The sequence below is a fragment of the Pantoea sp. JGM49 genome, assembly GCF_018257655.1.
Lineage (GTDB): Bacteria > Pseudomonadota > Gammaproteobacteria > Enterobacterales > Enterobacteriaceae > Pantoea > Pantoea communis.
The window spans coordinates 115,343-230,685 of the sequence record NZ_JAERJM010000007.1 but is presented as its reverse complement, the minus strand read 5'-3'; the positions used below and the strand labels follow the sequence as shown (position 1 = coordinate 230,685).

Here is a 115,343-nt window from a genome sequence, read left to right as displayed (position 1 = left end):
CACCAGAATGCACTTCTCAATCGGCACCTGCATTTGCTCCGCCGCGTGATACATCAATTCCGGATCGGGCTTCCAGTGATTGATGTCGTATCCGCTGTACAGCCGACCTTCGAGGTACGGCAGCATGCCGGTTAAGCCTAGCGAGTGCTGCATCTTCTTCACTGTCCCGTTCGAGACCACGCACATCGGCACTTTCACGCTTTCCACCAGCGCTTTGGCACCGGCAATCGGCTTTAGGTCGAGGTCAAACAGGCGGGCGACATCTGCACGATACGCCGTTTCGAACTCGTCTAACGGCACCTCTTTCTGATGCTGCGCCAGTACATCCCGCACGATGTCATAGAGCTTTACCCCTTTGTACTGCTCAAACATCTGCTGCAAAGAGAGCTCAATACCGTATTGGGCAAAGGTGTTGACGTAGGATTGCGTACAGATCACTTCACTGTCGACCAGCGTACCGTCGCAATCGAAAAACACACATTCAACTGACATCGCACATCATCCTTTTATTAAACAGCCAGCTGACACTCTAGCGCACTGAGCGTAGAAAGCGACCCCGGCAACCGTTTGCGAATAATCAGTGTTTTGCTGCGCTAAAATCTATAGGATACGCGGCGATAAATTTTTTTCCGGGACAGTTGAATGAACAATCAGGGCTTGTTGCAGCGCATCTTTAAGCTGCAGGAACACGGCACAACCGCGCGCACCGAAGTGATCGCCGGTTTCACGACTTTCCTGACGATGGTGTATATCGTCTTTGTAAACCCGCAAATTCTGGGCGCCGCAGGCATGGATACTCAGGCGGTGTTTGTCACCACCTGTTTGATAGCGGCCTTTGGTAGCATCCTGATGGGGCTGGTGGCGAACTTGCCGGTCGCGCTGGCACCGGCGATGGGGCTGAACGCCTTCTTCGCGTTTGTGGTGGTCGGCGCGATGGGTTATTCATGGCAGGTTGGTATGGGCGCGATCTTCTGGGGCGCACTGGGTCTGCTGATCCTCACGCTGCTGCGTGTGCGCTACTGGATGATTGCTAATATCCCGATGAGTCTGCGCGTCGGCATCACCGCCGGTATCGGCCTGTTTATCGCCATGATGGGCCTGAAAAACGCCGGTATCATCGTGCCGAATGCCGACACCATTGTGACGGTCGGGAACCTGACCTCGCATAGCGTACTGCTGGGGGCGCTGGGCTTCTTCATTATCGCGATTCTGGCCTCACGCAATATCCACGCGGCGGTGCTGGTATCGATTGTGGTCACCACGGCGATTGGCTTAGCCATTGGCGATGTGAAATTCAGCGGTGTGTTTGCCGCGCCGCCGGCAGTGACATCGGTGGTGGGTCAGGTCGATATTAAAGGGGCGTTCAACATCGGCATGGCGGGAGTGATCTTCTCCTTTATGCTGGTCAACCTGTTCGACTCTTCCGGCACGCTGATCGGTGTCACCGATAAGGCCGGATTGACCGATGAAAAGGGCACTTTCCCGCGTATGAAGCAGGCGCTGTATGTTGATAGCATCAGCTCGGTGACCGGTTCGCTCATCGGCACCTCTTCAGTGACGGCGTATATCGAAAGCTCTTCCGGCGTGGCGATTGGTGGCCGTACCGGCTTGATGGCGGTCATCACCGGGATTCTGTTCCTGCTGGTGATGTTCCTGTCACCGCTGGCCGCGATGGTGCCTTCTTATGCGGCAGCAGGTGCGCTGATCTATGTGGGAGTCTTGATGACGGCGTCACTGTCACGCGTGCGCTGGGACGATCTCACCGAAGCGGTCCCGGCGTTTGTCACGGCGGCGATGATGCCATTCAGCTTCTCGATCACCGAAGGTATCGCGCTGGGCTTCATCTCGTACTGTGTGATGAAGCTTGGCACAGGACGCTGGCGTGAAATCAGCCCGTGCGTGGTGATTGTTGCCCTGCTGTTTGTGCTAAAAATCGCGTTTATCGACGCGCACTAAAAACAACAGGCCGCGATTGCGGCCTGTTTTGTTAGAGATGTCCGATTTCCTGGGGGGTGGGAGTGAGGCTGGTCAGACGCAGCGAGCGCGGGCCAATATTCGGTTTGCTCATTTCAACGTCGCGCAATGGCTGCCATTGCTGTTGTGCATCAATCTCCCACAGGCATAAGCGCTCAGTGCCCGGAGAGAGCGCGCACGACCACACTAGCATCGGCTCGGCATCACAGACCGCCTGAATATCCGGAAACACGCTGGAGCGCAGACGGCCGGCAGCAGGGTGCAACTGCAGCGAACCGGCACCGTTCTCACTTTCACCGGTTAATTTGAGGATGCTCTGGCGCAGCGTCCAGATTTGCGTCACCGCTTCCATAAAATCCTGCTGCGCGTTGATCCACGCTTTCTCACCCGATGAGAGATCCTGCGTGAGCGTGTCCTGCGTCTGACGGCTGTGGGCGCGGACAATCTCCATATCCAACCCCGCACGTCCGCCTTCTTCCGCCAGCAGCACACCGACCATATTACCGGCGTACGCAATGCTGAAGTCAGGGAGGTTGGGATCGGCAAAGCAAGGGCGTCCGCTGCTGGTGGTGATGAGCGGCGGCAGTTCACGAATGCCATAGACGCGCAGCATCAGCTGAGCCAGCAATTCGCGTGCGGCGAGAAAACGGCTACGGCGCTTGTCAGGGAAGCGCTCGGCGCTGTTAATCACATCCTGTGGAACCCGAAACAGCTCTGAAGAGAGCGGCGAGTTACCCATCCAACGTACAAAATGACTAGCCATCTGTCGCTCCGTGAAAATGGTCAGATAATCATCAGCGCTATTGTAGGAATTTTCTCAGAGGTTTGCATCCGGCATAACATGAAATGACCAAAAATCAGATAAGACCGAAGCGGCGGCTAATCCCATCAGTTGAATTTGCATATAACGCTTTTGCTGATTTTGCGCGGATAGGGTGCCGTAAAGTCTGAGGTAGTGTAGGATTTGGGCAACCAAAAGCACATCTAAGTGCGTGAACAATCCACCTCAAGATAATCGTGCCCATCGCAGCAGCATGCACGTCGGAGTTTTTTTATGTCAGTAACTTCACTTACTCGCCAGGAATCAATCTCACTTGATGAATTTCGTCATGGTATGCGCCGCCTGACCGCAGGCGTTTCTTTAGTGACCACTGAGTTTCAGGGCGAAAAGCTGGGTCTGATTGCGACCTCCGTTAGCTCACTGGCTGCCGAGCCGCCAAGCTTGCTGGTGTGTGTTAACCGTAGTGCATCCAGCCACGACGCATTTGTGAATGCTGGCCATTTCGCTGTGAACGTCTTGCGTGAACAGCATGACGATTTATGCGCGCAGTTCAGTCAGTCTGCACGTCGCGCAGAACGCTTCCAGAGCGGTGAGTGGCAAACGCTGAACACCGGTGCACCGGTGCTGGCTGATGCATTGGTGAGTTTTGACTGCCAGCTGGAGAAAGTGGTTGAGTGGAATACGCACAGCGTGCTGCTGGCGCGCATCGTTGGCATTTCACTGCCAGGTGAAGCGGCGGAGCCGATGGTCTATTTCAACAGCGGTTTTCACTCGCTGGGTTAATGTGAGTGACAGGCGTCGCGCAATGCCCGACGCCTGGAATCAATCAGGCAAATTTGCAGGCTTCATCAAAGCCGAGACGCGGTAAACGCGCATGCAGTTTGCTGGCTTCGCCATAGCCCAGATTAATAAGTAAATTCACCTGCCATTTGCTTTCGCTAAAGAAGGCTTCATTGACTTTTGACGGGTCAAAACCGGACATCGGGCCGGCATCCAGCCCCAGCGAACGCGCCGCCAGAATTAAATATCCTGCCTGCAGGCTACTATTGCGGAAAGCCGTCTCTTTAGCCAAATCCGGGCTGCTGGTGAACCAGCTACGCGCATCACCGTGCGGGAAGAGTTTGGGCAGCGCTTCATAGAACTCAGGATCCCACGCCACGATCACCGTTGCCGGTGCTGCCATGGTTTTGTCCACGTTGCCGGAGGAGAGCGCAGGTTTCAGCTTCTCTTTGCCTTCCTGCGAAGTGACAAACACGAACCGTCCTGGTGAACAGTTGGCTGAAGTCGGGCCGAGCGCGGTCAGGCTATAGAGTTGCTGCAGCACATCGTGAGAAATCGGTTTGTCCTGCCAGTAGCTGTGGGTGCGAGCGTCATTGAACAGCGCGTTCAGCGCCACGCTGTCGAGCGGTGTACTCATGTTTCTCTCCTGTTCAGGCAGCAACTTGCGCCTAATGTTTAGCATGAATCGTGGGTGAGGCCGATACGCTTTAGCACGGGCCAGCGATCGTTATACTGCAAAGGAGAGGGGGTGCCAAATAACAAAGACGCATGTTTCCCCCAACCAAACAGTGATGGGGGAAACAGGGTAAAGACTACTTACCAATACAGAAGCTGGAGAAAATCCTGCCGAGCAGGTCGTCGGAAGTGAACTCACCGGTGATCTCGCTCAGTGCTTGCTGCGCCAGACGCAGCTCTTCCGCCAGCAGTTCACCGGCCCATGCACCCAGCAGCTGGTCTCTACCCTGCTGTAAGTGAGTGGCCGCTAACTCTAATGCCTGCAGATGGCGTCGGCGTGCCAGGAAGCCACCTTCCATATTGCCAGAGAAGCCCATGCTCTGTTTCAGATGATCGCGCAGTGCATCCACACCTTCGCCGGTGCGCGCAGAAAGGCGAATCAGTGAGTGATCGTTCACTTCTGTCAGGCCCAGCACCTCACCGGTCATATCGGCTTTGTTACGCACCACGGTAATTGGCAGTTGCGCCGGTAAACGTGCCACGAAATCGGGCCAGATAGCAGCGGCTTCGGTGGCGTCGGTGGTGGTGCCATCCACCATAAACAGCACGCGATCGGCTTGCTCGATTTCCTGCCAGGCGCGTTCAATTCCAATTCGCTCAACTTCATCACTGGCTTCACGCAGCCCCGCAGTATCGATGATGTGCAGCGGCATGCCGTCGATATGAATATGCTCACGCAGCACGTCACGCGTGGTGCCAGCGATATCGGTGACAATCGCGGCTTCACGACCGGCGAGGGCATTCAGCAAGCTGGATTTACCGGCATTAGGACGACCAGCAATCACCACTTTCATTCCTTCGCGCAGCAGGCTGCCCTGACGCGCTTCGGCGCGCACGTTATCAAGATCGCCGATCACCGCATTAAGCTGACCTTCGATTTTGCCGTCAGACAGAAAATCGATCTCCTCATCCGGGAAGTCGATAGCGGCCTCCACGTAGATGCGCAGGTGAGTGAGTGCTTCCACGAGTGTATTGATGCGCAGGGAAAATGCGCCTTGCAGTGAATTCACGGCGGAACGCGCGGCCTGCTCTGAACTGGCGTCGATCAGGTCGGCGATCGCTTCCGCCTGCGCCAGATCGAGTTTGTCGTTGAGGAACGCACGTTCGGAGAATTCACCCGGCTGAGCGATGCGTACACCCGACAGCGCCACGATGCGTTTCAGCAGCAGATCCAGAATCACCGGGCCGCCGTGACCCTGAAGCTCCAGCACATCTTCGCCGGTGAAAGAGTGGGGGCCTGGAAACCACAGCGCAATCCCTTGATCCAGCACGCTGCCATCCGCATCGCTGAATGGCAAGTAGTCGGCATAACGCGGTTTCGGCAATTTGCCGAGCACGGCTTGCGCGACGTCAGCGGCTTTGGCGCCGGAAATACGCAGAATGCCGACGCCGCCACGGCCGGGAGGTGTCGCCTGGGCAACGATAGTATCGCTGTGGCTCATGATTCTCTCTCTTACCCGTCATACTTCAAGCTGCAGCGGCGTTGGCTGCGCTCGAATTATTCAAGGTACAAATTTTGAAAAAAAACAGGGCGACATAAATGCCGCCCCTTGAGTATACGCTGCTGCTGTTGCAGTCAGACGTTACGCTTTCTTCTTGTCGCGGCTGTGCAGACCACGTTTTTCCAGCCCGCGATAAATCAGCTGCTGCTGGAGGATGGTCACCAGGTTACTGACGATGTAGTACAGCACCAGACCCGCAGGGAACCACAGGAAGAACACGGTAAAGATAACCGGCATGTAGGTCATGATCTTCTGCTGCATCGGATCGGTCACGGTGGTCGGTGACATCTTCTGGATGAAGAACATGGTGATACCCATGATAACCGGCAGAATGTAGTACGGATCCTGCGCGGAAAGGTCATGAATCCACAGAATGAACGGTGCATGACGCAGTTCAATCGAACCTGACAGCATGTAGTACAAGGCCAGGAAGATAGGCATCTGGATAACCAGCGGCAAGCAACCACCCAGCGGGTTCACTTTCTCTGCTTTGTACAGCGCCATCATTTCCTGGCTCTGCTTCTGCTTGTCATCGCCCAGACGCTCACGCATTGCCTGAATCTTCGGCTGCAGCATACGCATCTTCGCCATGGAGGTGTACTGCGCTTTAGTCAGCGGGTACATGATGCCACGAACGATGAAGGTGATAACGATAATCGAGAAGCCCCAGTTACCGATAAAGCTGTGCAGGAACTTCAGCAGCTTAAACAGTGGCTGAGAGATGAACCACAACCAACCGTAATCCACGGTCAGATCCAGGTGAGGCGCGATAGCGGCCATCTTGTCCTGGATTTCTGGCCCCAACCACAGGGTCGCGCCCAGGTCTTGCTGTGCGCCTGCTGCCACGGTCACCGGTGAAGATTTATAACCGATTGCCGCAACGCCGTTACCGAGGTTGCTGGTGTACAGGGTGTTGTTACCCTGAGTACGCGGCACCCAGGCGGTAGCGAAGTACTGCTGCAGCATCGCCACCCAACCATTGCTGGTGGTCGCGTTCAGGTTCTCGTTATCCGCGATGGTATCGAATTTGTATTTTTCGTATTTCGCTTCGCTGGTCGAGTACGCTGCGCCACGGAAGGTGTGCAGGGCAAAGTTGTTGCTGCCGGTATCACGATGCTTCGGCAGATCAATGGTCTGCTTCAGCTGACCAAACATCGACACTTCCAGCGGCTGCTGGGAGGCGTTATTGATGTTGTAGTCAACGTTAACCGCGAAGTCGCCACGCTTGAACACGAAGGTTTTGGTGTAAACCACACCTTTTTCATCGGTCCAGGTCAGTGGTACGCGCAGCTCGGTCTGGCCATCGGCCATCTCGAAGTGATCCTGAGTGGTGGTGAACAGCGGACGAGCGCCATTGTTCGGGTTATCCGGGCCATTACGACCGGTTAAGCCACTTTGCGCCTGATAAACGAAGGCGGGGGTGGTTTCCAGCAACTGGAACGGTGCGTCTGAACCCAGTTTGTCCGGGTAAGTCAGCAGCTGTGCCTGCTCAATATCGCCACCGCGAGTATTGATGCTGAGTGACAGGACATCAGTCTTAACGGTGATCGTTTGGCCCTGACCGCTAGCCGGCACGCCGGAAGAGGCGGCATCACCCGCTGCGCTGCTTGTGTTCTGCGTGGTCTGAGTCTGCTGTGGCTGCGGAGCGTGGTCCGTCTGCCAGGCTTGCCAGATCATAAAAGACACGAACAGAAAAGCGATGAGAAAGAGATTGCGTTGCGAATCCATCGTTAATGTTCTCTGGTATCAAAGGTTTTTGGCGGCACAGGATCGTCACCACCCGGGTTCAAAGGGTGGCATTTTAATACGCGTTTTATCGTCAACCAACTACCTTTTACGACGCCGAAACGGCGTAATGCCTCAATCCCATACTGCGAGCAGGTGGGATGGAACCGACAATGAGGTCCAAGTAGTGGGCTGATGGCGCGTTGATAAACGCGTATCAGGGCGATCAGGAGCCGCGAGCCAGGCGACAGTGACGACGCCATAATTTCTCCAACGCTTCCGTTAACGCACGGTTATCGAGGTCAGCAATCCCCTTTTTCGCCACGATGACAAAATCCATCGCAGGTAGCTCATGTTGGCGCAGACGAAAGCTTTCGCGGGTCAATCGCTTGATCCGGTTGCGTTCATGGGCGCGTTTCACATGCTTTTTGGCGACGGTAAGACCGATGCGGGGATGCCCCAGCGAGTTAAGGCGGCCGAGGATGGTGATTTGCGGCGTACCGGCTCTTTGTGGCTGCTGGAAGACGAAAGTGAAATGAGTGGGAGTTAACAAACGTAACTCCCTGGGAAATGCGAGCTTAACCACGAGGGTTAGCTTTATTACTTAGAAACGGTCAAACGAGCACGGCCTTTAGCACGACGACGTGCCAGAACCTGACGACCATTTTTTGTTGCCATACGAGCACGGAAACCGTGTGAACGGTTGCGCTTCAGTACGGACGGTTGAAAAGTGCGTTTCATGGCGATTTCTACCTAAACTTGAAAATTTTCACTGGGTGACGCGTTTTCGGGCCAGTAAATCGACCTACGCCTCAATGTGTCTTTAATAAAGAGGCGGGATTGTAATAATTGTACAGTCCAGAGTCAATTTACTTCGCAGTTCGCGGCACCTGGAAACCAGATACAGCCCGCTGATTCCGGGCATCAAGGCTTCACGCAATAATGCCGGGTGGGGAATTATACGGGCTATAGGGTAAAGCGCAAGGATCGCGCAGGATCTTCTTGCGATCAATTTGCAGATTTATTGCGCGGAAACGAGAGGCGACCAGAAAAATTGCCTCTTTCAGCAAGATCACCGCTCGCTTTTTCCACAGAAAGCGTAAACTCATTAGCGCTTCACTAGCCTGTGGATAAATTGGATCAAAACTGTGTAGAAAGGGAAGATCTCTGTGCCGCTTTGCGCTATGATCCGCCCTTCCGCTGACGATCCTCACTGCGATCGCCAGGGATGACTACCGCGGATAGCGGTCGCAGGCGCTTTCTGATCGCCTGTGTCAAAAAAGACAGTTTCTATTATTAGCGCCTGAAATTCTTATCGATTTTGTACGAGTGGAGTCCGCCGTGTCACTTACGCTTTGGCAACAGTGTCTTGCCCGTTTGCAGGATGAGCTTCCTGCCACCGAATTCAGCATGTGGATTCGTCCGCTGCAAGCTGAATTAAACGACAATACGCTGACCTTGTATGCACCAAATCGGTTTGTACTCGACTGGGTTCGGGATAAATATCTCAATAGTATTAATGGGCTGCTGAATGAATTCTGCGGTCCGAATGTGCCTTTGCTGCGTTTTGAAGTGGGCACGCGCCCGGCTGCGCAGGTTGCAACCAGCCAGCCAGCCATGGCGGCTTACAGCACCCCTGCTCCTGTTGAAAACCGTCCTGCTCCGGCGCAAATCTTGCGTCCAAGCTGGGACTCAGTGCCCGCCCCGGCGGATGTCACCTACCGCTCAAATGTGAATAACCGCCATAACTTCGATAACTTCGTTGAAGGTAAATCTAACCAACTGGCGCGCGCGGCGGCACGTCAGGTGGCGGATAACCCTGGTGGCGCTTACAACCCGCTCTTCCTTTATGGCGGAACCGGTTTAGGTAAAACTCACCTGTTACATGCAGTGGGAAATGGCATTATTGCGCGCAAGCCGAATGCCAAAGTGGTTTACATGCACTCAGAACGTTTTGTGCAGGACATGGTAAAAGCGCTGCAGAACAACGCCATTGAAGAATTTAAGCGTTATTACCGCTCCGTCGATGCACTGTTGATCGATGACATTCAGTTCTTTGCCAATAAAGAGCGCTCGCAGGAAGAGTTTTTCCATACCTTTAACGCCCTGCTGGAAGGCAATCAGCAGATCATTTTGACCTCGGATCGCTATCCAAAAGAGATCAATGGTGTTGAAGATCGCCTGAAGTCGCGCTTTGGCTGGGGATTAACCGTCGCGATCGAGCCGCCTGAGCTGGAAACGCGTGTGGCGATCCTGATGAAGAAAGCGGATGAAAACGATATCCGCCTGCCGGGAGAAGTCGCCTTCTTTATTGCCAAGCGTCTGCGCTCCAATGTGCGTGAGTTGGAAGGTGCGCTGAACCGCGTCATCGCCAATGCCAACTTTACCGGCCGCGCGATCACCATCGATTTCGTGCGCGAAGCGCTGCGGGATTTGCTGGCGCTGCAGGAAAAGCTGGTCACCATCGATAACATCCAGAAAACGGTGGCCGAATACTACAAGATCAAAGTCGCGGATTTACTGTCGAAGCGCCGTTCGCGCTCGGTGGCACGTCCGCGTCAGATGGCAATGGCAATGGCGAAAGAGTTGACCAACCATAGCCTGCCGGAAATTGGCGATGCGTTTGGTGGCCGCGATCATACCACCGTGCTCCATGCCTGCCGTAAAATTGAGCAGTTGCGTGAAGAGAGCCACGACATCAAAGAAGATTTCTCTAACCTCATTCGAACATTATCTTCCTGACGCATATGAAATTTATTGTAGAACGTGAGCAGTTGCTGAAACCACTGCAACAGGTTAGCGGCCCGCTTGGTGGACGCCCGACCTTACCGATCCTCGGAAATTTACTGTTGCAGGTGAGTGAAGGCGTACTGCGTCTGACCGGCACCGATTTGGAAATGGAGATGGTGGCCCGCGTTGCATTAACGCAGCCCCACGAGCCCGGTGCGACCACCGTGCCCGCGCGTAAATTCCTCGATATCTGTCGCGGTTTGCCAGAGGGGGCGGAAATTAGCCTGACGCTGGAAGGTGACAGAATGCTGGTGCGTTCTGGCCGTAGCCGTTTTTCCTTATCGACGCTGCCCGCCACTGACTTCCCTAATCTGGATGACTGGCAGAGCGAGGTGGAATTCACCTTGCCGCAGGCCACGCTGAAACGTCTGATCGAAGCGACCCAGTTCTCAATGGCGCATCAGGATGTGCGTTACTACCTCAACGGCATGCTGTTTGAGACTGAAGGTGAAGAGTTACGCACCGTCGCTACTGATGGTCACCGTCTGGCAGTCTGCTCCATGCCGATTGGCCAGGCGTTGCCTAACCATTCGGTGATCGTGCCACGTAAAGGCGTGATTGAATTAGTCCGTCTGCTGGATGGCGGCGAGACTCCGCTGCAGGTGCAGATCGGCAGCAGCAACATTCGCGCGCACGTTGGTGACTTCATCTTCACCTCTAAGCTTGTTGATGGACGTTTCCCTGATTATCGCCGCGTATTGCCGAAGAACCCGGATAAAGCGCTGGAGGCCGGTTGCGATCTGCTGAAGCAGGCGTTTGCCCGTGCAGCGATTCTCTCGAATGAGAAGTTCCGCGGTGTTCGTATCTATATCACCGAAAATCAGCTCAAGATCACCGCTAATAACCCAGAACAGGAAGAAGCGGAAGAGATGCTGGATGTGTCGTATAGCGGCACTGAACTGGAGATCGGCTTTAACGTGAGTTACGTGTTAGATGTGCTGAATGCGCTGAAATGCGAAAACGTGCGTTTGCTGCTGACCGATTCGGTTTCGAGTGTGCAAATTGAAGACGTTGCCAGCCCAGCGGCGGCATACGTCGTCATGCCAATGCGCTTGTGATCTTATAGCGGGCTAACTTACTCGCTATTTTGCCCCCGGGCAGTGCTCGTCCCTGGTCACATACTTCAGTATGCTCCCAGGGACTGCGCGCTGGCCGTGAGCAAACGAGCTTCGCCGTTAACGCCCTCGATGGCAGGGTTAGGTGAAAACCACTTCTTAATGCGCAGCTGGATTCGTTCATGGCTTTAACCCGCCTCCTGATTAAAGATTTCCGCAACATCGAGCAGGCCGATCTCACGCTGGCACCAGGCTTTAATTTCCTCGTGGGTGCTAACGGCAGCGGTAAAACCAGCGTGCTGGAGGCTATTTACACCCTCGGACATGGCCGCGCATTTCGCAGTTTGCAGGCTGGCCGCGTCATTCGTCACGATCAGGATGCGTTTGTCCTGCACGGACGAATTGAAGGCAGTGAGCGCGAATTGGCCGTGGGGCTGACCAAAAATCGCGCCGGTGATAGCAAAGTGCGCATCGACGGCAGTGACGGTCATAAAGTGGCGGAGCTGGCGCAATTGCTGCCGATGCAGTTGATCACGCCGGAAGGGTTTACTTTGCTCAACGGCGGCCCCAAATACCGTAGAGCCTATATTGATTGGGGATGCTTTCACTCCGCACCCGGTTTCTTCAATGCCTGGAATAATCTACGGCGTCTGATGAAACAGCGTAACGCCGCGCTGAGACAAGTTTCGCGTTACAGCCAAATTCGCCCGTGGGATCAGGAACTGGTGCCGCTGGCCGAACAGATTAGCCAGTGGCGAGCCGAGTACAGTGCGGCGATCTCGAAAGAGATCATCGCTACCTGCAGTCAATTTTTACCAGAGTTTGAGTTGTCGTTTTCGTTTCAGCGCGGCTGGGATAAAGAGAGCGACTTTGCCGAACTGCTGGAACGTAATTTCGAGCGCGATCGCGCGCTCACCTATACCGCCAGCGGCCCGCACAAAGCGGATTTTCGCATCCGTGCGGAAGGCACGCCGGTGGAAGATTTACTCTCACGCGGTCAATTAAAGCTGCTGATGTGTGCTCTGCGTTTAGCGCAGGGCGAGTATCTGACGCGCAGCAGCGGACGTCGCTGTTTGTACCTGATTGATGACTTTGCCTCGGAGCTGGACGATTCGCGTCGTCGGTTGCTGGCCGAGCGCCTGAAAGCCACGCAGGCTCAGGTATTTGTCAGCGCCATTGGTGTCGAACATGTAATCGACATGAGTGACGAAAAGGGCAAGATGTTCCGCGTGGAACAGGGTAAAATAGCGGTTCAACCTGAAGATTAAATGAGCGAGAAACGTTGATGTCGAATTCTTATGACTCCTCAAGTATCAAAGTCCTTAAAGGGCTTGATGCGGTACGCAAACGCCCGGGTATGTATATCGGTGATACCGATGACGGCACCGGTCTGCATCACATGGTATTCGAGGTCGTGGATAACGCAATCGACGAAGCGCTCGCGGGTCACTGTAGTGACATCGTCGTCACCATCCATGCGGACAATTCTGTGTCTGTTCAGGATGATGGCCGTGGTATTCCGACCGGCATTCACCCGGAAGAGGGTGTGTCTGCGGCAGAAGTGATCATGACCGTGCTGCACGCCGGCGGTAAATTCGACGATAACTCGTATAAAGTGTCCGGTGGTCTGCACGGCGTGGGCGTGTCAGTGGTTAACGCCCTTTCGCAGAAGCTGGAACTGACCATTCGCCGCGAAGGTAAAGTGCATCAGCAGATTTATCAGCACGGTGTGCCGCAGGCACCGCTGGCGGTATCTGGTGATACTGAAACCACCGGTACACGCGTCCGTTTCTGGCCGAGCTACGAAACCTTCACCAATGTAGTGGAGTTCGAGTATGACATTTTGGCGAAACGCCTGCGTGAACTCTCCTTCCTGAACTCGGGTGTTTCAATCCGTCTGGAAGACAAGCGTGACGGCAAGAGTGACCACTTCCACTACGAAGGCGGCATCAAGGCGTTTGTTGAGTACCTCAACAAGAACAAAACCCCGATTCACCCAACCGTGTTCTATTTCTCTAACGAGAAAGACGGTATTGGTGTGGAAGTCGCGCTGCAGTGGAACGATGGTTTCCAGGAAAACATCTACTGCTTCACCAACAACATTCCACAGCGCGATGGCGGTACGCACCTTGCGGGCTTCCGTGCGGCAATGACGCGTACGCTGAACGCTTATATGGACAAAGAAGGCTACAGCAAAAAAGCCAAAGTCAGCGCCACCGGTGATGATGCGCGTGAAGGCCTGATTGCTGTGGTCTCGGTGAAAGTGCCGGATCCAAAGTTCTCCTCACAGACCAAAGACAAACTGGTCTCTTCTGAGGTGAAATCCGCGGTTGAGCAGCAGATGAACGAACTGCTGAGCGAATACCTGCTGGAAAACCCGTCAGACGCGAAAATCGTGGTTGGCAAAATTATCGATGCCGCGCGTGCACGTGAAGCGGCGCGCCGCGCCCGTGAAATGACCCGTCGTAAAGGCGCGCTGGACTTGGCTGGTCTGCCGGGCAAGCTGGCTGATTGCCAGGAACGTGACCCTGCGCTGTCTGAAATTTACCTTGTGGAAGGGGACTCAGCGGGCGGCTCTGCCAAGCAGGGACGTAACCGTAAGAACCAGGCGATCCTGCCGCTGAAAGGTAAAATCCTCAACGTGGAGAAAGCGCGTTTCGACAAGATGCTCTCCTCTCAGGAAGTGGCGACGCTGATCACCGCACTCGGCTGTGGTATTGGTCGCGACGAATACAACCCGGATAAACTGCGTTATCACAGCATCATCATCATGACCGATGCCGACGTCGATGGCTCGCACATCCGTACGCTGCTGTTGACCTTCTTCTATCGTCAGATGCCGGAAATCGTCGAGCGTGGTCATGTTTATATTGCTCAGCCGCCACTGTACAAAGTGAAGAAAGGCAAGCAGGAACAATACATTAAAGATGACGAAGCGATGGATCAGTACCAGATCGCTATCGCACTGGATGGCGCAACACTGCACACCAACGCCAGCGCACCGGCGCTCGGCGGCCAGCCGCTGGAAAATCTGGTGGGTGATTTCAACAGCACCCAGCGCATGATCAAGCGTATGGAACGTCGCTTCCCAACGGCAATGCTGCGTGGCCTGATCTACCATCCAACCCTCAGCGATCTCAGCAATGAAGCCGCAGTTAAAGGCTGGATTGAAGGTTTAGTCGCATACCTGAGCGAGCGCGAAGCGCACGGCAGCAGCTATATGGCGCACGTACGCACCAACAGCGAACTGAACGTGTTCGAACCGGTATTGCGTGTTCGTACGCACGGCGTTGATACCGACTATCCGATGGACAGCGAGTTCATTGATGGACCGGAATACCGTAAAATTTGTGGTCTGGGCGAGCAGCTGCGCGGCCTGATTGAAGAAGATGCGTTTATCGAACGTGGCGATCGCCGTCAGCCAGTGACCAGCTTCGAGCAGGCAATTGAGTGGCTGGTGAAAGAGTCGCGCCGTGGTCTGTCAGTCCAGCGCTATAAAGGTCTGGGCGAGATGAACCCAGAGCAGCTGTGGGAAACTACCATGGATCCAGACAGCCGCCGCATGCTGCGCGTCACCATCAAAGACGCCATCGCGGCTGACCAGCTGTTCACCACGCTGATGGGCGATGCGGTTGAACCGCGCCGAGCCTTCATCGAAGAGAACGCGCTGAAAGCCGCTAACATCGATATCTGATTTGTCACATCAACCCTTCCCTATCGGGAAGGGTTTTTTATTCCCCCTATTTTGTTATCCGCCTGACAATCTTCTTTTTCCTTGAAAAACATCTGCATTCGCTTTTGTTTGCTTCCGTTTTTTCCCGAGTGCTGAGATCCGCATCACTTTCATAAACAGTTGTCTCCCTTACGCTTGCGAGCGAAACGGAGGGAAACGCATGTTTTTGGAAGAACGACGTAGCCAGATTTTGCAATGGCTGGATGAGCACGAGCGGGTCACGGTTAATGGATTGGCAAGCCAGTTAGGCGTGACACGAGAAACCATTCGTACCGATCTCAGTGCACTGGCACAGCAGGGCTTAGTGCAGCGCTGCTATGGTGGAGCGATTGCGTTACGCCGCAATTTGCAGGAAAAGCTCATCAGCGAAAGCGGCAACTTTGAGGTGTTGCTACAACGCCTGCAGTCACGTAAAGGCCAGATAAAGTCATCTGGTAAGCAGGGGAAAGTCTGCATTCTTGGTGCTTTTAACGTCGATATCGTGGCGAAAGTGGCGCAGTTTCCGCAAAGTGGCGAATCACTGATGGCGTTAGGCAGCACGCTGGGGCCTGGCGGTAAAGGCGCCAATCAGGCGATGGCCGCTAGCTGTGCGGGTACGCGCGTCCATTTTGTGGCCAAAGTCGGTACCGATCAATTCAGCCAGTTTGCGTTCGATCATCTCTCCGCTTCCGACATTCACTCCTTTCGTCTCTATCAGACCGATACCGAACCCACGGGCAGCGCCATCATTTATGTCTCGCAAGAAAATGGCGAGAACATGATTGCCATCTATTCGGGTGCCAACAAAACCATTACCGACGAAGAGATTGCTGAACTCACGCATGAATTAACCGATGCGGATGTGATGCTACTGCAGTTGGAAAACAACTTTGAAGCTACCCGCAGTGCCATCCGTCTCGCACACACCATGGGCGTGCGCGTCATTATGAACCCTGCGCCATTTTCCCCTGACGTGGTGAGCTGCCTGCCGATGATTGATGTACTCACGCCGAATGAAACCGAAGCTTCGCGTCTGTCTGGCATTGAAATCCATGATGTCCCCAGCGCACGCGCGGCTGCTCAGGCCATTGTCGCACTGGGCGCGCGGAGGGTGATCATCACCATGGGATCGCGCGGTGCACTGCTGTTTGATAACCAACAATTTCACCATATTCCGGCATTTCCTGCGCTCAGCGTGGATACCACGGGCGCGGGCGATGCCTTCAACGGCGCGTTGGCGGCGGCACTCGCTCAGGGCCAAAGCTTGCTGCAAGCGGCGACCTGGGCCTCTGCTTTTGCTTCGCTCGCTGTTGAACGAGAAGGGGCAAGCAACATGCCCGATCGTCAGCAGGTGCTGACCCGACTTCAACAACGATAAACCAGATAACTAATCACAGCGGCCTTTCGCTGGCAGGAGAGATGATGAAAAAGATTGAAGGCATTGTACCGGTCATGCTGACCCCGTTTACCCCAGATAACCAGATTGATTATCCCGGCCTGGAAAAGCTAATTAGCTGGTACTTAAAAGAGGGCGTGGATGCGCTATTCGCGGTGTGCCAGTCGAGTGAGATGCAGTATCTCAGCCTTGAGGAGCGAGTAGAACTGGCTCGCTTTGTGGTACAGAAAGTAGAAGGCCGTGTGCCCGTTATCGCCTCAGGCCATATCAGTGATGATCTGGCAGAGCAAACTAAAGAGCTGCAGGCTATGGCCAATACCGGGATTGATGCTTTGGTCCTGGTGACCAACCACCTCGATCCTCAAAATCAGGGCAGCGAAGCATTCTATACCCATCTCAATCATCTGTTGGAATCGTTACCCGCAGACATGCCATTGGGGCTTTATGAGTGCCCGGCGCCATATCGTCGACTGTTGAGTGATGAAGAGTTCAGTTTCTGCGCCAATAGTGGCCGTTTTGTGGTGCTGAAAGATGTGAGCTGCGATCTGCCAACTGTTGAGCGCCGCGTCAAACTGGCTCAGGGCACGCCACTGGCCATTATCAATGCGAATGCCGCGATTGCCTGGCCGGCGATGCAAGCGGGATCCAAAGGTTTCAGCGGTGTGTTCACCAACTTCCACCCGGGCTTATATCACTGGCTTTATCACCATGGCGCACAGCAGCCGGAAAAAGCCCATGAACTGTCGCTGTTCCTGTCGCTGAGCGCTGTGACTGAAACGCTCGGCTATCCAAAAAACGCCAAGATTTATCACCAGCGACTGGGCACGTTTGCCAGTGAGCACTGCCGGGTGAACAAAGACAACGTGCTGGAAAAATTCTGGGGATTGAGCGTGCTGCTCGATCAAATCCGTGATGGCAGTGCGTTGTGGCAGCCACGTGTAGCCAAATAACACCTCTCAGGGAGGATGCTTATCCTCCCGCTGTACCTGAACCCTCTAACGATAACGACACGGGAAGACATCATGATTGTATGCGATCGACTGGACTGGACGCGCGAGCGCCACGCTTTTCATCCCATAGTTGACCAGGCTATTCGCTGGATTGCGGATACCGATTTCAGCCAGCTGGAAGCAGGGAAATACGATTTACTGCCCAACAACCAGATGTTCTGTCTGGTGCAGGAAATGGAGACCGAGCCGGCGAGTGCGCGCCGTGCGGAGTCGCACTTTAACTATGTTGATATTCAATATTTACTGGAAGGACGTGAAAATATCGGCGTGGCGCGTGCGCATCCGCAGCATGTCATTACTGAAGATTTGCGCAATGAACGAGATGTGGTGTTTTATCAGGACACCATCAATGAATCGATGATTACCTTAACGCCTGGCCAATTCGCGCTGTTTTTCCCGCACGATGTGCATCGCCCATGCTGTGCCGCGCCCGAAGTACAGCGCATTCGCAAAGCAGTGATTAAAATCCATCTCGACCTGTTTACTGCACCGCAGGAGGCGTCATGAAACCTTCTGCGCATACCTTATCTGATGCGACCATTACCCAGCCGACAACCATAGGTAAACTGCGCTGGGGCATCGTCCTCCTTCTGTTGTTGGCAGCGGTGGTTAACTATCTTGATCGCGCCAACCTGAGCATTGCCAACACCACCATTGCCGCTGAATTTGGTTTCTCTCAAACGGAAATGGGCTTGTTACTTTCCGCGTTCCTCTGGCCTTATGCGCTGGCGAATTTACCCGCTGGCTGGCTGGTGGATAAGTTTGGCCCGAAGAAAATGTTTTCATGGGCGCTTGGCTTATGGTCCACGTTTACTGTGCTGGCGGCGTTTGTGAACAGCTACAGCTTCTTCTATGGCTTACGCATGATGTTAGGGATCGCCGAATCGCCGTTTTTCACTTCGGGCATTAAGATCACCCATCGCTGGTTTGGTGATAACGAGCGAGGCTTACCCACGGCGATCATCAATACCGGTTCGCAAATCGCAAATGCGATTGCCCCTCCGATTCTGACCGTACTGTTGCTGACATTCGGCTGGCGCGGCATGTTTGTCGCCATTGGCTTAATGGGGATCCCATTACTGCTGGCGTGGTGGAAGTTTTATCGTGATCCAGAAGCGCGTGAAGATGCTTTGCTGCATGCCGGGCAGCGCAGTGTCGCTGCACCAGAAGAGAAGGCACAAGCCAGTTGGGGCGCACTGTTCCGCCATAGCACCACCTGGTTTATGGTGATCGGCAACTTCTCCATCATGTTCACTATTTGGGTCTATCTCACCTGGCTGCCCGGCTATCTGGAAAAATCCCTGGGTTTCAGTCTCAAAGCCACTGGTTGGATCGCCTCGATTCCATTCTTCGCCGGCATTTTAGGCGTGCTGGTGGGCGGTATGCTGTCCGATCGATTAGTGCGTCGCGGTGTGCGGGCAATCACCGCGCGTAAAGTTCCGATTGTGACTGGCGCAGCATTGGCCGCCTGCTTCGTGGCACCGATCCCCTTCGTGGATAGTACGCCACTGGCAATTGGCCTGCTGGCCATGGGCTACTTCTGTTCGCAGATGCCACAAGGGGCACTTTGGACGCTTGCCAGTGATATTGCACCAAAATCTCAGGTGGCTTCCCTTGGTGCGATTCAGAACTTTGGTGGCTTCCTCGGCGCAGCAATGGCACCCATTGTCACGGGCATCATCCTGGATACTACCGGCAAATTTACCAACGTGTTCTTGCTGGGAGCGGGCTTGCTAATGCTGGGTGCGCTGAGCTATGGCTTGTTTGTCCGCAAGCCGCTGACCGCAAAATAGCCTGAAGTGCCGTCCGTTGCCGATTAACTGGTCAATGTGAGCTGAATCGCGCTAGCATTAAACAAACTCTGACTTAACCGAGGATGTTATGGCGATAAAATTGATTGCGATCGATATGGACGGCACGCTGCTCAACCCGCAGCACGAAGTGACGGCGGCAGTGAAATCGGCGATTGGTCGTGCGCGTGATAAAGGCGTTTCCATTGTGCTGGCGACTGGTCGTCCGTTGGTCGGCATTGAGCGCTACCTGATGGAACTCGATATGCAGCAGCCCGGCCAGTATTGCATCAGTAACAACGGTGCGCTGGTGCACAGCGCGGATAGCGGCGATGTGGTGGCAGAAAAAACGCTGAGCTTTGATGACTATCTTTATCTGGAACAGCTGGCGCGCGACCTCGGCGTGCATTTCCAGGCATTCGACAAATCTTTCCTCTACACGCCAAATAAAGACATCAGCGAATATACCATCCATGAAGCCAGCCTGACCGGCATTCCGGTTCGCTACCGCGCGGTAGAAGAGATGGACCCGGCCACTCGCTTCCCGAAACTGATGATGATCGACAAGCCACATTTGCTGGATAAAGCGATTGCTGGCCTGCCTGCGCGTGCCCGTGACAGCTACACCATCCTGAAAAGTGCGCCGTACTACCTCGAAATTCTCAATCCACTGGTCAACAAAGGCTACGGCGTGAAAATGCTGGCGGACAAACTCGGCCTGCAGCAGTCGGAAGTGATGGCGATTGGCGATCAGGAAAACGACCTGGCGATGATTGAGTACGCGGGAACCGGCGTGGCGATGGGTAATGCCATTGATTCAGTCAAAAACATTGCGCAGTTCGTGACCAAAACCAATATGGAAGATGGCGTCGCGCATGCCATTGAAGAGCTGGTGCTGTAATCCTTTCTTTTGCGGGCAGCGTGCTGCTGTCCGCCTCTCTGAATTCATTCTGCAAATGTCCATCGGTCGCCATCAATGCCGACACGACGAATGATCGTTACGGTTTCCGTGAAGCAGCTATTCATACTTCATAAATGATGAACCCGCGAACGATCAGTCTCGTTTCCACCCGGTGCGCATTGCTTCACCATGAATGATCACCCAACGAGCGAGCTTCTAAGTTTCTGCCTGGGGCACACTGATCCGTCATAAGTGATGCCCCAACTCACACTCAGCTTGATTTAATCGGGTGCACATTTATGCGTCAATGAATTGTCTATTATGTGATCCAGACTGTAGTACAACCTGTTTGGTTAGTACTACAATCTGCGTCGTGACGTGAGGTGTCTGTTAGTTTTCACGCGTCGAAAGCAGTAATCTGATGGGCTACCGTCTTTCACTGAATGGAACATCATGACGCAAGAACAATTAAGCAAAACTGAGCGCATCATCCTGACGCTGGGTGAAGAAATTGTAGCAGGGAAGTATGTGCCGGGCGCCGCGTTGCCCGCCGAAGCAGAGTTGTGTGAGCGCTTTGGCACCTCGCGAAACATCATCCGCGAAGTATTTCGCTCGCTGATGGCAAAGCGGTTGATGGAAATGAAGCGTTACCGTGGCGCCTTTGTCACCCCGCGCAATCAGTGGAATTACCTCGACAGCGATGTCCTGCAATGGGCATTGGCGCACGATCAAGATCCCAGGCTGATTGCCGCCATGAGTGAAGTGCGCGTGCTGGTGGAGCCGCAGATTGCGCGCTGGTCGGCGGAACGCGCGACCTCCACCGATTTGGCGGCGATTGAGCAGGCTTATAACGACATGGTTGCCCATCATCTCGATCGGGAAGCATTCAATGAGGCGGATATCCGCTACCACGAAGCGGTGCTGGCTTCGGTGCACAATCCGGTATTGCAGCAGCTTAATGTGGCGATCAGCCAGTTACAGAAAGCGGTGTTTGCGAAAACCTACATGGCGGATTCCGGCAACATGCCGCGCACCTTAGCCGAACACAAGGCGCTGTTTGATGCCATCCGACATCAGGATGGTGATGCGGCGGAGCAGGCGGCAAAAGCGATGATCGCCAGCTCCACCGCCCGACTCAAGGAGATTATGTGACCAGCTATATCGCGATTGATTGGGGTTCAACCAATCTGCGTGCCTGGCATTATCAGCAGGGTAACTGCGTTGATGAGCGCCGGTCAGAAGCGGGCGTCACGCGTCTTGGCGGACGCACGCCTGCAGAGGTCTTTGCCAGTGTGACAGACGGCTGGCCAGTGAATGATGTGCCGGTGGTGATGGCGGGCATGGTCGGTAGCAATGCAGGCTGGCTTACGGTGCCTTATCTGGCCTGTCCTGTGGCACTGGATCAACTCAGCAGCCGCCTGACCCGCGTTGAAGATAAAGCGTGGATCGTGCCGGGATTGAGCGTCGAACGTGCTGACAACTACAACGTGATGCGCGGTGAAGAGACACAGTTGCTAGGTGCCTCCGCGCTGCAACCCGCTATGCAGTATGTGATGCCTGGCACGCATGCCAAATGGGTGCAGGTGGAGCAGCAGCGTGTGCAGGATTTCCGCACGGTGATGACGGGCGAACTGCATCATCTGCTGCTGAAACAGTCGCTAATCGGTGCGGGTTTACCCGAACAGGAAGAGAATGCCGCCGCTTTCCGTGAGGGCTTAGCGGTCGGCAGCCACGACGCATCGATCCTTTCCCGGCTGTTCGAAGTGCGTGCTTCTCATGTATTGGGCGCACGCGATCGCCGCCATATCAGCGATTTCCTATCCGGCCTGCTGATTGGTCATGAAGTGGCGCTGATGACGCAACACGCGGATCGCCGCCAACCGATCATCATTATTGCCGGGAACGCGCTGGCGCAGCGTTATCAGCAGGCGCTGCAATTTATCGGCATGGATTCAGTCACCCTGGAAGGCGACCGCGCGTTCCAGCATGGAATAAGGAGTATTGCAGATGACCTGGCACACTAAATTGCCATTGATCGCCATCCTGCGTGGCATCACGCCAGACGAGGCCGAAGCGCACGTGGGTGCCCTAATCGAAGCGGGTTTCGATGCCATTGAAATCCCGCTGAATTCCCCGGAATGGGCCAAAAGCATCGGCGCGATGGTGCAGACTTTCGGCGATAAAGCGCTGATCGGTGCGGGCACCGTGTTGCATCCGGCGCAGGTCGATGAACTGGCCACGCTTAACAGCAAGCTGGTGGTGACGCCGAATACCGATGCGGCAGTCATCCGTCTGGCCGTGGCGAAAGGGATGATTGTTGCAGCGGGTTGCGCCACCGCCACCGAAGCCTTTACCGCACTGCAAGCGGGCGCCCAGGCGCTGAAAATCTTCCCATCGTCGGCGTTTGGTCCGGGCTACATCAAGGCCTTGAAAGCGGTGCTGCCGCCGGAAGTGCCGGTGTTTGCGGTGGGCGGCGTGACGCCAGAAAACCTGCATGAATTTTTGGCCGCGGGCTGCATTGGCGCAGGTTTGGGCAGCGATCTCTATCGCGCTGGCCAGCCGCTGTCGCGCACTGTGGAGAAAGCTCGCGCATTTATTGCTGCTTATAAGGATGCTGTACGATGAAAATTACCAAACTGACCACTTATCGCCTGCCGCCGCGCTGGATGTTCCTGAAAATCGAAACCGACGAAGGCATCGTTGGCTGGGGCGAACCGGTGATTGAAGGGCGCGCGCGCAGCGTCGAGGCGGCTGTGCATGAGCTGTCGGAATATCTGATTGGTCAGGACCCGGCACGCATCAACGATTTGTGGCAGGTGATGTATCGCGGTGGATTCTATCGCGGTGGTCCGATTTTGATGAGCGCCATCGCCGGTATCGATCAGGCATTGTGGGATATCAAAGGTAAAGCGCTGGGTGTGCCGGTGTATCAGCTGCTTGGTGGTCTGGTGCGTGACAGCATCAAGGCTTACAGCTGGGTGGGGGGCGATCGTCCGGAAGAAGTGGTCGACGGCATCAAGAAACTGCGCAAGATTGGCTTCGACACCTTCAAGCTGAATGGATGCGAAGAGATGGGCATTATCGACAACTCGCGCAAAGTGGATGCAGCGGTGAATACCGTGGCACAGATTCGCGAAGCCTTTGGCAAAGAGATTGAGTTCGGCCTCGATTTCCATGGCCGCGTCAGTGCGCCAATGGCGAAAGTGCTGATCAAAGAGCTGGAGCCTTATCGTCCGCTGTTCATTGAAGAGCCGGTGCTGGCGGAACAGGCGGAATATTATCCGCGTCTGGCGGCGCAAACCCATATTCCGATTGCCGCAGGCGAACGTATGTTCTCGCGCTTCGAGTTCAAACGCGTGCTGGAAGCGGGTGGCCTGGCGATTCTGCAACCGGATCTGTCGCATGCGGGCGGTATCACTGAGTGCTACAAAATTGCCGCGATGGCAGAGTCTTACGATGTAGCGCTGGCACCACACTGTCCGCTCGGCCCAATCGCGCTGGCTGCCTGCCTGCATGTCGATTTCGTTTCACGCAACGCGGTGTTCCAGGAGCAGAGCATGGGCATTCACTATAATCAGGGTGCTGAACTGCTGGATTACGTCATCAATAAAGATGATTTCAAAATGGATGATGGTCACTTCTATCCACTGAATAAACCGGGTCTCGGCGTGGAAATTAACGAAGAGCTGGTGATTGAAAGAAGTAAGAATGCACCAGACTGGCGTAATCCATTATGGCGTTTCCCAGACGGAACGGTCGCTGAGTGGTAATACTCGTCATAATTTAAGCGACAGATGCGTTGGCTGTGCTTACTCACCTTAAGTAAGCTCTTGGGAGTGTATTCCCATGCCACCATTCTGCACGTCGAATTATTTAGGGTATAAGAATTTATAAAATCTTTTAGATAAAGATATGCCGGTGAAATAAGGCATAGGGCCTCGCTCAGCCTTTTTCCCGGCAAATGACATTTACCGCCTGTGCGGTTTTACCTTCACTATCCTTACCCTGCATTTGTAGCGGCGGGCATCTTCGCGCCTCAACTACAAATATGATTACGGAGACACACCATGGATCTCTCTGCTGTTCAGGCCAAACCCACCCGGCGTCGTTATATTACGCTGCTGATGATCTTTATTACGGTGGTGATTTGCTATGTCGACCGCGCTAATTTAGCGGTGGCCTCTGCGCATATTCAGGAAGAGTTCGGCATCAGTAAAGCGGAGATGGGATATGTCTTCTCTGCCTTTGCCTGGTTATATACGCTATGCCAGATTCCCGGCGGCTGGTTCCTCGATCGCGTCGGTTCCCGCCTGACCTATTTTATTGCCATCTTCGGCTGGTCGGTCGCCACGTTATTCCAGGGTTTTGCCAGCGGATTATTATCGCTGATTGGCTTGCGTGCCATCACCGGCATCTTTGAAGCACCCGCGTTCCCGACCAACAATCGTCTGGTCACCAGCTGGTTCCCGGAGCAGGAGCGTGCCTCTGCCGTGGGCTTTTATACCTCGGGTCAGTTTGTCGGTCTCGCTTTTCTCACACCGTTGCTGATCTGGATTCAGGAACTGTTGAGCTGGCACTGGGTGTTCATCATCACAGGCGGCATCGGCATCATCTGGTCGCTGGTGTGGATCAAGTTCTATCAAGCCCCAAGCCAGAGCAAAGGTATCAACCAGGCGGAACTGGACTATATCCGTGAAGGGGGGGCGATGGTGGACGGCGATGCTCCCGCGGCGAAAAAAACGCGCATCAAACTCACCGCCGCCGACTGGAAACTGGTGTTCCATCGCAAGCTATGCGGCGTGTACCTTGGCCAGTTCGCTGTTACCTCTACGCTGTGGTTCTTCCTGACCTGGTTCCCGAACTATCTGACGCAGGAAAAACACATCTCCGCGCTGACAGCAGGCTTTATGACCACCGTGCCGTTCCTCGCCGCCTTCTTTGGTGTGATTCTTTCTGGCATCGTGGCCGATCGTCTGGTGCGCAGCGGGCGTTCCCTTGGTTTTGCGCGTAAGACGCCGATTATTTGTGGATTGCTGATCTCTACCTGCATCATGGGTGCCAACTACACCAACGATCCGGTGTGGATTATGACGCTGATGGCCATCGCGTTCTTCGGCAACGGCTTCGCCTCTATTACCTGGTCGCTGGTGTCGTCGCTGGCGCCGGTTCGCCTGATCGGTTTAACCGGTGGAATGTTTAACTTTATCGGTGGATTGGGCGGCATCACGGTACCGCTGGTGGTGGGCTATCTGGCACAGGATTACGGCTTTGCCCCGGCGCTGGTGTATATCTCCGCCGTGGCATTGGTTGGTGCGCTCTCCTATATCCTGCTGGTGGGGGATGTGAAGCGGGTTGGGTGATCGATAACGTGCGATAAATGGCACCGCTACAACGCCCTGCGATGCGTAGCGGCGCCATTCATTGCGTGTCTGTTCACGATTTATCACGCAATCCTTCAGCCATTCATTGCGCGATCTGTTCATGATTTATCGCGCAATCTATCACTCATTCCTGACGTGATCGATTCGTATTGAATTGCGCCAACTGTTCGCAAATTATTGCGCTGTGACTGCTGCACCTCACCCCATAATCGCGTACTTTGTTCGGCAACTGTTGGATGTAAGGTTGCCTCATGTCAGAAAAACAACTCACCTTTGCACAGCGTCATCATCAGCTCACCAATATCAACGTCTGGACCGCGGACAGCCAGTGGCTGGCGTTTGATGTTCGTCCGTCGGGCGCGTCCTTTACCAGTCTGACCATCGAACGCGTCAACGTCGCGAGCGGTGCGGTCGAGGTGCTGTATCAGGCACGCGACGGTGCGCATGTCGGCGTGGTGACCGTCAGCCCGGATCTGCCGCCGCGCTATGTATGTATCCATGGCCCGGAGCATCCCGATGCACACTGGCATTACGATTTCCATCATCGTCGCGGCGTCATTATGCAGCAGGGCAATGCGGAAAATCTCGATGCCTGTGACATTACCGCACCTTATACGCCCGGCGCATTGCGCGGCGGCTCGCATGTGCATGTATTCAGTCCAGACGGATCGCGCCTCAGCTATACCTATAACGACCATGTGATGCATGAAAAAGATGCGCGTGAGGATCTGCGTAATGTCGGTGTAGCCGTACCGCTGCATCCGGTGTGTCCACCGAAACAGCATCCCCGTGAATACGATGGCAGCCATTACTGCGTGCTGGTGAGCCAAACCACGCGCGATCCCCAGCCGGGCAGCGATCAGATTGACCGCGCTTATGAAGAGGGCTGGATTGGCGAGCGCGGATATCAAAAACCAGATGGCACCTGGCAGCGTTGGGCGCTGGCGTTTATCGGTGATACGCGTGCTGCCAACGGCGATAAAGTGCCGGAAGTGTTTGTGGTGGATTTGCCCGAAGCGCTGAGTGATTACGCCAAACCCGGTGCATCACCGTTACAGGGCACGGCGGATAAACTGCCTGCACCGCCTGCCGGTGTGCAGCAGCGCCGCATCACGCACAGTAAAGGGTTAGCATTGCAGCCACGTCACTGGCTGCGCGCGTCACCGGACGGCAGCACCATCGCCTTCCTGATGGCGGATGAGCAGGGCGTTGTACAGCTGTGGCGTGTGTCGCCTAACGGTGGTTCACCGCGTCAAATCACGCGGCTCAGCAGCACTATTCAGTCGGCATTCAGCTGGCAGCCGTCAGGCGAGGCGATCGCCTTTATTTGCGATAACAGCGTGATGCGCTGTGATGTGGCGACCGGGCACTGCACGCGCTTAACCAAACGCAGCGAGCAGCCGCCTTCCGGTGATGCGGTAGTGTGGTCACCGGACGGCAAACAGATCGCTTATATGCGGGAAATTGAGGGCTGGCGCCAGCTGTTTTGCGTCAGTGCGACGTCGATGGCATAGCGGCGGCAGTCGCCAGGCTGGCGTCAGTGCCAGCCAATTTTTCGCTTTGCAGCACACGGTCATGCGCCGAATCTTTGTCAGTGCGGAAGTAATCCCACGGCAACAGAATCGTATCCAGTACGGCGGAGAAGGGCAGATCGATCACCGCCAGCGGCTTTATCGCCCAGCTGGTATTGTCATCGGCAATCATATCTGCGCTGGCGCGAGTGCCGGGATAATAACCCTGGCTGGCGCCAGTGTGAGACATGACGCTGGAGCAACCCGAAGTAGTCAAAACGCCGCAGACCAGCAGGCCGGTGAGCGGAAAGCTTTTCATCATTTTCATTTCATCATCCCTACAGCCATCACTTCTGGCTGGAGTGTGTCTCCTGCTGCAGCAAAGCTCTGTGGCGATGTCATGCAATGCAGGCGAAGAATTTCTGAGTGTATGCTATTTCGTCAAAATTGCTGTAAAAAAATACGCATTGCCCTTGAAAGCGATCAAAGCGCACCCATTTTTACTTCACGGTCGCGTTGCTGTTGCCGACAGGGACAGCAGCGGGCCGCACAACCTGTCCATGGTGGAAGGTTGCCAAAACTTGCTGATTTTCAGGAGTCTTTTTATGCGTAACTTTGATCTCACTCCGCTTTATCGTTCTGCTATTGGTTTCGACCGTCTGTTTAGTCTGCTTGAGTCCAATCAGAACCAGGCCAATGGTGGCTATCCTCCGTACAACGTTGAGCTGGTGGATGAAAACCACTATCGCATCACCATTGCCGTTGCGGGCTTTGCCCAGAGCGAGTTAGATATTACCTCACACGACAATGTGCTGATTATTCGCGGTGCGCACCCCGAAGAGCAACCGGAGCGCAAATACCTGTATCAGGGTATCGCCGAACGTAACTTTGAGCGCAAATTCCAGCTGGCCGATCACATCGTGGTGCGCGATGCGCGTCTCGAACTGGGCCTGCTGAGCATCGATCTGGAACGCATCGTTCCTGAAGAAGCGAAACCGCGCCGCATTGAAATCCTGAATTAAGGATATTGTGTTGAGAAGAAAACGCCGCAGAAATGCGGCGTTTTTGTTTCTGCGGATCAGGTGCGCACCCATAATCGCTGACTCACCATCCCGCCGAACACGTTCACCAGCAGGCCGAGAATAATCACTGACGCACCGAGAATTTCCTGCGCTGACAGGGTTTCGTCGAGTACCAGCGCAGCGCTAAGAATGCCCACCACGGGCACCAGCAGTGACAGCGGCGCCACGCGCCAGGTCTCATAGCGTCCGAGCAAATTGCCCCAGATCGCGTAGCCGACAATAGTGGCTATAAACGCGAGGTAAATCAGCGCCAGCACCGTCTGCAACGAGATATTCAGCAGGCTGGTGACGATTGCTGCTTCGCCATCAAACCACCATGAGCAGGCGAAAAACGGCACTACCGGCACCAGTGCACTCCACACCACCAGCGACATCACCGGCACCTTACGATTACGCAAAATGATCTTGTTGGTGATATTGCCCAGTCCCCATGACAGCGCCGCCGCCAGCGTCAGCATCATGGTGGTGAGCGTAATCCCAGCGGTGGTTTGGCCCTGCATGCCCGCCGTTGCCAGCATAAACATGCCAAGTGTCGCCACCAAAATTCCGGCGATGTGGTTCCAGCGCAGTTTTTCCGCCAGCAATAAAGCCCCCAGCAGCAGCGTAAAGAATGCCTGCGCCTGTAACACCAGTGAGGCCAGTCCTGCTGGCATGCCGAGTTTGATCGCCAGAAACAGGAAAGCGAACTGACCAAAGCTGATAGTCATGCCGTACACGATCAGCCAGCGCAAAGGGATCTGCGGCCGCTTCACAAAGAAGATAGCCGGGAACGCCACCAGTGCAAAACGCAATCCCGCCAGCAGAAACGGCGGCATATCGTGCATACCCAGTTTGATCACCACAAAATTCACGCCCCACGCCACCACTACGCACAGGGCTAACATCATATCTTTTACTGACATACTCGTTCCTTACTACAGCCGTTTCAGGCAGTCGCCGTCATCGGAGTGGCAATGTCTGCACAACAGTCATCGCCGATAACACGAAAAAAATCATCCACATTCAGCGCCATGGAACGCTCCAGCGCGCCGGCGTTAAACCACAGCGTGCCGACATCACGCAGGCGCGCATCGACGCGCAGCGCCAGTCGGTCATCAAAACTAAAGGGCGGCACCGCGCCCATCACACACTGCGTCAGTTCCTGTGCTTTCTCTGGCGCGGCAAAACTCGACTTCTTGCCACCAATGGCGCGTGCGGCACTTTTGAAGTTGATCTTGCAGTCGCCCGGCACTATCGCCAGCAGGTAACGCGCATCGGCACCGTCAGGCATCGTCACTTCCAGCACCATCGCTTTGGCCGCCTGATTGAGATCGTTGCCGCGAATGCCGCTGATCACATCGGTCTGACCGATGGCCTCATGCTCCACCACGCGATAGTCTGCGTGGTGTTGATCCAGCAGGGCAGTGATTTTTTCATAGGTATTCATCTTCATCTTCATCTCCTCGTCGAAGGCCCGGTATTAACTCCAGGCAATGGCGTGCTTCATTTTTTTGTCGGTCAGGCCAAAGAAAAAGCCCATGGTGATGCGCGTGTCGCCTTCCACGCGATCAATCTCGTGATAAAACGCCGGATTAAACAGATAGATGTCACCGCTGCGTGGGGAGAACTCACACGCCTCGCTTTGCTCAATCACGCCAGTCTGATAGCCGAGTTCACCTGGCGTTTTGAAGCGCTCATCCACCGGATGCCACTTTTTGTTGAATATCCGCAGTTCCCCGCCCGCGTGACACTCCTGCAAACAGACCACACAGCTCAGTTGATGCAGGATGTGGGTGACGGCCAAACCACTGCCCGCGGCATCGCGTACGATGTTGTCGTTATGCAGTGGATTGGCGACGCCATTGGCATGAAAGCGCACAATCGAACCCGCGTAATCGCCCAACTCCGGCTCGCGGGCAGTGTGCAGACTCTCCAGACGCAATGAGTGCTTCACCCAGTTGTAAACCTGATCGCGCAGGCAGTGCAGTGACGCTGGCAGTGCTGGCTGGATGTCGCGCAGCTCGGTGAAGTAATTTTCGGGTGCGCGAGTGTGTTTAGCCAGATAGGGGCCGAGCGTGGTCAGTGCGCCATTTGGATAGCGCGAGACGCGCACCTGATCGCGGCACTGTTGCAGATCGTCCACCACCGCTTCGCGCACTTCAGGCGTCAGGAAATTGCGCAGCACCAACAGCGGTACGCGCGCGGTCACGATGTCATCCAGCCAGGTGCTTTCGACGAACATTTTTGGATGGATAACGCGTATCTGATTGAAAATGGCCATGCTGATCACTCCCCAAGTGGAAATTCATGAAGTTCATGGTTGTTCATGCGACGCCAGTCAGACGCCGTGCCCAGTGCAGCAATAGGTTCAGAAGAGATAAAAGTGGTGCTGTTATTTTGATAATGATGCAACGTGAAATAGTCAGGATAAGGGGTGTCATCGGGATGCCACTGCCACGCCCAGGCTTTATCCCGGGTGACAAAAATCGCATTAGCCGCACTGCCACCCGGTGCCACGCGCGCCATCTTGCTGCGCAGGTAGTCACGGGTAAAATCGGCAGGCGTCACCTGATCGACGATATATTCAAGGTATTCGGCGGAGTCAAAGCGCGATTCCGCCATGCCCAGTTGCGCATAGACCGTGGGTAAAAAGCCGTTGTGCATCATGTACCACTGTGTCGCGCCGCTGGTGCGCCACAGCGGATGGGAAAACTCGATGCCGTGATTTTTGCTCAGCGTGGCGTGGCGGACATGTACCGCCAGAAAACGACTGTGACGCAATGCATCAACATCAATACCGGGCAGCGCATCAGCAAAGGTGCCAGTGCCATGCAGGGTGCGAATCTTTCCCTGATCCAGCCACAAACAGCCCCAGCCATTAGGGTGCTGTTTGATCGGGCCGTCATGCGTGGCGGTTTCGCCACAGCTCATGGCGCGTGCGGCGTCCAGTACCGCTGCCGCATCAAACTGACCGCTTGCCAGAATCATTCTGCACATAGAAGATCTCTCCGGGGGGCTAAGGACGGAACGTCGAGAATCTGCTGGAACACCGCTAACACATCGTCACGGCTGTCTGCGGCAAGACGGAAGGTGGCGAGGATACCAGCATGACGGGTGAGGTCGGCGTAGAGCGAGGATCGCGGCGAGACGGCCAGCGCGGGCAGATTGAGCGGTGGCAATAGTTGACCGCGCTGATGTTGGGCGATCCAGCGTTCCGCTGCGTCATATTGCAGGCGCTGACGCAGGCGCAGGCGACCAATGGCCTGGGCTTGCTTAGGGAAGTGCAGCACCGGCAAACCCCGTCCGGCTTCAATCTGAAACGCTACCTCCGCCCAGTTAATGCCGGTGACTTCCTCGACCAGATTCACCACGCCCATGCCCGATAAGCGGAAGCCCATTTCGAGGAAGTGCGGTTCACCGTTCACCATAATAAAATCGATGTGGAAGGCGCCCTGGCGATAGCCAAAGGTCTCACAGCAAAAGCTCATCAAACTGGCAAAAGCCGCAGGCAGCTGTTGTGCAGCCATCGCCACATGGCCGGATTCGTAAAAGCTGATACAGCCTTCTGCATCGATGTGGTGCTCGATCACCTTTTGACAGCAGGTCAGCGCCACCGCGTGTCCGTTATCCACCACACCTTGTAGTGAATACTCGTCGCCCGGCAGCCAGCTTTCGACAATAAAGCCGCTAAAGCCGCGCCCGCCGTAGTTCATGGTCTCCACCAGCTTGCCGATCACCGTATCGAGCTGGCTGGCCTCTTCCACCAGCCAGATCCCTAATCCGCCGCCGCCATCCACCGGTTTGATCACGCAGGGATACAGCAGTGCATCACGCGCGTCACGAATGCTCAGCGGTGAGGCAAAGAAGCGAAACTCCGGCTGTGGAAAGCGTGGCCAGGCTTTACGCAAGGCCATGCGCTGTGCGTACTTATCCGGCGGAATAAAGCAAGGTCCGGCATCCGGCCCGGCCAGCAGTTCGCGTACGCGACCGGCGCTGGCGTTGTAGGCTTCAAAGCCTGCCAGCACTACCTGAGGATGTTCCAGTAAGCCCGCGCGCAGACAGGCCTGTAACACATCCCACGGATTTTCCGGGCGATCGAGACGCACAATCAGATCGAACGGCAGCTGAATGCTCAAGCTTTGATAGTCGACAAAGTCGCCCATCTCCGCCAGCACGGTAAAATAGCCTTCGCGTTTTGCCACTGCGCAGTACGGATTTTGCCCGTCACGCGTGGCGCCAATCTGCAGGAAAATCTTTCTCATCGCGTCGCCTTACCGGGTTAACGCCCGGAGATCACTTCAGTGACGATGTCTTGCAAGGCACCGTTGTTGACCTGAATCACTGCTTTGTGGGGATCGAAACGCAGCACGCGTGAGAGCGCATCGCCGCGCGTGCCATCCAGCAGCGTATTGACCTGTGCACTGCGCCAGCACTGGCGCATCTGTGCAATCGTCAGGCCGGAGAGCTGCTCCAGCTGCTGTGCCAGCAGCAAATCATCGCTATCGCCGCATAGCAGTGCCCGCACCGCCTGTTCATCAGGCGCCTGATCGAGCTGTTGTAGCCAGACATTGAGCTGTTGGCCTTGCGCGATAAACGGCGAATAGATCATGCACACCAGCTGGGTTTCGTTGAGGCCAAACGCCTGTTCGGCAAACTGCGCTGCACGCTGGCGAGCGCGTTCAATCGCCGCATCGTCCTGATAACGCGCCGCCATTTCCGCAATCAGTTGCGGCGGGAAATCTTTCTTCTCCATCAGGCCGAGCGCAAAGCGCACATATTCGCGAATGCCTTCGGCGTAGCTACGCTGCATCAGCGTCTCCGCTCGCAGACCGCGAATATGTGCCATTAACGTCGGGTTGCCGCAGTCCGATTCAGAGAAGCTGAACATCAGCTCATCAAAGCGGAAGTGCATGAACTCGGTGAGTAGCGACCAGTGCGCACCCGCTTCATAGGCGGTGTCCTGATAGATGTTGAAGAACAGCGGATCGCGTGCCAGCTGCCAGGTGATGCGATGGGCCGGGGTAACCTGCTCGGCGCCGTAAATGTCGGCGAAATAGCGTTCTGCCACGCCATCCAGGGTTTGCAGGAAGCCGCTAAAGCCGCGTGATTTGTCGGCAACGGGCGCATCAAACAGGCGTGAAAGATGACGAGCCCAGGCGAGGTAAGCGGTCTGCTCCTGCGGCGAATCACCGGTGATGATCACATCCACGCCGCCCTCGTAGTGCGCGGCAAGGCCAAACGAGTTCACCATGCTGAGGTTGCAGGCGTTACAGAAAGTGGAGCGCGCATCGGCACGAAAGCGATGGCCATTCATCAGCACATCGTTGCGATTCTGCTGGCGCACGCTGTCGGGCATCGGCAGATGACGTTCAAAGTGGCGGATTTGCAAGCCATCAGTCACCAGGCATTCGGTAAAGTCATCACCCGGAATGTGCAGTGCACGATATACGCGGTCGATATTTTCCATCACGCTGTCGTTCATCGCCGCATGACGATTGGTGCTGATGCGCAGCTGGAAGGTGCTGCCCTGCTGCTGCCAAATCAGCCCCTGAATGTAGCGCACATACGCCACCATGTAGCTGCTGTCTTTCCCGCCGCCATAGGCGAGTAGCACGCGATTGTTAGCGGGATTGTCGCTATCGGGTAGGGCGGCAAGTAAGCGTTGAGAACAGCGTTGAGCAGAATCGATAATCGCGGGCGTGAGATAACCTTCAATTTCTCTCATCATGGTGGACAGATTATTCATTTTTCACTTCATCCTTTGGCTAATAAAATCGCCGTTACCGTGCTGGCGGTAACGGGCAGGAAAAGGGGCCACGAAGTTGCAACGGAATGAATGTCTGAGGCTGAATTAACAGATGCAGCCTAAAGTACTTTGAATGTAATCTGATGGATACGCACAGATCAGCACGATATAGGGTGGAACAGATGGCGGATGGAACGGGTGAACAGGAGAGCCAGAGTAGTCGTTACCGTCAGATTGCAGAGCAGATAAAACAAGCCATTCACAGCGGATCGCTGCCGCCTGATAGCCGTTTACCGTCGGTGCGCACGCTGGCGACGCAGTACAGCGTCAGCATGACCACTGCGCTGAAAACATTACGCACGCTGGAGGATGAGCACTATGCCGTTGCGCGTCCTAAGTCCGGCTTTTTTGTGGCGCCCCGTCAGGTTCCCAGGGGGTTACCCGCTGCCATCCACAGCGAACAGCCGCGTGAAGTCGCCCCGCTGGATGAACAAACCGAGCTGCATCTGGCCATGCTGGGCTCCGATTGTCGTGTGCGGCTGGATCTGGCCAATGGCGATATCTCGCTCTATCCGGTCAAGAAAATTGGATTGCTGATGCGCCAGATGGGCTACAGCAAACCGGCACTGCTCGGCAACACGGTGAAGGGCACCGGCTATGCGCCGCTCAAAGCCGAGATTGCACGCCGCGCGGTGGATTATGGCTGCAATATCAGCGCTGATGACATCCTGATCACCAACGGTTGTATCGAAGCTATCTCACTGGCTTTGCGCGCCACCACCCGCCCCGGCGATATCGTTGCAGTGGAATCGCCGTGCTACTTCGTGCTGTTGCAGATGCTGCATAATCTCAATCTGCGCGTGATTGAAGTGGAAGCCGGGCCGGAAGGTTATGTTAACGTCAGTAAACTTACCGCGCTGTTTCAGCGTAAAGCGGTGCAGGCCTATCTCACCATCAACAACATCAATAATCCGCTGGGGAAAAGCATTCCCAACGAGCAGAAAGCCTATATTGCGCGTCAGGCCGATGAGAATGATGTGGTGATTATTGAGGATGATATTTTCGGTGATACGGCGTTTGGCAATCGCCGTCCGTTCCCGATGCGCGCCTTTAGCCCGAATGCCATTCTTTGCAGCGGCTTCTCGAAAACGGTGGCGCCCGGTATCCGCATTGGCTGGGTGCACAGCAGTAATTACATGCGCAAAATCGCCTCGCTGAAATACACCACCAGCATGGGCACCTCGGTGTTGTCACAGGCAGCGATTGCTGAACTGCTGCGCAGCGGCGGCTACGATGCGCATCTGCGCAAATTGCGTCGTGAGTTGAAGAATCAAATCCACCATATGCGCCAGGCGGTGTTGCGTTATTTCCCTGCGGGCACGCGTGTATCGGATCCTGAAGGCGGCTATGTGTTGTGGGTGGAAATGCCCATTCAGTCGTTAAACGTGCGCGCGCTGTTTCTTAAAGCGCGTAACGCGGGCATCGGTATCGCGCCGGGACATATCTTCGCCACCGATCACCGTTACGATCACTGTTTCCGACTGAACGCCGGTTTTGGCTGGAATGCGGAAGTGGAGGAGGCGATCAAGCAGCTGGCGCAATGGTGCCAGCTATCGCTGGTGGCGGATAAATAGAGATTATTTGGAAGTAGTTCACAAATTTAAATAAACATCGGCTGCTGTGTTTATTATTCACTACCAGTTAATGGAATCACTAATTTATTCTTGTCTGGCTTGGTTTATCATTAAATATATGAAATAGATGACAAGGATAAGTAATGAAAATTTTTGGAAAGGATATCCCTACACGTGGATTCATTATTTTCGCATTGTGGATTTGGACTTTCTTTACCCTATCGCATGAATCCTTACCCTATGTCCCGGTGAATAATCCTGGATGGGTTGGCGTAGTAGCATGGTTATTTATGCTGATCGGAGCCTATGCTTTTTATTCAAGCCTGTTCCGATTTTACGACTGGTACAATAATAAATAATGCATCAACGCCTCCCGATTAATTTCGAGAGGCGTTTTAAAAGATTGGTTTAGCCAATCTTCTCCAGCTCTTCCGCCAGAATCTGCACCGCGCGTTCAATCTTCTCCGCATCCGGTACATAGTTCATGCGCATACATTGATGTGTATGCGGCCATTCCTGTTCCAGACCAGGGAAGAAGAAGTGGCCCGGCACCATCAGCACGCCGCGCGCTTTCAGGCGCTGATACAAGGCTTCGGTGCTGATCGGCAGATCGCGGAACCACAGCCAGAGGAAAATTGCCCCTTCGGGTTTGTGGATCAGGCAGCGATCTTCCGGCAGATAGCGGCGCAGAATGGCAATCGTCTCGCTCACCTTGTCCTGATAGAACGGCTTGATCACCTCTTCCGACAGACGCAGCAAATCGCCACGCACGATCATCTCAGTGGCAATCGCCGGGCCGATACTGCCTGGCGCTAAGCTGATAATCCCATTCATGTTACCAATCGCGCTAATCGTGCTCTCATCGGCGACGATAATGCCGCAACGTGCACCCGGCAGGCCGAGTTTCGACAGGCTCATGCACAGAATGGTATTTGGGTTCCACAGCGGACGGGCTTCGCTGAAGATAATGCCGGGGAAGGGCACACCGTAGGCGTTATCGATCAGTAATGGCACGCCGTGCTGCTGTGCCAGCGCATCCAGCTGCATCAGCTCGTCATCGGTGATCACGTTACCGGTCGGGTTGGTTGGGCGCGACACGCAGATCAGGCCCACGTCCTCATTCAGCGGCAGGTGGTCGAAATCGACGTGATACTTGAACTGACCTTCTGGCAGCAGCTCAATGTTCGGCCTGGCGGAAACAAACAGATCTTCTTCCAGTCCGGCATCGGCGTAACCGAGATACTCCGGTGCCAGCGGGAACAGCACGCGTTTTTTACTGCCGTCGGCGCGACGACCCGCGAACAGGTTAAACAGATAGAAGAACGCGCTCTGGCTGCCGTTGGTCAGCGCAATATTTTGTGCGATAATCGGCCAGCCCAGCTCTTCACGCAGCATGTTCGCCAGCGCATCCAGCAGCAGCGTTTTACCACGCGGACCGTCGTAATTGCACAGCGCTTCGCTCAGTTTTCCGTCCTGATGCATCTGCAGCAGCAGCTGGTTGAAGTAGTCATTAATGGCCGGGATCTGCGCCGGGTTGCCGCCGCCAAGCATAATGGTGCCGGGCGTGCGCAGGCCTTCACCCATGTCTTCCATCAGACGTGAGATGCCGGAATGTTGAGTAAATTTGTCGCCGAACTGAGAAAAGGACATAGGAAGTTAAAACATTGTAATCGGGAATGGGCAACCACCATAGCGCCCGCCACGGGCAGGCGCAATGGCTAAAGCAGCAAGCTTAGGCCTGGATTTGCGGGTTAACGCAGTTTTTCTCGACTTTGCCGCTCAGCGCAGCAATCAGGTTATCCACCGCATCACGTGCCATACCGTAACGCGTTTCATGGGTGGCTGAGCCGATGTGCGGCAGCGCTACCACGTTCGGCAACTTAAGGATCTCCGCATCGGCAGGCACCGGCTCCACTTCAAACACATCCAGACCGGCTGCGTGAATCGTGCCGTCCTTCAATGCCGCCGTCAGCGCTTGCTCATCAACCACCGGGCCGCGACCTGCATTTATCAGGATGGCGCTGGGTTTCATCATCTTGAGCTGTGCAGCGCCAATCATATGATGTGTCTGCTCAGTCAATGGCAGGCTGATACAGACAAAATCACTCTCTTTCAGCAGCGTTTCAAGGTCACAAGCACGCGCACCGAAGCGGGTTTCCGCCTCTTCATGCTGACGGCGTGCGTTATAAAGAATATTCATGCCGAAGCCGAAGTGCGCACGCTGCGCCAGCGCCAGGCCGATACGGCCCATGCCAAGAATCCCCAAGGTTTTGTGATGCACGTCGATGCCGAAATGTTCTGGTCCGATGCTTTTCTTCCATTCACCGGCCTTAACCCATTGATCCAACTCGGTGACGCGACGGGCGGTGCTCAGCACCAGCGCCATCATGGTATCGGCCACGGTTTCGGTCAAAACGGTTGGCGTGTGCATCAGCAGTACATTGCGCTGATTTAAGGCTTCGACATCAAAGTTGTCGTAACCCACAGACACGGTAGAACAAGCGCGTAAGGCGGGCATCTTCGCCAGCAGATCACCATTTACTTTACCGCCTGAGCCGAGCAAACCCTCGGCTTGCGCAAACTGTGCGGCATGCTGTTGCACGGTTTCGGAGGAGACGTCATGCACTTCGGTGACGGTAAAATGGGCATCCAGTTTAGCGCGCAGATCGTCTGGCAGGCTCTTATAAAGAATCACAGCAGGTTTCATCATTTGCTCCCTGTAGAACGTGTGACGGGCGACCTGAGCCGCCCGGAAAAGTCATTTCTTACGCTTTCAGGCGTGCTTCGCCCCATGAATCGGTGCTGTCTTGTTCTCCGCGGGCTTGACGATTAACGTCAGCCACACCGAGACCAGCAGCGCGGCACCCATAAAGATATAAGAGGCAGCAGGACTGCCGGTTGCGCCATTAAGATAGCCTACAATCCACGATCCGATGAAGGAGCCGAGTGCGCCCATGCTGTTAATCAGCGCCATGGCACCGCCAGCAACGTTGCGTGGCAGCATCTCAGTAATCAGGGCAAAGAACGGGCCGTAAGGGGCATACATCGCGCCACCGGCAATCACCAGCAGCGCATACGACAGCCAGAAGTGGCTGGAACCGACCAGATAGGAGCCAAGGAATGCCAGCGCCCCAATCAGCAGCAACGGCCAGACAAACAGCTTACGGTTTTGCTTTTTGTCAGACGCCCATGACACCACGACCATCGCAATGGTCGCCACCAGATAAGGCACTGCTGAAAGCCAACCCGCCTCGACCATACCCATCTGTGTGCCGTTACGCAGAATCGAAGGCAGCCACAGTACGAAACCGTACACGCCAATGCTCCAGGCAAAATATTGCATGCACAGAATGATCACATTGCGATTTCGGAAGGCTTCGCCATAGTTACGCACCGCTTTGATGCCTTCCTGCTCTTTCTGCAACTGCGCCTGCAGTGCTGATTTCTCTTCGTCGCTCATCCATTTGGCTTGTGCTGGCTTGTCCTGCACCAGGAACCACCAGGCCACGGCCCAGATCACCGCCGGGATGCCTTCGAAGATAAACATTTCACGCCAGCCGAAAGCATTAATCAGATAGCCGGACACCACCGACATCCACAGCACCGTGACCGGATTGCCGAGGATCAGGAAAGTATTGGCGCGCGAACGTTCCGACTTAGTGAACCAGTTACTGATGTAAATCAGCATCGCCGGCATCACCGCCGCTTCCACCACGCCAAGCACGAAACGAATCGCTGCCAGCATCGGAATGTTGCTTACCACGCCGGTTAATGAGGCACAGCCGCCCCACAGAATCAGGCACCAGAAAATCAGCTTCTTCACGCTGCGGCGTTCGGCATACACCGCGCCGGGGATCTGGAAGAAGAAATAGCCAAGGAAGAACAGGGCACCCAACAGCGATGACATGCCTTTGGTGATGCCGAGATCGTCATTAATCCCTGCGGCAGAGGCGAAGCTAAAGTTCGCCCGGTCCAGATATGCCAGACTGTAGGTGATAAACACGATGGGCATGATAAACCACCAGCGTTTTGGCGCGATTGTCTGCGATTTCATGGGTGACTCCTCTGTTTTGAGGCGGGCACATTCAATGGATGCGCCTCGAAATAATCGGGTTGTGTAGAGACAGACGGATTAACCAGGTACACCTGAATGCGTACCCTCCTGCAGGGTCACCGATTAAGGCAACCGCTTAATTAAAAATCGCCCAGCGCCGCGCGCGTCGGCAGGCCTTCACTGTCGCCGGCGACCTGAATCGCCAGCGAACCAATCTTGTTACCGCGCAGAATCGCCTGTGGCAGCGATTTGCCTTCCAGCAATGCGCTGATCAGGCCCACGGCAAAACCATCGCCCGCGCCTACGGTATCCACCACGTTATCGACGAGAATCGGTGCGACATTGCCCTTTTCACCGTCGGCAGTTTTGTACCAGGCGCCGTCGCAGCCGGTTTTGATCACCACAGCCCGTACACCTTTATCCAGATAGAAATCGGCGATGGCTTCTGGCTGACGATAGCCGGTCAGAATGAACCCTTCTTTCTCACCCGGCAGCACCCAGTCTGCGTACTCTGCCAGCAGATTCAGCTGCTTACGCATTTCCTCCTCGCTGCGCCATAACACCGGGCGCAAATTCGGATCGAAGGAGATGGTTTTGCCGCGCGAACGCATCTCTTTGGCCGCATGTTTGGTCAACTCAAGCGAGCTGTCGGAGAGGGCGGCGGCCACGCCGCTCAGGTGCAGGTGGCGCGCGCCACCAAAATAATCCGCATTAAAATCGTCTGGTGACAGATGGCTGGCGGCGGAGCCTGCACGGAAATATTCCACTTCAGGATCGGAACCGTCATCGACGCGCGACTTGAGCTGAAAACCGGTGCGATAGCGGGTATCGGTGGTCACACTGTGATGATCGACCTTCTCTTTCGCCAGCTGTTGCAGCGTAAAACGGCCGAAACTGTCATCGCCGACGCGGCTGACCCAGCCGACCTGTAAACCAAGGCGCGCCAGGCCGATGGCTACATTCAGTTCGGCACCGGCAATACGTTTGACGAAGCCCTCTGCGGCGGCGAGATCCCCGCTTTGCTGAGCGATAAACATCGCCATCGCTTCGCCAATCGTGACCACATCCAGTTGCTTCATCATCGACTCCTTACAGCGCACGCAGCAATTCAACGTAATGGCGTGTCACGGCCAGCAGATCTTCGCCTTCGAGTGGGAACTCGATGCCGCGCGGCGCATCAGCAGGCAGTGCGTTAAGCAATGTGCGCCAGCTGCCGTCGGTTTCGTCCAGCGCCACCGCACGGAAGCTCTCGCCATGTGGCACCGCGGCTTTCACGTGAATGTAGCTGACGTAACGGCTGAGCTGCGCTGCGGCCTGCAAAGCGTCTTCGCCGGTCCACTGCCAGTTGCCCATGTCGAAGGTCATATCCAGCGGCAGGGCGGCATCGCAGGCACGATGGAAGAAGGTCTGCATCGGGGCCAGTTTGCTGTCTGGCGTTTGATCGTTTTCCACCACCACGGTTACTGGCGATGCGGCGAGTACCTCAACCAGCGCAGCGTCGGAGAGATCGACAAAATGGCCGAGGGCGATTTTCAAACGCTTAGCGCCAATCTGTTCGGCTTCCAGCAGGAACTGCCCCAGACGAGGGTTGAGCGAGCCATCTTCCAGCCACAACGCTTCCGGCACCGAGTAGCTGGCACTCAGCTGCTGTTGAGCAATTGCCTCGTTGAGCGAGTGCAGTCTCAGCAGATCATCTTCGCTGAATAGCTCACGACGGATTTCTACGCCATCCGCGCCAGCGGATTTGATCAGCGGCAGCAGGGCGGTTTGACCACCCAATTCAGCGACTTTGTGCGTGCCGTAGGCGGCGGTGACCACGATGATTTCCGGATGTGCCATGTTGTCTCTCCATTGAACTCGGAAGGATGCGGTCTGAGCCGCCCGTTGTTTTAAATCGATGTCTTAAAAAAAACCTAAATGGAACCGGTTCCAAATGAAAGAAAGAGAGTGTGGAATTATGATCCTGCTCACGAAGTGAGCCGGAGAAAGGGGGATTAACGCAGCGGCTGGCTGGAGCCGCGCACAATGAGCTCACCGGGGAAAACCTGCTCATTGATCGGCTGCTCATTACCGTCAATGCGTGAGATCACCTGTTCCAGCGCCGCATAGCCAATTTGCCAGGTGGGCTGTTTCAGGGTGGTGATGCCCACGCCCGCCAGTGCGGCCCACTCCAGCTCATCAAAACCAAGCAGGCCAATGGTTTCACCCCAGCGCTGTTCGAGCCGCTGCAAGGCGCGCGCCACCTGCAAGGTCAGGGCTCCGTTGGCGGCCATCACCGCGCAGCGTTTGTCACTGTGGCGTTGCTGGAATGTCCGCAGCACCTGCTCCAACTGTTCTGGCTGATGCAGGGGGACTTCGGCGTTTTCCGCCATCACGCCGGCGTGGGCTTTACAGGTGTCATAGAACGCGCCGAGTCGTTCACGGCGGGTGTTAACGCTACCCAAGGGTTCGCTGAGGAACAGCAGGGCATCGTAACCGTTGTCCAGCAGATGCTGGGTGGCAATTTGCGCGGCTTCGGGGTTATTCAGGCCAACCACATCACAGGCGAAGTCAGGAATTTTACGGTCAATCAGCACCATCGGCAGCATCGACTGCTGCAGGCGCTTCAGCACCTCTTCGTGCATCCCGACCGCGTTCACCACGATGCCCTCAACCTGATAGCTGCTCAGCAGTTGCAGATAATACTGCTCGCGATCGACTTCGTTGTTGGTGTTACACATCAGCAGCGTAAAGCCCTGCGCACGGCAGGCCGCTTCGATACCGCTCAGCACATCCACGGAATAGGGATTGGTAATATCCGCGATAATCAGGCCAATCAGCCGCGTGCGGCCACGCTTCAGGCCGCGTGCCATCTGGCTGGGACGATAATCGAGGTCGGCAATCGCCTGTTCAATACGGGCTTTGAGATCGGGCGAGAGCAGATTCACTTCGCCATTAAGATAGCGGGAAACGCTGGTTTTACCGGTTTTTGCCGTGCGGGCAACGTCACTGATTGTGGCTCGTGGCGGCCTGGTCTTCATCGCGTACACCTGAATAATAAAATCAGGCGAAGACTATCACAGCGCGGCGCGCACGCAATCATTGTGCATCAGAAGTGAGGCGCAACATCGGTTGCCACAGCGTCTGGAGCTCCTCAAGCGGTGCACCTTCCAGCAGTTGCAGCACCATTTCGGCCACGCGTTCGCCAATGCGCTGCTGCGATAGCTGCAAAATCGCGTTCACCGGATGATCGATAATGGAGTCATGCGGCAAGCCATCGTAGACATAGAGGGGGATCGCCCGCGCGCCGCTTAAACGGTCGGCCTGCTGCAACGCGATGGCCGCGCCTTCACCCAGCGGCGCACAATCCGTGATGATGGCTTGAGGCGCGATATCCTGCGCCAGCCAGCGCTGTGTTTGCTGGTAACCGGCACGACGTGTTACCGGCAGCGCGGCCAGCATCGTTGGCGCGATAGGTGGTTGATGCTGTGTGAGGGCATCGATAAAGCCGTGGCGACGATCGAGGATATACGTGCAGGGCTCGTTGCCGCCAAGATAGGCAAGCCTTGTCAGCCCTTGTTGCAGGCAGTGTTCAGCGGCCAGCAAGGTGCCTGCATGATTATCGTAATCAAACCAGGCATAAGGTTGCGGCAGCTGGCTGCGGCCCAGCGTGAGAAAGCGATAGCCTTTCTGCTGCAAACGCTGCAGACGGATATCATGCGGTTGGGTATGGGTGAGAATCAACGCATCCAGCGCGCCACTGCGCAGCAAGCGCATCAGCGTGCGGTGCTTATCCTGCGGTTTATCCGGCAGGATCATCAGATCAATGTCATGCTGAGCAAGGCGTTGATCCAGCGTCAACAGCATTTCACTGTAATAGCTGTCATTCAAAGAGGCAGTGCTGACCGGGAAAACCAGCCCGACGGCATTGGCGCGCCCGGTCTTCAGACGGCGCGCGGCATCATTCGGACGATAGCCGCGTGAAGTGGCTTCTTCTTCAATACGTTTACGCGTGGCGGCCGCAACATCGTCATAGCCATTTAGCGCACGACTCACGGTGGTAACAGAGAGGCCGAGGGTAGCGGCAATGGCTTTGAGCGACATGATGACGTTTTCCACCGATCAAATTTTGATCACGCTAGCATAAAGTATTTCACGGCTCTATTGGTTGACGATTATAGAGCGTTATCTGATACAAAAAGCGTCAATTGCGGTGTAAAAACGTGCGGAAAAGCCGATCTGCAGAAACAGATCGGCGAGCGGGATTAACCCAGTGGACTCAGCGTGATCTCGACGCGGCGGTTTTGTGCTTTACCCGCTTCGGTGCTGTTGCTGGCCACCGGATTATCCGGGCCCATGCCCTGCGTGCGCAGACGGTTCTGGGCTACGCCTTGCAGAATCAGGCCGCTGGCCACGCTATCCGCACGCTGTTGCGACAGGCGCATATTCAGCGCGCGCGTACCGGTGCTGTCGGTGAAGCCCACCACATTGACGGCGGTTTTAGGATACTCTTTCAGCACCATCGCGACACCTGTTAAGGTGTTAGCACCTGCGGGTTTCAGGTTGCTGCTGTTAGAGTCAAAGGTGACGTTATTCGGCATATTCAGCACGATGTTATCGCCCTGACGCGTCACGCTGACGCCAGTACCGCGCATTTTATCGCGCAGCTTCGCTTCCTGCACATCCATGTAATAGCCGACGCCACCGCCCAGCGCCGCACCGGATGCGGCACCAATCAGCGCGCCTTTGCCGCGATCTTTCTTCGACGATGACAACACGCCAACGCCTGCACCCAGCACGGCACCTAAGCCCGCGCCGATGCCGGATTTCCCGGCCTGCGATTCGCCGGTATAAGGATTGGTGGTACAACCGGACAGCATAACGCTGCCGCTGAGTAACAAGGCCAGCGTCAAACTACGCTTTTTCATTGAAAATCCCTCACAAAGTCACACGGGGAAAATGCCCCAAAACGGCACTATTATGCCGTTCAATAATGGGGAAATGCGTGAGGGTCAGTCTTAAAGTGTAAAGTTTTGCGTTAAAGATTATCAGGATGGCAGAAACAGCTGGTTTGATGATCGTTAATCAGCCCACACGCCTGTATAAATGAATGGCAGGTTGTGGGACCGACGAATTTAAAACCACGCTTCTTTAACGCCTTAGAGAGCGCAATGGCAGGCTCGGAGGTGGTGGGCGCCAGCTTGTAATCGGCGAAACGGTGCAAAATCGGCTGATTATCGACGAATGACCAGATAAAGCGTGAAAAGTCTTCGCCTTCCGCTTCCAGCGCCAGCATGGCTTTGGCGTTATTGATGATCGCCTCCAGCTTGCCGCGATGACGAATTAATCCGCTGTCTTGCAGCAAGCGCAGCATGTCTGCCTCATCCATCAACGCCACGGCCTGAGGATCAAATTCGTGGAACGCGCGACGATAGTTCTCACGTTTCTTGAGCACGGTGATCCACGACAAACCCGCCTGTTGTCCCTCAAGGCAGATCATTTCAAATAAGGCCCGCTTATCAGTTTGCGGCACACCCCACTCATTATCGTGGTACGCCAGATAGAGTGGATCCTGTGTTACCCAGCCACAACGTTGCATATTACTCTCCCTAAGCATGAGGAAAATACAGTTAATCCCTTGACGTATTACAGAATCGATTAATAGTTAATCAATGGGTGCCGATAATCAATAAACCTGAATCTTAACGCCCGTATCCTTTCTGGCTCGTCAGGAGTCTTTCATGTTGCAGAAAAGTGAGTGGACAGGCCAGCACAATCTCATGCTGGCTTTTGGCAGTGTGTGGCTGTTATTTGCGGCGCTGCCGGCTTACGCATGGGATGAATCGGGCGCGGATTATGTGCCGGATTACAATGCGATACTTGCTGAAAAGATTTCCAGTCATCACCTGATGTTGACAGAAGATCGTGACACCAGCCTGATGGATGCCGCGCTTAATTCACCGGATGAGAGCGCGATGGTGCTGCACAGTGAAAAAGCCAGCGTGGGGAATGCCCCCTTTGCTAACCGCTATTCGGCAGGCTGGCAGATGCCGATGAGTGCGACGCTGCGCACCGGTCCGGTGGCGCAATTCGCGGTGGATGATTCGCGAGTGAGTTGCCCGAAGTGTGAATTTGTCGATGGCAATCACGCCGGATATATTGCCTCACTGGGCTGGCGAGCTGATTCCACCCTTGACTGGATTTCACCCTGGGCACAGGTTAGCTACAGCCATCAATTGAGTGATGAAAATGCGTCATCGCTGCGCGATCGCCCCGAGGAGATCGGCCATGAAAGCAACTGGGTGGATGTCAGCGTGGGGGCCAATGTGCCGTTTGGGCAAAATATGGCGGCTTTCGCCTCCTTCTCGCAAACCGGGGCGGTGGTCAGCGGTGAGCAGTTTATTTACAGCCTTGGCGTCAGCGCCAGCTTCTAAATCCTGCGCGATCCATCGCGTTAAAACAGGTACACTGACCACTTAGCGCTAAACCTATCGGCGCTCCGGGTTGGTCAACGTCAGGTTTCTTCATGTCAGTTAAAATCTTATCTTCAACGCTGGTGGGGCTGGATGGCTTTTGCCAGGATCCGCTTGCCGTGTTGCAGCAGGCCGATAACGGCGTGCTGGCGGTGCTGCACAACAATGCGCCCGCTTTTTATGCGCTGACACCGCAGCGTCTGGCACAGTTGCTGGCGCTGGAAGCCGCAGTGCAGCAGCCAAATGATGTCACGCTGGATGACAGCCTGTTCCATACCGATGCGGCACCGATTGCCACACCGGTAGGCAAGTTTGCCATGTACGCGGGCTGGCAGCCGGATCACGATTTTCAGCGGCAGGCCGCCATCTGGGGTGTGGCGCTGAATGAACCGGTCACCGCAGCCGAACTGGCTACCTTTGTGGCTTACTGGCAGGCCGAAGGCCGACTGTTCCATCATGTGCAGTGGCAGCAGAAACTGGCGCGCAGCGTACAAATGAACCGCGCTGCTAATGGCGGTCAGCCCAAGCGCGATGTCACCCAGATCAGCAATACTCAATATGATATTCCCGATGGATTCCGAGGTGAGTGATGAAAACGCCGAACGATCTTTTCAGTCGCCTGAAAAAATTTATGCCTGCGGATGTGCAGCCGAAATTTAAAAACGGTGAAGAGCTGCTGGCGTGGAATCAGGAGCAGGGCCGTCTGCGCTCCGAAGCCATCGTGCGCGAAAACCGCGCCATGAAAATGCAGCGTATCATGGGGCGTTCCGGTATCCGTGAGCTGCACATGAACTGCTCGTTTGATAACTATCGTGTCGAGAATGATGGTCAGCGCAAAGCACTCGCGCTGGCGCGGGAGTATGCCGCCGGGTTCGACAACAGCATCGCCAGCTTCGTGTTTTCTGGCCGCCCTGGCACCGGAAAAAACCATCTGGCCGCCGCCATCGGTAACGACCTCATTCTGCGTGGCAAAAGCGTATTGATTGTCACCGTGGCCGATTTGATGTCGAGCATGAAAGGCACCTTCAGCGGTGGCAGCGACATCACCGAAGAGCGCTTGCTGCAGGATCTTAGCCATGTGGATCTGCTGGTGATCGATGAGATCGGCATGCAGAGCGAATCCCGCTACGAAAAAGTGATCATCAATCAGATTGTCGATCGTCGCTCATCGTCAAAACGCCCAACCGGCATGTTGTCGAATCTGGACCCGGCGGGAATGAACGGCTTATTAGGTGAGCGCGTGATGGATCGTATGCGTCTCGGCACCAGTTTGTGGGTGCGCTTCGATTGGGAAAGCTATCGCAGCCGTGTACGCGGTGATGAGTATTGAGTCAGGTGGGCGCGCGATGAAAGTAGCCGGTAAAGGCCCCGCATTACTTCGATTAAACAACCTTAAGCGCGTGATGACGCAACTGCGTAGCACACGTATTACTTCCCGCCAGGATATCGCGCTGGCGCTGCAGCTGAGTAAAAACACCGTATCCCTGATTGTGGATGATTTGCTGGCGCAGGGCCTGATTCACGAACTCGGCCCGGTGAGCGTGGCAGCGGCTGGACGCCCAAAAATCGAAATTTCGCTACGCGCGGAAAAGCTAAAAAGCGCCGGCATCATGGTGGAGCGCAACGCCATTCACTGGCGCGTCTGTGATTATTTCTCGCAGGTGATTGCGGAACAGACCTGGCAAACGGCGACCGCCGATCCTGAGCAGCTGCTGCGTGAGCTGGAGGAAGTGTGCCAGACCTTGCACGCCGCGCATCCTGAACTGCTGGGCATCGCCGTAGGCTTTCCCGGCATTATCGATCCACAGCGCGGCAGGGTGCATTTTTCCGCCCATCTTGGCTGGCAGGATGTCGATGTTTTGACGCCGCTGGTCAGCGCCTGCCGTTTGCCGCTGCGCATTATGCATAACGTCAAAGCCGCTGCGCTGCTCTCGGTGGAGCAACTCGATCTGGATAGAGCACAAAGCCATTTTTATCTGCGTATCGGTGAAGGGGTTGGCGGTGCGCTGGTGGAACAGGGCGAAGTGTTTGTCGGCAGCAGCTGGACCGCCGGGGAGATTGGTCATTTGCAGGTGCAACCGAAAGGGCTGCGTTGTAGCTGTGGACGTTCAGGCTGCCTGGAAACGCTGATCAGTCAGCCCGCAATTCAACAGCAGTTGGGGCAGCGTAAAACAGGACTGCGCTGGCAGAATGCCGCCAGTGAACCGCAGATCGTGAGTGAAGTGATGGCGTTCACCGGTCAACATTTGGGCCACGCCCTGAGCCATGTGATGCAGCTGGTGAACCCGGCGAGCATCATTATTGATGGGCCGTGGAATACGCATCCTGCCTTTATCCAGGCGGTTGAAGAAACGGCGCAGGCCAGCACGCTGGCCTTTACCTTCTCCCACACGCAGCTGCATTTCCTGCCGCAGCGTATTGATCCTGCCAACGGTTTGGCGCTGGCGGTGATTGAGCAATATGAGCGCGCCATCTCTTAGGCGCGCTTCATCACATTAATGCCGTGGAATATCAAATGACTCGCTGGATTTGGTCGTTGAGGTGCTCTGTGGCAAATCAGCCTCAACGTTAAACTTCTCCAGCACCAGCCCATGAATTTTCTCCAGCGACACGCCCGCGGTCTCTGGCAGGTAGCGGAAGGTAAAGAAGTACATTCCCAGAGAGAAAATCGCGAACAGCAGCAGAGGGAAACCACCGTGGAACAGATCCAGCAGCATCGGGCTGCTGTTCATGATCGGGAAAGTACTGCTGATCACAAAGTTCGCCAGCGACATGGCACAGATGGAAATCCCGACGCAGATCGAACGAATTTCGGTAGGGAAGATTTCGCCCAGCACGGTCCAGACAATCTGGCCCCAGGTCATGCCAAAGAAAATCATATAGGCAAACAGACCCACCACCGCCAGCATACCCGGCAGGTGATAATAGAACGCGATGAACGAGTAAGCGAGGCAGATGCAGGAGGTGATAGCCCCCAGCAGCAGCAGCTTACGGCGGCCAATTTTATCAATCACCATCATGCCCGCCAGCACGCCAATAAACTGACAAATCGACAGCCAGAAGGTCTGCAGCAACGCCGAATCGGTGCTGCCCGCCACGTTCTTCAGCAATGTCGGACCGAAGTACTGAATGACGTTAATGCCGCTGATCTGGTTACCGACCGCCAGACCGATACCGATGATCAACAGCGGAATGGTGGTTTTATCCAGGCGCAGGCGCGATTTATGTTGGTGTGCGGTTTTGTCTGAGAACGAGTGTTTGATTTCATTGAACACGCTCTCGGCATGCTCGCGGTTGGAAATTTTGGTCAGCGTATCCAGCGCTTCATCGTATTTGCCCTTGAGCACATTCCAGCGCGGAGATTCCGGGATAAAGGCGATGAAAAAGATGAACAGTGCACAAGGCACCAGTGCAGTAGCCAGAATATAACGCCAGCCCATGTTGATCATCACCTCGGGCAGCGTCGATTTGGTGATGAAGTAGTTGGTCAGTAACACCACCGATTGTCCACCGACACAGCATACCGCATAGAGTGCAGTGGTACGGCCGCGAAACTTCGAGGGCGACAGTTCCGCGAGGTAAATCGGCGAAATCACCGAGGCGAGGCCAATCGCCAGCCCACCAATGATGCGGAACAGCACAAACACCGTGAAGTTGTGGGCGATGGCGGTGCCGATCACCGAAACGGTGAACAGCAACGCGGTAATGGCGAGCGATTTTTTGCGTCCGAGTTTGTCGCTCAGTCGCGGGGCAATAAAGCAGCCTACTAAGCTACCCAGCAGAATGTTGGAAACGGCCCAGCCGATTTCTGCGGGGGTTAACTGGAAATATTCACTTAAAGGTTCGATTGCACCGGAGATAATTGAAGAGTCATAGCCCATTAGCAGTCCGCCAAATGCCGCGACGGTACAGCAGAGTATGACGTACTTCATGTTGTAGCGTTTTTGCCTGGTATCCATTGTTATAGCCCCTTGTCTCTACGGCCTGAACGTTACGTGTTCAGAAAGAGGAGTGGTGTAGGTTATCGATGTTCAGCGTTTTTCACTCAAGGTCATCGCGTTGGAATATATGTTCTAAATGATGGTTTTTAGATCATTTTTTCCAGAAAGTGTGAACGACGTTGCGAAAATTGCTGATGGCAATATTCACGGTAGGGCCATATTTGGCTGAAATGATAGGTTTTTTATCAGAGGCGAGAGGCGTGATATGACTATTCTTGTTTTTTCTTGCAACGGTGTGAAATTTTTATTCTGTAATGTGACGCTGATTTCTCTCTCTGAGGGAGGTTAAGCGTAGGTTTCATTTTTTGCCGGGCAACGGGCATAATACGTTGATTGACAGGCCATCTTTGCGGACGTCGCAATGAAAACGCAGCGCATCACTCTGGACGATATTGCTACCCTGGCGGGCGTCACCAAAATGACGGTAAGCCGTTATTTACGTACCCCGGAAAAGGTTAAAACGGAAACGGCGGAGAAAATCGCCAGCGTCATGGCTGAAATCGGCTACGTCCCCGATAGCGACAACACCACCGCAACCAAACAGAGTCAGCCGCGTATTGGCGTGCTGGTTCCTTCGTTTAACAACCAAATCTTTGCCGATCTGCTGGCGGGCATTGAGTCGGTCACCAGTGCGCACGGCTATCAGACGCTGGTGGTCAATTACGACTACAACGCCCAGCGTGAAGAGGAGCAGATCGCCACCGTGCTGGCGTTCAATATCAAAGGGCTGATCCTCACCGAATCCGTGCACACGGTGCGCGCCGAGAAATACCTCAATGCCGCCAATATTCCGGTGGCGGAAGTGATGGGGCTGACGGAAGCCAGCGGGCGGATCAACGTCGGTTTTGATAACTATCGCGCCGGTTACGATATGACATCGATGCTGCTGGCCAGCGGCAAACAGCGCGTCATCTATTTTGGTTCGATGTCCGATCGCCGCGATGAGCAGCGCTATGCGGGTTATCGTGATGCGGTAGAAGCGGCGGGCTTCCCGGCGGGAAGAATTGTGCCGAACAAGGTCTCTTCAGTATCGATTGGTACGGGCATGATGACGCTGGCACGCCAGCTCTATCCGGAAATGGACGCGATTCTCTGCACCAATGATGATTTAGCTGTCGGCGTATTGCAGGAGTGTCAGGCAGCCGGAATTGCCGTGCCACAGACGATGGCGATTGCCGGTTTTCACGGGCTGGAGATTGGCCAGGCCACCACGCCGCGTTTAGCCAGCGTGATCACGCCACGTTTTGAGATGGGTAAAGTCGCCACCGAGATTGTGCTGAAGAAGATTAACCAGCAGCCGACTATTGAACAGGTCAATCTGCATTATCGACTCTCGATGGGAGCGACTATCTAAATACGACAAACCCCCTTCAGGTTACCCGGATGGGGGTTTTTTAATGGCCTGACTATTCAGTCAAACGGGTCAATCACGCGCGGTGGTGGTTGGTGGCGTAATCGATGGCTGAGCGTGATGCGCTCGTTTCAGGAAACGACTCTCCAGCAAATTCCACGAGGTGTAAGCCAGCGCGAGCGTAATCACGATGGTCAATCCCAGCCCCAGGAAGGCATTGATATCGAACACGCCGAAATGTTGCAGGACCTGAATGATCGGCCAGTGGTAAAGATACATGCCATAGGAAAGATCGCCGTACTGACTGATTTTGATCTCTTTGCACAGATTGGTGCAGAACAGAATCACCACGGAAGAGAACGCTACTGGCTCGACAATAAAGGCATAATCGGTCGACTTAAACAGCAGGAACACCACCAGAGAAATAATCGTAATCTCTTTCAGGCGATCAAAGGTCGGTTGGTGCACCGCCAACAGGCTACCAAAGAAGAAGTAAGATGAGAGTGCGACAAACTGCTTCGCTAAAGTATCGGCTTTCGGACCGGTGTACACCGAAGTGAAGTAGAAGAACCAGGCGCATGAGATAACGAAGATCGCGCCCCACACTTTAAGAGGGTTTTTCTTCATCATCGGAACAATCAATGGCAGCAGGACATACAGCGTCAACTCAGCTTTGATGGTCCACAGCGATCCATCCATCGGCTGATTCGGGTTGTTGGTGAACACGCCGGGCAACGACGCCTGAATGAAGTTTAGGAAAGAGAAGTTAGCGACGAGATACTTGATAGTTTCTTTATTTTTCAGGAAATCCATCAGCGGTAGCGTCGTAAGGCACATCCCAATCACAAAGCACAGAATGATGACAAATATATAAGCCGGCAAGATACGTTGCGCACGCTTAATAAAATAGGACGTGAGTGATTTGCTTCTTAAGTAACTTTTTGCAATAAGAAAACCACTTATTGCGAAAAAACCTTTTACTGCAAAGTCACTATTTAGGAAGTGATCGAGAAAACGAATGTCGACGTTTCTGGTTACTTCTGCGCTATGCACCAGCATCACGATAAAAGCGAGAGAGAATCGGACGATGTCAAAATTGTTTTTTTCGTTCATATTTGCGTTCTTTCATTGAGTGACGTCGCGCCAGAAAAATCAGGGGAAAACAGGTATCGCTCTAATAAGAAAACTCCGAACTCTGCTGGCGCAGTTATGAGCCTATTAGAGGTTTAAAAAAATCAAAAAGCAAGCAATGACCAGGGCCATAAAAACATTCAGACTTTCCTTATGCGTCCATCAGTTTTATCTGAGATTAAAAGAAAAAACGCTAACCAGAGGTTAGCGTTTTGGCGGCTTAGCGGAATATCTTAAAGGTATGTGAAACTTCATAACCGGTAATCGACTGTTTGCTTGAAATGGTATTGTAGTATAGATAATAGAGCACCATTAACACCGTCACGCCAACAGCGAGCAGTTTTTTCAATTTTTTGGTTTCCCAGATACACAGGGAAATAAGCACCGGTTCAACTTGCAGCAGGAAGTTCGCTAAACGACCGCCTGATGCATAATCCTGCAGCGCCATCCTCAGTCCCGCACCAAGCGCGAAGGTAATGACCAGGATGTAATAAGTATTAAACTTTACCGGATCGAAGTTTTTGATTCGGTCACTCAGCAGCATAAAGCTGAAGATAAACACAAAGCCAATATTCTTCAGGTTTGATAGGGTAAAAATCCCCTGATCCTGCGTTGATTCCTGATTAGCATAGCCCATGGCCCTGTCACCTAATCCGCCCAGATGACTGGATAGCAGTGCGATCAGCGCTGAACTCCCCATAAAGGCGAGAGGTAAACTGGCGACGACAATGATAATAGGAATGTATTTGTTTTTCCTGACAATCATCGCCATCGGAATCAGGAGAGCAACAATCCCTGTGGCGTGACTGATGAAGGAAAGAATAAAGGTGGTTATTATCCCGGATTTACTACGACGGGACATGTGATAAACAAAGCCCATTAAGAAGGCGGAACATAAGCCAAATCGAATCTGGTTCATGTCTTTGTTGATAAATAAGTGCGCGGAGTAGACTGCTAAGGCGACAATTGGCAACGGTGTCAGTTTACGGAAATACCATGCGTTAACGCACACGGCAATCACAGTAAAGACATACATAAAGATATCGGGGTTAGCAGTAAATATACGCGTTAATCCCGCAATCGCATATATCGCCGGTTCGTAACGGAATTCATCCGCGGTGCGCCAGAATCCTTCAATAGTAATTTTATCGACGAAATGAACAAAGAAATCACGATACTGGAAATCATCGAGTCCCGTACCCAGACCACGAATGCCGCCGAAAGTAAAAAGCACTACAACGGCAACAAAATAAACGTATGATCTGATTTGTGCTGTGTTTTCATTTTTACTTAACATGACTTCGACGAGAGCGACAAAAGTCAGGCTAAGACTTATGATCCAGTAAATTCCCATGGTCACAGATTCTTATAGTTTAAAATTTACTTATAACATATGGCCTTGTTGCCGTAAACATGAGAAAAGTCTAATTTTTTCTGGCCCGGTATTATACTGAATGCAGGCAGGGGATATTATTTGTTACTTTACTCAGGCTATTCATTTAATTTGGTTCTCTCTGGGGTAAGTGTTGCGCTGCAAAGCTTGAGGTTTTCAATCGGCTTTGCCATTTGTCACTGTTTTTATTCAGGATTTGGAGCCATCGAGATGAAGTTACCTCAATCAACTGCTCTTCTTTTTCTTCTGTATCTTCCAGCTGCGTTTGCCAATAAGGAAATTCCTATCTGGCCAAATGAAGTGTCAGTAAATAATAAATTTATTAATTTCAGTAAAAACCCGGACATCAATAATCGTGCTGTCACAAATGTCGATTCTCCAGAAATGATTTATGTTCCTCCAGCGGGAAAGAATAATCACTCTGCTGTGCTAATCATTCCTGGTGGGGGTTTTTCTTATATAATGCAGGACGCTGAAGGGCTGGATGTCGCAAAAGTGTTGAGCCAGAAAGGTTATTCCTCATTTGTTTTAATTTATCGAATGCCGCACGGTGGTTCAGAGGTTAACCGTAATAATGCATTTTCTGATGCACAACGAGCCATGCGCATGATTCGCGGCAATGCGGCGAATTATCATATCGCTGGCGACCAGATTGGCGTGATGGGCTTTTCAGCTGGTGCCTTCCTTGCTGCCAACCTAAGCAACAATGCGGATGCCACCAATTATTCCGCAGTAGATAAGCTGGATCAGATTCCGGCACGACCAGATTTTAGCGCCCTGATCTATCCGGTGCTGTCGTTAAAAGATGGCGTGACGCATGTCGGTACCCGCACGGCGATGTACGGCAAGGATATCAGCGAGGCGGTGATCGATCAGAATTCACAGGAAAACCGCGTCAGCGACAAAACTCCCCCGACCTTCCTGGCACAGGCGCTGGATGATGGCACCGCCTCCCCCAGAAACTCCTTACTGATGTTCGACGCGCTACGTAAAAACAAGGTGAAGGTCGAGATGCATCTTTTCCAGCAGGGCGGCCATGGTTTTGGTACCGGCGAGAAAAAGAATATCCCCGCCAAAAACTGGCTGACCCTGTTTAGTGACTGGCAGGCGACTCTGGTGAAGCCATAGCGAAAAGGCGGGATAAATTGTTGCTGCCGGGCGGCTTTGGTAAAGTGTCGTGAACTTTAGAGGAATGATCCATGCCCCGCGACAACCGAATGTCCCGCTCACTGCACGCCTTAATTCATCTTGATCGGCACGTTAAACGCGCCACTTCGGAAGCGATGGCGAAGATGTTGGGCACCAATCCGGTGGTGGTACGCCGCATGATGTCTGGCCTGCGCGAAAAAGGCTATGTGGTCTCGGAGAAGGGGCACGGCGGCGGTTGGGAGCTGCGGGTGGAACTCAGCGCGATTACGCTACTGGATGTGTATCAGGCGATTGGGTCGCCAGCGCTGTTCAGTATCGGGCCTGCTGCCGATCCTTCGCCGTGTTTAGTTGAACATGCGGTCGATGAGCGTCTGGATCAGGCGCTCCATGAAGCGGAAGTGCTGCTGCTTCAACGCTTTAGCCACATCACCGTGGCTGATATTGCCGATGATTACCTCAAGAAAATGGCAAAACTGGGGCTGGAATCTGAGCCCCATCCGCTGTGCAGTGAATAACCTCAATCCTGCTTCTGCAAAGTGATCTGCGCATTGTGCTTCATCACATGCGTGGTGACCGCTGCCTGGAACACTTTGAACATCAACCCGTTGATAAAGGTGGTCAGGGTTAAGGTAATGAACGCTGTCATCACCCAATCAACGAGTGCCATATCGCTGTGCAATAGCGCAGGGCGATAAATCACCATGCCCGCGAGCACCGTCCAATGGCTCATGCAGTAAAAGCAGTGGAACAGATGGCCGAGCAGCGCGTGCTTTTTGGCGGTCCACGCGCGTAAGCCAGCAAACAACTCGGTTTGCGTGAGGGTCATCGCGATACTGGCCGCTGCCAGAGCTATCGCGACACAAGTTCCCACGTCTGAAGTCATCCAACTATTCATACATTCTCCTGTCAGGCATTTATCATGTAACTTACAATATTACATGATAGTGTAAGCTGCAAGCGTCGGGTTGGAACGACAGCCATTAAAGTTTGGCGAGATATCGTTATTTATTGGCTTTAACGCTAAACATAGCCAGCTGAGGCTTTTTTATAATACTGCTGACTTTTTAATCCGCCATCAGGAGGAAAGATGGATATTCAGGCAGCTTGTATGCATCAACTGATGCTCTGGATCGAAGACAATATTGAACAGCGACTGACGCTGGAGACGGTCGCGCGTCGTGCGGGCTATTCGCAGTGGCATCTGCAACGCATGTTCCGCCACCATACTGGTATCGCGCTAGGCAGCTATATTCGCGAACGTAAACTCACGGCATCGGCGATTGCGCTGATGAACGGTCACATGCCGCTGATGGAGATTGCGATTAAGTATGGCTTTGAGTCGCAGCAGACATGGTGCCGCACTTTCCGCCGCATGTACGATCTGCCGCCCGGCGCGTTTCGTCGTAAATATCATCACAGCCTGCCAGCGATCGATGGGCATATGAGTCTTCTGATACTGCAACCGCAGACGCGTCAGGCGGCGTAAAGTATTTGCCGGGCGTGGAACCAAAGGCGCTGCGGAAGGCGCTGATGTAACTGCTCACGCTATCAAAACCGACCTGCCACGCTACCTGCTGCACACTTTTGCCGTCGGCCAGTCCTTCCAGTGATTTCAACAGTCGCGACACCTGGCGATAGCGCGAGAGGCTCATGCCCACTGCGCTGGCCCAGTGACGGCTCAGGCTACGTGGACTCAACCCCGCCCACTGTGCCAGCTCGGGGCCAGTGCGGGTATCCGCCGGATTATCCATCAACAAGCGCGCAATCTGCCGCAGACGCGGCTCTTCGGGGAGTGGCAGCGTCAGCGCATGCTCGGTGGACTCATACAGCTCATCAAGAAACACATCGCATAACCGATTGTAACGATCGCTGCCCCAGCTATCCGGCGACAAATTTGCCAGCCGCTCAGCCAGCGGTTCCAGCACCGAAGGACAGGAGAGTAGCACCGGATGTTTTGGCAGCGGTGCCGTCAGCGCTTCATCCACCAACACCGTCCAGCCGAGCACGCGACCTGGCCCGATAATCGCGTGTTCGAAGTGTGGCGGAATCCACCCCACCAGGCGCGGCGGATTGGCGAAGATGCCCGAGGGCGTGTTGACCGTCATCATCCCTTGCTTCAGACAGTAAAGTTGTCCGGCGGCATGTCTGTGGGTGCGGCTTTCGCGATCAAGCTGTTTCGATAATGCCGCCGCAATCACTTTAGGTGCATTGGGTTGCAGCAGTTTTTTGCGCAGCTCATCCGCACGCGGATCGCCAGAGAAGGTGAGGCTGTCGGTGGGATGGATGAGCATGGGTGATTCCGCATTAGCCAGCGTGAAAGACAGTATAGAATCATGAACAAGCTGATTTTTAAACAGAGCTCAGTTGTTCGGTTTTACCGAATAACTGCATTGTGCAGGCGAGGTAAAGAGATTGGAACAAGTGGCGGAGAAGAGTGCAGAAGTAAATTGCCAACCTTGCTCTACATCCTCAGGCTGAAATTTTCCAACTTGTAATGATGACTTACAGGTTGCCTAAGCCAATCATTTAGAAATGAGTAACAGTAAGAGGAAGGTGGCGGAAGATCACAGGAGTCGAACCTGCCCGGGACCGCTGGCGGCCCCAACCGGATTTGAAATCCGGCCGCCTCACCGGAGACGACGATCTTCCTTTGAAGATGCCGCGCAATTATAGCTACATCCCAGCGCGAAATCTTGATCTTAGCCGTGCGCTACAGCACGTTCTCACGCTCTGATATGAAGCGTCGCCGCGCAGAGGTGATTAAATTCTCCACCGAAGGCTACAGTTATGATTTCTCACTGCATCAGGAGCTAAACATGGTTATCGGGATCGATTTAGGCACCTCTGGCGTCAAAGTGGTGTTGCTGGATGCGCAAGGGCTGGTCATCGCGGTGGAGACCGCACCGTTGCAGGTGTCTCGTCCGCAACCGTTGTGGAGTGAGCAGGATCCCGAAAGCTGGTGGAGTGCTACAGACAAGGCGATGCAGGCGCTGGCGCAGCAACACGATCTCAGCGGCGTGGAGGCCATTGGTCTGAGCGGTCAGATGCACGGCGCCACCTTGCTGGATGCCGATAATCAGGTTTTGCGCCCGGCAATTCTTTGGAACGATGGGCGCAGCAGCGAGCAGTGTCGGGAACTGGAGCAGCGCGTGCCGGCTTCGCGTCAGATCACCGGCAACCTGATGATGCCGGGCTTCACCGCGCCCAAGCTGTTATGGGTGCAGCAGCACGAACCCGGTGTGTTTAAACGAGTGGCGAAAGTTCTGCTGCCCAAAGATTACCTGCGCTGGCGGATGAGCGGTGACTTCGCCAGCGACATGTCCGATGCAGCCGGCACGATGTGGCTGGATGTGGCACAGCGTGACTGGAGTGATGCCCTGCTCAGCGCCTGCGATCTCAACCGCAGCCAGATGCCTGCGCTTTATGAAGGCGATCAGATCACTGGAACCTTATCGCCTGACGTTGCCGCACGCTGGAAGATGAACGCGGTGCCGATCGTGGCGGGCGGCGGAGATAACGCGGCGGGCGCGGTGGGTGTCGGCATGGTGGCGCCGGGTCAGGGAATGTTGTCGCTTGGCACATCCGGCGTTTACTTCCTGGTCAGCGACGGCTATCTCAGCAATCCGCAGCAAGCGGTGCACAGTTTTTGCCATGCGCTGCCCAATCGCTGGCATTTGATGTCGGTGATGCTGAGTGCCGCATCCTGCCTTGACTGGGCAGCCACCTTAACTGGCTGTAAAGACGTGCCTGAGCTGCTGGCGGAAGCGGAAAAAGCCAGCGGTGAAGCCGCACCGATTTTATTTTTGCCATATCTGTCCGGTGAGCGCACCCCGCACAACAATCCACAGGCACAAGGCGTATTTTTTGGTTTGACCCATCAGCATGGCCGTCCTGAACTGGCGCGCGCAGTGCTGGAAGGGGTGGGCTTTGCGCTGGCAGAAGGCATGGACGCGGTGCATGAGTGCGGGGTGCAGCCGCAAACCGTGATGCTGATCGGCGGCGGCGCGCGCAGTGCGCACTGGCGGCAAATGCTGGCGGATATCAGTGGATTAACGCTGGATTATTGCCACGGCGGTGAGGTAGGGCCAGCTCTTGGTGCTGCACGTCTGGCGCAATGGGCGATTGATCCGCAGAGCGAGTGGCCCGCGCCAGAGTTGGTGCAGCGGCATCAGCCCGATGCGGCTCATCATCAGGCTTATCAGCCGCAGCGTGAGAAGTTTGCGCAGTTGTATCAGCATCTCAAACCGCTGATGTCCTGATTCGGTTAAGTGATGGCCGGATTGGGTCGTGGTTTTCATATTTATTCCGCTATGATGGGCAAATTAGGTTAGTTCCTTATGGCCTGAATTGTCCTTGACTCGCTCCCTTCACCGGAGGGAAAGACATCCAGAGAGGCTGAGGCAGCAGCAATGTTACGTTAACCCTCGAACAGTTCTCTGCAACGCAGAGGCTGAGGGAAAAACACATCACCTACCCTGGAGCCTTTAATGCCGCAGCCCGTCTATTTTCTGGTTCTTCCTGGCGTGATGGCGCTCGATCTCACTGGTCCGGCGGAAACGCTGCAACTGGCGGATGGCTTTTTTGCTCTGCACTACATTGGCCCGCAAGCCAGCGTGCGCTGCTCCACCGGCATGACGATCGCGGATATTGCGCCACTTCCCGAGCAGCTACCCGATAACAGCCTGCTGGTGGTGCCCGGCGTGTATGACTCCAAAGTCTGGTTCGATACGGCACCTGCCGCCGCCGCGCGCGACTGGCTCCGCTCGCAGCAGTCCGCCATCCAGTCTAAACGCATCACATTAGTCTGCATCTGTTCCGGTGCACTGCTCTCGGCGCAGGCCGGATTGCTAAATGGTGTGCAATGCACCACTCACCACGATGTGTTACCGCGCCTGAAAGCCGCCGCACCGGAAGCGTTAGTGAAGGATAACCGCGTGTTTGTGGAAGATCATGGCATCTGGACCAGCGCGGGTATCACGGCGGGCATCGATCTGGCGCTGCATATGATCAACCGGCTTTGCGGCGCACCGCAGGCGCTGAAGGTGGCGCGGGAAATGGTGGTGTGGTTCCGGCGTTCGGGTGACGATCCCCAGCTCTCGCCGTGGCTGCGCTATCGCAATCACCTGCATCCGGCGATTCACCGGGCGCAGGACGTGATGATCGCCCATCCCGAGCATGACTGGTCACTGACCGCGCTGGCCGAGCGCGCGCATGTCAGTGAGCGTCATCTCACGCGCCTGTTCCGCCAGCATCTCGGCATCAGCGTGCGCGAATACCATGAACAGCTGCGTTTGGTGATTGCGCGCCAGCGCCAGCAGCAGGGCGAAGCGGCGGAGAAAGCTGCTCTGGCGGCCGGGTTCTCCTCGGCACGCCAGTTGCGTCGCGCGCATCAGCGCTGGGACGATCAGCTTACCAGATGATGTTTATCCACGCGTTTGAGCAGCATCGCCAGCAGCAAACTGCCGATCAGCGTGATGCCAAATACCCACGGCAGATCCAGCCACGGACGTGACATATCGTCGTAATGGTTGGTGCGCAGATAGTGGATAAACAGCGCGTGAAAGCCATATATCGGCAGTGAATAGCGCGAAATCGTCGCCAGCATCGGCAGTGTGCGGCTGTTCAGCACATTCTTGAACAGCACCAGCAAGCTGATAGCAGCGATAAACACCAGCGGGCCGCAGTAGAGATACCAGGTATCGTTGAATGCGCCGTTGATTTTTAGCATCTGTTTGGTGCCGAGCGTAATGCCAATCCAGCAGGCGATAAAGCCCAATCCCGCCAGCCAGCTGATGCCGCGCTTATCGGTGTCCATGCAACCAATCGCCCGCCCCAGCAGCGCGTACAGCAGGTAGTAAATGCTGTCGCCGCTGACGTAAAGATTCACCGGCAACCAATGAAACGGCCCCAGCGACTGGCTCACGGTGTTGGGATTGGCCAGCACCGCCAGCACCACGACCAGCAATGCGACGTAGCGCGGCTGCACGCTTTTCACCTGAATCAATGGCGACAGCAGGTAGATGCCGATAATGGCGAAGAAAAACCACAGGTGATAGAACACCGGTTTTTGCAGCAGTTTTAGCAGCGAACGACCTTCGCTAATCGGCGTCAGCCAGGTGATGTAGGCCAGCGCCACCGCGCTGTAGAACAATAAACACAGTACGATGCGCAGCAGATGTCGCCCTTGCGCGCTGCGTTCGCCAAAGAACAGATAGCCTGAAATCATAAAGAACAGCGGCACACAGACGCGCGACGCGGAGTTGAGCAGGTTCGCCACATCCCAGCTAATACCCGTGACGGCCATCGGGCCGGTGATATACCAGGTGGTGGTGTGAATGACGATCACCATCAGGCAGGCAACCGCACGTAAGTTGTCGATCCAGTGTATTTTTTGCGACATGGCTTCCTCGTCGGCAATACGTCCGTGCGAAGAAGGGTAGTCACAGCGTGATGCGTCAACAACCTTTGGGACTGAAATTCGGATCACTCTGTTACGGGTGACACTGCCTGGTCGCAGCGTGAGGACAGCCCGGCAATAGCCGTGGTGCTTTGGCTTGCACGCCAGCATGCTCATTCAAATGAAAAATGCGGCCACGTTTAACCGTGGCCGCTTTGGCGAATAAAACGGATGAACCTTAGGCGATAAATCGCGTCGCGACCAAGAGTGTGCTGAACAATGGATTAATCACGCATCCGGTGTTTGCCTGGCGGTGGCTTAATCGCGGACGAGGAACTTCTCGATTACCGCTTCGTTCGGCTCTACGCCCAGACCTGGCTCACTCGGTAACCAGGCGTAACCGTCGGCGATGCGCACCGGTTTTTTCGCCAGCGAGCGACTGATCTCACCTGGCTCCACGCAATACTCCATCACCAGCGCGTTCTCAATCGCACACAGGAAATGCAGCGAGGCGGCGGTGTTGATGTCGGTGGTGAAGTTGTGGTTACACACTTTTCGACCACGGCTGTGCGCGTAGCTGGCGATCTCCATCGCCTGGGTAAAGCCGGTGCGTGTCAGATCGATCTGCACGATGTCGATACCGCCTTCATCAATCAGGCGCTGGAAGCCAACCACCGAACACTCTTGCTCACCGGCGGCGATGTGCTGCTGGCAGGCGGCAGACACCTGGCCGTAACCGGCGTAGTTATCCGGGTGCAGCGGCTCTTCGATCCAGAACAGGTTGAGATGTTCATAACGCTGGCTGCGGCGCACGGTGGTCTTCGCATCCCAGACGTGGCCGACATCCAGCATCAGATCCACGCTGTCGCCCATCGCGGTGCGCAGCGCTTCCAGATAGCGCAGATCCAGCGCTTCATCGGTGCCAAACGGCTCCCAGCCAAACTTCACGCCAGTGTGGCCAGTATCGATGGCGTGCTGCGCGCGCGCCACCGTCTCTTCGACGCTGTACTGGAACATGTTGGAGGAGTAAACGCGCATCTTGTCGCGCATCGCACCGCCCAGCAGTTCAACAATCGGTTTGCCCAGCGCTTTGCCTTTGATGTCCCACAGGGCGATATCAATGCCCGCCATCGCCTGCAGCACGGCACCGTTGCGTCCGTAATAGATGGTGGCTTTGTGCATCTTCTTCCACAAACGGCCGGTCTCCAGCGGGTTCTCGCCGATCAGCAGCGATTTCAGTCCGGTGACCATGGTGTGCGAATAGGGTGCTTCGATAATGGCTTTGGTGACATACGGGCTGCCATCCACTTCACCCCAACCGGTGATGCCCGCATCGGTGGTGATTTTGATAAGCAGTGCATCCTGCGAGCTATCGGTGCGCTGCTCAATAACCGGCAGACGCAGATAAAACGCTTCAACGTTGGTGATCTTCATCGTGGTTTTCCTGGTGTAAAGGCAATCAATAAAGCATCAGCCCGCAGCGGAACGCTGCTGTCGGCGCTGCGTAATCAAGGTCTCGTAATCCACATCCAGTGCCTGAATGCGGATGTGGTTTTCAATTTCATCGGTCATTTGCGCGATGTCGCCCTCGGCGAACACGTTGATCAGTCGCTGGTGCTCTTCAATGATGTCGCTCATCGATTTGCCCATGGTGGAGAGGCCAAAAATCACCGTCAGCTGGCGCGCAATTGACTCCCACAAATTGCTCAATACCGGGTTGTGGGCGAAGCTGCACAGCGTGCGATGGAAATCGGTGTCCGCCGAGGCAAAGCCATACACATCATCGTTTTGCATCATGGTTTGCATTTGTGCCACGCCCTGATACAGCAGAGTGAGCTGTTCAGCGCCGTTGCGTCCGGCTTCAATCGCACGGCGACAGGCCAATGTTTCCAGTGGGATGCGCACATCAATAATCTGCTCCAGCCGCTGATGGGAAATCTCCATCAAACGGATGCCTTTATACGGCTCGCTGGTGACGATGCCCTGGCTTTCAAGAATGCGCAGCGCTTCACGGATCGGCACGCGGCTCATGCCGAGTTTTGCCACCAGATCCGGTTCGGCAATACGGTCGCCGGGTAAAATCAATCCGCGCGAGGCGGCGCTGAGAATCGCATCGACGGCGTGATCGACCAGCGTGCGCGGACGCGCAGCTTGCCAGTTGCCGTCTGAAGCGGCTTCCTGCGCCAGCGGTGCGCTGCTTTTACGGCTTGGGGTGGATGATTTTCCTGCCATGGTGATTGTCCTGTTTATACCTGCCGGGTCACGAACTGACCAAAGCCGGGTTCAACCTGCATCTGGTCATCCTGGAATACCGTGACACCACGAATAAGTGTGCGCACCACTTTACCCTGACAGCGCATGCCTTCAAATGCGCTCCATTTGCCGAGTCCCTGGAATTTTTCCCCCTCCACGATCCAGCTCTGCTGCGCATCGATAAACACCAAGTCGGCATCGAAGCCGGGTGCAATAGCGCCTTTTTTGCCCCACAGCTGGAAGGCTTTAGCCGGGCCGCTGGCGGTCATGCGGGCAAATTCCGTAAGGGCCAGACCACGATCGATATGCGCCGCGCTGAAGAACATCGGGCTTAATGTCTCAACACCGGTTAGCCCCATACCGGCGTCCCAGATGCTGGCTTCACCGGCTTGTTTCTGTGCCGGGGTGTAGGGGCAGTGGTCAGAGGCGATCATGTCGACGTCGCCGCGCAGCAGCACCTGCCAGAGCGCATCCACCACCGGACGTGGGCGGATCGGCGGGCCACAGCGCGCATTCGGACCGATGCGTACCAGATCGTCTTCATCCAGAATCAGATAGTGCGGACAGGTTTCGAAGCTGGCGCGCACCTTACTTTTGGCGGCGACGATGGTTTCGGCAGCGCGCGCGGAGCTGACGTGCACGATGTGGCAGCGTGCGCCGGTCTCTTCCGCCACCGCCAAAACGCGACCCACGGCTTCGATTTCGGCGATTTCTGGCCCGGCCAGCGCATGCGCGCGGGTATCTTTGCGTCCAGCGCGGCGCAGTTCGCTGCCGGCACCGATCAGAATGTCGTGGTTCTCAGCGTGGACGCCAATCAAACCGTCAAAGGTGGCCAGTTCACGCATCGCACGCAGCAAGCCATCATCGTCGAGGCGCGGTAAGCCTTTCTCGTCAGTGGCTTCACCATTGGGCGCGCCGCTACACAGGAACGCTTTGAACGCCAGTGCGCCCGCCTGATCCAGCGCCGCTAACTCGTGCACATTGCGGCCATCCAGTCCGGCCCACATGGCGTAATCCACCGAGCAGTTGTCCGCCAGCCAGCGCTGCTTGGCGGTGAAGTTAGCGAGGCTGGTGGCGGGCGGCAGTGAGTGCGGCATCTCAACGATGGTGGTGACGCCGTGCGCAGCCGCACCACGCGTGCCTTGGCGCAGCTCCTGTTCAGGGAAATCGTGCGAGCCGGTGAAATGGGTATGCACATCAATCGCGCCGGGTACGATGATTAGCCCCTGCGCATCAATGATCTCATCGACGCCGTCAGCGAGGGCACCCGGCATCAGCAGGCCGCTGATTTTGCCATTCTCAATCAGCACATCGGCGGGCGCGGCGCGGGTTTCTGTCACTACCAGGCCGTTGATAATTAATTGTTTCATCACTCTGCTCCTGCTTGCGTCACCAGTGCGCCATAGGGCACGGGTTGAGAAGGATCCAGCCAGCCGATAGCGCTCAGCAACTGGCTGAAGTGGTCAAATTCATCGGCTGGAATCAGGCCGCTGGGCGCGAAGACGTGCGCTTGCTGATACGCGGCTAAACCGGTGATCAGCGCATCAAGCGGATAATCGGGATAAAAGTGCTGCACCTGTGCGGCCAGTGTTTCGGCATCATGCGTGGCGATCCACGCCAGTGCCTGTTCGATAGCGCGAGAGAAGGCAGCAAACGCAGCGGCTTTCTCCGTGAGGACATCGGTCCGGGCAATATAGGCGCTCCACGGCACCTTGCCGCACAGCAAAGCGAGGCTGCTGATGCTGCTTAATTGCCCGGCGGCAATCGCTGGTGCCAGCATATGCATGGCGTGCAGCGCGTAATCAGCTTCACCGCTAGCCACAGCCGCGAAATCGCGGGCCTGATCGCCACTACCGGCAATCAGCTCCACCTGATCCAACAAACCATGCTGGGACAGCAGCCAGCGGAAGGTCAGCGTAGCGGTGCCGACATTACCGACATCCAGCACGCGTTTACCGCGCAAATCACTGAGCTGAAAATCGGGCTGAGTCTTTGCTGCCGCCAGAAACCACGGGTTGGCGGCGACCGAGGCGCAAAAGCACTGCAACTCAGCGCCGTGCTGCTGGTAATGCTTCATCACCACCATCGGTCCGCCCAGCGTGAGATCCGCTTCGCGGCTCAACACAGCCGGCACCTGTCCGCCCTGCACGGTATGCCCGCCCGATGCGCTGGTGGTGAAGGTGACCTGCAACTGCTCGGCGGCGAACAAGCCGAGGCTGTCGGCCAAATAGTGGGCGCAGTAATAGATGCGGGATTCGCTGGCATCGCCCTGATTGAAGATTAACGTCTGCATCAGCCACGCACCTCCGTAACAAAACTGCCGTTGAGCGCAGCCATGTCGCTGACGCCGCACCAGTGGCTAATGGCGGTGATTTCATTGATCCAGCCGGAGAGCAGATCGAACACCGCGCTTTCGCCACCTGCTACCAGGGCGCTGATGATCGGTCGCACGCTGAGTGACAGCGAGGCGCCGAGGCAACGTGCCACCACAGCATCGCTGCCGCAGCGCACGCCGCCATCCAGCAGCAGCGGCAGACGAGTGACCGCCTGTAAATCGGCGAGCTGATCGACCGGTGTGGCCCAGCGCGCGCTTTGGCGCAGGCCAATATTCGAGGCGATGATGCCGCTCACACCGTGCTGTGCCGCCGGTGCCGCATCGTCATGATGCAAAATGCCTTTTAGCCACAGCGGCAGTTGACGCGCAGCGCAGTGTGCGGCCACCTCGTCAATTTCCTGCCAGCGCCACACCGGAAAGGCCGGCAAGGGTTCAACGCCTGGTTGCGTGCCGCCGACGGTGTGCCAGCCGCGCTGTTTGAGCGCTTCACCAATTGAGAAGCCGCCTGGCTGTAATCCCGGCACCGGATGCACCGGTGCCAGCACGGTGAGAACGATATTTTTGAATCCGGCTTGTGCAGCCTGATCGATCAAATCTTTGATACGCCCAACATCACCTGCCGCGCGTAGCTGAAGCCAGCAGCGGTCGTACTCCGCGCCAATCTGTTTCAGCGGCGTGACCGTCTCTTCGGAGATCACCAGCGGCAGTTGCAGACGTTTACAGGCGCGGGCAATCGGCAGCAATCCCTCTTCATGGAAGATGCGATCACCCGCAAAGGCACCGACGCCGAGCGGAGCAGACCAGCTTTGATTGAGGATGGTGGTCTGGGTGCTGATCGCCTCATTGCCCTGCAGTACACGCGGCAGCAAGCGAAAACGGCGCAGCGCCTGCTGGTTAGCATCCGGTTCGTCAGCGATCGCATCGGCGGGCTGCCCCTGCATATAGCGGAACAGCGCATCGCCAAGACGTTCACGCGCCGCAAGATCATGCATTGGCATGCTGGGCCTCCGTGGCATTTTCATGTTCGAGGAAGGTGGCAAAAGCCGGCGTTTTGGGATTCTGCAAAATCGCCGGTGGCCCTTCTTCAATCAGCGCCCCGTTCTGCAGGAACACCACGCGATCGGCCACGCCCGCCGCGAAGGCAATGTCATGGGTACTGATAATCATGGTAATGCCGGTTTGCGCCAGGCTGCGCATGGTCTGGTTCACTTCACGCACCAGCTCAGGGTCGAGCGCTGAGGTCGGCTCATCGAACAGCAGGATTTGCGGTTCTGCTGCCAGCGCACGGGCGATGCCGACACGCTGTTTCTGCCCGCCTGATAGCTCATGCGGCAGCGAGGCGGCGAAATCCTGTAATCCCACCATCTTCAGGGCACGCATTGCTTTAGCGCGGGCGATTTCGGGTTGGGCACCCTGCACGCGCAGCAGAATACTCATCACGTTTTCCAGCGCGGTGAGGTGATCGAACAGCGCGAAGTGCTGGAACACGATACCGATGCCGGATTTGGCGCGGTTAGCCGGCAGATGGCGGGCAGCCAGTGGGCGGCCGTTTTCATCGCTGCCCATAAAGTGGCCTTCGGTCTGAATGGTGCCGCTACTGCGTGGCGTCAGCGCCAGAATCGATTTCAGTAGGGTACTTTTACCGGAGCCGGAACGACCGAGCAGCACCACGACTTCGCCACGGCGTACAGTCAGCGACAGGGATTTCAGTACCGCTTTACCGGCGTATTCGACGCACAGGTTGTCGACTTCCAGCACCGGTGCGGCGGTTTGCGTATCCCAGCGACGTTTCGGCAACTGCATCGCCATCACGTCCGCTTCCGGTGGCAGTTTTGCCAACCGCGCACGGGCACGGCGGGCACGCTCATCAAGGTTATAAAACTTCTCCAGCCACCACTGACCGCCTGCCAGCAGCGTAGAGAGAATCAGGTAAATGCCGCCCGAAGCGACCAGCACCGGAATAAACAGGAAGTTCTGCGATACGATGGCCTGGCCACGCATCGTCAACTCATTCACACCCACTACAGAAGCCAGCGAAGTGGATTTCAGCAGGCCGACGGTTTCATTGCCCATGGTCGGCAGAATGGCGCGCAGTGCTTGCGGAATCACCACGTGGATCATCTCTTTGGTGCGCGAATAGCCAAAGGCCTGCGCTGCCATGCTCTGATCGCGATCGGTGGCCATAATGCCGCCGCGAATAATCTCGGCGCAGAAGGCGGTTTCGTTGATCATCAACGCCAGCAGAGCACTGGTGAACGGGCTGAAACGCAGGCCGAACTCTGGCAGTACGTTGTAGAGCAGAATCAGTTGCAGCAGCACCGGCGTGCCGCGCAGCAGATAGATGTACGTTTTCACCGGCACACGGATAAACCAGTGCTTTGAGGTGCTGGCCAACGCCAGGAAAAAGCCAATCAGGATGCCGCCCGCTAATGCGCCTACCAGCAGCTGAACAGCGATAACGGCCCCTTCCCACAGGTAAGGGAAGGTCAGGTACTTAAGAAAATCATCCAAGGCGTTATCTCCCTCAATGCGATCGCTTGGGTTGCCCGTGAAGCAGCAACCCAATTGATCCGACTGAGTTTATGCATTAACCACGTGCAACAACCGGGCGTTCAGCCGCGCTGCCCTGACCCCAGTAATCCAGCAATTTCTTCTGCGCACCGCTCTCCTGAATCACCTTCATTGCATCCATCACTGCACTGCGCAGCGTGGTGTTGTCTTTGGCGATGGGGAAGCCAACCATGATCGGCAGGTCAACGGTAAAGCCGCTTTCCAGCGTTTTGTCAGCTTTGGCGATGGCGATGGCGGATCCGGCTTCAGTCAGATAGATGTCGGCGCGACCGCTTTTCACCGCCTGAATACTGTTGTCAGTGTTCTGCACCATCAGCATGCTGACTTCTGGCTTACCCGCGGCGGTGCATTTGGCGCTCTGCTCGGGCACCAACTTGTTGGCTTCGTAAGAACCGGCAGCGGCGGCCACGGTTTTGCCGCACAGGTCATCCACGGTGGTGATTTTCTTTGGATTGCCCTTCGCCAGAATCGAGCCATCCTGCACCTGCATGGAGGCGACAAAAGCGATCTGCTTCAGACGTTCATCGGTGACATACAGCATCGGACCGATATCGGCACGACCGCTGGAGATGGAGGTCAGCAGCACGTTGAACGAACCGGTCTGATAACTGTGTTTTGCCCCAAGGCAGCTGCTGATACGTTCGAACAGCGAAGGATCGAGACCTTCAATAATGCTTGGGTCTTTTTCGGAAGGGGCTTCGAAGCCTTTGGTGTAGCCACCCAGGCCTACCACCAGATCTTTGCCTTTGAGTGACGGGTATTTGGTCTGCAGCGCCTTGCACTGCGCCATCGCCGCAAAATCGCTGGCGGTTGGCGTAATCGGGTCGGTGCTGGCGGCATGGGCGCTGGAAAGGCCCGCTAACAGCGTGCCGGTGATGCCAGAGATCAGTAATGCGATGCGTGCAAATTTCATAATAAGGTTCCCCTGGTGCTGGTGAATGTGTAAGCGATGACCTTGTGTTTTATGAACGTCTTACGGCTTTTATCGGTACTGCGACTTCAATAACCTCTTGCAACATCAACCTGGTTGCGCAGCGGATGGCCACTGCGGAAACGCACCAGGTTATCGATAAACACCTCAAGGCAGCCCTCAAGGTAGGCACTGTGATCGTCCAGACTGCAGTGCGGTGTCATCACCACGCCCGGCGTGCTCCACAGCGCATCGTCTACTGGCAGCGGCTCTTGCGGATAAACATCCAGAACCGCACCGGCCAGTTCACCGGCGCACAGTTTTTCGCGCATCGCGGTGTAGTCGAACACGGCGGCACGGCCGACAATCACGATGCCGGCGCGGGCAGGCAGCAGATCGAGACGGCGACGGTCAAACAACTTGTCTGTCTGGGGCGTGAGCGGCAGCGTTGAGACCAGGACATCCACCTGCGGCAGAACATCGTCCATCGCATCAATGCGAATACAACGCGCTACGTCGGCATCACACTGGCCGCTGCGCGTCACACCAATCACACGGTAGCCCTGCGCGGTCAGCAGTTTCGCCGCTGCGGCACCGATACCGCCGACGCCGAGCAGCAAGACCGTTTTGCCACGCGCGCAGCCGCCGAAGGTTGGGCGCCACAGGCGCTGAGCCTGATCCTGCAGAAAACCCGGAATGCCAAAGTTGAACATCAACGCCGCCATCAGAATGAACTCGGCGCCTTTATCGCCGTGCACGCCGGACGCATTGGTCAGCGTCACGCCCTCCGGCAGATGTGCCAGCCACTGCTCAACGCCGGCGGACATCACCTGCACCCAGCCGAGACGTGGTGAGCTGAAGGTATCGAGCGCCAGCTTGCGTCCGCTCCACAAAATGTCGCTGGTGGCGAGGAAATCTGCGGTATGCGCGGCTTGGCTGTTTTCGCTCAGGGTAAAGTGACCGCGCAGTTGCGGATGGGCATCCAACAGCTGTTGCAGGTGCTGCGGGGTCAGATGTAATGCCTGCGAGGCGCTGGCGTCGTTTTCGATATGAATATGCATCAGCGCATCGCCGTGACTTCCATCTCGACCAGCAGGTCAGGATGGTTGAGTTGAATACCGACGGTGGCGCGCGCCGGGAAGGGAAACTGGAAGAACTTGCTATACGCCGCGTTCATCTCACTGAAGGTGCTGAGGTCGGTGAGATAGATCGTCACGCGCACCACGTTATCGAAAGTCATCTGCGCTTCGCTCAATAGATCGCCGACGTTTTTCAATACCTGGCGCGTCTGGCTGGCGATGTCATTGCCCTTGATCTCACCGCTGTAGGGGTCAATCGCCACCTGGCCGGAGATAAACAGCATCGGTTCGTGCAGTACGGCGGCGGAAAGCGGAGCCGGGCCCATTGGGCGGTCACTGGCATTCATTCCTGGATAAGCAATCGCGGTCTTCATGGTGAAATTCCAAGCAAAACTGTTTCACCGCAATTTCGTATACGATTATACAAGTGTCAATGCGCGATTTTTGACCATCGGGTCGAAAAGGTGATGCCTGTCACGTAATAGGATTTGATTATAGCGTGGTTAATTTTATGAAAAATAAGGGTTAAGTGAGGGTGTGACGCGCTCGCGGAGGTGTTGGATTGAATCGTATACGATTTTCTTATCTCAAGGTTTTAGCCGGTTAAACCGTGGCAAAACCACTCCCCGGCGCGCCAGGATTTCCGGCTGCACAATCCGCGGTCAAAGGGTATACTGTCGCACTCTTTTTTAATCGACCCTTATCGCGTACTCAACATGCAAAAGTTTGATACCAAGACCTTTCAGGGCCTGATCCTGACCTTGCAGGATTACTGGGCGCGTCAGGGCTGCACCATCGTCCAGCCGCTGGACATGGAAGTGGGCGCTGGCACTTCACACCCAATGACCTGCCTGCGCGCCATTGGCCCAGAGCCGATGGCTACCGCCTATGTGCAGCCTTCACGCCGTCCTACCGATGGTCGCTACGGTGAAAACCCGAACCGTTTACAGCACTACTATCAGTTCCAGGTGATGATCAAACCTAACCCGGACAATCTGCAGGAGCTGTACCTGGGTTCACTGCAAGAGCTGGGCCTGGATCCGACCGTACACGATATTCGCTTCGTGGAAGATAACTGGGAAAACCCTACGCTGGGTGCCTGGGGGCTGGGTTGGGAAGTGTGGCTCAACGGCATGGAAGTGACGCAGTTCACTTACTTCCAGCAGGTGGGCGGCATGGAGTGTAAGCCAGTGACGGGTGAGATCACTTACGGACTTGAGCGCCTGGCGATGTATATCCAGGGCGTCGACAGTGTTTACGATCTGGTGTGGAGCGATGGTCCATTTGGCCAAACCACCTACGGTGAAGTGTTCCACCAGAACGAAGTGGAACAGTCGACCTACAACTTTGAGTACGCGGATGTGGACTTCCTGTTCTCCTGCTTCGAGCAGTATGAGAAAGAAGCGCAACAGCTGCTGGCGCTGGAAAAACCCCTGCCGTTGCCAGCTTATGAGCGCATCCTGAAAGCGGCACACAGCTTTAACCTGCTGGATGCACGCAAGGCGATCTCGGTAACCGAGCGTCAGCGCTATATCCTGCGTATCCGCACCCTGACGAAAGCCGTGGCGGAAGCCTATTACGCGTCTCGTGAGGCGCTCGGTTTCCCCATGTGCAATAAAAACAAGTAAGAGGCAGCCATGACCGATAAAACTTTCCTGGTGGAAATTGGCACCGAAGAGTTGCCTCCGAAAGCCCTGCGTAGCCTGGCAGAAGCCTTTGCTGCGCACTTTACCGCAGAACTGGACAGCGCCGGTTTAGCACATGGCGAGGTGAGCTGGTTTGCCTCTCCACGCCGTCTGGCGCTGAAGGTGGCCCAATTGGCCACAGCGCAGGCCGATCGTGAAGTGGAAAAACGTGGCCCAGCGATTGCTGCTGCGTTTGATGCCGATGGCAATGCCACCAAAGCAGCCGAAGGTTGGGCGCGCGGTAACGGCATCACCGTGGATCAGGCTGAGCGTCTGAGCACGGATAAAGGCGAATGGCTGGTGCATCGCGCTTCAGTGAAAGGCGAGAGTGCTCAGGCACTGCTGCCCGCGATGGTGGCAACCGCACTAAGCAAGCTGCCGATTCCAAAACTGATGCGCTGGGGCGCAAGCGACGTGCAGTTTGTCCGTCCGGTACATACTGTGACGCTGCTGTTGGGCGATGAGCTGATCCCGGCGACGATTCTCGGTATTCAGTCCGATCGCGTGATTCGCGGCCACCGCTTTATGGGCGAGTCAGAGTTCACACTCGACAACGCCGATCAGTATCCGCAATTGCTGCTGGAGCGCGGCAAAGTGGTGGCTGATTTTGCGACCCGTAAAGCCAAAATCAAAGCGGATGCGGAAGCGGCGGCGCAGCAGTTGGGCGGTATCGCCGATCTGAGCGACAGCTTGCTGGAAGAAGTGGCCTCGCTGGTGGAGTGGCCAGTGGTGCTCACCGCGAAATTCGAAGAGAAGTTCCTCGCGGTGCCTGCTGAAGCGCTGGTTTACACCATGAAGGGTGACCAGAAGTACTTCCCGGTGTACTCCGCTGACGGTAAATTGCTGCCAAACTTTATCTTCGTCACCAACATCGAATCTAAAGACCCGCAGCAAATCATCTCCGGTAACGAAAAGGTCGTGCGCCCGCGTCTGGCCGATGCCGAGTTCTTCTTCAACACTGACCGTAAAAAGCGTCTTGAAGATAACCTGTCGCGTCTCGAGACCGTACTGTTCCAGAAAGAGCTGGGTACGCTGCGTGATAAAACGGACCGCATTCAGGCGCTGGCGGGCTGGATCGCCGCTCAGATTGGTGCCGATGTGAACCACGCCACCCGCGCGGGCCTGCTGTCGAAGTGTGACCTGATGACCAACATGGTCTTCGAGTTCACCGATACTCAGGGCGTGATGGGCATGCACTATGCACGTCATGATGGCGAAGCCGAAGATGTCGCGGTGGCGCTGAACGAGCAGTATCAGCCGCGCTTTGCCGGTGATGCACTGCCATCGAACCTCGTGGCTTGTGCTGTCGCAATCGCTGACAAGATGGATACCCTTGCGGGCATCTTCGGCATTGGTCAGCATCCAAAAGGCGATAAAGACCCGTTCGCACTGCGCCGTGCTGCGCTGGGCGTGCTGCGTATTATCGTTGAGAAGAACCTGCCACTCGATCTGCAAACCCTGACCGAAGAAGCGGTGCGTCTCTACGGCAGCAAGCTGAGCAACGGCAAAGTGGTGGATGAAGTGATCGACTTCATGCTGGGTCGTTTCCGTACCTGGTATCAGGAAGAGGGCCACAGCGTCGACACCATTCAGGCCGTGCTGGCACGTCGTCCAACCCGCCCGGCGGACTTCGATGCGCGCATGAAAGCGGTTTCCCACTTCCGTACGCTGGAAGCGGCATCGTCGCTGGCTGCGGCCAACAAGCGTGTGTCCAACATCCTGGCGAAAGCCACCGAAACCCTGAACGACAGCGTGCAGGCATCTCTGTTGAAAGAGAACGCTGAGATCCAGCTGGCGACTTTCGTGACGGCGTTGGGTGACAAGCTGCAGCCGTACTTCGCGGAAGGCCGCTATCAGGATGCGCTGGTGGAGCTGGCACAATTGCGTGAAGCGGTCGATAACTTCTTCGATAACGTGATGGTGAACGCCGATGAAGCGGAAGTGCGTATTAACCGCCTGACGCTGCTGGCGCAATTGCGCGCGCTGTTCCTGCAGGTGGCGGATATCTCTCTGCTGCAGTAACTGATGTTGAAGTGAGCCGAAGGGACGAGAAATCGTCCCTTTTTGTTTTTAAAATTCGGCGCTGACTTCCTGGGAGTGGTGCAAGATGCGCCCAATAAAGATCTCATCAACCTCAGCACGGTAAATCACAATGTGCTGACCGAAGGAAAGTGAATAGATTTGATAACCTAAATCAGGCCGTTTTCGCCCTAAATCGAACAGGGCAATTTTATCGAAGAGCTGGGAAAATTTAAGGTTGTAAGCGTCTGCGAGTTGCTCCCCAAAATTCCAGTATCCGTAAATCCAGATTTTCATCAAATCGGCATCAGCTTCCGGTTTTATCGTGATCATCCTTTTCATAAATGCCCACCCTGGCTTTTGCTCGTCTCAGAAAATCTTCATGGTCCCACTCTTTACCAGGACCGCTCTCGAATCCTTGTCTTACCAATTCTTTTAGCGCCTCCAGCTTCGACGCCGCCTGCTTCTCACGCAGTAAACGCAGCGAGTCGCGCACCACCTCGCTTTGAGTACGGTAATCACCGGAAGCCACCAGAGATTCAACAAACTCGCGCAGTTCATCACCTAAATCGATTGTCATGGTACGTGCCATCATCGTGCCCCAATGTAAGAAATATTCTTACATCCTGGCACATTTTTGAGCAATGCGGAATCGGCGTTGCAGCGCAGTTACAGCGACAACTGCGAAGCAACGCGAAGGATTAAGTGCTGGTGTCGAACAGGCGGGCATCGCGCAGCAGGTGATCGTTGCCACGACGGCGGGTGAAACCGCTGCGGTCGAAGAATTCCAGAATCTGTACCGCGATTTTACGCCCGGTACCGAGCTGATTGCGGAAATCGGCGGCGCTGGTGCTGCCACCGTTGGCGTCACGCTGGCGAATCAGATCGGCGAAGATCTGGATCTGGTCACTGCGGTAATAGCGATCGCGCACGATCGCCGTGATATGACCGAGGCGCGCGGCGGAGAGCAGCAGGCTGCGAATGGTTTCTTCATCTTGCTGGGTGGCCAGTGCGATGTCGCGTACCCATAGCGGCTGGTCACTGAACAGTGGGCCAACCTGCTGCCACAGCGCTTCTTCCTGGGGATTGAAGCGCGGTTCGAAATCCGGCAAATGCAACCAGCCTTGCCGGTGCTGCAACTGGCCTTGTGAAAGCAGCCGATCGATCAATGCGATAACCTGTTCCGGCGGCTGGTGGGGGAGAGCCACGCGACGCAATCGATCGCGACCAATGCCGGGCACTTCAGGGTGCTGCTGATGAAACGCGGTGAGCGCTTCCAGCAGTCGCTGCTGCCAGTCATTGGCCTGTTCCACAGCCATGATGGCGCTGCCGAGTCGCACGGGCGCCACCTTGTCCAGCAGGTTGTTGAGTGCATCGTCACTCAGCTGGCGTGCCCAACTCAGCTCGGCCATGTCGACGGGTTGCTGAGCCAGGTGCGACTGCAGACTCTCTTCATCGGCTTCCGCCGCCGCCAGCTGTTGCAGCCAGTCAAGATAATCAGGATGGCGCTTGCCGCGTTTCTTGCTGTTCAGCAGCAGCACCCGTCCGCCACCGAGCGTGAGTTGTGCATTGCTGTCGCGGATAATCAGCCGATCGTTTTCCGCCAGCCACAGCGGCTCGTTGAGCACCAGTTCCGCCAGTTCGCCCGCAATCAGGTTCAGTCGGCCAGTCACATGACTGGCGGCATGGTGAAGATGTACCGGCTGCGAGGGATTTCTTAACGGCTGTAGCAAACGCAGCGCCACGATCAGTCGCTGGGTGCCCGAAGGTTGCGGTTGTGCCAGCAGCCAGTCACCGCGCGCAATCTGGTCTTTCTCCACATCGCCGACGATATTCAGCGCGATACGTTCTCCAGCCTGCGCACGCGTTACCGACTGATTCTGCGCATGCAGCGAACGCACGCGCACGGGCAAATTGAGGCGGCTGAGCCACAACGTATCACCCACGCTGACTTCACCCGCCAGGGCGGTGCCGGTGACCACTAATCCGCTGCCTTTGAGGGTAAACGCGCGGTCAATGGCGAGGCGGAAGCGGCGACCCATATCGACATCCGGTGCGCGTAGTTCACTCAAGTGCTGGCGCAGCGCGTCGATGCCTTGCTGGGTGGTACTGCTGGTGACAAATTGCGGTACTGCCAGCCAGCCCAGTTGCTGCGTCAACTCCGCCACCTGATGCTGCACTTCAGCGATACGGACGGCGTCGACGCGATCCGCTTTGGTCAACGCCACGCTAAGCGGGGGTTGCCCGACCAGGCTTAGCAGTTGCAGATGCTCACGCGTTTGCGGCATCACACCGTCGTCGCACGCTACCACCAGCAGTGCATGATGAATACCGCCGATGCCCGCCAGCATATTGGCGAGGAATTTCTCGTGTCCTGGCACATCGATAAAGCCCACAACGCGGCCATCCGGTTGCGGCCAGTAGGCATAGCCAAGATCGATGGTCATGCCGCGCCGTTTCTCCTCAGGCAGGCGATCGGCATCGACACCGGTTAACGCCTGTAGCAGTGCGGTTTTACCGTGATCGACGTGTCCAGCGGTGGCGATAATCATGTGGTTAAGGTCCGTATCAGCGCCGCTTCATCTTCAAGGCAGCGTAAATCCAGCCACAGTCTTCCTTCCTGGATGCGGCCAATCACCGGTTGTGATAATGCACGCCAGCGCTGCGCCAGTGCATCCAGCGAGCTGCCGTGAGATTCACGTGGGCTAAACGTGATGGCAAAACTCGGTAAGCGTTCAACGGGTAATGAACCGCTGCCGATTTGCGACGAGCAGGCGGCGATATTAAGGGAAAAATCAGCGCCATAGGCGTGTTCCAGCGCAGGCATCAGCCGTTCGGCCTGCTGCAAAATCTCGTGTGACGATCGCGTCAACAAGCGCAGGGTGGGCAGCGCTTCGCGCAATGTTTCCGGCTGGCGATAAAGCTGCAAAGTGGCTTCCAGCGCAGCCAGCGTCATTTTATCCACGCGCAAAGCACGCTTGAGCGGATGCTGTTGCAGCCGATCGATAAGCGCCTGTTTGCCGACGATAATCCCCGCTTGCGGGCCGCCCAGCAGTTTATCGCCGGAAAAACTCACCAGATCCACACCGGCGGCAATCAGCTGTTGCGGCATCGGCTCGGCGGGCAAATTAAAAGCGGTCATGTCGATGAGCGAACCGCTGCCTAAATCAGTGATCACCGGCAGCTGATGTTGCGCCGCCAACGCCACCAGCTCGGCTTCCGCTACCGCATGGGTGAAGCCCTGAATCTGGTAGTTGCTGGTATGCACCTTCATCAACAAACCGGTGTTGTCGCTGATGCCAGCACGATAATCTTTCAGATGGGTACGATTAGTGGTGCCGACTTCAACCAGCTGGCAGCCCGCCTGGCGCATCACATCGGGGATGCGGAATGCGCCGCCGATTTCGACCAGCTCACCGCGTGAGACAATCACTTCGCGACCTGGCGCCAGTGCTGCCAGCATCAGCAACACGGCGGCGGCATTGTTATTCACGATACAGGCCGCTTCAGCCCCCGTCAGTTCACACAGCAGCGCACTCACCGCACGATCGCGATGGCCACGTGACGCATCATCCAGCGCATATTCCAGCGTGACCGGCTGGCGCAAGCAGGCAGTGACCGCCTCAATCGCGCGCGTGCTTAACTGCGCACGGCCCAGGTTGGTGTGCAGCACCGTGCCGGTGAGATTGAACACCGGACGCAGCGCGCTTTGTTGCTGCTGTTGCGCGCGGCGCTGCGCTTCCTCTGGCCAGTTAAGATGCCAGCCGGGTAAAGTTTGATGCTGTTGAATATGGGTGCGTGCTTCTTGCTGCATGGCGCGCAGCTGGCGGGTGGTAAACGCGGTGCCCGTCTGCAGCAGCAGCGGCTGCATCGCGGGATCGCGCAGCAGGCTGTCGATAGCAGGCAGTTGTGAATACAGTGTTTTCATCGGGTGGCTTAGCTTAGCTGGAAGGCGGAACGGTGCGGGCAAAACTCTCCCGCGCAAACAACGTATCGGCCAGCTTGATCAATGCCGGGCGGTTCACGCACCAGTTAGGCAGCACCCGGCGGAAGTTGAGATAACCAATCATGCAGCCAGTGGCGATGTCGGCCAGATTGAGCGTACCGCTGTTCAAGAGTTCACCCTGGGCCGCCGCCGTTTCCAGCGCATCCAACCCACGCAAAATTTTCTCGCGATTACGCATTAGCACTTCTTCGGATTGTTGATCGCCGGGGCGCATCTGTTCGCGCACAATCATCACGGCGGCATCGTTGATGCCATCGGCGAGCTTTTCCAGCTGACGTACCTGCAGAGCGAGCAGGGCGTCATCCGGCAACAGAGCAGGGGCGTCACCGCGTAGCTCAATGACCTGGGCGATAATCGAAGAATCAAACCAGGTGAGATGGTTATCGTCTACCAGTGCAGGCACTTTGCCCAGCGGGTTATAGTGCGGCACGTGGCTGTCTTCCACCCAAGGCGACTGGTTAACAAATTCGAACACCAGGCCTTTTTCCAACAGGATCACTGAAATTTTGCGGACAAAAGGGCTGGTGTAGCTGCCAATCAGTTTCATCAGGTGTTTCCTTTGCGACAGAGATAGGTACACAAATTGTAGCGGCGCGATTTATTACACGTTGTTGTCTGGCTCAAAAACAGCGCGATAAATCGTGCCGCGACAGTTCGTAGGAAAGCGGCAATTTGCTCAATCCCCAGGAAACATAAATGGATTCAGGCTGCTGCGCGCAAAGCCTTCCTGCTCCATACGCGCATCCAGCACCAGTGAGGCCAGGTCATCGGCCACCGGTTCCACCGCCGGATCCTTCTCCTGATACAACATCTTCAGATAGGTGCCGCAGTCACCACAGCTTTCGGCTTTCACTGCGGCTCTTTCGCTGTCGAGTGACCAATAGTGCAGGTCGCGCGTTTGCTCGCAGTTGGAGCACTTACTGCGCACCACATACCATTCACTTTCACACAGATTACAGTGTAGATAACGCAGCCCCTGCTGGCCCACATCCATATGCACCACGCTGGTCACCGGCACGCTGGCGCACACCGGGCAGAACTGGCGATGCTCGCCGTATTCTGCGCGGGCTTTGCCTGGGATCAGCGCTGCCATCTGCGCCCAATAGATCGAAAGCGCTGCCCAAATAAACGGGGCTTTATCGCTGCTGACCTGCGCAAAATCACCCTCCAGTAGCGCACTGGCCAGGCCTTCCAGCTCGGAAGAGGAGGCTTTTTCCAGGTTCTCCAGCACCGCCAATGCCTGGCCGCTCATCTCGGGCTTCAGCTCGGCAATCAGCGAATGCAGCAGACGCTGCCAGTGGGCATCGCGGGGATAGGTGTGAATATCGAGCGGCGGCTTGCCCTGTTCGGCGCTTTCGGCCAAACGCTGGCGCAAATCGAGTTGCAGCGGATGATCGTACAGCACGATGTCTTGCGCCTGCGCGATCACGGCAGCAAAGCGCAGATAATCGCCCAGCGGATTCTTCGCTGCCAGCTCACGTAAACGCGCTGCACGGCGGCTGTACAGATTTTTCAGCCGAGGGAAAAGCAGCGGCGGAACCTGTTCCGCCGTGTTTTTTTCGCCTTTCTCCAGCTGGTCCTGCGGGATAATGCGAATACTCATCAGGGACGTTTTTCCTGTTGTGTTTGGCGTTGGCGCTGCTCACGATACCAGCGTGGATGATGTTTCTTTGCCCACGCGGCCGGCACCCAGCCCTCAACCATGGCGGTAATGGTACCTTTGACCCACAGGGCCGCATAAATGTGCACCATAATCACCACGATCAATGCCACAGCTGAGACCGAATGCACCACCAAAGCGGCGCGAATCAGCGGAATCGCAAAGGCGCCTGCAAAGTAAGGACGCCAGATAACCACTCCGCTCGCCAGCAGCAAGACTAAGCTGATGATAGCAGCCCAGAACACACACTTCTGCCCGAAGTTGTATTTGCCGGTATCACCCACCTCTTCATTGCGTACGATCTTATTGATGTTTTTCGCCCAAAGCAGGTCTTCGCGATTGATCAGATTCTGTTTCCAGTAGCGCAAAAACATGATCAGAAAAGCAGCAAACATCACCACGCCGACAAAGGGATGCAGGATGCGCGCCAGTTGTGGCGTGCCCAAAACGTGCATCAGCCAGTTAAAGGAGGGAAAGAAGAAACCCAGCCCGCTCAGGGCTGCCAGAACAAAACAGAACGCTACAATCCAGTGATTGATGCGTTCCGGTGCGCTGTAGCGCACCAGACTATCGCGCTTTTTCATCATTCGCGCTCCTCTTTTTCGTGCAGGTTCTCGTCCTCATCCTCTTCCACCCGGTTCGGCCCGACGCCGACATAGTGGAATACCGAGGCAGCGAAGGTGGCGGCGAAACCGATGGCCGCCAGCGGTTTCCAGATACCTTTCCAGAAGGTGACCGCCGGACTGATGCTCGGGTTTTCTGGCAAACCGTGATACAGCTGCGGTTTATCAGCATGATGCAGCACGTACATGACATGCGTGCCGCCGACGCCTTCCGGATCGTACAAGCCCGCATTGTCATAGCCGCGCGTATTCAGCTCCGCCACGCGTTCTGCCGCCAGCGCCTGCATATCGGTTTTACTGCCGAAATGAATCGCGCCGGTCGGGCAGGTTTTGACGCACGCCGGTTCCTGGCCAACATTGACACGATCGACACACAGCGTGCATTTATACACGCGGTTGTCGTCTTTATTCAGGCGCGGCACGTCGAACGGACAGCCGGCAATGCAGTAGCCGCAGCCAATGCACTGCTCGGACTGAAAATCGACGATGCCGTTGGCGTACTGAATAATCGCACCTTCGGACGGACAGGCTTTTAGGCAGCCGGGATCGGCGCAGTGCATGCACCCATCCTTGCGGATAAGCCACTCTAACTTGCCATTCTCCTCCACTTCTGAGAAGCGCATCACCGTCCAGGATTTGGCGGTCAGATCCGCTGGGTTGTCATACACCCCAACGTTATGCCCAACCTCATCGCGGATGTCGTTCCACTCTGAACACGCCACCTGGCAGGCTTTGCAACCGATGCAGGTGGTCACGTCGATCAGCTTCGCCACCTCCTGCTGATGATTACGCGCCTGCGGGGCAGGCGTGAAACCATTGGTGGCGGAGCGGCGGATAATGTCTTGTGATTGATAAGCCATCTACGTTCTCCTACACCTTCTCAACGTTAACCAGGAACGCCTTAAACTCGGGCGTTTGCGTGTTGGCATCACCGACAAACGGCGTCAGGGTATTGGCGATAAAGCCTTTCTTCGCAATGCCTTGATAGCCCCAGTGAATCGGAATGCCGACGGTATCGACGGTTTTGCCATCCACATCAAGTGGGCGCAGGCGTTTGGTGACCACCGCTTTGGCTTTGATGTAACCGCGATTGGAGCTCACTTTCACCGTATCGCCCTGCACGATGCCCAGCTTGTTGGCCAGCTTCTCACCAATCTCCACAAACTGCTCCGGCTGCGCGATGGCATTGAGTAACGCGTGTTTGGTCCAGTAGTGGAAATGCTCGGTGAGACGATACGTGGTGCCGACATACGGGAAGTGCTCGGCTTTACCCATCGCCGCCAGATCGTCTTTGAACACGCGTGCTGCCGGGTTCGAAATGACGTTCGGATGCAGTGGATTCGTGCCGAGTGGCGTTTCAAACGGCTCGTAGTGTTCCGGGAAAGGACCTTCAGCCATTTTGTCGAGCGCGAACAGGCGGCCCATGCCTTCTGGCTGCATGATAAACGGCCCCACATTGCTCCCCGGTGCGGCGGTGCTGTAATCCGGAATATCCATGCCGCCCCATTTACTGCCATCCCACTTGAGGATCTGCCGTTTCGGATCCCACGGATTCCCTTGCGGGTCGGCCGATGCGCGGTTGTAGAGGATGCGTCGGTTGAGCGGCCATGCCCAACTCCAGTTCAGCGTATTGCCCAATCCACTCGGATCGGTGTTATCACGCCGCGCCATCTGGTTGCCATCTGGCGTCCAGCTGCCCGCAAAAATCCAGCAGCCGCTGCTGGTGCTGCCGTCATCTTTCAACTGCGCAAAGCTACTGAGCTGCTGGCCTTTTTTCACCAGCAACGTGCCTTTGTCATCGAACACATCCGCCAGCGCTTTGCCGTTGCTCTCCATCGCCACTTCTTCCGAAGCCGGGTTATCAGGCGTCTGGTAGTTCCACGTCATGTTCAGCACCTGTTCGGGCAAGGCACCGCCCTCACTGGCGTACATTTTTCGCAGACGGCTGTAAATGCCGGAGAGAATTTCGCCATCGTTCAGCGCTTCGCCTGGCGCATCCTGACCTTTGAAGTGCCACTGCAGCCAGCGTCCGGAGTTGACGATGGAGCCATTCTCTTCCGCGAAGCAGGTGGAGGGCAGGCGGAACACTTCGGTCTGAATCTTCGCCGGATCCACATCGTTAAACTCACCGTGGTTTTGCCAGAAGGTCGAGGTTTCGGTGTTGAGCGGGTCGATGGTCACCAGGAACTTGAGCTTCGACAGTGAATCGATCACTTTGCGTTTGTTCGGGAATGAGGCCACCGGGTTAAAGCCCTGGCAAAGATAGCCATTCACTTTGCCCTGCGACATCATCTCGAAGTACTGCAAAACGTCGTAGCCTTTGTCCCACTTCGGCAACCAGTCGAATCCCCAGCTGTTCTCTGCTTGCGCTTTGTCTCCAAAAAAGGCCTTCATCATGCTGACAAAGAATTTCGGGTAGTTACCCCAGTAGTTCACCTGGCCGGGTAGCGTCGGTTTCGGCGTGTTGGCCGCGAGATAGCTTTGCAGATCGGTCTGTTTCTCCGACGGCAATGTCATATAACCTGGCAAACTTTGCGACAGCAGGCCGAGATCGGTGAGCCCCTGAATGTTGGAGTGACCGCGCAGGGCGTTGACGCCGCCGCCGGCCATGCCCATGTTGCCGAGCAGCAGCTGGATCATCGCCATGGTGCGGATGTTTTGCGCACCGACCGAGTGTTGCGTCCAGCCCAGCGCATACAGGAATGAGGTGGTGCGATCGCGCGCGCTGGTCTCACCGATCAGCTCGCAGACGTGCAGGAAGTCCTCTTTCGGCGTGCCGCAGATGCGTGACACCATTTCTGGCGTGTAGCGGCTGACGTGCTGTTTCAGCAGATTCCACACACAGCGTGGATGTTGCAGGCTGTCATCACGTTTGGCAAAGCCGTCATCGCCCAGCTCATAGTTCCAGCTGGTTTTGTCATACTTGCGATTGGCTTCGTCGTAGCCGCTGAACAGGCCGTCATCAAAATGATAGTCTTCGCGCACTATCAGGCTGGCGTTGGTGTACGCCTGCACATATTCATGCTGGATTTTGTCATTTTGCAGCAGCCACAGCAGCACGCCCGACAGGAAAGCAATGTCGGTGCCGGAACGAATCGGCGTGTAAAAGTCTGCCACCGATGCCGTACGCGTGAAGCGAGGATCGATAACAATCAATTTGGCTTTGTTGTGAATCTTGGCTTCCATCGCCCAGCGGAATCCCACAGGATGCGCTTCAGCGGCGTTGCCACCCATCACAACGATCAGATTGGCATTACGGATGTCGACCCAGTGGTTGGTCATCGCACCGCGACCAAATGTTGGAGCAAGACTTGCTACCGTTGGTCCGTGTCAAACGCGTGCCTGGTTGTCGACCGCTAACATGCCGAGCGATCGGGTAAATTTCTGGGTTAAGTAGCCAGTTTCATTGCTGGATGCGGATGCACACAGCATGCCTGATGAGAGCCAGCGGTTCACGGTAACACCTGCGGCGTTCTGCGCGATAAAGTTGGCGTCACGGTCGGCTTTCAGCAGTTTCGCGATACGGTCAAAGGCATCGTCCCAGCTGATGCGCTGCCATTTATCGGAGCCTGGCGCGCGGTATTCGGGGTAGTGCAGGCGGCTTTCACTGTGGACAAAATCCAGCAGGCCAGCGCCTTTGGGGCACAATGCACCACGACTCACCGGATGATCCGGATCGCCTTCAATGTGAAAAATGGTCTCTTTGGCGTTTTTCGCGCCGTCACCGAGGCTGTACATTAACAAGCCACAGCCCACTGAGCAGTAGGTGCAGGTGTTACGGGTTTCGCGGGCACGCAGCAGCTTATACTGTCGCGTTTCCGCCAGCGCCACCTCTGGCGTGAAGCCGAGGAGTGCTGCCGATGTCCCTGCCATACCGCCAGCACAGATTTTGAAGAATTTTCTTCGGCTGACGTTCATGGTTAATCCTTGAGTCGACATTGCTACAATTTGCCTGCGTCGTGCGTATTGTCGCTGCGTGGCCTGCGCCCATTCGTTCCCGTCGCTTACTGGTGTAAGCTCCCGGCTTGAATGGGTTTACTGCCTTGCCACAATCCGCATGACGGGCAAAATTTTTTGTGATGCGTTGGGCCGAGGCTCACAATGACCCAACTAATAGTGTGAGAATAGCAGCGAAATAATACCACTGCTTTAATGTGGTTGTTGTCCGAGGCGAGCAAAGTGAAAGTTAAAGCACAGGAAAGTCATCAGAGTGTGATTGAGATCTCAGGCGCAGTGCAGGCGCCGGTACGTCAGCGGCGTGATATCAGCACGTCTGAAACCGACTGGCTGGCACAAGAGGTGCCGATCGCGCTGGTGTATAACGGCATTTCCCATGTGGTGATGATGGCCACGCCCAACGATCTTGAGGCGTTTGCGCTCGGTTTCTCACTCTCAGAAGGCATTATTGAGAAGCCTGATGAGATTTTCGGCATGGATGTGGTGCCCGGCTGCAACGGTATTGAAGTGCAGATCGAACTCTCCAGCCGACGCTTTATGGCGCTAAAAGAGCAGCGCCGTGCCATGGCGGGCAGAACCGGCTGTGGCGTGTGCGGCGTGGAACAACTCGACCAGATTGGTAAACCGCTGCAACCGTTGCCGTTTACCCAAACCTTCGATCTGGCAAACCTCGATAGCGGGCTGGCGCAACTGCGCAATTACCAACCCATCGGCAATCTCACCGGATGCACGCACGCGGCGGCATGGATGTCGCCGCAGGGGGAATTGCTCGGTGGCTGCGAAGACGTGGGTCGCCATGTGGCGCTGGATAAACTGCTGGGGCATCGTAGCCAGCAGCCGTGGCAGCAGGGCGCGGTGCTGGTCTCCAGTCGCGCCAGCTATGAGATGGTGCAAAAGTCCGCGATGTGCGGCGTGGAGATTTTATTTGCGGTATCCGCTGCGACTCAGCTCGCCGTTGAGGTCGCCGAGCGTTGTCATTTAACGCTGATAGGGTTTAGTAAGCCGGGACGCGCCACGGTGTACAGCCATCCGCAGCGCCTGGTTTAAACCACCTGTACCTGTGGCAGCGCCTGCTGGAGCGCAGCTAATGCGCCTGCTTTGGCGGGGCCGCTGTCGCAAATAAGCAAATCCACTTCTCCAATCGGCGCGTACACCGTGCGGCTGATCACCCCCAGCTTGCTGTGATCTGCCAGTAAGAAGGTGCGCGCAGCCTGCTGCACCATGGCGCGAGCAATCGCCGCTTCATGAGGATGGAAACTGCTGGCACCGTTTTTAGCATCAATGCCAACCGGCGACAGCAGGGCAACGTCGGCGCGATAGCGGTAAATCTCGCTGACCGTGATTTCGCCGCGCGTCTGCTGTGCACCTGCCATCATCATCCCACCGAGCAAAATCACCTGATTATTCAGCGTTTCATGTTCTTCGGCGGCGCTTAGCGCCAGTGCAGCCTGCAAACTGTTAGTGATAATGGTTAAGCCGGCCATGCTGCGCAGCTGCTCCGCCAGCATGGTGGTGGTGGTGCCGGCATCCAGAAACAGCGTCTGGCCCGGCTGCAAGTGCTGTGCGGCCGCCACGGCAATCGCACGTTTCTCTTTGGCTTGAGCACTACGGCGCACTTGCAGCGGTGCTTCCGGCTGGCTATCTACCGCGACTAAACCGCCGTGCACCCGTCGTGCTAAACCCTGCGCTTCCAGCTCAATAATGTCTCGCCGTGCCGTTTCCCGTGAAATACCCAGCTCATTGATAATGCGCTCGGTGCTGACCTGATGCTGCGTGGTCAGCAGGGCTCGAATGCGGTGTAAGCGGGTTTCCTGCAGCATGACTTTTCCCTGTAGCGTAATAATCTGGGCCTAAGCTTACCTGAGTGTCATTACGGCGTCATGTGTATTTGGTTGTATTTGTGTATTTGGTTGCATTTCTCGTTAAAGCAGGCATGATGGTGACAACGGTCACACATCATGCACCCCTTTCACCTTCGCAACGGGAGTTACCATGGCTACACGTTCCACCATCATGGACACCAACAGTTTTCGTGCTGAGCACGCCGACGGTCTGGATGCAGCAACCCGCCAGCTGACGGACAAGCGCAGCAAAGTGTTGGGCGAGTCGTATCGCCTGTTTTATCGTAAGCCGGTGCATCTGGTACGCGGTGAAGGGCAGTATCTGTGGGATGCTGCAGGTAACAAATATCTCGATGTGTACAACAACGTGGCCAGTATTGGCCACTGCCATCCGGCGGTGATCGAAGCGGTGAATCAGCAGATGAAGATGCTGAACACCCACACCCGTTATCTGCACGAACGCATTCTCGATTACACCGAAGAGCTGCTGGCAACCACGCCCGATGCTATCGACCGTGCTATGTATATGTGCACCGGGTCGGAAGCTAACGATTTGGCGATCCGCGTGGCGCGTGCTTTCAGCGGCGGCACGGGCATTATCGTGTCGCAGGAGGCCTATCACGGCACCAGCGATCTCACGTCTGGCGTCTCCCCGGCACTGGGCAGCGGTCAGCCACTGGCGGCCACCACGCGTTTGGTTTCGCCACCCGATGCTTACCGCGTCAACGCACCGGATCTCGGCGAATGGTTTGCCAACGAAATTCAGAAACAGATCGATGACATGAAAGCACACGGCATTAAATTTGCTGGCTTCCTCGCGGATTCGATCTTCTCTTCCGATGGTGTGTTACCGAATCCACGCGGCTTCCTGCAGAAAGCGGTGGATGTGGTGCACGCTAATGGCGGTATCTTCATTGCGGATGAAGTGCAGCCTGGCTTTGGTCGTACTGGCGATGCGTTCTGGGGCTTTGCCCGTCACGGCGTGGTGCCGGATGTGGTGACCACGGGTAAGCCGATGGGTAACGGCATTCCGGTTTCCGGCCTGCTGGCGAAGAGTGATGTGCTGGCGGCGTTTAGTGACGATATCCCTTACTTCAACACCTTTGGCGGTAACCCGGTTGCTATGGCGGCGGCGCAGGCGGTCCTGACGGTGATTAAAGAAGAGGGCTTGCAAGAGCACAGTCGCGTGGTGGGTGCCAAACTGCTCGCCGAGTTGCAGAAGTTAATGGATCGCCATGAAAGCATTGGCGATGTGCGCGGAGCGGGGCTGTTTATCGGCTTCGAACTGGTGCAGGACCGCACCAGCAAAACGCCGGATAAAGCGCTTGCGCTGGATCTCACCGAGAAGCTGCGCGATCACCATGTGCTGACGTCGGTGGCCGGTCCGTACGGCAACGTGCTGAAGCTGCGTCCACCATTGGCGTTCCAGGAATCGGATATTGATTGGCTGGTGGGTGCGCTGGATAAGTCACTGACCGAGCTGGGTCGGTAAAAGGCTAAGGTTGCCCCAAAGCAGTATCAGGAAGATGAAGCGGGTCGCCATTCCTGGCGACCCGGCTGAGAATCTGCACGTTTCACTCAATGTGCACGTGGATGCGCACCTGGAAAGGATTACGCGGCTGCCGTTTCCTCGGCAAAAATACTTTCCATCTTCTGCCACGCCTGCGCCACATCGTCATCCAGATTGAACAAGCCTGACGTGCCAACGATAAACACATCCACACCAGAAGCCGCAATCTGCTTAAAGGTGCGCGCATTGCAGGAACCATCAATCTCGGTCAGATAGTGATAACCGTGCTCTTCGCGCATGGCAATCAGCCGGCGAATCTTGTTCAGCGTTTCCGGAATAAATTTCTGCCCCGCAAAGCCAGGATCCACCGACATCACCGTAACCTTATCCAGCAGATGTGCATACTCACGAATGCTCTCGGCAGGTGTCGCCGGGTTTAATACCACGCCGCAGCGACGGCCCGCTTCTTTGATTTGAGTCAGCAGGCGGAATATTTTGTTATTCGCGGTTTCGGGATGGAAGCTAATAATATCCGCCCCCGCTTCAATGCACATCGGAATAATATCTTCCGGGTGATTGACCATTAAATGCACATCAATTGGCACATCGGTAATTTTACGCAGGTTCTCAATAAAGAACGGCGATAACGTAATATTTTTAACGTAGCTGCCATCCATAATATCGACATGATAAAAAGCCGCAGTACTATTCATCGCTTCGATCTGTTCACGAAAGCGGGTGAGATCCATACACATTAATGACGGTGAAAATTGAGCGTTCATGGTTTTTTCCTCATTACATAAACAGCGCCCGCAGGCGCTGTGTTATGACATCAATGGAAGAACGAAATAATGTGGCCGAGTACGATGCCGACAATACCGAAGTCCGCGTCGCCGAAGGTGGTCGAAGCAAAGCCCAGGTCGCCCATCAGCGGCAGCAGAATCGCCGGCAGGAAGGAGATCAGCAGCCCTTGTACAAAGGAGCCGACTACCGCGCCACGACGTCCACCCGTGATGTTGCCGTATACACCCGCGGTGGCACCGCAGAAGAAGTGGGGCACCAGACCAGGAACAATCACGCTCAGACCAAACAATGGGCACAGGAACATGCTGATCAGACCGGCGGAGAAACTGCACAGGAAGCCGATGATCACGGCATTCGGCGCGAACGGGAACACGGTTGGGCAGTCCAGCGCCGGTTTGGCGTTCGGTACTAACTTATCTGCGATGCCTTTAAAGGCCGGCACGATCTCGGCAATCACCATACGCACACCGGCGAGGATGATATAAACGCCCGCCGCAAAGGTGATGGACTGAATAATCGCGAACACGATGAAGTTCTGACCGCCGCTCACCTGACTTTCGGTGAACTCTTTACCCGCCACCAACACTAGCGCGATAAACAGAATCATCATGGTCAGCGAAATCGCGACCGAGGAATCACGCAGGAAGTTGAGGGTTTTCGGCACCTTCAACTCTTCGGTGGATGGACTGCCTTTGCCCACTGCTTTACCGACCAGCGCAGACAGCAGATAACCGGTTGAGCCAAAGTGGCCGAGCGCCAGATCGTCCGAATTGGTGATTTTACGTGTGAACGGCTGCAGAATCGCCGGGCACACCACCATCATGGTGCCGAGAATCAGTGAACCGATTAGCACCAGCCAGAAGCCATGTACGCCGCCGACGGAAAGAATCACCGCCAGCATCGCCGACATATACAGCGTGTGATGACCGGTCAGGAAGATGTACTTCAGCGGGGTGATACGCGCCAGCAGGATGTTCACCAGCATACCGAACACCATGATCATCGCGGTTTCAGTACCGTAACTCTTCTGCGCCAGCGCGGCCATCGCATCAGTATTTGGCACGACACCCTGAATATTAAACGAGTGTTCAAACAGCTGGCTGAAAATGGTCAGTGTTGCCGCAATCAGGTTGGCCCCTGCGATGAGAATCACAAAGCCCATGATGGTTTTCAGCGTGCCAGAAATCACATCCGACACCGGTTTCTTTTGCAGTAATAAACCAATCAGGGAAAAAAGGCCGACAAGTATTGCGGGTGTTCCGAGAACATCCTTGATGATAAATTGCAGCATAATTACTCCATGTGAGTAAAATCGGGCTATTACAGATTTTCCGCCAGGATTTCTTTAATTTTGGCGTTATCTAATAAATTCGTCAGACCAAATACCTGCGCGCTATGCCCGGATAACTGATCGGCAATATCTTTGGCGCTGATAATAAGGTCGGCCTGTTCCGATTTCGCCGTGGTTAAATCGGTATGGCCCACTTCGGCCTCTTTCCCTAATTCCACCACAATTTTCTTCACGTTCATTTCCACAATAAAGCTGCTGCCTAGACCATTACCGCACACAATCAGGACTTTTTTCATAATAGGATTCTCTGGTGGTTAATTTGTAATAACAGCTTCAATCGCTGGTAGGGTTGCCGCCGTCAGCAATTGCTGCAGGCGAGATTCGTCACTGAATACTTCGGCTAATGCTGTGATCATCTGGATATGATCGTCGCCGGAAACGGCGCACAGCATAATCACCACATGCACCGGATCGTTTTCATCCGCTGCAAAGCTCACACCGTTCTTCACATGCAGCAACGACAAGCCATTCTTACGCGCACCCTGTTCCGGACGGGCATGCGGCATCGCCAGGCCGGGTGCCAGTACGTAGTAAGGTCCCAGTTCGGCATGCGAAGTAAAGATGGCATCGAGGTAAGCCGGGGTGATCGCCCCTTCGGCCAGCAGCGGCTCAGCGGATAAACGTACCGCGTCCTGCCAGTCGCTGACCTGTTCTACGATGCGGATATGTTGCGGTGTCAGCCATTGAGTGAGCATCAGTAATTCCTGGTTATTCGTCGATGGAGTGCACTTTAGGTGATTTTCTCAACGCTTTTCTGTGATGATTGTCGCAAAAGTTAGCGCTAACACGGGTGTTGTTAAAAACTGTGTTATCGCTAACATTTTTGTGCAGTCCGTTTGTCATCGTTGCAAGCACCTGACATGCTCCGAGAATCTGAAAATCTTCAGCAGGTGAGGTGTGCCCGAATCTGTGGTGATTAACGTGGCACGTTGACGCATTTGGTTTTAAGCTGCGTGCGGGCATTTGTAGCGAGTCAGTTAGGAGAAGGCATGGCAGAAAAAAAACGGCGCGGTACCGGCAAAAGCACACTGGCCGATGTTGCCCGTTTGGTCGGCGTGAGCACCATGACGGCATCACGTGCGTTGCGCATGCCGGAGAAAGTCTCACCTGAAATTCGCACCAAAATTGATGCGGCCGTCACCGAGTTGGCCTATGTGCCGAACATCCAGGCGCGTAATCTGGCGTCGGCATCGTCGAAGCTAGTCACCATGGTGGTGCCTTCTTTCGCCACGCCGGGCAGCGCGATTGTGTCGGAAGCGCTGCAAGAGATTCTGCGTCCGCAGGGTTACAACATGATGCTGGCGGAAGCCAACCACTCGGCGGCGGAAGAGAGCGAATTAATTGAGATGTTGCTCTCGTACAATCCGGCGGCGATGGTGCATTTCAACTTCGACAATGTCGCTGAAGCTCATCGTTTGCTGAGTAATTCCGGCCTGCCGGTGATGGATATCGGCGGGGTGCATCAGGAATCTGCGGGTATTAGCATTGGTGTCGATTACGCTAAAGCGATTCGCCAGCTGGTGCAGAGTTTGGTGGAACGTGGCTATCGCCATCTCGGCTTGTTGTGTACGCAAACCAATACCACGATTTTCCGCCAACTGCTGAATGGCTGGCACAGTGGTATGCTGGCATCAAATCAGGCGCCGCACCGCGTGGTGACCTCGCCGAAAATGCCGACCTTTGCCGCGGGACATAGCCTGCTGGCGGAGATCCGGCTGACCTGGCCGGAACTGGATGTGCTGATTTGTACCAGCGATGAAGTGGCCTGTGGTGCCATCATGGCTTGCCACGCCGCAGGCATCTCAATTCCCAGCCAGCTGGCGATTGCCAGCATCGGTGGCGGCCCATTGGCAGCAGTCTGCTCACCGCCGCTCACCAGCGTGGTCCTGCCTTATGAAGAGATGGGGCGCACGGCGGGCAAGCGCTTACTCTCCGCATTGAAGGGCGATGAACCACCTGCCATCAACGAACTGCCGGTACAGCTCAAGCTGCGTGCCAGCACCCACAAGATGTAATCCTGCGGCATCGCGTGCATGAGATGTGACTCTGCGTGCGGTGCTTTTCCCAGATTCATCAAATCCTTATCATTACTAAGGCATTGATAACCCTTTTACCGATCATGATTTTAACTATAATGATCCGACTGCTTACGCGGCACCCTGCTAAGGTGATGCTGCAAAACACTAAATGGAGAGGAAGAACATGAGTTATTCACTGCCATCCCTGCCTTACGCGTACGACGCACTGGAACCACACTTCGACAAGCAGACGATGGAAATCCATCACTCTAAACACCACCAGGCTTACGTTAACAACGCGAATGCAGCGCTGGAAGGTACCGAATTCGCTAACCTGCCGGTTGAAGAATTGATCGCTAAACTGGATCAGCTGCCAGCAGATAAAAAAGGTCCACTGCGTAACAACGCAGGCGGCCACGCTAACCACAGCTTCTTCTGGAAAGGCCTGAAACTGGGCACCAGCCTGCAAGGCGAACTGAAAGCCGCTATCGAAAAAGATTTCGGCAGCGTTGAAGCTTTCCAGGCTGAGTTCGAGAAAGCCGCTACCACCCGTTTCGGTTCAGGCTGGGCGTGGCTGGTGAAAAAAGGCGACAAGCTGGCTGTGGTTTCAACCGCTAACCAGGATAGCCCGCTGATGGGTGAAGCCATCTCTGGCGCATCCGGTGAGCCAATCATTGGTCTGGATGTGTGGGAACACGCTTACTACCTGAAGTATCAGAACAAACGTCCTGACTACATCAAAGCGTTCTGGAACGTGGTGAACTGGGATGAAGCGGCTGCGCGTTTCGCTGCTGCTAAGTAAGTTCAGGCGATAGCCAACGCACAGAACCGGTGAAGCTGCTTCACCGGTTTTTTTCTTTACGAAAGCTAAACACTTCTTAAACCACTTCGAGATTACCTCTGCTGACAATACCGTTACGTTCGTTATTAACCTGCCGTTGATAATTTGGGGCATACAGTAGCCGCAGTTGATCACACGAAAGTAAAATAACTATGTCTACTATCACTACCCCTGTGGCGAATAAAGATTCGTCGGCATCTCTGTTTTTGCCGTTAATTAGCGGCAACGTCAGACCTGATAAGTTATGGAATAGCAGTATGTTCCGCTTTAAATTTGCTTTAAGGTCTTTCATCTTTCCGGTTACGACATTTAATTACCTTAACGCATTAGCGAAACTGCCGTTTCTGCCGCAACTGCTGAAAATGCAGGGTTTGCTGCCGGCTAAACCGCATCGCCCTTACCTGCGCGCAGGCTTTAGCGTGGCACAACGTGCGCAGGCACTGCTTGACCATTACACGCTGATGGATCAACTGGATAATTCCAAACTGCGCCAGTTACTGCTGAGTCCGGTGTTAAATGTGATTGCCACTTTTAACGGAAAAAATGATGAGGTGTTTGCTATTAATTGCTGCCCAGGACATTTTGACCGTGAAGGTGAAATAACTCTGACACTGCATTATCAAACCATGAATATTGCCTCGCTCTCTTTTTCCATTATTCAGGAAAAGGGCAAGCGCACATTATTGATTGGTGGATTGCAGGGGCCGCGCAAACACATCTCAAATGATGTTATCCGCGATGCAACCAAAGCCGCACATGGCGTATTCCCGAAACGTCTGTTAATGGAAGCGGTATTTATTCTGGCGCAACAATGTGGCGTGCAAGCGATTTGCGCAGTAGGAGATACCACGCATGTGTTCCGCAGCATGCGTTATCGCCACAGTAAAGGTGATAAGTTCTTTGCCAGCTACAGCGAGTTCTGGCTGTCACTGGGCGGTGAAGCCCGTGCCGACGACCTGTTTACGTTGCCGCTGCAGATGGAAAGGAAAGCACTGGAAGAGATCGCCAGTAAGAAACGTGCGGAGTATCGTCGTCGCTATGCACTGTTGGATGCGTTAAACACCCAGGTATTGCTGGCAGCAGGGGTTGAACCCGTGGCAGGGGTTGAAGCAGTGCAGGAACAGAGCGTGGAACGCGACGTATCACACGCCGCGTAATCGGGTATCAGAACGGCTGCTTCGCGTAGCCGGTCATCACCTTCAGCCCCATCTCACGTCCCAGCGCGGTCATTGGATGCACCACCACCAGGCCGCGCACGCTCTTCTTAAATGCGCCCATGTTGGCTTGTTCTTTCCTGGTGATCTCACGGCTGAAACCCAGCTTCTGCAGCTGTTGCGCTTCTTTACTCAGTTTCTCATCGCGAACACTGCGCAGACGTTCAATTTCCTGCACCAGCTTCTCTTTTTCACGCAGCAGCTCGCCGAGTTTTTCGGCATCGCCAGATTCCAGCAGCTGGGGTTCTTTGCGATTCAATGCGTCCAGTTGATCACTGAGCAGTTTGATCTCGGCTTTTTCTTGTTCTTTCATCAGGGGAAACTCGTTAAGGAAAACAGGCAAAGGATACATCAAAACGGGGCGATTTTGCAGCGGGGCGGATTCGACCGCGACAGTGCCCCTAAACGGCCGGCTTCTTGAAGGCTTGCTTGTGGGAGATGCGCGATATCAGCTCGGTGAGCGACAGCACCATGGTGGATCGCACCATTTGCAGATAGCGCTGCTGCTGCATACTGCGTAATGCTTCGTCATCCCGGGTGAAGTCAGGTTGTGGCGGCCACGCTACAACGCAGTGCAGTTCACCAAATGGCCCCAGAATCTCATCGTCAGTAAAGCGGTAGTCGCTGGTGTCGTGATTGAGTTCTTCACGCAGCGCCAGCAGCAGCTCACAATCTTCATATTCATGGCGATTAATCACGCCCAAACCGTAAATCAGTTTCAAACGCACCGATAGCTCGCCCAGCGGACCGTCACCGAGCAGCAGCGGTTCAACCGCGTACTTTACGGCATAATCGTCTTTACGGAAAACCTGCAACACAAGCAGGTTGACCGCTTCAGCCAATAGCTCAACGGCGGCGATCAGGAAGCTTCTCACCGATCGACCGGCGTTCAGGCGCTCAAGCACCCGGTTTTCAAAAGCTTGCTTCTCTTCCATTATTGCCTGCATCGTTCCGCTACCGCCGACGGGCACGGTTGGCACCGCGCCCGAGTGAGCTATTAAAAGGCGCGCATTATGCCATAACGTTGTAAGCACTCACCACTGAGGTGACCACTTCGCTATTGGCTTCCAGTCCAGAGATCTCGGCCAGCGTTGCCTGCGGGCCTTTTTCAGCCAGCAGGGCAGCCAGTTCCTGCGCCTGCGGATCGGCTTCGCTGCGGTAGTGCATCGCGGCAGCAATACCCTGCACCAGGTTGGCGTGTGGCAGGTGGTACTCAAGGGTGCCGAGCGTGGGTTTGATCAGACGATCGCCCGCGCTGAGTTTACGCAGCGGCTGGCGGCCAACACGTTCAACATCATCTTTCAGGTACGGATTTTCGAAACGAGTGAGGATTTTCTGGATGTAAGCGGCGTGCTTGTCGGCATCAAAGCCATAGCGCTTGATCAGCACCTCGCCGCTCTCCTGCATCGCACCCTGCACCACGGCACGCACTTTTTCATCCAGAATCGCATCACGGATGGTGGCGTGGCCAGCTAACTGGCCAAGATACGCGGTGATGGCATGGCCGGTATTCAGCGTGAAGAGTTTGCGCTCGACAAATGCCATCAGGTTATCAGTCAGCTCCATGCCAGGAATGTTTGGCAATTCACCTTTGAACTGCGTTTTATCGACAATCCATTCGCTGAAGGTTTCGACTGTCACTTCCAGCGGATCGTTGCTGCCGGCCTCAGATGGCGGCACGATGCGGTCAACGGCGGAGTCGACGAAGCCAACGTGCTCTTCAACCCACGCGTGATACTGTTCTGGCAGCGCTTTCAGAACGTGCTGCTTCAACTGACTGGTGCCGCGCACCATGTTTTCACAGGCGATGATATTCAGCGGACGGACATTACCGTTGTCGCTGCGTTTGGCCAGCCCCTTCGCCACACCGCCCGCGATGCGCTCCAGAATCTGCGGACCAACCGCCGTGGTAACGATATCAACCTCAGCAATCAGCGTGACGATGTCGTCGCTGGTGCTGTTCACTGCGCTAACGCCGGTAACGATTTCGACTTTTGCCTGCTCGCCAACCACATGAACCGGATACTCATGACGGGCGTTAAGGGCATCCAGAACCACCTGATTCACATCCGCGAAGACCAGTTCGATACCGGCATCAGCCAGTAACTTACCGATAAAACCGCGACCGATGTTACCTGCTCCAAAATGTAACGCTTTCATAAATTTGACCCATATCAAATGACGAAAGGGCGGGCAAATCCGCCCCGGAAATGTGGGACGGGCTTGCCCGCCCCAGGGAAATTAAAACGTGGTATTACGCTTTCACGGTGTTACCTGACAGCAGATCCAGCACATCCTGCACGCTGGTGGTGTTCGCCAGCTTCTCAATCACGCTGTCATCATCCAGCGCGTTGGTCAGGCTGGTAATCACCTGAATGTGTTCGTTATTGCGAGCCGCAATACCAATCACCAGGCGCGCCACGTCATCGGCTTCTTCGCCAAACAATACGCCCGAAGGGTACTGGCAGAACACCACGCCAGTTTTCAGCACGCGATCTTTGGCTTCCACGGTGCCGTGTGGCACGGCGATAGACTCACCGAGATAGGTCGGGGTCAGCTTTTCACGTTCCAGCATCGCTTCAACGTACTCTGGCTGGACATAACCGCCTTTCACCAACTGCTCACCAGCAAAGCGAATCGCCTGCTCTTTGTTGCTGGCGCTCAAGCCCAGGAACACGTTGTCCGCGCCCAATTTAAACAAGTTAGCACTGCCATCGTCGTAGCTGTCTGCCAGCGTGGTCTGCACGGTTTCACGATGTGCTTCACTGCGGTTAGCGGCGATCAGACGTTCAGTCAGATTGCTGTACAGCGCGCTATCGAGGAAGTTGTTCAGCGAAATATGCTGCGCCTGCGGTGCCTGGCGCATCGCACGCTCGGTCAGATCGCGGTGAGTAATCACCAGATCCACATCGCCCGGCAGTGAGTTAATCGCGCTGTTGGTCACCGAGATATTGCTCAGGCCGGCATCCTGCACTTTCTTACGCAGCACACCTGCACCCATGGCGCTGGAACCCATACCGGCATCACAGGCCACGATGATTTTACGCACGTGGCTCACATCAACGCTGTTGGCATCGGCGATAACCGGAGAACCGGCAACGGCCTGACCTTTCGACTGCGCTTTCATATCACGCATACGCTGAGTCGCAGCTTCGATGTCGTCATCTTCTTTTACTTTGCTGGTTTTCAGCAGGATAGAAGAGACCACGAAGGAGACGGCAAACGCCGCGATGATGGCCGCGATGTTGGCGAAGTATGCGCCTTTTGGCGTCATCGCCAGTACTGCGAGAATAGAACCCGGAGACGCTGGAGACACCAGACCGCCGTTCAGTACGGTCAGGGTGAACACGCCTGTCATACCACCGAGGATCACTGCCAGCAGCAGACGTGGCGCCATCAGCACGTACGGGAAGTAAATTTCGTGGATACCACCGAGGAAGTGGATGATTGCCGCACCGCCTGCAGACTGCTTAGCGCTACCGCGACCAAAAATCATGTAGGCAACCAGTACACCCATACCTGGGCCTGGGTTCGCTTCAATCAGGAAGAAGATGGATTTACCGGCTTCGCTAGCCTGCTGGATACCCAGTGGCGAGAAGATACCGTGGTTGATGGCGTTGTTGAGGAACAGGATTTTCGCCGGTTCAACAAAGATAGAAGTCAGTGGCAGCAGGTTGTTCTGCACCATCAGGTTTACGCCCGCCGCAAGAATGTGTGACAGACCTTCAACCAATGGACCGATGCCGATGAACGCCAGCAGCGCCAACAGCATACCGATGATACCGGCTGAGAAGTTGTTAACCAGCATCTCAAAGCCGCTTTTGATTTTACCATCAACCATACGGTCAAAGGTTTTGATCGCCCAGCCGCCCAGTGGACCGGCAATCATCGCGCCGAGGAACATCGGCATATCTGCACCGACAATCACACCCATGGTGGTAATGGCACCGACCACGCCACCGCGATCGCCGCCCACCAGACGTCCACCGGTGAAACCGATCAACAATGGCAGCAGGTAAGTGATCATTGGGCCGACGAGTTTCGCCAGCGTTGCGTTTGGAATCCATCCGGTTGGGATGAACAGTGCTGTGATGATACCCCAGGCGATAAACGCACCGATGTTTGGCATCACCATGTTACTCAGAAAGCGACCAAAGCTCTGGACCTTGACCTTCGCTGATGAGGACATAAACCCACCCCTTATTGAGACGCGCTGCAATAAGAGCGCGGTTGTTTTTGTTAAGACTTTTATTGAGCCGTTCCGGCGCGGGCCGTGGCATCACTGTATGCACGCGGACTCTAGCACTAGTTTATTACGCTGCGTAGCATCCGGGATAAGTGTGATGCAGATCACTCAAAATTGGGGTGGTCAGGGTGCTATAAGGTGATGAAGATCACATAAATAGAGTGTAAGAAAAGTACGAAGGCGAAATTTTAAGCAAAACAACGGGATAAATGTGACTTAAGTCACCTTTGCAGCTCTCAGGTTTGTTTCATAAGTGTGATTGAGATCACAAACTATTTTTGGTTGAAAATGCGTCAGATCACACAATAGCGATGCTGATAAGTAAGGTGTAAGGAAGTGACGAAAAATCTGAAAGATGCAATGAAAAGTATGTCAGGAAAAGGGCGACCTGTTAGTCGCCCCTGAACGCATTCAAAGCGAGGTTACAAACCACCCTGCACAGCATTCTGTGCCTGAGTCAGGGCTTGAGCATTGCTGGAAAGGTTGCTCATCAGGGTATTGTACTGCGTGGCCTGATCCTGCGTTGGGAACTGAACGCCACCGTCATTGAAGGTCACACGCGTGCCCTGCGACTGCAGATAATCACCGGTTTGCACCGCCGCCTGGCTCAACGCCTGAAGCTGAGGCAGTAGCGGAATCAGTGTACCCGCTGGCTGCGTCACCACTTTGGCGTAGACGCTGTCATACACTTTCTTCAGATCGTCAGGCTGCTTCAGCGTGGCTTTGCTGCTGTCGGCCTGCATTTTGGCACTCTGAATCTGCTGTGACAGCACACTGAGGTTGCCGCTCGCCTGACGCAGACTATCGCGACGGGTCAGATAATCTTGTGGCACACGAATCGCAGCCAGTTCATCAACCACAGGGCGCATGCCTTGCTCAACCGCCTGATTGGCCTGCTGTGAGAAGCCATACAAAATGGCGTAGTCGCCCGCGTAGTTGCCAAAAGTCTGCTTCTGGTTTTCGCTCAGGCTGGGCAGATGCTCGCCGCTGCGCATTGCGGTGTTCTGCAGGAAGTCTGTGAAGGCTTTACGTTGATCGCCTTCTTTATCGCCACAGGCGGTAAGTTGCAGCACAACCAGTGCGCTGATCATAAGCATGCCGGTAAGCATCCAGATGCGGGATAATCCTGACGCCATGTTGAACTCCTGTTATGGCTAATTTCGATTCGGTGGGAATGGTCCTAAAGGATAGTGCAATGGCCTGGCGTGTACAACGGGTTGAGGCGCGGCAAACTGTGGGAAAAGGCGCACTCTGGCGCGCCGGATTAAGGTCATGAAAGAAATGTGCGGGTGGTCGACCCTGGAGGTTGTACTCCATCGACACCAACGAAAGCAGGCAAAAACCGAACCCAAAGGCTGAAATCACCTGGCGGCATCTGGCAGTCCGCACTGATGCCGCCAGATTGTGATTTAAAACACCAGCGCCTGCCCATCCTTCCGGCTTTCAGTGGCGGCAATGTAGAAGCCCTGCGGGTCACGCACAATCGCCTGCGCACCGCCAAAGTTGTAGCTCTGTAATGGATCCTCCACCGTAATCTGGTGACCCATTTCGCGCAGTTTCGCCAGCACATTACGGTCGATACCCGGTTCCACCACCACCGCACGGCCTTGCTCAACACGCCAGCGCGGCGCATCAATCGCTGCCTGCGGGTTTTGCTTGTGCTGCATGATGCGCAACGCCAGCTGTAAGTGCCCCTGCGCCTGCATCGGGCCGCCCATCACGCCAAACGACATCAATGGCTGTCCCGCCGCATCCAGCGCAAACGCCGGAATAATAGTGTGGAAAGGACGTTTGCTACCGGCCACTACGTTCGGATGCTGCGGATCGAGCGAGAAGCCGCAACCGCGATTCTGCAAGCTGATGCCGGTGCCCGGCACCACCACGCCTGAACCAAAGCCCATATAGTTGGACTGAATAAAGGACACCATCATGCCGCTAGCATCGGCAGTCGAGAGATACACTGTGCCGCTCTGCTGCGGGGAGCCGAAGGTAAAATCCCCGGCCTGGTCAGGATTGATGAGCTGAGCGCGCTGCTTGAGGTAGCTGTCACTCAGCAGCAACTCTGCCGGGAATTCCAGATGGTCGTAATCGGTGACGTAACGATCCAGATCGACCAGCGCCAGCTTCATCGCTTCAATCGACAAGTGCAGCCACGGCACGGAATCAGGCGTGTAGCTGCCGATGTCCCACTGCTCCAGAATGCCGAGCGCAATTAGAGTGGCGATGCCCTGACCGTTGGGCGGTAATTCCTGCACCGAGCCATCGGCAAACGGGCGTGACAACAGATCCACCCAATCGGCGCGATGGTTGTTGAGATCGGCCATGCTCAGTGCCGCGCCGTGCTGCCCGGCAAATGCCACCATTTTTTCCGCCAGATCGCCCCGATAGAAGGCTTCCCCCCTGGTTTCGGCGATTTTCTGCAGTGTGGCGGCCTGCGCCGGGTTACGGAAAAGCTCACCAGCACGCGGCGGTCGGCCATCTGGCGCAAAACACTCAACAAAACCCGGCTGAGACTTCAGTTTGTTGTAGCCGCGCTGCCACAGATGGGCGATCAGCGGCGAAACCGGGAAGCCGTCGCGGGCGTACTCGATCGCCGGTTGTGCCAGTGTGGTCAGCGGCAGCGTGGCAAAGCGCTCGGCCAGCGTGACCCAGGCAGAAACCGCGCCCGGTACGGTCACGGCTTCCCAACCGGTTTCCGGCATGGTGCTCTGTCCGGCAAAGCGTTCTGCATTCCAGCTGGCGGGGGAGCGACCGGAGGCATTTAAGCCATGCAGCGCTTTCCCATCCCAGATAATGGCAAACGCATCGCTGCCAATGCCGTTGCCGGTGGGTTCCAGTACGGTGAGCGCCATCGCGCTGGCAATCGCCGCATCTACCGCATTACCGCCCTGTTGCAACATGCGCATCCCCGCCTGTGCCGCCAGCGGTTGAGACGTCGCGACCGCATTGCGACCCATCATCGGGGCGCGGTGCGAGGCATAGCTAACGTTGAAATCCAAATCGCTCATAAATTGACGTTCCTCTGCTTCATGCTGGTGCGCATCTGCCGCACTACTGTGCATCATCGGTAGGCAAAACATCGAGAATTTAATAATAAGTCAGATAATTCATACTGATAGAATATTGGCACTTTTTTTGAATGTGTTTATGCAGATGCAGGAGCGATAGCGGGCAACCGATGTCGCCAGACAATTTGCAATGGGTCACTAGGGTTCCGGTCGAAAGATGCTGGTCCGAGAGTGACCGACCGTCCTCTGACGGTTACACGGCGGGACAAAAGCCCGGGAGGAAAGCGAGATCGTTGCTCGCCGCCTCCTGCTTTTATTTCGCCCGTTAACGCCAGAGGAACCATCATGATCAAAGCCTGCCTTCGCTTGCTGTTGCTTTGCACCGTCGCACTGTTCAGCGTCAATACGCTGGCCGCCGACAAACCCTCCTTCAAGATCTGTTGGTCCATTTACGCGGGCTGGATGCCATGGGATTTCGCCCAGCAGAGCGGCATCGTGAAAAAATGGGCCGATAAATACGGCATCGACATCCAGTTTGTGCAGGTCAATGACTACATCGAATCGGTGAATCAGTACACCGCCGGCGGCTTTGACGGCTGCACCATGACCAACATGGATGCCCTGACCATTCCTGCCACCGGCGGCGTGGACAGCACGGCGCTGATCGTCGGCGACTACTCCAACGGCAATGACGGTATTTTGCTGAAGGGCAAAGGCAACATTGCCTCGCTCAAAGGCAAGCCGATCAATCTGGTCGAACTCTCGGTCTCTCACTATCTGCTGGCGCGTGCGCTAGAGAAATCGGGCATGAGCGAGAAGGATGTCAAAGTGGTGAACACCGCGGATGCCGATCTGGTGGCGGCGTTCGGCACGTCTGACGTGCATTCCATCGTCACGTGGAACCCGCTGCTGGCCGAAGCGGAAAAGCAGCCAGACAGTCATTTAATCTTCTCTTCAGCACAAATCCCCGGCGAAATCCTTGATCTGCTGGTGGTGAATACCGCCACGCTGAAAAAGTATCCGCAGTTGGGCAAGGCGCTGACCGGTGCCTGGTATGAAACGCTGAAAACCATGTCCGGCGCGAGTGACAGCGCCAAAGCTGCGCGCACGCAAATGGCGCAGGCTTCCGGCACCGATCTGGCGGGCTTCGATCAGCAGTTGGCCGCCACTCACTTGTTCAGCGATGCCAAAACCACCCTCGATTTTGTCGACAGCCCGCAGTTGAAAGCCACCATGCAACTGGTCGCAGAGTTCTCCTTCAAGCACGGTTTACTGGGTGAAGGCGCACCGAGTGCTGATGTGGTGGGCGTGGAAACGCCAGCAGGCAATTGGGGCGATACCAACAACCTGAAACTGCGCTTCACCGATGAGTTCACCAAACTGGCCGCTGCGGGTCAGCTTTAAGCGAGACGATGCCGATGCGTAAATTGATCAACTACCAACCGCTGCCGCTCGGTCGCCTGCTGCTAGGCATCCTGCCGCTGCTGGCGCTGCTGCTGGTCTATCTGTTCGCGTCGGATGCGCGTCTCAGCCTGAACGCCGCAGACAAACTGTTGCCAGGGTTTAACGCGATGGGGGACGCCATCAGTCGCATGGCGTTTCAGCCCAGCCCGCGCACCGGGGAATACCTGCTGTGGACCGACACCGCCGCCAGCCTGATGCGCCTGCTGAGCGGGGTGGCGATCAGCGCACTGCTGGCGCTGGCGATTGGCCTGTTCACCGGCGCGCTGCCGGTGGTGCGGGCAGTGCTGGCACCGCTGGTGACGGTAGTCGCGCTGGTGCCGCCGCTGGCGATTCTGCCGATTCTGTTTATCTGCTTTGGCCTCGGCGAAGTGTCGAAAGTGGTGCTGATCGTGATTGGTATTACCCCGCTGATTGCGCGCGATTTGCAGTTGCAGGTGGAGAAAATCCCGCGCGAGCAGTTGGTGAAAGCGCAGACGCTCGGTGGGCACAGCGCGCAGATTTTGTGGCGCGTGATCCTGCCGCAGATGATGCCGCGTCTGCTGGATGCGGTGCGTCTGTCGCTGGCGTCAGCGTGGTTGTTCCTGATTGCTGCTGAAGCGATCGCCGCCACCGAAGGGCTGGGGTATCGCATCTTCCTGATGCGCCGTTATCTGGCGATGGATGTGATTTTGCCTTACGTGGCGTGGATCGCGCTGCTGGCCTTTGTGCTCGACCTGCTGCTGCGGCTGATCAGCCGTCGCTGCTGGCCGTGGTATCACGCGAAATGATTCAGGAGCGAACCATGCCATTACTGCAACTGAAAAACCTCGAAAAACATTACGGCGATCAGGTGGTGCTGGAACGTCTCAACATCAACGTCGAGCAGGGCGAGTTTGTGGCGATTGTCGGGGCATCCGGCTGTGGCAAAACCACTTTCCTCAACATGCTACTTGGCACCGAATCGCCGACCAAAGGCCAACTGCTGCTGGACGGTGAACCCATCCCCGACGAACCCGATGCCCATCGCGGCGTGGTATTCCAGCGCTATTCGGTGTTTCCCCATCTGACGGTGCTCGGCAACGTGATGCTGGCGGAAGAGTTCAGCAGCGCCCGCTGGCTGGGACGTGTGTGGGGCAAAAAGCGCCAGGCGATTCGTCAGCGTGCGCAGGCAATGCTGGCGCAGGTTGGCCTGGAGCATGCGCAAAACAAATACCCGCACCAGCTCTCGGGCGGCATGCAGCAACGCCTGGCGCTGGCACAGGCGCTGATGAAACAGCCGCGTATCCTGCTGCTTGATGAGCCGTTTGGTGCGCTCGATCCCGGTATCCGCAGTGAAATGCACCAGCTGATTACCCGCCTGTGGCAGCAGCACAACCTGACCATTTTTATGATCACGCATGACCTGAAAGAGGGCTTCAGCCTGGCTTCGCGCCTGCTGGTGTTCGACAAACTGCGTCATGACCCGCACGCGCCGCAAGCCTGGGGCGCGACTATCACTTACGACCTGCCGCTGGATCGCACACAGCCTGATGTTGCGCTGCCATCTGAGCCGCAGGTGGCTTAAAGGAGCACCACATGAATGCTTATCAAACCCTGTTACCGGCGGGATCGCACTGGTCGCTGGTGATGCGCAGCGGTACGGCGCTGACACTGACCGATATTGAAGGCGGTGCCAACGTCGGCATGCTGTTCTACAACCCGGAAAATCTGCTGGAGCGCTACAACGCGCCCGATACGCTGAAGTGCCAGCACACTTTCCGCCTGACGGCCGGGCACTGCCTTTATTCCGATATGGGGCGCATTTTTTGCGGCATCGAAGAAGACAGCTTCGGCTGGCATGAGAGCGTTTGCGGCACCTTGAATGCTGAGCACACTGCCGCACGCTTCGGCGCCAGCGACTATCAGCAGGCGCGCAATCTGCGCCATCAAAACGGCTACGACAGTTTCCTCGTCGAGCTGGCGAAATACGGCCTCGGCCAGCGAGATGTCGCCTCCTGCCTCAACCTGTTTGCCAGGGTGCGCGCCGATGATAACGGCACGCTGCAACTGGAGCAGCAGGGTGCACCTGGCGCACAGGTGCGGCTGCGCTTCGCCATGGACACGCTGGTGATCCTACACACCTGCCCGCATCCGCTGAATGTAAGCAGCGAATATCCGCGCCAGCCGGTGCAGATCGCACTGGACGCCCAGCGCGCGCCGCTGCCGGACATTTGCCTGGCGCGTGCCGAAAACCAGCGCGGACTGCGCAACAACGCACTCTATCAGCTGCAAGGAGAAATCTGATGATCACTGAAAGCTTACTCAATTCCGCCGAAGCGCCATTCCAGCAGCAGGTGAACGCCGGTGATTACTGGTTGCAGCGCATCGAAGCGGGCCAGACCTTGCGTATCACCGATCTGGAAGGGAATCAGGCTGCCGATACCCTGTTCTTCAACGCCGACGACACTGCCGAGCGTTACAGCATGAGCGATACGCTGCGCGGGCAAAAGAATGTGTTCCTCAGTGCGGGCAGCGTGCTGCGTTCCAACTTGGATCGCCCGATGCTGACGATAACTGCCGATACCTGTGGTCGCCACGATACGTTGGGCGGCGCCTGCTCCTGTGAAAGCAACACCGTGCGCTACGACCTGGAGAAGCGCCATATGCACTCCTGCCGTGACAGCTGGATGCTGGCGGTGGCCGAGAAGCCAGAATTTGGCCTGACGCGTCGCGATATCACCCACAACATCAACTTCTTTATGAACGTGCCGGTGACGCACGACGGTGGTTTGACCTTCGCCGATGGCATTTCTGCACCGGGTAAATACGTCGAGATGGTGGCGGAGATGAATATCCTGGTGCTGATCTCCAACTGCCCGCAGCTCAACAATCCCTGTAACGGTTACAACCCGACGCCGATCTTAGTCAGCGTGTGGTGAATCTTTGACGCAACGGGACGACCCGTTTTAAAGCCGTCATTGTCCCTGCAGGACGACCTGCCGTAATAAGAGATTTCACTCATGATTGATCGCGTATTGATTGCCAACCGTGGCGCGATTGCTGTGCGCATCATCCGTACCTTGCAAGCGATGAACATCCGCGCGATTGCGGTGTATGCCGAAGCCGATCGCCACGCGCGCCATGTGCGACTGGCCGATGAAGCCTGGTCGCTGGGCGAGGGGCAGGTGCGAGACACTTATCTCAATCAGCAAAAAATACTGGAAATTGCCGCACAGAGCGGGGCGCAGGCAGTGCATCCCGGTTACGGTTTCCTCAGCGAAAATCCCGAGTTTGTGACGCGCTGTGAAGCGGCCGGCGTGCAGTTCCTCGGGCCGAGTGCCGGGCAGATGGCCGCGTTCGGTTTAAAACATCGTGCGCGTGCGCTGGCACAGGAGAATCAGGTGCCGCTGCTGCCGGGCAGTGGTTTGCTGACTTCGCTGGACGAAGCGCGAGTGATGGCGGAGAAGATTGGCTACCCGGTGATGCTGAAAAGCACCGCCGGTGGCGGCGGTATTGGCATGCAGCGTTGTGATGATGCCGAACAGCTCAATGCGGCGTTTACGCGTGTTAAACGACTGGCAGGCAATAATTTCGCCGACGATGGCGTATTTTTAGAGAAGTTTATCGCCCGCGCGCGCCACATTGAGGTGCAGATCTTTGGCGATGGGGCTGGCAAAGTGATTGCCCTTGGCGAGCGTGACTGTTCTGCTCAGCGCCGCAACCAAAAAGTGCTGGAAGAGACGCCCGCGCCGGGGTTGAGCGAGGCAGTGCGCGCTGAGCTACAAGCAACTGCGGTGCGACTGGCGCGTGCGGTCAACTACCGCAGCGCGGGCACCGTGGAGTATGTCTACGATGATGCCAGCCAACAGTTCTGGTTTCTTGAAGTGAACACCCGTTTGCAGGTGGAGCACGGCGTCACTGAAATGGTGTATGGCGTGGATTTGGTACGCTGGATGGTGGAGCTGGCGCAACAAACGTTGCCGCCGCTGCACACCTTATCGACCGAAGCGCAAGGCCATGCGATTCAGGTGCGCCTGTACGCTGAAGATCCGGCCAAACAGTTCCAGCCCAGTGCCGGTTTGCTCAGTCACGTCCAGTTCCCGACGGAAAGTGAAGACGCCACGCTGCGCATCGACAGCAGCGTGGAAACCGGCATGGAAGTATCGCCGTTTTACGATCCGATGCTGGCGAAAGTGATTGTGCATGCGGCCAGCCGTGAGGTGGCATTGCGCAGTCTGGCACAGGTGCTGGACGCCACCGAGCTGTACGGTATCGAAACCAATCTGCTGTGGTTGCGCCATCTCTGTTCCCTGCCGGAAGTGCAGCAGGGCCGCATCATCACCGCCACGCTGGGCGGCGTGCAGTGGCAACCGCCCACGCTGGATATCCTCAGCGGCGGCACCTTGACCACGGTGCAGGATGCGCCTGGCCGTGTCGGTTACTGGCACGTCGGTGTGCCACCGTCTGGCCCGTTTGACAGCCGCGCGTTCCAGTTGGGTAATCGCTTATTGAATAACGACGCGCAGGCGGCGGGGCTGGAGATTACCTTGCGCGGTCCCACGCTGCGTTTTAATCAGGCGTGCAGTTTTGTTCTGACCGGCGCACCGATTGCCGCGCAGCTGGATCTGCAGCCGTTAACGATGCATCAGATTGTCACCGCGCAGGCCGGGCAAACCCTGACGCTGGGCGATGTGAGAGAAGGGTGCCGCAGCTATCTGCTGCTGGCGGGCGGCTTGAATACGCCGCGCTATCTTGGCAGCCGCAGCACCTTTACGCTCGGCAAGTTTGGCGGTCACGCCGGGCGGGCTTTGCGGGCGGGCGATGTATTGCATCTTGCCGAACCGCAGGTGCTGGCAACGGCAGACTTGCCTCGCGAGTTGGTGCCGGAACTCAACGGCGAATGGCAGCTGCGGGTGATTTACGGCCCGCACGGCGCACCGACCTTCTTTACCGATGATGACATCGAGGCGTTCTTTGCCGCCGAGTGGCAGGTGCATTATAACTCCAGCCGTACCGGCATTCGCCTGATCGGACCGAAACCGACCTGGGCGCGCAGCGACGGCGGTGAAGCGGGCATGCATCCTTCCAATATTCACGACAACGCCTATGCCTTTGGCACGGTGGATTTTACCGGCGATATGCCGGTGATCCTCGGCCCGGACGGTCCTTCGCTCGGTGGCTTTGTCTGCCCGGCCACGGTGATCGAAGCCGATCTGTGGAAGCTGGGACAGCTCAAAGCAGGGGATCGCGTGCGCTTCCTGCCGATCGATCTCAGCAGTGCGGATCAACTGGCGCAGGCAGAGCGTGAAGCGATCATCAAACTGCAATCCGTACCGCTTACAGTGAACGCTGCGCTGCCCCTTATTGATCCACTATTGCACCATCAGGCGGCAGAAAATGGCCGCCCATCGCTCAGTGTGCGTGCAGCAGGTGACCGTTTTCTGCTGGTAGAGTATGGCGATTTGATGCTGGATATCGCCCTGCGTTTCCGCGTGCACGCGCTGATGCAACAGCTGGAAGCCCATTCTCTGCCGGGTCAGCTGGAATTAACGCCGGGCATCCGTTCGCTACAGGTGCATTACGACGCACAACACTGTGTGAGAAGTGAGCTGTTGGCGCAAATTTTGCACATTGATCATGCGCTGGGCGACCTCAGCGAGGCCGCTGTGCCCTCGCGTACTGTGTGGTTACCGCTCAGCTGGGACGATGCGGCCTGCCGTGAGGCGATAACCCGCTACAGTCAGTCGGTACGCCCCAATGCGCCGTGGTGCCCTAGCAATATAGAATTTATCCGCCGCATCAATGGTCTGGCCAGCATTGATGAGGTGAAGGAGATCGTGTTCAGCGCCGCCTATCTGGTGATGGGGCTGGGCGATGTCTATCTCGGTGCGCCCGTGGCGACGCCGCTCGACCCGCGTCATCGCCTGGTGACCACGAAGTACAATCCGGCGCGCACCTGGACAGCAGAAAACTCGGTAGGTATTGGCGGCGCTTACATGTGCGTCTATGGCATGGAAGGGCCGGGCGGTTATCAGTTTGTCGGGCGCACCATGCAGATGTGGAACCGCGATCGACAAACCTCGGCCTTCACACAGCCGTGGCTGCTGCGCTTCTTTGATCAAATCCGTTTTTATCCGGTCAGCGCCGAGGAATTGCTCAGCATTCGCGAGCGTTTCCCGTGGGGTGACTATCCGCTGCGGAGCGAAGAGGGCGAATTCCGCCTTGCAGATTATCAGGCGATGCTGGTGGAGCAGGCGGAGGAAATCGACGCCTTCCAGCAGCAACGTCAGCAGGCTTTTGACTGTGAACTGGCGTGCTGGCGAGCAGAAGGGCAATTCACCTTCGACAGTCAGCTGCAGGAACAGAGTATTGAAGAGATTACGGTGCCTGCAGGGTGTAGCCCGGTAGAGAGCCTGGTGGCGGGCAGCGTGTGGCAATGGTTGGTTGACGAAGGCAGTGAGATTGAAGCGGGTGCCACGGTAGGCATTCTCGAATCTATGAAAATGGAAATCCCGATCGTGGCGCCAGTCAGTGGAAAAATCCATAGTTTCTATCGGCAGGCTGGGCAGCAAGTGCAGGCGGGTCAGTTACTTATGGTGATCGATCCTTCTGCGGCATAAGTAAGAATAAAAAATAATCAGTAATCAGGCAGCAAAGCCGGGGATTTGACCCATAATTAGTAACCCGGCTGATTGTTGCATTGCCATGACATCTTTTCGCAGTGTGCAACAGGCTGTGTCCCGTAACGGTTTAATAAAAAATCGAAAAGACCGCTGCGGGATACAGCCTGACTTGGCCGGGTTTCAGCGCCTGGTGGCGCTTACCTCTCTACTTTCACGTGCTTCATAGTGAGTTTTAAGGAGTTCTCTATGGAAATAAAAGATCCAATGGTCGAGTTATTGAGTAGCCTTGAGCAGATTGTTTTGACACGTGATGCACAGCCTTCCGTATCAGAAATTACACTCAACGCAGTATCCGTTCCCGAGCCACAGCGTTTACGCGAAATGACCGGCATGCAGGTGGATGAGTTCGCCCGCGTGATGGGGGTGAGCGTTTCATCTGTAAAAAGTTGGGAGGCGCAACGCACGCGCCCATCCGCTACGGCACGTAAACTGATGAAACTGCTGCAAGCGAATCCCTACCTGGGGCGGCAGTTGCTCGAGTAAAAAGACTATCGGTTCTCTGACCCGCCTGCACGGCGGGTTTTTTTTAGCTCAATCCGCCGTATTTCGCCGCCTGTTTCACAAACCAACTCTCTGGCACGCTGTGTGGTGGCTGCGCCAGCTGATCAATGCCTTGCTGAATGATCTGCTCTGCCTGCTGCCACAATTGCGGATCGCCCTGGTTCAACAACTGAATCTGGATCTGTTTTTCAATCAGGTAGATACGTGCAAAGTCGGGATCGAAATGCACAATGGCGCGGGTGTTGTCGATGATATCGGCCAGCTTGATGGTTTGCGCATCGGGACAGGCTTCGGCGGTATGGCGGAAGTGCGCCAGTTTGCGGGCGGCGCGGTTTTTCGCCTCGGGCTGCGCGCTGTCAGTCAGCATGTCGACCAACTGCGCGACGCGCTGTCCAAAATGGCTTTCAATGTCCTGTAACGTGCTCGGGGTATCTTCCACGGTGTCATGCAGCCAGGCGGCGGCAATCATCTGTTCATCATCGGTGACGCTGCGCACCAGTTCGGCCACCGCAGCTGGGTGCACTATGTAAGGCTCATCGGTGTATTTGCGACGCTGACCCGCAGCAGCATGTGCCTGCGTGGCATAACGGCGCGCTTGCTCTTCCAGTGAATCACGCATCTTTAACACTCCGGAATAAAGTTGCTTGCAATTATCTAGCGCGCTATCTATATTGAATCGCATGAACAGTAATCAAGATGACAAAAAAGTGCAGCAGACGCCACTCCAGGTTGATCAACACCTCTGCTTCGCGCTCTATTCGGCGAATCTGGCGATGCACAAAGTCTATCGCCAGCTGCTGGCTGAGCTGGAGATTACCTATCCGCAATACCTGGTGATGCTGGTGCTGTGGAATCAGGATGATGTGACCGTAACGGAGATTGGCGAGCAGCTTTTCCTTGATTCAGCCACGCTGACGCCGCTGCTGAAACGCTTAGAAGCCGCTGGTTTGTTACGCCGTCAGCGTTCGCGTCGCGATGAGCGCCAGGTGGTGGTGACCCTGACAGATGAAGGTCGTGCGCTGCGTGAACGAGCACAAAACATTCCCGAGGCGGTACGCTGTGCCACCGCCTGTGACGATGACACCTTGATTGCTTTGAAAAATCAGCTGGACGATTTGCGCACCAATCTTAACCGCGCCAAATAAAGCATTTTGGATGTCGCCAACGCGGCATCCTGGATATCAACGTCAAAACTGCGCATAGATATATAGTGCGCGATTATATAGTGAATAGTGAGGTTAATATGTCTTTAGATAAAGTTGTTTATACCGCAAAAGCCAAAGCCACCGGCGGCCGTGATGGTCGTGCCACTTCGTCTGACAACGTGCTGGATGTGAAACTGGGCGTGCCAAAAGAGATGGGCGGCGCAGGCGGCGAAGTCACTAACCCAGAGCAGCTGTTCGCCGCGGGTTACTCAGCGTGCTTCCTCGGTGCGATGAAGTTTGTGGCTGGCCGTGACAAAATCACCATGCCAAAAGATGCGTGGATTGAAGGCGAAGTCGGTATCGGCCCAATTCCAACCGGTTTTGGAATCGAAGCTAAATTGAATATCCACCTGCCAGAGATGGATGCAGCCGAAGCGCAGAAACTGGTGGATGCGGCACACATTGTTTGCCCGTACTCTAACGCCACGCGTGGCAACATTGATGTGACTCTGAATATCATCAACTAAGGTCGCTGCCAGTCCAAAGAGAGGCTCCATCAGGGGCCTTTTATCATTTTATGGGGTCAGATCAATTATTGTCTGGTCTTACCATTGGTTAAATGTTCTACTGCTGCGCTGCATGCGCCTTCATTGCCGTTCCGGTTCAGATTCGTCCCGTTCCTGCTCGTTGCTTGCGCTTTTCTCGCTCACGGACGAACTCTATTGACTTTAAATAGTCCCATTTAAGGTTGGTTTATTGACACCGGGTCAGGAATGAATAAGTAAATGAATTATATCAAAACGTTAACGCAGCAAAAGCTGTCGCTGTTGCTTGCGCTCTATCTCGGCATCTTGTTGAATTTGCCAATTTTTTATCGCCGATTTGACGGCTTCCTAACGAAATCCACCCTCTCTAACTGGCTTTCTGCGGTCGCAGAAGTGACCGCTGCGGTGCTGCTGACGTTTTTCCTGATGCGTCTGCTATCGCTGGGCGGTAAGTGGGTTTATCGCATCCTTGCCACGTTAACCGTGGTAATTTCCGTGGCTGCCGCCTATTACATGGCTTTCTTTAATGTGGTGATCGGCTACGGCATCGTGGCCTCAGTGATGACCACTGATGTCGATCTCTCTAAAGAAGTGGTCGGCATGCGCTTTGTGCTGTGGATGGTGCTGGTCAGCGCGCTGCCGCTGCTGCTGATTTGGCGTAATAACCTTAGCCAGACCTTGATTGAGCAATTGAAAACGCCGGGCCAGCGTCTGAAGCCTGCGCTGATCATGCTGTTGAGCGTAGCGCTGGTGTGGTTGCCGATTCGCTACTTCGACAAACTGCAAAAAGTGAATGAAGAGATCACCAATATCGACCTGCCAAGTTACGGCGGGGTGGTGGCGCACTCGTATTTGCCTTCTAACTGGATTGCGGCGCTAGGTCTGTTTGCCTGGACCAAAGTCGATGAAGAGATGGATGGGGCGGAACTGCTCGATCCAGCGAAGAAGTTTACTTACGTGGCACCGCCGGGCATTGATGATACCTATGTGGTGTTTGTGATTGGCGAGACCACGCGCTGGGACCACATGGGTTTGCTGGGCTATGACCGCGATACCACGCCGAAGCTTTCTAAAGAGAAAAACCTGGTGGCGTTCCGCGGTGAGTCTTGCGATACCGCCACTAAGCTGTCGCTGCGCTGCATGTTCGTGCGCGAGGGCGGCACCATGGATAATCCTGGCCGCACGCTGAAAGAGCAGAACGTTTTTGCGGTGATGAAGGAGCTGGGCTTTACCTCTGAGCTGTTCGCCATGCAGAGTGAAGTGTGGTTCTACGATAACGCCGATGTGAATAATTTCTCGTTCCGTGAGCAGATTGGTTCTGAGAAGCGTAATCAGGGTAAAGCGGTGGATGACATGCTGCTGGTGCCAGAACTGCAGGCCTCGCTGCAACGTTTCCCGAAAGGTAAGCATCTGGTGGTGTTGCACACTAAGGGTTCGCATTATCTGTATTCACAGCGCTATCCGCGCAACTTCGCCCGTTATCAGCCGGAATGTATGGGCGTGGATGAGACCTGTAGTAAAGCGCAGTTGATCAATGCTTATGACAACTCGATTCTTTACGTCGATACCATGCTGGATAGCGTGCTCGATCAGTTGCGTGATAAGAAGGCGATTGTGTTTTATGCCGCCGATCATGGTGAGTCGATCAGCGATAATATGCACTTACACGGCACGCCGCGTGAGATGGCGCCGCCGGAGCAGTTCCGCGTGCCGATGATGGTTTGGGCCTCTGATAAATATCTCGAAGATCCCACCAACCGCAGTAACTTCGAGCGTTTGCAGGCGCAGCAGCGCGTAGGGAAAACCCATCGTCATGTTGAGTTGTTCGATACCATTTTAGGCTGCCTGGGCTACAGTTCGCCGGATGGCGGGATTAAAGCGGCGAATAACTGGTGTCAGGCACCAGCGGCGACGCCTGCTAAAGCGTTGTAAGGGTTTTCTGGAAGGTGTTGAGCGGCTGGGCTTTTTGCGGCGCTGTTTGCTTTCCAGGCGATCGGGCGGATTTTACGGAAAAGGGATTGACGCTCCCAAGGGGGAGCAGTAATATTCGCCCCCATCGGCGAGTAGCGCAGCTTGGTAGCGCAACTGGTTTGGGACCAGTGGGTCGGAGGTTCGAATCCTCTCTCGCCGACCATATTTGAAGAAACCTGCTTGAAAAAGCAGGTTTTTTTTCGTCTGTCGATCGCGGAGTCGGTGCAGCCAGGAGTGAATACGGGGCCGCTGCGTAAAGTCGCTGCCTCGTCCCTGATCGCTCGACACACGCCATCCATGGCGTGTAACGCTTTACTCCGCGGCCCCGCATTCCCTCCTTCATTTGATTCTGTGCGCGCTTTTGGAAGTGAACATTTGGCTTTGTGTTTGTTGCCAGGGGCGGAGTTGTGAAGTTTGTACGCGCTTTTAAAAGCGGAACCGGTGCAGTCAGGAGCAAATACGGGGCCGCTGCGTAAAGTCGCTGTCTCGTCCCTGATCGCTCGGCACACGCCATCCCTGGCGTGTAACGCTTTACTCCGCGGCCCCGCATTCCCTCCTTCGTTTGATTCTGTGCTTGCTTTAGGAAGCGAACATTCGGCTTTGTGCGTGCTGTCATAAAGAAAACATGCTGTTGCTTAGATGCGTGCTGTTTTTCAAAACAGCGGCATCATTGCTGATGAGCGATGGGAAGGCGGCTCGGGGAGCAAAGCGTTCGCCGCAGGGATGCGGCGACCGAGGCTACAGGGATGTATTTACGCCGTCTTTGCGATCGAGCCGCCTTCCCTGAGCAGCGCACCATTTAAAAGCGATGCTGTTTGCACCTAACCTTAGAATTCACCCATCCCATCCGACAAATCACATTTACCCGCCATTATTCCCACTTTACCGACTCGACCCCTCACGCAATCAACCCTGCACGCTTAATTCGCGACACATTCTTCTTATGACCGATTAATGCTTTTTGCTGATTTCTTATGCCATTACACCAGCATATTTCGCTGCCTGAACGTCATAACGCACGACGAATCGTTCAGTTATTCGACGTTTACCAATAACTTTTGTGTGTTTTTTAGCGGTGATAATCACTGTCATTTGACTGTATAGCCAGACAATCACGCGGCATTGCGCGCTTTATCACCTTTTTAAATTTTGGCTCAGCGCAATAACCCTGTTTTTTATCGTTGCTTGCACTTACTCACACTCTGTGTAAATAACCCCACCTTGTATTGACGTTCTTTGCAACTGTTGACAAATTGATGCGTCAATAACATGCAGAGTAGGGCGATTCTGAGGAGCCATTGGCTATCGGATGACAAAAAAAACCACTCGCATGCTGCCCGAACCGCATAAAAAAATTCAGAGGTCGGGCGACGCACACAACATCACATCACAATGGAGCAAAACATGATCAACTCCCTGGCTAAATCCAGGATGCTGAAGGTCGGTCTTAGCCTGATTGCTATGACTGTTGCCGCGGGTGTCCAGGCGAAAACCCTCGTATATTGTTCAGAAGGTTCGCCGGAAGGCTTCAACCCACAGCTCTTCACATCGGGTACCACTTACGATGCCAGCTCCGTGCCGATCTACAACCGTCTGGTTGAGTTCAAAACCGGTACTACCGAGCTGCAGCCTGGCCTGGCTGAAAAATGGGACGTTAGCGAAGATGGTAAAACCTATACCTTCCATCTGCGTAAAGGCGTGAAGTGGCAAACCACCAAAGACTTTAAGCCAAC

Annotated in this window: 108 protein-coding genes, 2 tRNA genes, 1 pseudogene and 1 riboswitch (2 of these 112 running past the window's edge); of the genes and pseudogenes, 49 read left to right on the top strand and 62 right to left on the bottom strand. The window is 55.4% G+C overall.

What is annotated here, in order from left to right; genetic code table 11:
- Positions 1-492 carry the 5' portion of a 6-phosphogluconate phosphatase gene (yieH, locus tag JK231_RS14570; protein ID WP_160833305.1) on the bottom strand. 168 nt of this gene lie to the left of the window's left edge, so only the first 492 of its 660 coding nucleotides appear in the window; the start codon lies at positions 490-492; its stop codon lies beyond the left edge, outside the window.
- Positions 493-642: 150 nt separating this feature from the next.
- On the opposite strand from yieH, the gene JK231_RS14565 reads away from it, so the two are divergent.
- Positions 643-1,956: an NCS2 family permease gene (locus JK231_RS14565; protein ID WP_034830020.1), complete on the top strand. Its 1,314-nt coding sequence runs from the start codon at positions 643-645 to the stop codon at positions 1,954-1,956.
- Positions 1,957-1,987: 31 nt separating this feature from the next.
- Here the strand turns inward: JK231_RS14565 and JK231_RS14560 are convergent, their stop codons facing one another.
- A complete protein-coding gene (locus JK231_RS14560; protein ID WP_097118425.1) occupies positions 1,988-2,737 on the bottom strand; it encodes a phosphopantetheinyl transferase in 750 nt (249 codons plus the stop codon).
- A 291-nt stretch (positions 2,738-3,028) separates the two neighbouring features.
- On the opposite strand from JK231_RS14560, the gene JK231_RS14555 reads away from it, so the two are divergent.
- The gene (locus JK231_RS14555) at positions 3,029-3,538 is read left to right on the top strand and encodes a flavin reductase family protein (protein WP_034830017.1); all 510 of its coding nucleotides are present in this window, start codon (positions 3,029-3,031) and stop codon (positions 3,536-3,538) included.
- A 43-nt stretch (positions 3,539-3,581) separates the two neighbouring features.
- On the opposite strand, the gene JK231_RS14550 is transcribed toward JK231_RS14555, so the two are convergent.
- From JK231_RS14550 to JK231_RS14520, 7 genes are all read right to left on the bottom strand, one after another.
- Complete coding sequence (locus JK231_RS14550; RefSeq protein ID WP_058961702.1) at positions 3,582-4,172, bottom strand: malonic semialdehyde reductase; 591 nt, start codon at positions 4,170-4,172, stop codon at positions 3,582-3,584.
- Positions 4,173-4,347: 175 nt separating this feature from the next.
- Positions 4,348-5,712, bottom strand: a complete 1,365-nt coding sequence (gene mnmE / locus JK231_RS14545) for a tRNA uridine-5-carboxymethylaminomethyl(34) synthesis GTPase MnmE (RefSeq protein WP_211728896.1) — start codon at positions 5,710-5,712, stop codon at positions 4,348-4,350.
- Between the two features lie 141 nt (positions 5,713-5,853).
- Positions 5,854-7,500, bottom strand: coding sequence for a membrane protein insertase YidC (yidC, locus tag JK231_RS14540; protein WP_038643953.1), 1,647 nt, complete (start codon positions 7,498-7,500; stop codon positions 5,854-5,856).
- Between the two features lie 2 nt (positions 7,501-7,502).
- Positions 7,503-7,760, bottom strand: coding sequence for a membrane protein insertion efficiency factor YidD (gene yidD / locus JK231_RS14535; RefSeq protein WP_007893564.1), 258 nt, complete (start codon positions 7,758-7,760; stop codon positions 7,503-7,505).
- On the bottom strand, positions 7,724-8,083 hold the full coding sequence (gene rnpA, locus JK231_RS14530; protein WP_034830013.1) for a ribonuclease P protein component: 360 nt from the start codon (positions 8,081-8,083) through the stop codon (positions 7,724-7,726). The genes yidD and rnpA overlap by 37 nt, the downstream gene beginning before the upstream one ends.
- Positions 8,084-8,097: 14 nt before the next feature.
- Positions 8,098-8,238, bottom strand: coding sequence for a 50S ribosomal protein L34 (gene rpmH, locus JK231_RS14525; RefSeq protein ID WP_000831330.1), 141 nt, complete (start codon positions 8,236-8,238; stop codon positions 8,098-8,100).
- A 191-nt stretch (positions 8,239-8,429) separates the two neighbouring features.
- Positions 8,430-8,606, bottom strand: coding sequence for a hypothetical protein (locus JK231_RS14520; protein WP_166933364.1), 177 nt, complete (start codon positions 8,604-8,606; stop codon positions 8,430-8,432).
- Between the two features lie 232 nt (positions 8,607-8,838).
- On the opposite strand from JK231_RS14520, the gene dnaA reads away from it, so the two are divergent.
- The 15 genes from dnaA (at position 8,839) to JK231_RS14445 (ending at position 27,046) form a co-directional block, all read left to right on the top strand.
- The gene (dnaA, locus tag JK231_RS14515) at positions 8,839-10,239 is read left to right on the top strand and encodes a chromosomal replication initiator protein DnaA (protein WP_097118427.1); all 1,401 of its coding nucleotides are present in this window, start codon (positions 8,839-8,841) and stop codon (positions 10,237-10,239) included.
- Positions 10,240-10,244: 5 nt separating this feature from the next.
- Positions 10,245-11,345: a DNA polymerase III subunit beta gene (gene dnaN, locus JK231_RS14510; protein WP_034830010.1), complete on the top strand. Its 1,101-nt coding sequence runs from the start codon at positions 10,245-10,247 to the stop codon at positions 11,343-11,345.
- A 179-nt stretch (positions 11,346-11,524) separates the two neighbouring features.
- A complete protein-coding gene (gene recF / locus JK231_RS14505; protein WP_034830004.1) occupies positions 11,525-12,610 on the top strand; it encodes a DNA replication/repair protein RecF in 1,086 nt (361 codons plus the stop codon).
- A 17-nt stretch (positions 12,611-12,627) separates the two neighbouring features.
- On the top strand, positions 12,628-15,036 hold the full coding sequence (gene gyrB / locus JK231_RS14500; protein WP_034830003.1) for a DNA topoisomerase (ATP-hydrolyzing) subunit B: 2,409 nt from the start codon (positions 12,628-12,630) through the stop codon (positions 15,034-15,036).
- A 199-nt stretch (positions 15,037-15,235) separates the two neighbouring features.
- Positions 15,236-16,432 (top strand): PfkB family carbohydrate kinase, encoded by a 1,197-nt coding sequence (locus tag JK231_RS14495; protein WP_182056766.1) that lies wholly within the window; start codon positions 15,236-15,238, stop codon positions 16,430-16,432.
- 44 nt (positions 16,433-16,476) lie between these two features.
- Positions 16,477-17,400, top strand: coding sequence for a dihydrodipicolinate synthase family protein (locus tag JK231_RS14490; RefSeq protein WP_211728895.1), 924 nt, complete (start codon positions 16,477-16,479; stop codon positions 17,398-17,400).
- A gap of 72 nt (positions 17,401-17,472) precedes the next feature.
- Positions 17,473-17,967, top strand: a complete 495-nt coding sequence (locus JK231_RS14485) for a YhcH/YjgK/YiaL family protein (protein WP_058961706.1) — start codon at positions 17,473-17,475, stop codon at positions 17,965-17,967.
- A complete protein-coding gene (locus tag JK231_RS14480; protein ID WP_058961707.1) occupies positions 17,964-19,253 on the top strand; it encodes an MFS transporter in 1,290 nt (429 codons plus the stop codon). Before JK231_RS14485 ends, JK231_RS14480 begins: the two co-directional genes overlap by 4 nt.
- Positions 19,254-19,341: 88 nt before the next feature.
- Complete coding sequence (yidA, locus tag JK231_RS14475) at positions 19,342-20,151, top strand: sugar-phosphatase (protein ID WP_034830000.1); 810 nt, start codon at positions 19,342-19,344, stop codon at positions 20,149-20,151.
- Positions 20,152-20,604: 453 nt separating this feature from the next.
- A complete protein-coding gene (locus JK231_RS14470; RefSeq protein ID WP_084932865.1) occupies positions 20,605-21,303 on the top strand; it encodes a FadR/GntR family transcriptional regulator in 699 nt (232 codons plus the stop codon).
- Positions 21,300-22,175 (top strand): 2-dehydro-3-deoxygalactonokinase, encoded by an 876-nt coding sequence (locus JK231_RS14465; RefSeq protein WP_097118429.1) that lies wholly within the window; start codon positions 21,300-21,302, stop codon positions 22,173-22,175. Before JK231_RS14470 ends, JK231_RS14465 begins: the two co-directional genes overlap by 4 nt.
- The gene (locus tag JK231_RS14460; RefSeq protein ID WP_211728894.1) at positions 22,159-22,776 is read left to right on the top strand and encodes a 2-dehydro-3-deoxy-6-phosphogalactonate aldolase; all 618 of its coding nucleotides are present in this window, start codon (positions 22,159-22,161) and stop codon (positions 22,774-22,776) included. Before JK231_RS14465 ends, JK231_RS14460 begins: the two co-directional genes overlap by 17 nt.
- Entirely contained in the window at positions 22,773-23,921 is a 1,149-nt protein-coding gene (gene dgoD / locus JK231_RS14455) for a galactonate dehydratase (RefSeq protein ID WP_034829995.1), read from the top strand. The genes JK231_RS14460 and dgoD overlap by 4 nt, the downstream gene beginning before the upstream one ends.
- 297 nt (positions 23,922-24,218) lie before the next feature.
- A complete protein-coding gene (locus tag JK231_RS14450; RefSeq protein WP_160833308.1) occupies positions 24,219-25,511 on the top strand; it encodes an MFS transporter in 1,293 nt (430 codons plus the stop codon).
- A 272-nt stretch (positions 25,512-25,783) separates the two neighbouring features.
- Positions 25,784-27,046 (top strand): DUF3748 domain-containing protein, encoded by a 1,263-nt coding sequence (locus tag JK231_RS14445; RefSeq protein ID WP_211728893.1) that lies wholly within the window; start codon positions 25,784-25,786, stop codon positions 27,044-27,046.
- Here JK231_RS14445 and JK231_RS14440 read toward each other — a convergent pair.
- Positions 27,024-27,371, bottom strand: a complete 348-nt coding sequence (locus tag JK231_RS14440; RefSeq protein ID WP_034829992.1) for a YceK/YidQ family lipoprotein — start codon at positions 27,369-27,371, stop codon at positions 27,024-27,026. The two genes, JK231_RS14445 and JK231_RS14440, sit on opposite strands and share 23 nt — an antisense overlap.
- Positions 27,372-27,648: 277 nt before the next feature.
- Between JK231_RS14440 and ibpA the strand changes: the two genes are divergently transcribed.
- The gene (gene ibpA, locus JK231_RS14435; protein WP_034830093.1) at positions 27,649-28,065 is read left to right on the top strand and encodes a small heat shock chaperone IbpA; all 417 of its coding nucleotides are present in this window, start codon (positions 27,649-27,651) and stop codon (positions 28,063-28,065) included.
- A gap of 56 nt (positions 28,066-28,121) precedes the next feature.
- Here ibpA and JK231_RS14430 read toward each other — a convergent pair whose 3' ends face one another.
- The 6 genes from JK231_RS14430 to JK231_RS14405 are packed head-to-tail and all read right to left on the bottom strand — an operon-like array spanning position 28,122 to position 33,850.
- The gene (locus JK231_RS14430) at positions 28,122-29,027 is read right to left on the bottom strand and encodes an EamA family transporter (RefSeq protein ID WP_097118433.1); all 906 of its coding nucleotides are present in this window, start codon (positions 29,025-29,027) and stop codon (positions 28,122-28,124) included.
- Positions 29,028-29,050: 23 nt separating this feature from the next.
- On the bottom strand, positions 29,051-29,551 hold the full coding sequence (locus JK231_RS14425; protein ID WP_160833310.1) for a YbaK/EbsC family protein: 501 nt from the start codon (positions 29,549-29,551) through the stop codon (positions 29,051-29,053).
- Between the two features lie 33 nt (positions 29,552-29,584).
- The gene (locus JK231_RS14420; RefSeq protein WP_097118435.1) at positions 29,585-30,385 is read right to left on the bottom strand and encodes a 2OG-Fe(II) oxygenase; all 801 of its coding nucleotides are present in this window, start codon (positions 30,383-30,385) and stop codon (positions 29,585-29,587) included.
- A 5-nt stretch (positions 30,386-30,390) separates the two neighbouring features.
- Positions 30,391-31,101 (bottom strand): class II glutamine amidotransferase, encoded by a 711-nt coding sequence (locus JK231_RS14415; RefSeq protein ID WP_160869102.1) that lies wholly within the window; start codon positions 31,099-31,101, stop codon positions 30,391-30,393.
- Entirely contained in the window at positions 31,089-32,366 is a 1,278-nt protein-coding gene (locus tag JK231_RS14410) for an ATP-grasp domain-containing protein (protein ID WP_211728892.1), read from the bottom strand. The genes JK231_RS14415 and JK231_RS14410 overlap by 13 nt, the downstream gene beginning before the upstream one ends.
- A gap of 17 nt (positions 32,367-32,383) precedes the next feature.
- Positions 32,384-33,850, bottom strand: coding sequence for a hypothetical protein (locus tag JK231_RS14405; protein ID WP_211728891.1), 1,467 nt, complete (start codon positions 33,848-33,850; stop codon positions 32,384-32,386).
- Positions 33,851-34,032: 182 nt separating this feature from the next.
- Between JK231_RS14405 and JK231_RS14400 the strand changes: the two genes are divergently transcribed.
- Positions 34,033-35,484 (top strand): PLP-dependent aminotransferase family protein, encoded by a 1,452-nt coding sequence (locus JK231_RS14400; protein ID WP_058961173.1) that lies wholly within the window; start codon positions 34,033-34,035, stop codon positions 35,482-35,484.
- A gap of 143 nt (positions 35,485-35,627) precedes the next feature.
- The gene (locus tag JK231_RS14395) at positions 35,628-35,843 is read left to right on the top strand and encodes a hypothetical protein (RefSeq protein ID WP_058961171.1); all 216 of its coding nucleotides are present in this window, start codon (positions 35,628-35,630) and stop codon (positions 35,841-35,843) included.
- Between the two features lie 49 nt (positions 35,844-35,892).
- On the opposite strand, the gene JK231_RS14390 is transcribed toward JK231_RS14395, so the two are convergent.
- The 9 genes from JK231_RS14390 to JK231_RS14350 all read right to left on the bottom strand — a co-directional run bounded on the left by JK231_RS14390 (position 35,893) and on the right by JK231_RS14350 (position 45,116).
- A complete protein-coding gene (locus tag JK231_RS14390) occupies positions 35,893-37,134 on the bottom strand; it encodes a valine--pyruvate transaminase (protein ID WP_211728890.1) in 1,242 nt (413 codons plus the stop codon).
- 82 nt (positions 37,135-37,216) lie between these two features.
- Positions 37,217-38,191, bottom strand: a complete 975-nt coding sequence (ghrB, locus tag JK231_RS14385) for a glyoxylate/hydroxypyruvate reductase GhrB (RefSeq protein ID WP_211728907.1) — start codon at positions 38,189-38,191, stop codon at positions 37,217-37,219.
- Positions 38,192-38,257: 66 nt separating this feature from the next.
- Complete coding sequence (locus tag JK231_RS14380; protein ID WP_160833316.1) at positions 38,258-39,538, bottom strand: MFS transporter; 1,281 nt, start codon at positions 39,536-39,538, stop codon at positions 38,258-38,260.
- Positions 39,539-39,678: 140 nt separating this feature from the next.
- Positions 39,679-40,620: a sugar kinase gene (locus JK231_RS14375; RefSeq protein ID WP_211728889.1), complete on the bottom strand. Its 942-nt coding sequence runs from the start codon at positions 40,618-40,620 to the stop codon at positions 39,679-39,681.
- A gap of 7 nt (positions 40,621-40,627) precedes the next feature.
- Entirely contained in the window at positions 40,628-41,377 is a 750-nt protein-coding gene (locus JK231_RS14370) for a sugar phosphate isomerase/epimerase (RefSeq protein WP_211728888.1), read from the bottom strand.
- Positions 41,378-41,532: 155 nt separating this feature from the next.
- The gene (locus JK231_RS14365; RefSeq protein WP_097118443.1) at positions 41,533-42,558 is read right to left on the bottom strand and encodes a LacI family DNA-binding transcriptional regulator; all 1,026 of its coding nucleotides are present in this window, start codon (positions 42,556-42,558) and stop codon (positions 41,533-41,535) included.
- 58 nt (positions 42,559-42,616) lie between these two features.
- Complete coding sequence (locus tag JK231_RS14360) at positions 42,617-43,621, bottom strand: LacI family DNA-binding transcriptional regulator (protein ID WP_211728887.1); 1,005 nt, start codon at positions 43,619-43,621, stop codon at positions 42,617-42,619.
- A gap of 161 nt (positions 43,622-43,782) precedes the next feature.
- Positions 43,783-44,445, bottom strand: a complete 663-nt coding sequence (locus JK231_RS14355; RefSeq protein ID WP_211728886.1) for an OmpA family lipoprotein — start codon at positions 44,443-44,445, stop codon at positions 43,783-43,785.
- Between the two features lie 110 nt (positions 44,446-44,555).
- Positions 44,556-45,116, bottom strand: a complete 561-nt coding sequence (locus JK231_RS14350; RefSeq protein ID WP_211728885.1) for a DNA-3-methyladenine glycosylase I — start codon at positions 45,114-45,116, stop codon at positions 44,556-44,558.
- A gap of 142 nt (positions 45,117-45,258) precedes the next feature.
- Here JK231_RS14350 and JK231_RS14345 point away from each other — a divergent pair, with 142 nt between their 5' ends.
- The 4 genes from JK231_RS14345 (at position 45,259) to JK231_RS14330 (ending at position 48,470) form a co-directional block, all read left to right on the top strand.
- Positions 45,259-45,951 (top strand): autotransporter domain-containing protein, encoded by a 693-nt coding sequence (locus tag JK231_RS14345; protein WP_211728884.1) that lies wholly within the window; start codon positions 45,259-45,261, stop codon positions 45,949-45,951.
- Positions 45,952-46,043: 92 nt separating this feature from the next.
- Positions 46,044-46,580: a primosomal protein DnaT gene (dnaT, locus tag JK231_RS14340; protein WP_211728883.1), complete on the top strand. Its 537-nt coding sequence runs from the start codon at positions 46,044-46,046 to the stop codon at positions 46,578-46,580.
- The gene (gene dnaC, locus JK231_RS14335; RefSeq protein ID WP_034829969.1) at positions 46,580-47,320 is read left to right on the top strand and encodes a DNA replication protein DnaC; all 741 of its coding nucleotides are present in this window, start codon (positions 46,580-46,582) and stop codon (positions 47,318-47,320) included. The genes dnaT and dnaC overlap by 1 nt, the downstream gene beginning before the upstream one ends.
- A 16-nt stretch (positions 47,321-47,336) precedes the next feature.
- The gene (locus tag JK231_RS14330) at positions 47,337-48,470 is read left to right on the top strand and encodes an ROK family protein (RefSeq protein ID WP_211728882.1); all 1,134 of its coding nucleotides are present in this window, start codon (positions 47,337-47,339) and stop codon (positions 48,468-48,470) included.
- 15 nt (positions 48,471-48,485) lie between these two features.
- Here the strand turns inward: JK231_RS14330 and JK231_RS14325 are convergent, their stop codons facing one another.
- Positions 48,486-49,949, bottom strand: a complete 1,464-nt coding sequence (locus tag JK231_RS14325; RefSeq protein WP_211728881.1) for a sugar porter family MFS transporter — start codon at positions 49,947-49,949, stop codon at positions 48,486-48,488.
- Positions 49,950-50,352: 403 nt separating this feature from the next.
- Between JK231_RS14325 and JK231_RS14320 the strand changes: the two genes are divergently transcribed.
- Positions 50,353-51,345, top strand: coding sequence for a LacI family DNA-binding transcriptional regulator (locus tag JK231_RS14320; protein ID WP_034829964.1), 993 nt, complete (start codon positions 50,353-50,355; stop codon positions 51,343-51,345).
- Between the two features lie 69 nt (positions 51,346-51,414).
- On the opposite strand, the gene JK231_RS14315 is transcribed toward JK231_RS14320, so the two are convergent.
- Together JK231_RS14315 and JK231_RS14310 are read right to left on the bottom strand one after the other, a co-directional pair.
- A complete protein-coding gene (locus JK231_RS14315) occupies positions 51,415-52,455 on the bottom strand; it encodes an acyltransferase (RefSeq protein WP_211728880.1) in 1,041 nt (346 codons plus the stop codon).
- 238 nt (positions 52,456-52,693) lie between these two features.
- On the bottom strand, positions 52,694-53,827 hold the full coding sequence (locus tag JK231_RS14310; RefSeq protein WP_160833324.1) for an EpsG family protein: 1,134 nt from the start codon (positions 53,825-53,827) through the stop codon (positions 52,694-52,696).
- Between the two features lie 120 nt (positions 53,828-53,947).
- On the opposite strand from JK231_RS14310, the gene JK231_RS14305 reads away from it, so the two are divergent.
- Positions 53,948-54,994, top strand: coding sequence for an alpha/beta hydrolase (locus tag JK231_RS14305; RefSeq protein ID WP_237448774.1), 1,047 nt, complete (start codon positions 53,948-53,950; stop codon positions 54,992-54,994).
- Between the two features lie 71 nt (positions 54,995-55,065).
- Positions 55,066-55,530 carry an Rrf2 family transcriptional regulator gene (locus JK231_RS14300; protein WP_034829963.1) on the top strand — a complete coding sequence of 155 codons (465 nt, stop codon included), beginning with the start codon at positions 55,066-55,068 and terminating at the stop codon, positions 55,528-55,530.
- 2 nt (positions 55,531-55,532) lie between these two features.
- On the opposite strand, the gene JK231_RS14295 is transcribed toward JK231_RS14300, so the two are convergent.
- The gene (locus JK231_RS14295) at positions 55,533-55,910 is read right to left on the bottom strand and encodes a DUF1360 domain-containing protein (RefSeq protein ID WP_211728879.1); all 378 of its coding nucleotides are present in this window, start codon (positions 55,908-55,910) and stop codon (positions 55,533-55,535) included.
- Between the two features lie 192 nt (positions 55,911-56,102).
- Between JK231_RS14295 and JK231_RS14290 the strand changes: the two genes are divergently transcribed.
- Complete coding sequence (locus JK231_RS14290; RefSeq protein ID WP_211728878.1) at positions 56,103-56,501, top strand: helix-turn-helix domain-containing protein; 399 nt, start codon at positions 56,103-56,105, stop codon at positions 56,499-56,501.
- 10 nt (positions 56,502-56,511) lie between these two features.
- Here JK231_RS14290 and JK231_RS25535 read toward each other — a convergent pair.
- Positions 56,512-56,766: pseudogene (locus JK231_RS25535) on the bottom strand (helix-turn-helix domain-containing protein); the annotation flags it as partial.
- 803 nt (positions 56,767-57,569) lie between these two features.
- Positions 57,570-57,664: transfer RNA gene (locus tag JK231_RS14280), tRNA-Sec, on the bottom strand.
- Positions 57,665-57,831: 167 nt separating this feature from the next.
- Here JK231_RS14280 and xylB point away from each other — a divergent pair.
- Entirely contained in the window at positions 57,832-59,274 is a 1,443-nt protein-coding gene (xylB, locus tag JK231_RS14275; RefSeq protein ID WP_211728906.1) for a xylulokinase, read from the top strand.
- Positions 59,275-59,502: 228 nt separating this feature from the next.
- The gene (locus tag JK231_RS14270; protein ID WP_211728877.1) at positions 59,503-60,435 is read left to right on the top strand and encodes a helix-turn-helix domain-containing protein; all 933 of its coding nucleotides are present in this window, start codon (positions 59,503-59,505) and stop codon (positions 60,433-60,435) included.
- On the opposite strand, the gene JK231_RS14265 is transcribed toward JK231_RS14270, so the two are convergent.
- The 10 genes from JK231_RS14265 to JK231_RS14220 form a co-directional block, all read right to left on the bottom strand.
- Positions 60,420-61,415: an acyltransferase gene (locus JK231_RS14265; RefSeq protein ID WP_200574062.1), complete on the bottom strand. Its 996-nt coding sequence runs from the start codon at positions 61,413-61,415 to the stop codon at positions 60,420-60,422. The two genes, JK231_RS14270 and JK231_RS14265, sit on opposite strands and share 16 nt — an antisense overlap.
- A gap of 315 nt (positions 61,416-61,730) precedes the next feature.
- A complete protein-coding gene (locus JK231_RS14260; RefSeq protein WP_160833330.1) occupies positions 61,731-62,846 on the bottom strand; it encodes a mandelate racemase/muconate lactonizing enzyme family protein in 1,116 nt (371 codons plus the stop codon).
- Positions 62,847-62,882: 36 nt separating this feature from the next.
- On the bottom strand, positions 62,883-63,644 hold the full coding sequence (locus JK231_RS14255) for a GntR family transcriptional regulator (RefSeq protein WP_211728876.1): 762 nt from the start codon (positions 63,642-63,644) through the stop codon (positions 62,883-62,885).
- Between the two features lie 14 nt (positions 63,645-63,658).
- The gene (locus JK231_RS14250; protein WP_211728875.1) at positions 63,659-65,035 is read right to left on the bottom strand and encodes an amidohydrolase family protein; all 1,377 of its coding nucleotides are present in this window, start codon (positions 65,033-65,035) and stop codon (positions 63,659-63,661) included.
- Positions 65,035-65,958, bottom strand: a complete 924-nt coding sequence (locus tag JK231_RS14245; protein WP_211728874.1) for an ABC transporter substrate-binding protein — start codon at positions 65,956-65,958, stop codon at positions 65,035-65,037. The genes JK231_RS14250 and JK231_RS14245 overlap by 1 nt, the downstream gene beginning before the upstream one ends.
- On the bottom strand, positions 65,958-66,998 hold the full coding sequence (locus JK231_RS14240) for an alpha-hydroxy acid oxidase (protein WP_211728873.1): 1,041 nt from the start codon (positions 66,996-66,998) through the stop codon (positions 65,958-65,960). Before JK231_RS14240 ends, JK231_RS14245 begins: the two co-directional genes overlap by 1 nt.
- Positions 66,985-68,511: an amino acid ABC transporter permease/ATP-binding protein gene (locus tag JK231_RS14235; protein WP_211728872.1), complete on the bottom strand. Its 1,527-nt coding sequence runs from the start codon at positions 68,509-68,511 to the stop codon at positions 66,985-66,987. The genes JK231_RS14240 and JK231_RS14235 overlap by 14 nt, the downstream gene beginning before the upstream one ends.
- A 76-nt stretch (positions 68,512-68,587) precedes the next feature.
- On the bottom strand, positions 68,588-69,484 hold the full coding sequence (locus JK231_RS14230; protein WP_034827693.1) for a transporter substrate-binding domain-containing protein: 897 nt from the start codon (positions 69,482-69,484) through the stop codon (positions 68,588-68,590).
- Positions 69,485-69,570: 86 nt separating this feature from the next.
- Positions 69,571-70,542: a D-2-hydroxyacid dehydrogenase gene (locus tag JK231_RS14225; RefSeq protein ID WP_211728871.1), complete on the bottom strand. Its 972-nt coding sequence runs from the start codon at positions 70,540-70,542 to the stop codon at positions 69,571-69,573.
- A complete protein-coding gene (locus tag JK231_RS14220) occupies positions 70,542-70,934 on the bottom strand; it encodes a RidA family protein (RefSeq protein WP_211728870.1) in 393 nt (130 codons plus the stop codon). The genes JK231_RS14225 and JK231_RS14220 overlap by 1 nt, the downstream gene beginning before the upstream one ends.
- A gap of 342 nt (positions 70,935-71,276) precedes the next feature.
- On the opposite strand from JK231_RS14220, the gene glyQ reads away from it, so the two are divergent.
- On the top strand, positions 71,277-72,188 hold the full coding sequence (gene glyQ / locus JK231_RS14215; RefSeq protein ID WP_034827699.1) for a glycine--tRNA ligase subunit alpha: 912 nt from the start codon (positions 71,277-71,279) through the stop codon (positions 72,186-72,188).
- Positions 72,189-72,197: 9 nt separating this feature from the next.
- Positions 72,198-74,267, top strand: a complete 2,070-nt coding sequence (gene glyS / locus JK231_RS14210) for a glycine--tRNA ligase subunit beta (protein WP_211728869.1) — start codon at positions 72,198-72,200, stop codon at positions 74,265-74,267.
- A 48-nt stretch (positions 74,268-74,315) separates the two neighbouring features.
- Here glyS and JK231_RS14205 read toward each other — a convergent pair whose 3' ends face one another.
- The 9 genes from JK231_RS14205 to fdnG all read right to left on the bottom strand — a co-directional run bounded on the left by JK231_RS14205 (position 74,316) and on the right by fdnG (position 84,471).
- Positions 74,316-74,606 carry a type II toxin-antitoxin system RelE/ParE family toxin gene (locus tag JK231_RS14205; protein ID WP_211728868.1) on the bottom strand — a complete coding sequence of 97 codons (291 nt, stop codon included), beginning with the start codon at positions 74,604-74,606 and terminating at the stop codon, positions 74,316-74,318.
- Positions 74,572-74,856 carry a type II toxin-antitoxin system ParD family antitoxin gene (locus JK231_RS14200; protein ID WP_097118542.1) on the bottom strand — a complete coding sequence of 95 codons (285 nt, stop codon included), beginning with the start codon at positions 74,854-74,856 and terminating at the stop codon, positions 74,572-74,574. The genes JK231_RS14205 and JK231_RS14200 overlap by 35 nt, the downstream gene beginning before the upstream one ends.
- A 109-nt stretch (positions 74,857-74,965) precedes the next feature.
- Positions 74,966-76,816 carry a selenocysteine-specific translation elongation factor gene (gene selB, locus JK231_RS14195; RefSeq protein WP_160868658.1) on the bottom strand — a complete coding sequence of 617 codons (1,851 nt, stop codon included), beginning with the start codon at positions 76,814-76,816 and terminating at the stop codon, positions 74,966-74,968.
- The gene (gene selA / locus JK231_RS14190) at positions 76,813-78,192 is read right to left on the bottom strand and encodes an L-seryl-tRNA(Sec) selenium transferase (RefSeq protein ID WP_097118463.1); all 1,380 of its coding nucleotides are present in this window, start codon (positions 78,190-78,192) and stop codon (positions 76,813-76,815) included. The genes selB and selA overlap by 4 nt, the downstream gene beginning before the upstream one ends.
- Before the next feature lie 13 nt (positions 78,193-78,205).
- Positions 78,206-78,817 (bottom strand): glutathione S-transferase, encoded by a 612-nt coding sequence (locus tag JK231_RS14185; RefSeq protein WP_034827706.1) that lies wholly within the window; start codon positions 78,815-78,817, stop codon positions 78,206-78,208.
- Positions 78,818-78,946: 129 nt separating this feature from the next.
- On the bottom strand, positions 78,947-79,873 hold the full coding sequence (gene fdhE, locus JK231_RS14180) for a formate dehydrogenase accessory protein FdhE (RefSeq protein ID WP_034827709.1): 927 nt from the start codon (positions 79,871-79,873) through the stop codon (positions 78,947-78,949).
- On the bottom strand, positions 79,873-80,514 hold the full coding sequence (fdoI, locus tag JK231_RS14175) for a formate dehydrogenase cytochrome b556 subunit (RefSeq protein ID WP_211728867.1): 642 nt from the start codon (positions 80,512-80,514) through the stop codon (positions 79,873-79,875). Before fdoI ends, fdhE begins: the two co-directional genes overlap by 1 nt.
- Complete coding sequence (fdxH, locus tag JK231_RS14170) at positions 80,514-81,413, bottom strand: formate dehydrogenase subunit beta (protein WP_097118464.1); 900 nt, start codon at positions 81,411-81,413, stop codon at positions 80,514-80,516. The genes fdoI and fdxH overlap by 1 nt, the downstream gene beginning before the upstream one ends.
- A gap of 10 nt (positions 81,414-81,423) precedes the next feature.
- The gene (gene fdnG, locus JK231_RS14165) at positions 81,424-84,471 is read right to left on the bottom strand and encodes a formate dehydrogenase-N subunit alpha (RefSeq protein ID WP_211728866.1); all 3,048 of its coding nucleotides are present in this window, start codon (positions 84,469-84,471) and stop codon (positions 81,424-81,426) included.
- 294 nt (positions 84,472-84,765) lie between these two features.
- Between fdnG and fdhD the strand changes: the two genes are divergently transcribed.
- A complete protein-coding gene (fdhD, locus tag JK231_RS14160; protein WP_217992810.1) occupies positions 84,766-85,557 on the top strand; it encodes a formate dehydrogenase accessory sulfurtransferase FdhD in 792 nt (263 codons plus the stop codon).
- On the opposite strand, the gene JK231_RS14155 is transcribed toward fdhD, so the two are convergent.
- Entirely contained in the window at positions 85,554-86,330 is a 777-nt protein-coding gene (locus JK231_RS14155) for a DeoR/GlpR family DNA-binding transcription regulator (protein ID WP_058961122.1), read from the bottom strand. The genes fdhD and JK231_RS14155 overlap by 4 nt on opposite strands.
- A gap of 172 nt (positions 86,331-86,502) precedes the next feature.
- Here JK231_RS14155 and JK231_RS14150 point away from each other — a divergent pair, with 172 nt between their 5' ends.
- Positions 86,503-87,843 (top strand): aspartate aminotransferase family protein, encoded by a 1,341-nt coding sequence (locus tag JK231_RS14150; protein WP_034827718.1) that lies wholly within the window; start codon positions 86,503-86,505, stop codon positions 87,841-87,843.
- Between the two features lie 119 nt (positions 87,844-87,962).
- Here the strand turns inward: JK231_RS14150 and alsE are convergent, their stop codons facing one another.
- Genes alsE through JK231_RS14130 form a run of 4 tightly spaced genes read right to left on the bottom strand, consistent with a single transcriptional unit; the run spans position 87,963 to position 90,711 of the window.
- The gene (alsE, locus tag JK231_RS14145; protein WP_160833339.1) at positions 87,963-88,643 is read right to left on the bottom strand and encodes a D-allulose 6-phosphate 3-epimerase; all 681 of its coding nucleotides are present in this window, start codon (positions 88,641-88,643) and stop codon (positions 87,963-87,965) included.
- Between the two features lie 50 nt (positions 88,644-88,693).
- Positions 88,694-89,956 carry a PTS ascorbate transporter subunit IIC gene (locus JK231_RS14140; RefSeq protein ID WP_034827723.1) on the bottom strand — a complete coding sequence of 421 codons (1,263 nt, stop codon included), beginning with the start codon at positions 89,954-89,956 and terminating at the stop codon, positions 88,694-88,696.
- A 29-nt stretch (positions 89,957-89,985) separates the two neighbouring features.
- Positions 89,986-90,252, bottom strand: coding sequence for a PTS sugar transporter subunit IIB (locus JK231_RS14135; protein ID WP_097118469.1), 267 nt, complete (start codon positions 90,250-90,252; stop codon positions 89,986-89,988).
- An 18-nt stretch (positions 90,253-90,270) separates the two neighbouring features.
- Complete coding sequence (locus JK231_RS14130; protein ID WP_034827726.1) at positions 90,271-90,711, bottom strand: PTS sugar transporter subunit IIA; 441 nt, start codon at positions 90,709-90,711, stop codon at positions 90,271-90,273.
- Between the two features lie 294 nt (positions 90,712-91,005).
- Between JK231_RS14130 and JK231_RS14125 the strand changes: the two genes are divergently transcribed.
- The 3 genes from JK231_RS14125 (at position 91,006) to JK231_RS14115 (ending at position 94,032) form a co-directional block, all read left to right on the top strand.
- Positions 91,006-92,031, top strand: a complete 1,026-nt coding sequence (locus JK231_RS14125; RefSeq protein ID WP_211728865.1) for a LacI family DNA-binding transcriptional regulator — start codon at positions 91,006-91,008, stop codon at positions 92,029-92,031.
- Positions 92,032-92,218: 187 nt separating this feature from the next.
- The gene (gene sodA, locus JK231_RS14120; protein WP_034827730.1) at positions 92,219-92,836 is read left to right on the top strand and encodes a superoxide dismutase [Mn]; all 618 of its coding nucleotides are present in this window, start codon (positions 92,219-92,221) and stop codon (positions 92,834-92,836) included.
- A gap of 191 nt (positions 92,837-93,027) precedes the next feature.
- On the top strand, positions 93,028-94,032 hold the full coding sequence (locus JK231_RS14115) for a VirK/YbjX family protein (RefSeq protein WP_211728864.1): 1,005 nt from the start codon (positions 93,028-93,030) through the stop codon (positions 94,030-94,032).
- A 7-nt stretch (positions 94,033-94,039) separates the two neighbouring features.
- Here JK231_RS14115 and JK231_RS14110 read toward each other — a convergent pair whose 3' ends face one another.
- From JK231_RS14110 to JK231_RS14085, 6 genes are all read right to left on the bottom strand, one after another.
- Positions 94,040-94,402, bottom strand: coding sequence for a YibL family ribosome-associated protein (locus tag JK231_RS14110; RefSeq protein ID WP_058961117.1), 363 nt, complete (start codon positions 94,400-94,402; stop codon positions 94,040-94,042).
- Positions 94,403-94,490: 88 nt separating this feature from the next.
- Positions 94,491-95,036 (bottom strand): mannitol operon repressor MtlR, encoded by a 546-nt coding sequence (gene mtlR / locus JK231_RS14105; protein WP_176505773.1) that lies wholly within the window; start codon positions 95,034-95,036, stop codon positions 94,491-94,493.
- 64 nt (positions 95,037-95,100) lie between these two features.
- Positions 95,101-96,249, bottom strand: a complete 1,149-nt coding sequence (mtlD, locus tag JK231_RS14100; protein WP_211728863.1) for a mannitol-1-phosphate 5-dehydrogenase — start codon at positions 96,247-96,249, stop codon at positions 95,101-95,103.
- Positions 96,250-96,343: 94 nt separating this feature from the next.
- Complete coding sequence (locus JK231_RS14095) at positions 96,344-98,278, bottom strand: PTS mannitol transporter subunit IICBA (RefSeq protein WP_097118473.1); 1,935 nt, start codon at positions 98,276-98,278, stop codon at positions 96,344-96,346.
- A 479-nt stretch (positions 98,279-98,757) separates the two neighbouring features.
- Positions 98,758-99,471, bottom strand: a complete 714-nt coding sequence (locus JK231_RS14090) for a DUF3053 domain-containing protein (RefSeq protein ID WP_211728862.1) — start codon at positions 99,469-99,471, stop codon at positions 98,758-98,760.
- 273 nt (positions 99,472-99,744) lie between these two features.
- The gene (locus JK231_RS14085; RefSeq protein ID WP_211728861.1) at positions 99,745-101,343 is read right to left on the bottom strand and encodes a gamma-glutamyltransferase family protein; all 1,599 of its coding nucleotides are present in this window, start codon (positions 101,341-101,343) and stop codon (positions 99,745-99,747) included.
- A 187-nt stretch (positions 101,344-101,530) separates the two neighbouring features.
- Positions 101,531-101,625: riboswitch (guanidine-I (ykkC/yxkD leader) on the top strand.
- Between the two features lie 63 nt (positions 101,626-101,688).
- On the opposite strand from JK231_RS14085, the gene JK231_RS14080 reads away from it, so the two are divergent.
- From JK231_RS14080 to JK231_RS14050, 7 genes are all read left to right on the top strand, one after another.
- A complete protein-coding gene (locus JK231_RS14080) occupies positions 101,689-102,747 on the top strand; it encodes a putative urea ABC transporter substrate-binding protein (protein WP_058961101.1) in 1,059 nt (352 codons plus the stop codon).
- 14 nt (positions 102,748-102,761) lie between these two features.
- Positions 102,762-103,574: an ABC transporter permease subunit gene (locus JK231_RS14075; RefSeq protein WP_058961099.1), complete on the top strand. Its 813-nt coding sequence runs from the start codon at positions 102,762-102,764 to the stop codon at positions 103,572-103,574.
- Between the two features lie 14 nt (positions 103,575-103,588).
- Entirely contained in the window at positions 103,589-104,350 is a 762-nt protein-coding gene (locus tag JK231_RS14070) for an ABC transporter ATP-binding protein (protein ID WP_097118480.1), read from the top strand.
- An 11-nt stretch (positions 104,351-104,361) separates the two neighbouring features.
- Positions 104,362-105,069, top strand: coding sequence for an urea amidolyase associated protein UAAP1 (locus JK231_RS14065; RefSeq protein ID WP_211728860.1), 708 nt, complete (start codon positions 104,362-104,364; stop codon positions 105,067-105,069).
- On the top strand, positions 105,069-105,704 hold the full coding sequence (locus JK231_RS14060; protein ID WP_211728859.1) for an urea amidolyase associated protein UAAP2: 636 nt from the start codon (positions 105,069-105,071) through the stop codon (positions 105,702-105,704). Before JK231_RS14065 ends, JK231_RS14060 begins: the two co-directional genes overlap by 1 nt.
- 81 nt (positions 105,705-105,785) lie before the next feature.
- Entirely contained in the window at positions 105,786-109,385 is a 3,600-nt protein-coding gene (gene uca / locus JK231_RS14055) for an urea carboxylase (protein WP_211728858.1), read from the top strand.
- Between the two features lie 249 nt (positions 109,386-109,634).
- The gene (locus JK231_RS14050; protein ID WP_034827767.1) at positions 109,635-109,931 is read left to right on the top strand and encodes an HTH-type transcriptional regulator; all 297 of its coding nucleotides are present in this window, start codon (positions 109,635-109,637) and stop codon (positions 109,929-109,931) included.
- Between the two features lie 43 nt (positions 109,932-109,974).
- Here JK231_RS14050 and JK231_RS14045 read toward each other — a convergent pair whose 3' ends face one another.
- The gene (locus JK231_RS14045) at positions 109,975-110,568 is read right to left on the bottom strand and encodes an HD domain-containing protein (protein ID WP_045815024.1); all 594 of its coding nucleotides are present in this window, start codon (positions 110,566-110,568) and stop codon (positions 109,975-109,977) included.
- A 61-nt stretch (positions 110,569-110,629) separates the two neighbouring features.
- On the opposite strand from JK231_RS14045, the gene JK231_RS14040 reads away from it, so the two are divergent.
- From JK231_RS14040 to dppA, 5 genes are all read left to right on the top strand, one after another.
- Positions 110,630-111,094: a MarR family transcriptional regulator gene (locus JK231_RS14040; protein ID WP_211728857.1), complete on the top strand. Its 465-nt coding sequence runs from the start codon at positions 110,630-110,632 to the stop codon at positions 111,092-111,094.
- Positions 111,095-111,192: 98 nt separating this feature from the next.
- The gene (locus tag JK231_RS14035) at positions 111,193-111,621 is read left to right on the top strand and encodes an organic hydroperoxide resistance protein (RefSeq protein ID WP_034827959.1); all 429 of its coding nucleotides are present in this window, start codon (positions 111,193-111,195) and stop codon (positions 111,619-111,621) included.
- 258 nt (positions 111,622-111,879) lie between these two features.
- Positions 111,880-113,571, top strand: a complete 1,692-nt coding sequence (gene eptB / locus JK231_RS14030; protein WP_211728856.1) for a kdo(2)-lipid A phosphoethanolamine 7''-transferase — start codon at positions 111,880-111,882, stop codon at positions 113,569-113,571.
- A 125-nt stretch (positions 113,572-113,696) separates the two neighbouring features.
- A tRNA-Pro gene (locus tag JK231_RS14025) sits at positions 113,697-113,773 on the top strand.
- A 1,241-nt stretch (positions 113,774-115,014) separates the two neighbouring features.
- Positions 115,015-115,343, top strand: the start of a protein-coding gene (dppA, locus tag JK231_RS14020; protein ID WP_034827775.1) for a dipeptide ABC transporter periplasmic-binding protein DppA. It continues 1,282 nt past the right edge of the window; 329 of the gene's 1,611 nt are visible here — the first part of the coding sequence; its start codon is at positions 115,015-115,017; the stop codon falls past the right edge of the window.

Coding starts and splice junctions, on each gene's coding strand:
- JK231_RS14565 (WP_034830020.1), top strand. CDS start 643: ATGAACAATCAGGGCTTGTTGCAGCGCATCTTTAAGCTGCAGGAACAC.
- JK231_RS14560 (WP_097118425.1), bottom strand. CDS start 2,737: ATGGCTAGTCATTTTGTACGTTGGATGGGTAACTCGCCGCTCTCTTCA.
- JK231_RS14555 (WP_034830017.1), top strand. CDS start 3,029: ATGTCAGTAACTTCACTTACTCGCCAGGAATCAATCTCACTTGATGAA.
- JK231_RS14550 (WP_058961702.1), bottom strand. CDS start 4,172: ATGAGTACACCGCTCGACAGCGTGGCGCTGAACGCGCTGTTCAATGAC.
- mnmE (WP_211728896.1), bottom strand. CDS start 5,712: ATGAGCCACAGCGATACTATCGTTGCCCAGGCGACACCTCCCGGCCGT.
- yidC (WP_038643953.1), bottom strand. CDS start 7,500: ATGGATTCGCAACGCAATCTCTTTCTCATCGCTTTTCTGTTCGTGTCT.
- yidD (WP_007893564.1), bottom strand. CDS start 7,760: ATGGCGTCGTCACTGTCGCCTGGCTCGCGGCTCCTGATCGCCCTGATA.
- rpmH (WP_000831330.1), bottom strand. CDS start 8,238: ATGAAACGCACTTTTCAACCGTCCGTACTGAAGCGCAACCGTTCACAC.
- JK231_RS14520 (WP_166933364.1), bottom strand. CDS start 8,606: ATGAGTTTACGCTTTCTGTGGAAAAAGCGAGCGGTGATCTTGCTGAAA.
- dnaN (WP_034830010.1), top strand. CDS start 10,245: ATGAAATTTATTGTAGAACGTGAGCAGTTGCTGAAACCACTGCAACAG.
- recF (WP_034830004.1), top strand. CDS start 11,525: ATGGCTTTAACCCGCCTCCTGATTAAAGATTTCCGCAACATCGAGCAG.
- gyrB (WP_034830003.1), top strand. CDS start 12,628: ATGTCGAATTCTTATGACTCCTCAAGTATCAAAGTCCTTAAAGGGCTT.
- JK231_RS14495 (WP_182056766.1), top strand. CDS start 15,236: ATGTTTTTGGAAGAACGACGTAGCCAGATTTTGCAATGGCTGGATGAG.
- JK231_RS14490 (WP_211728895.1), top strand. CDS start 16,477: ATGAAAAAGATTGAAGGCATTGTACCGGTCATGCTGACCCCGTTTACC.
- JK231_RS14485 (WP_058961706.1), top strand. CDS start 17,473: ATGATTGTATGCGATCGACTGGACTGGACGCGCGAGCGCCACGCTTTT.
- JK231_RS14480 (WP_058961707.1), top strand. CDS start 17,964: ATGAAACCTTCTGCGCATACCTTATCTGATGCGACCATTACCCAGCCG.
- yidA (WP_034830000.1), top strand. CDS start 19,342: ATGGCGATAAAATTGATTGCGATCGATATGGACGGCACGCTGCTCAAC.
- JK231_RS14470 (WP_084932865.1), top strand. CDS start 20,605: ATGACGCAAGAACAATTAAGCAAAACTGAGCGCATCATCCTGACGCTG.
- JK231_RS14460 (WP_211728894.1), top strand. CDS start 22,159: ATGACCTGGCACACTAAATTGCCATTGATCGCCATCCTGCGTGGCATC.
- dgoD (WP_034829995.1), top strand. CDS start 22,773: ATGAAAATTACCAAACTGACCACTTATCGCCTGCCGCCGCGCTGGATG.
- JK231_RS14450 (WP_160833308.1), top strand. CDS start 24,219: ATGGATCTCTCTGCTGTTCAGGCCAAACCCACCCGGCGTCGTTATATT.
- JK231_RS14445 (WP_211728893.1), top strand. CDS start 25,784: ATGTCAGAAAAACAACTCACCTTTGCACAGCGTCATCATCAGCTCACC.
- JK231_RS14440 (WP_034829992.1), bottom strand. CDS start 27,371: ATGAAAATGATGAAAAGCTTTCCGCTCACCGGCCTGCTGGTCTGCGGC.
- ibpA (WP_034830093.1), top strand. CDS start 27,649: ATGCGTAACTTTGATCTCACTCCGCTTTATCGTTCTGCTATTGGTTTC.
- JK231_RS14430 (WP_097118433.1), bottom strand. CDS start 29,027: ATGTCAGTAAAAGATATGATGTTAGCCCTGTGCGTAGTGGTGGCGTGG.
- JK231_RS14425 (WP_160833310.1), bottom strand. CDS start 29,551: ATGAATACCTATGAAAAAATCACTGCCCTGCTGGATCAACACCACGCA.
- JK231_RS14420 (WP_097118435.1), bottom strand. CDS start 30,385: ATGGCCATTTTCAATCAGATACGCGTTATCCATCCAAAAATGTTCGTC.
- JK231_RS14415 (WP_160869102.1), bottom strand. CDS start 31,101: ATGTGCAGAATGATTCTGGCAAGCGGTCAGTTTGATGCGGCAGCGGTA.
- JK231_RS14410 (WP_211728892.1), bottom strand. CDS start 32,366: ATGAGAAAGATTTTCCTGCAGATTGGCGCCACGCGTGACGGGCAAAAT.
- JK231_RS14405 (WP_211728891.1), bottom strand. CDS start 33,850: ATGAATAATCTGTCCACCATGATGAGAGAAATTGAAGGTTATCTCACG.
- JK231_RS14400 (WP_058961173.1), top strand. CDS start 34,033: ATGGCGGATGGAACGGGTGAACAGGAGAGCCAGAGTAGTCGTTACCGT.
- JK231_RS14395 (WP_058961171.1), top strand. CDS start 35,628: ATGAAAATTTTTGGAAAGGATATCCCTACACGTGGATTCATTATTTTC.
- JK231_RS14390 (WP_211728890.1), bottom strand. CDS start 37,134: ATGTCCTTTTCTCAGTTCGGCGACAAATTTACTCAACATTCCGGCATC.
- ghrB (WP_211728907.1), bottom strand. CDS start 38,191: ATGAAACCTGCTGTGATTCTTTATAAGAGCCTGCCAGACGATCTGCGC.
- JK231_RS14380 (WP_160833316.1), bottom strand. CDS start 39,538: ATGAAATCGCAGACAATCGCGCCAAAACGCTGGTGGTTTATCATGCCC.
- JK231_RS14375 (WP_211728889.1), bottom strand. CDS start 40,620: ATGATGAAGCAACTGGATGTGGTCACGATTGGCGAAGCGATGGCGATG.
- JK231_RS14370 (WP_211728888.1), bottom strand. CDS start 41,377: ATGGCACATCCGGAAATCATCGTGGTCACCGCCGCCTACGGCACGCAC.
- JK231_RS14365 (WP_097118443.1), bottom strand. CDS start 42,558: ATGAAGACCAGGCCGCCACGAGCCACAATCAGTGACGTTGCCCGCACG.
- JK231_RS14360 (WP_211728887.1), bottom strand. CDS start 43,621: ATGTCGCTCAAAGCCATTGCCGCTACCCTCGGCCTCTCTGTTACCACC.
- JK231_RS14355 (WP_211728886.1), bottom strand. CDS start 44,445: ATGAAAAAGCGTAGTTTGACGCTGGCCTTGTTACTCAGCGGCAGCGTT.
- JK231_RS14350 (WP_211728885.1), bottom strand. CDS start 45,116: ATGCAACGTTGTGGCTGGGTAACACAGGATCCACTCTATCTGGCGTAC.
- JK231_RS14345 (WP_211728884.1), top strand. CDS start 45,259: ATGTTGCAGAAAAGTGAGTGGACAGGCCAGCACAATCTCATGCTGGCT.
- dnaT (WP_211728883.1), top strand. CDS start 46,044: ATGTCAGTTAAAATCTTATCTTCAACGCTGGTGGGGCTGGATGGCTTT.
- dnaC (WP_034829969.1), top strand. CDS start 46,580: ATGAAAACGCCGAACGATCTTTTCAGTCGCCTGAAAAAATTTATGCCT.
- JK231_RS14330 (WP_211728882.1), top strand. CDS start 47,337: ATGAAAGTAGCCGGTAAAGGCCCCGCATTACTTCGATTAAACAACCTT.
- JK231_RS14325 (WP_211728881.1), bottom strand. CDS start 49,949: ATGGATACCAGGCAAAAACGCTACAACATGAAGTACGTCATACTCTGC.
- JK231_RS14320 (WP_034829964.1), top strand. CDS start 50,353: ATGAAAACGCAGCGCATCACTCTGGACGATATTGCTACCCTGGCGGGC.
- JK231_RS14315 (WP_211728880.1), bottom strand. CDS start 52,455: ATGAACGAAAAAAACAATTTTGACATCGTCCGATTCTCTCTCGCTTTT.
- JK231_RS14310 (WP_160833324.1), bottom strand. CDS start 53,827: ATGGGAATTTACTGGATCATAAGTCTTAGCCTGACTTTTGTCGCTCTC.
- JK231_RS14300 (WP_034829963.1), top strand. CDS start 55,066: ATGCCCCGCGACAACCGAATGTCCCGCTCACTGCACGCCTTAATTCAT.
- JK231_RS14295 (WP_211728879.1), bottom strand. CDS start 55,910: ATGAATAGTTGGATGACTTCAGACGTGGGAACTTGTGTCGCGATAGCT.
- JK231_RS14290 (WP_211728878.1), top strand. CDS start 56,103: ATGGATATTCAGGCAGCTTGTATGCATCAACTGATGCTCTGGATCGAA.
- xylB (WP_211728906.1), top strand. CDS start 57,832: ATGGTTATCGGGATCGATTTAGGCACCTCTGGCGTCAAAGTGGTGTTG.
- JK231_RS14270 (WP_211728877.1), top strand. CDS start 59,503: ATGCCGCAGCCCGTCTATTTTCTGGTTCTTCCTGGCGTGATGGCGCTC.
- JK231_RS14265 (WP_200574062.1), bottom strand. CDS start 61,415: ATGTCGCAAAAAATACACTGGATCGACAACTTACGTGCGGTTGCCTGC.
- JK231_RS14260 (WP_160833330.1), bottom strand. CDS start 62,846: ATGAAGATCACCAACGTTGAAGCGTTTTATCTGCGTCTGCCGGTTATT.
- JK231_RS14255 (WP_211728876.1), bottom strand. CDS start 63,644: ATGGCAGGAAAATCATCCACCCCAAGCCGTAAAAGCAGCGCACCGCTG.
- JK231_RS14250 (WP_211728875.1), bottom strand. CDS start 65,035: ATGAAACAATTAATTATCAACGGCCTGGTAGTGACAGAAACCCGCGCC.
- JK231_RS14245 (WP_211728874.1), bottom strand. CDS start 65,958: ATGCAGACGTTAATCTTCAATCAGGGCGATGCCAGCGAATCCCGCATC.
- JK231_RS14240 (WP_211728873.1), bottom strand. CDS start 66,998: ATGCCAATGCATGATCTTGCGGCGCGTGAACGTCTTGGCGATGCGCTG.
- JK231_RS14230 (WP_034827693.1), bottom strand. CDS start 69,484: ATGAAATTTGCACGCATCGCATTACTGATCTCTGGCATCACCGGCACG.
- JK231_RS14225 (WP_211728871.1), bottom strand. CDS start 70,542: ATGCATATTCATATCGAAAACGACGCCAGCGCCTCGCAGGCATTACAT.
- JK231_RS14220 (WP_211728870.1), bottom strand. CDS start 70,934: ATGAAGACCGCGATTGCTTATCCAGGAATGAATGCCAGTGACCGCCCA.
- glyQ (WP_034827699.1), top strand. CDS start 71,277: ATGCAAAAGTTTGATACCAAGACCTTTCAGGGCCTGATCCTGACCTTG.
- glyS (WP_211728869.1), top strand. CDS start 72,198: ATGACCGATAAAACTTTCCTGGTGGAAATTGGCACCGAAGAGTTGCCT.
- JK231_RS14205 (WP_211728868.1), bottom strand. CDS start 74,606: ATGAAAAGGATGATCACGATAAAACCGGAAGCTGATGCCGATTTGATG.
- JK231_RS14200 (WP_097118542.1), bottom strand. CDS start 74,856: ATGGCACGTACCATGACAATCGATTTAGGTGATGAACTGCGCGAGTTT.
- selB (WP_160868658.1), bottom strand. CDS start 76,816: ATGATTATCGCCACCGCTGGACACGTCGATCACGGTAAAACCGCACTG.
- selA (WP_097118463.1), bottom strand. CDS start 78,192: ATGAAAACACTGTATTCACAACTGCCTGCTATCGACAGCCTGCTGCGC.
- JK231_RS14185 (WP_034827706.1), bottom strand. CDS start 78,817: ATGAAACTGATTGGCAGCTACACCAGCCCTTTTGTCCGCAAAATTTCA.
- fdhE (WP_034827709.1), bottom strand. CDS start 79,873: ATGAGTATTCGCATTATCCCGCAGGACCAGCTGGAGAAAGGCGAAAAA.
- fdoI (WP_211728867.1), bottom strand. CDS start 80,514: ATGAAAAAGCGCGATAGTCTGGTGCGCTACAGCGCACCGGAACGCATC.
- fdxH (WP_097118464.1), bottom strand. CDS start 81,413: ATGGCTTATCAATCACAAGACATTATCCGCCGCTCCGCCACCAATGGT.
- JK231_RS14155 (WP_058961122.1), bottom strand. CDS start 86,330: ATGCTGCAGGAAACCCGCTTACACCGCATTCGAGCCCTGCTGACCACG.
- JK231_RS14150 (WP_034827718.1), top strand. CDS start 86,503: ATGGCTACACGTTCCACCATCATGGACACCAACAGTTTTCGTGCTGAG.
- alsE (WP_160833339.1), bottom strand. CDS start 88,643: ATGAACGCTCAATTTTCACCGTCATTAATGTGTATGGATCTCACCCGC.
- JK231_RS14140 (WP_034827723.1), bottom strand. CDS start 89,956: ATGCTGCAATTTATCATCAAGGATGTTCTCGGAACACCCGCAATACTT.
- JK231_RS14135 (WP_097118469.1), bottom strand. CDS start 90,252: ATGAAAAAAGTCCTGATTGTGTGCGGTAATGGTCTAGGCAGCAGCTTT.
- JK231_RS14130 (WP_034827726.1), bottom strand. CDS start 90,711: ATGCTCACTCAATGGCTGACACCGCAACATATCCGCATCGTAGAACAG.
- JK231_RS14125 (WP_211728865.1), top strand. CDS start 91,006: ATGGCAGAAAAAAAACGGCGCGGTACCGGCAAAAGCACACTGGCCGAT.
- sodA (WP_034827730.1), top strand. CDS start 92,219: ATGAGTTATTCACTGCCATCCCTGCCTTACGCGTACGACGCACTGGAA.
- JK231_RS14115 (WP_211728864.1), top strand. CDS start 93,028: ATGTCTACTATCACTACCCCTGTGGCGAATAAAGATTCGTCGGCATCT.
- JK231_RS14110 (WP_058961117.1), bottom strand. CDS start 94,402: ATGAAAGAACAAGAAAAAGCCGAGATCAAACTGCTCAGTGATCAACTG.
- mtlR (WP_176505773.1), bottom strand. CDS start 95,036: ATGCAGGCAATAATGGAAGAGAAGCAAGCTTTTGAAAACCGGGTGCTT.
- mtlD (WP_211728863.1), bottom strand. CDS start 96,249: ATGAAAGCGTTACATTTTGGAGCAGGTAACATCGGTCGCGGTTTTATC.
- JK231_RS14095 (WP_097118473.1), bottom strand. CDS start 98,278: ATGTCCTCATCAGCGAAGGTCAAGGTCCAGAGCTTTGGTCGCTTTCTG.
- JK231_RS14090 (WP_211728862.1), bottom strand. CDS start 99,471: ATGGCGTCAGGATTATCCCGCATCTGGATGCTTACCGGCATGCTTATG.
- JK231_RS14085 (WP_211728861.1), bottom strand. CDS start 101,343: ATGAGCGATTTGGATTTCAACGTTAGCTATGCCTCGCACCGCGCCCCG.
- JK231_RS14080 (WP_058961101.1), top strand. CDS start 101,689: ATGATCAAAGCCTGCCTTCGCTTGCTGTTGCTTTGCACCGTCGCACTG.
- JK231_RS14075 (WP_058961099.1), top strand. CDS start 102,762: ATGCGTAAATTGATCAACTACCAACCGCTGCCGCTCGGTCGCCTGCTG.
- JK231_RS14070 (WP_097118480.1), top strand. CDS start 103,589: ATGCCATTACTGCAACTGAAAAACCTCGAAAAACATTACGGCGATCAG.
- JK231_RS14065 (WP_211728860.1), top strand. CDS start 104,362: ATGAATGCTTATCAAACCCTGTTACCGGCGGGATCGCACTGGTCGCTG.
- JK231_RS14060 (WP_211728859.1), top strand. CDS start 105,069: ATGATCACTGAAAGCTTACTCAATTCCGCCGAAGCGCCATTCCAGCAG.
- uca (WP_211728858.1), top strand. CDS start 105,786: ATGATTGATCGCGTATTGATTGCCAACCGTGGCGCGATTGCTGTGCGC.
- JK231_RS14050 (WP_034827767.1), top strand. CDS start 109,635: ATGGAAATAAAAGATCCAATGGTCGAGTTATTGAGTAGCCTTGAGCAG.
- JK231_RS14045 (WP_045815024.1), bottom strand. CDS start 110,568: ATGCGTGATTCACTGGAAGAGCAAGCGCGCCGTTATGCCACGCAGGCA.
- JK231_RS14040 (WP_211728857.1), top strand. CDS start 110,630: ATGAACAGTAATCAAGATGACAAAAAAGTGCAGCAGACGCCACTCCAG.
- JK231_RS14035 (WP_034827959.1), top strand. CDS start 111,193: ATGTCTTTAGATAAAGTTGTTTATACCGCAAAAGCCAAAGCCACCGGC.
- eptB (WP_211728856.1), top strand. CDS start 111,880: ATGAATTATATCAAAACGTTAACGCAGCAAAAGCTGTCGCTGTTGCTT.